The organism is Enterovibrio sp. QJM3NY_24 (assembly GCF_057786035.1).
This window is the reverse complement of sequence record NZ_CM173519.1, coordinates 3,400,417-3,514,461: the sequence shown is the minus strand read 5'-3', so window position 1 is coordinate 3,514,461 and position 114,045 is coordinate 3,400,417. Positions and strand designations below refer to the sequence as shown.

General features: G+C 48.6%; 113 protein-coding genes and 3 pseudogenes (1 of these 116 only partly in view). 58 read left to right on the top strand and 58 right to left on the bottom strand.

What is annotated here, in order from left to right; translation table 11 throughout:
• Positions 1-185 precede the first annotated feature (185 nt).
• Entirely contained in the window at positions 186-398 is a 213-nt protein-coding gene (gene cspE / locus AC3CIC_RS15840; protein WP_016960596.1) for a transcription antiterminator/RNA stability regulator CspE, read from the top strand.
• A 307-nt stretch (positions 399-705) separates the two neighbouring features.
• On the opposite strand, the gene AC3CIC_RS15835 is transcribed toward cspE, so the two are convergent.
• The 3 genes from AC3CIC_RS15835 to AC3CIC_RS15825 all read right to left on the bottom strand — a co-directional run bounded on the left by AC3CIC_RS15835 (position 706) and on the right by AC3CIC_RS15825 (position 4,413).
• On the bottom strand, positions 706-2,148 hold the full coding sequence (locus AC3CIC_RS15835) for a coniferyl aldehyde dehydrogenase (protein ID WP_488515028.1): 1,443 nt from the start codon (positions 2,146-2,148) through the stop codon (positions 706-708).
• 75 nt (positions 2,149-2,223) lie between these two features.
• Positions 2,224-2,847, bottom strand: a complete 624-nt coding sequence (locus AC3CIC_RS15830; protein WP_394212380.1) for a tRNA-uridine aminocarboxypropyltransferase — start codon at positions 2,845-2,847, stop codon at positions 2,224-2,226.
• Positions 2,848-2,868: 21 nt separating this feature from the next.
• Complete coding sequence (locus AC3CIC_RS15825) at positions 2,869-4,413, bottom strand: COG3650 family protein (RefSeq protein ID WP_488515027.1); 1,545 nt, start codon at positions 4,411-4,413, stop codon at positions 2,869-2,871.
• A gap of 74 nt (positions 4,414-4,487) precedes the next feature.
• Between AC3CIC_RS15825 and AC3CIC_RS15820 the strand changes: the two genes are divergently transcribed.
• The gene (locus AC3CIC_RS15820) at positions 4,488-4,952 is read left to right on the top strand and encodes an EVE domain-containing protein (RefSeq protein WP_016960600.1); all 465 of its coding nucleotides are present in this window, start codon (positions 4,488-4,490) and stop codon (positions 4,950-4,952) included.
• 144 nt (positions 4,953-5,096) lie between these two features.
• Here AC3CIC_RS15820 and AC3CIC_RS15815 read toward each other — a convergent pair whose 3' ends face one another.
• The 3 genes from AC3CIC_RS15815 to AC3CIC_RS15805 form a co-directional block, all read right to left on the bottom strand.
• Positions 5,097-5,894, bottom strand: a complete 798-nt coding sequence (locus tag AC3CIC_RS15815; RefSeq protein WP_016960601.1) for a Cof-type HAD-IIB family hydrolase — start codon at positions 5,892-5,894, stop codon at positions 5,097-5,099.
• A gap of 150 nt (positions 5,895-6,044) precedes the next feature.
• Complete coding sequence (locus AC3CIC_RS15810) at positions 6,045-7,052, bottom strand: alpha/beta fold hydrolase (protein WP_488515026.1); 1,008 nt, start codon at positions 7,050-7,052, stop codon at positions 6,045-6,047.
• Between the two features lie 221 nt (positions 7,053-7,273).
• Entirely contained in the window at positions 7,274-8,875 is a 1,602-nt protein-coding gene (locus tag AC3CIC_RS15805) for an AbgT family transporter (RefSeq protein WP_016960603.1), read from the bottom strand.
• 237 nt (positions 8,876-9,112) lie between these two features.
• Between AC3CIC_RS15805 and AC3CIC_RS15800 the strand changes: the two genes are divergently transcribed.
• On the top strand, positions 9,113-10,114 hold the full coding sequence (locus tag AC3CIC_RS15800; protein ID WP_488515025.1) for an acyltransferase: 1,002 nt from the start codon (positions 9,113-9,115) through the stop codon (positions 10,112-10,114).
• On the opposite strand, the gene AC3CIC_RS15795 is transcribed toward AC3CIC_RS15800, so the two are convergent.
• A complete protein-coding gene (locus AC3CIC_RS15795) occupies positions 10,115-10,453 on the bottom strand; it encodes a DUF2500 domain-containing protein (protein WP_016960605.1) in 339 nt (112 codons plus the stop codon).
• A 227-nt stretch (positions 10,454-10,680) separates the two neighbouring features.
• Here AC3CIC_RS15795 and AC3CIC_RS15790 point away from each other — a divergent pair, with 227 nt between their 5' ends.
• The 4 genes and pseudogenes from AC3CIC_RS15790 to AC3CIC_RS15775 all read left to right on the top strand — a co-directional run bounded on the left by AC3CIC_RS15790 (position 10,681) and on the right by AC3CIC_RS15775 (position 12,633).
• Positions 10,681-11,043: a DUF4145 domain-containing protein gene (locus AC3CIC_RS15790; protein WP_488515024.1), complete on the top strand. Its 363-nt coding sequence runs from the start codon at positions 10,681-10,683 to the stop codon at positions 11,041-11,043.
• A gap of 314 nt (positions 11,044-11,357) precedes the next feature.
• A pseudogene (locus AC3CIC_RS15785) lies at positions 11,358-11,983 on the top strand (lysoplasmalogenase).
• Between the two features lie 16 nt (positions 11,984-11,999).
• Positions 12,000-12,311 carry a putative signal transducing protein gene (locus tag AC3CIC_RS15780; protein ID WP_016960608.1) on the top strand — a complete coding sequence of 104 codons (312 nt, stop codon included), beginning with the start codon at positions 12,000-12,002 and terminating at the stop codon, positions 12,309-12,311.
• An 85-nt stretch (positions 12,312-12,396) separates the two neighbouring features.
• Positions 12,397-12,633, top strand: a complete 237-nt coding sequence (locus tag AC3CIC_RS15775; protein ID WP_016960609.1) for a YecH family metal-binding protein — start codon at positions 12,397-12,399, stop codon at positions 12,631-12,633.
• Between the two features lie 106 nt (positions 12,634-12,739).
• Here AC3CIC_RS15775 and AC3CIC_RS15770 read toward each other — a convergent pair whose 3' ends face one another.
• Together AC3CIC_RS15770 and rsmD are read right to left on the bottom strand one after the other, a co-directional pair.
• Entirely contained in the window at positions 12,740-13,009 is a 270-nt protein-coding gene (locus tag AC3CIC_RS15770) for a DUF1145 domain-containing protein (protein WP_016960610.1), read from the bottom strand.
• The gene (rsmD, locus tag AC3CIC_RS15765; RefSeq protein ID WP_488515023.1) at positions 13,006-13,641 is read right to left on the bottom strand and encodes a 16S rRNA (guanine(966)-N(2))-methyltransferase RsmD; all 636 of its coding nucleotides are present in this window, start codon (positions 13,639-13,641) and stop codon (positions 13,006-13,008) included. Before rsmD ends, AC3CIC_RS15770 begins: the two co-directional genes overlap by 4 nt.
• A 1,045-nt stretch (positions 13,642-14,686) precedes the next feature.
• Between rsmD and ftsY the strand changes: the two genes are divergently transcribed.
• The 8 genes from ftsY (at position 14,687) to glpD (ending at position 22,579) form a co-directional block, all read left to right on the top strand.
• Positions 14,687-15,913, top strand: coding sequence for a signal recognition particle-docking protein FtsY (gene ftsY / locus AC3CIC_RS15760; RefSeq protein ID WP_488515927.1), 1,227 nt, complete (start codon positions 14,687-14,689; stop codon positions 15,911-15,913).
• Positions 15,914-15,918: 5 nt separating this feature from the next.
• Positions 15,919-16,584, top strand: a complete 666-nt coding sequence (ftsE, locus tag AC3CIC_RS15755) for a cell division ATP-binding protein FtsE (RefSeq protein ID WP_016961847.1) — start codon at positions 15,919-15,921, stop codon at positions 16,582-16,584.
• Positions 16,577-17,482 carry a permease-like cell division protein FtsX gene (gene ftsX / locus AC3CIC_RS15750; protein ID WP_016961848.1) on the top strand — a complete coding sequence of 302 codons (906 nt, stop codon included), beginning with the start codon at positions 16,577-16,579 and terminating at the stop codon, positions 17,480-17,482. Before ftsE ends, ftsX begins: the two co-directional genes overlap by 8 nt.
• A 122-nt stretch (positions 17,483-17,604) precedes the next feature.
• Positions 17,605-18,468: an RNA polymerase sigma factor RpoH gene (rpoH, locus tag AC3CIC_RS15745; RefSeq protein WP_016961849.1), complete on the top strand. Its 864-nt coding sequence runs from the start codon at positions 17,605-17,607 to the stop codon at positions 18,466-18,468.
• Between the two features lie 324 nt (positions 18,469-18,792).
• Complete coding sequence (gene glpE / locus AC3CIC_RS15740; protein ID WP_016961850.1) at positions 18,793-19,125, top strand: thiosulfate sulfurtransferase GlpE; 333 nt, start codon at positions 18,793-18,795, stop codon at positions 19,123-19,125.
• Between the two features lie 21 nt (positions 19,126-19,146).
• A complete protein-coding gene (gene glpG / locus AC3CIC_RS15735) occupies positions 19,147-19,995 on the top strand; it encodes a rhomboid family intramembrane serine protease GlpG (RefSeq protein WP_017007028.1) in 849 nt (282 codons plus the stop codon).
• Between the two features lie 108 nt (positions 19,996-20,103).
• Positions 20,104-20,865 carry a DeoR/GlpR family transcriptional regulator gene (locus AC3CIC_RS15730; protein WP_016961852.1) on the top strand — a complete coding sequence of 254 codons (762 nt, stop codon included), beginning with the start codon at positions 20,104-20,106 and terminating at the stop codon, positions 20,863-20,865.
• 211 nt (positions 20,866-21,076) lie between these two features.
• Complete coding sequence (glpD, locus tag AC3CIC_RS15725; RefSeq protein WP_488515022.1) at positions 21,077-22,579, top strand: glycerol-3-phosphate dehydrogenase; 1,503 nt, start codon at positions 21,077-21,079, stop codon at positions 22,577-22,579.
• Positions 22,580-22,693: 114 nt separating this feature from the next.
• On the opposite strand, the gene AC3CIC_RS15720 is transcribed toward glpD, so the two are convergent.
• Positions 22,694-23,104, bottom strand: coding sequence for a flagellar basal body-associated protein FliL (locus AC3CIC_RS15720; RefSeq protein WP_016961854.1), 411 nt, complete (start codon positions 23,102-23,104; stop codon positions 22,694-22,696).
• Positions 23,105-23,261: 157 nt separating this feature from the next.
• On the opposite strand from AC3CIC_RS15720, the gene AC3CIC_RS15715 reads away from it, so the two are divergent.
• Positions 23,262-23,798 (top strand): chorismate--pyruvate lyase family protein, encoded by a 537-nt coding sequence (locus tag AC3CIC_RS15715; protein WP_016961855.1) that lies wholly within the window; start codon positions 23,262-23,264, stop codon positions 23,796-23,798.
• A complete protein-coding gene (ubiA, locus tag AC3CIC_RS15710; RefSeq protein WP_488515021.1) occupies positions 23,799-24,659 on the top strand; it encodes a 4-hydroxybenzoate octaprenyltransferase in 861 nt (286 codons plus the stop codon).
• A 110-nt stretch (positions 24,660-24,769) separates the two neighbouring features.
• Here the strand turns inward: ubiA and plsB are convergent, their stop codons facing one another.
• A complete protein-coding gene (plsB, locus tag AC3CIC_RS15705; protein ID WP_488515020.1) occupies positions 24,770-27,202 on the bottom strand; it encodes a glycerol-3-phosphate 1-O-acyltransferase PlsB in 2,433 nt (810 codons plus the stop codon).
• Between the two features lie 244 nt (positions 27,203-27,446).
• Here plsB and lexA point away from each other — a divergent pair, with 244 nt between their 5' ends.
• The 5 genes from lexA to AC3CIC_RS15680 all read left to right on the top strand — a co-directional run bounded on the left by lexA (position 27,447) and on the right by AC3CIC_RS15680 (position 32,730).
• The gene (lexA, locus tag AC3CIC_RS15700; RefSeq protein WP_026023767.1) at positions 27,447-28,067 is read left to right on the top strand and encodes a transcriptional repressor LexA; all 621 of its coding nucleotides are present in this window, start codon (positions 27,447-27,449) and stop codon (positions 28,065-28,067) included.
• A 433-nt stretch (positions 28,068-28,500) separates the two neighbouring features.
• Positions 28,501-29,649: a cytochrome c oxidase subunit II gene (coxB, locus tag AC3CIC_RS15695; protein ID WP_017002643.1), complete on the top strand. Its 1,149-nt coding sequence runs from the start codon at positions 28,501-28,503 to the stop codon at positions 29,647-29,649.
• Between the two features lie 12 nt (positions 29,650-29,661).
• Complete coding sequence (gene ctaD, locus AC3CIC_RS15690) at positions 29,662-31,251, top strand: cytochrome c oxidase subunit I (protein WP_016961859.1); 1,590 nt, start codon at positions 29,662-29,664, stop codon at positions 31,249-31,251.
• 11 nt (positions 31,252-31,262) lie between these two features.
• Positions 31,263-31,817: a cytochrome c oxidase assembly protein gene (locus tag AC3CIC_RS15685; RefSeq protein WP_016961860.1), complete on the top strand. Its 555-nt coding sequence runs from the start codon at positions 31,263-31,265 to the stop codon at positions 31,815-31,817.
• Positions 31,818-31,833: 16 nt separating this feature from the next.
• Entirely contained in the window at positions 31,834-32,730 is an 897-nt protein-coding gene (locus AC3CIC_RS15680; RefSeq protein ID WP_488515019.1) for a cytochrome c oxidase subunit 3, read from the top strand.
• A 57-nt stretch (positions 32,731-32,787) separates the two neighbouring features.
• Here AC3CIC_RS15680 and AC3CIC_RS15675 read toward each other — a convergent pair whose 3' ends face one another.
• Entirely contained in the window at positions 32,788-32,994 is a 207-nt protein-coding gene (locus AC3CIC_RS15675; protein WP_016961862.1) for a DUF2909 domain-containing protein, read from the bottom strand.
• Between the two features lie 43 nt (positions 32,995-33,037).
• Here AC3CIC_RS15675 and AC3CIC_RS15670 point away from each other — a divergent pair, with 43 nt between their 5' ends.
• Genes AC3CIC_RS15670 through dinF form a run of 6 tightly spaced genes read left to right on the top strand, consistent with a single transcriptional unit; the run spans position 33,038 to position 38,265 of the window.
• The gene (locus AC3CIC_RS15670; protein WP_488515018.1) at positions 33,038-33,760 is read left to right on the top strand and encodes an SURF1 family protein; all 723 of its coding nucleotides are present in this window, start codon (positions 33,038-33,040) and stop codon (positions 33,758-33,760) included.
• Positions 33,757-34,284 carry a hypothetical protein gene (locus tag AC3CIC_RS15665; RefSeq protein ID WP_488515017.1) on the top strand — a complete coding sequence of 176 codons (528 nt, stop codon included), beginning with the start codon at positions 33,757-33,759 and terminating at the stop codon, positions 34,282-34,284. Before AC3CIC_RS15670 ends, AC3CIC_RS15665 begins: the two co-directional genes overlap by 4 nt.
• A gap of 2 nt (positions 34,285-34,286) precedes the next feature.
• A complete protein-coding gene (locus tag AC3CIC_RS15660; protein ID WP_394212410.1) occupies positions 34,287-35,411 on the top strand; it encodes a COX15/CtaA family protein in 1,125 nt (374 codons plus the stop codon).
• A complete protein-coding gene (cyoE, locus tag AC3CIC_RS15655; protein ID WP_016961866.1) occupies positions 35,404-36,318 on the top strand; it encodes a heme o synthase in 915 nt (304 codons plus the stop codon). The genes AC3CIC_RS15660 and cyoE overlap by 8 nt, the downstream gene beginning before the upstream one ends.
• 30 nt (positions 36,319-36,348) lie before the next feature.
• The gene (locus AC3CIC_RS15650; protein ID WP_488515016.1) at positions 36,349-36,885 is read left to right on the top strand and encodes a GNAT family N-acetyltransferase; all 537 of its coding nucleotides are present in this window, start codon (positions 36,349-36,351) and stop codon (positions 36,883-36,885) included.
• 36 nt (positions 36,886-36,921) lie between these two features.
• On the top strand, positions 36,922-38,265 hold the full coding sequence (gene dinF / locus AC3CIC_RS15645; RefSeq protein WP_017007021.1) for an MATE family efflux transporter DinF: 1,344 nt from the start codon (positions 36,922-36,924) through the stop codon (positions 38,263-38,265).
• A 108-nt stretch (positions 38,266-38,373) separates the two neighbouring features.
• On the opposite strand, the gene nfuA is transcribed toward dinF, so the two are convergent.
• Positions 38,374-38,958 carry a Fe-S biogenesis protein NfuA gene (gene nfuA / locus AC3CIC_RS15640; RefSeq protein ID WP_017007008.1) on the bottom strand — a complete coding sequence of 195 codons (585 nt, stop codon included), beginning with the start codon at positions 38,956-38,958 and terminating at the stop codon, positions 38,374-38,376.
• 91 nt (positions 38,959-39,049) lie between these two features.
• The gene (locus tag AC3CIC_RS15635; RefSeq protein ID WP_241819067.1) at positions 39,050-39,724 is read right to left on the bottom strand and encodes a ComFC family protein; all 675 of its coding nucleotides are present in this window, start codon (positions 39,722-39,724) and stop codon (positions 39,050-39,052) included.
• Positions 39,725-39,763: 39 nt separating this feature from the next.
• Here AC3CIC_RS15635 and bioH point away from each other — a divergent pair, with 39 nt between their 5' ends.
• The 3 genes from bioH to AC3CIC_RS15620 all read left to right on the top strand — a co-directional run bounded on the left by bioH (position 39,764) and on the right by AC3CIC_RS15620 (position 41,552).
• Positions 39,764-40,564: a pimeloyl-ACP methyl ester esterase BioH gene (bioH, locus tag AC3CIC_RS15630; protein WP_488515015.1), complete on the top strand. Its 801-nt coding sequence runs from the start codon at positions 39,764-39,766 to the stop codon at positions 40,562-40,564.
• Between the two features lie 80 nt (positions 40,565-40,644).
• On the top strand, positions 40,645-40,980 hold the full coding sequence (locus tag AC3CIC_RS15625; protein ID WP_016961873.1) for a hypothetical protein: 336 nt from the start codon (positions 40,645-40,647) through the stop codon (positions 40,978-40,980).
• A gap of 77 nt (positions 40,981-41,057) precedes the next feature.
• Positions 41,058-41,552 carry a hypothetical protein gene (locus AC3CIC_RS15620; protein WP_016961874.1) on the top strand — a complete coding sequence of 165 codons (495 nt, stop codon included), beginning with the start codon at positions 41,058-41,060 and terminating at the stop codon, positions 41,550-41,552.
• Positions 41,553-41,667: 115 nt separating this feature from the next.
• Here the strand turns inward: AC3CIC_RS15620 and AC3CIC_RS15615 are convergent, their stop codons facing one another.
• Positions 41,668-44,031 carry a Tex family protein gene (locus AC3CIC_RS15615; protein ID WP_488515014.1) on the bottom strand — a complete coding sequence of 788 codons (2,364 nt, stop codon included), beginning with the start codon at positions 44,029-44,031 and terminating at the stop codon, positions 41,668-41,670.
• A 37-nt stretch (positions 44,032-44,068) separates the two neighbouring features.
• A complete protein-coding gene (gene greB / locus AC3CIC_RS15610) occupies positions 44,069-44,554 on the bottom strand; it encodes a transcription elongation factor GreB (RefSeq protein ID WP_017006742.1) in 486 nt (161 codons plus the stop codon).
• A 245-nt stretch (positions 44,555-44,799) separates the two neighbouring features.
• Here greB and ompR point away from each other — a divergent pair, with 245 nt between their 5' ends.
• From ompR to AC3CIC_RS15595, 3 genes are all read left to right on the top strand, one after another.
• Positions 44,800-45,516, top strand: a complete 717-nt coding sequence (gene ompR / locus AC3CIC_RS15605) for an osmolarity response regulator transcription factor OmpR (protein WP_394212424.1) — start codon at positions 44,800-44,802, stop codon at positions 45,514-45,516.
• A 3-nt stretch (positions 45,517-45,519) separates the two neighbouring features.
• A complete protein-coding gene (gene envZ / locus AC3CIC_RS15600; RefSeq protein ID WP_016961878.1) occupies positions 45,520-46,872 on the top strand; it encodes a two-component system sensor histidine kinase EnvZ in 1,353 nt (450 codons plus the stop codon).
• Positions 46,873-47,041: 169 nt separating this feature from the next.
• A complete protein-coding gene (locus AC3CIC_RS15595; RefSeq protein ID WP_016961879.1) occupies positions 47,042-47,416 on the top strand; it encodes a GntR family transcriptional regulator in 375 nt (124 codons plus the stop codon).
• A gap of 78 nt (positions 47,417-47,494) precedes the next feature.
• Here the strand turns inward: AC3CIC_RS15595 and recG are convergent.
• From recG to AC3CIC_RS15565, 6 genes and pseudogenes are all read right to left on the bottom strand, one after another.
• A pseudogene (gene recG, locus AC3CIC_RS15590) lies at positions 47,495-49,588 on the bottom strand (ATP-dependent DNA helicase RecG); the annotation flags it as partial.
• 37 nt (positions 49,589-49,625) lie between these two features.
• Positions 49,626-50,318 (bottom strand): tRNA (guanosine(18)-2'-O)-methyltransferase TrmH, encoded by a 693-nt coding sequence (gene trmH, locus AC3CIC_RS15585; RefSeq protein WP_488515013.1) that lies wholly within the window; start codon positions 50,316-50,318, stop codon positions 49,626-49,628.
• A 122-nt stretch (positions 50,319-50,440) separates the two neighbouring features.
• On the bottom strand, positions 50,441-52,546 hold the full coding sequence (gene spoT / locus AC3CIC_RS15580; protein ID WP_488515012.1) for a bifunctional GTP diphosphokinase/guanosine-3',5'-bis pyrophosphate 3'-pyrophosphohydrolase: 2,106 nt from the start codon (positions 52,544-52,546) through the stop codon (positions 50,441-50,443).
• A 24-nt stretch (positions 52,547-52,570) separates the two neighbouring features.
• Positions 52,571-52,846 carry a DNA-directed RNA polymerase subunit omega gene (gene rpoZ / locus AC3CIC_RS15575; protein WP_016961883.1) on the bottom strand — a complete coding sequence of 92 codons (276 nt, stop codon included), beginning with the start codon at positions 52,844-52,846 and terminating at the stop codon, positions 52,571-52,573.
• 57 nt (positions 52,847-52,903) lie between these two features.
• Complete coding sequence (gene gmk, locus AC3CIC_RS15570; RefSeq protein WP_016961884.1) at positions 52,904-53,527, bottom strand: guanylate kinase; 624 nt, start codon at positions 53,525-53,527, stop codon at positions 52,904-52,906.
• 135 nt (positions 53,528-53,662) lie between these two features.
• Positions 53,663-54,526 (bottom strand): YicC/YloC family endoribonuclease, encoded by an 864-nt coding sequence (locus tag AC3CIC_RS15565; RefSeq protein ID WP_026024367.1) that lies wholly within the window; start codon positions 54,524-54,526, stop codon positions 53,663-53,665.
• Positions 54,527-54,714: 188 nt separating this feature from the next.
• Here AC3CIC_RS15565 and rph point away from each other — a divergent pair, with 188 nt between their 5' ends.
• Both rph and pyrE read left to right on the top strand, forming a co-directional pair.
• Complete coding sequence (gene rph, locus AC3CIC_RS15560) at positions 54,715-55,431, top strand: ribonuclease PH (RefSeq protein ID WP_488515011.1); 717 nt, start codon at positions 54,715-54,717, stop codon at positions 55,429-55,431.
• 130 nt (positions 55,432-55,561) lie between these two features.
• A complete protein-coding gene (pyrE, locus tag AC3CIC_RS15555; protein ID WP_016961887.1) occupies positions 55,562-56,203 on the top strand; it encodes an orotate phosphoribosyltransferase in 642 nt (213 codons plus the stop codon).
• A gap of 274 nt (positions 56,204-56,477) precedes the next feature.
• Here pyrE and slmA read toward each other — a convergent pair whose 3' ends face one another.
• The 3 genes from slmA to coaBC form a co-directional block, all read right to left on the bottom strand.
• On the bottom strand, positions 56,478-57,068 hold the full coding sequence (gene slmA, locus AC3CIC_RS15550) for a nucleoid occlusion factor SlmA (RefSeq protein ID WP_016961888.1): 591 nt from the start codon (positions 57,066-57,068) through the stop codon (positions 56,478-56,480).
• A gap of 207 nt (positions 57,069-57,275) precedes the next feature.
• Positions 57,276-57,731, bottom strand: a complete 456-nt coding sequence (gene dut, locus AC3CIC_RS15545) for a dUTP diphosphatase (RefSeq protein WP_016961889.1) — start codon at positions 57,729-57,731, stop codon at positions 57,276-57,278.
• Positions 57,732-57,748: 17 nt separating this feature from the next.
• Complete coding sequence (gene coaBC, locus AC3CIC_RS15540; RefSeq protein WP_488515010.1) at positions 57,749-58,975, bottom strand: bifunctional phosphopantothenoylcysteine decarboxylase/phosphopantothenate--cysteine ligase CoaBC; 1,227 nt, start codon at positions 58,973-58,975, stop codon at positions 57,749-57,751.
• Between the two features lie 225 nt (positions 58,976-59,200).
• Between coaBC and radC the strand changes: the two genes are divergently transcribed.
• From radC to mutM, 5 genes are all read left to right on the top strand, one after another.
• The gene (gene radC, locus AC3CIC_RS15535; protein ID WP_016961891.1) at positions 59,201-59,875 is read left to right on the top strand and encodes a RadC family protein; all 675 of its coding nucleotides are present in this window, start codon (positions 59,201-59,203) and stop codon (positions 59,873-59,875) included.
• 190 nt (positions 59,876-60,065) lie between these two features.
• Positions 60,066-60,302, top strand: a complete 237-nt coding sequence (gene rpmB, locus AC3CIC_RS15530; RefSeq protein WP_016961892.1) for a 50S ribosomal protein L28 — start codon at positions 60,066-60,068, stop codon at positions 60,300-60,302.
• 13 nt (positions 60,303-60,315) lie between these two features.
• Positions 60,316-60,483 (top strand): 50S ribosomal protein L33, encoded by a 168-nt coding sequence (rpmG, locus tag AC3CIC_RS15525; RefSeq protein ID WP_002535344.1) that lies wholly within the window; start codon positions 60,316-60,318, stop codon positions 60,481-60,483.
• A gap of 141 nt (positions 60,484-60,624) precedes the next feature.
• Positions 60,625-61,131 (top strand): hypothetical protein, encoded by a 507-nt coding sequence (locus tag AC3CIC_RS15520; RefSeq protein ID WP_016961893.1) that lies wholly within the window; start codon positions 60,625-60,627, stop codon positions 61,129-61,131.
• A gap of 4 nt (positions 61,132-61,135) precedes the next feature.
• Positions 61,136-61,945, top strand: coding sequence for a bifunctional DNA-formamidopyrimidine glycosylase/DNA-(apurinic or apyrimidinic site) lyase (gene mutM, locus AC3CIC_RS15515; RefSeq protein WP_016961894.1), 810 nt, complete (start codon positions 61,136-61,138; stop codon positions 61,943-61,945).
• A gap of 58 nt (positions 61,946-62,003) precedes the next feature.
• Here mutM and coaD read toward each other — a convergent pair whose 3' ends face one another.
• Positions 62,004-62,504 carry a pantetheine-phosphate adenylyltransferase gene (gene coaD, locus AC3CIC_RS15510; RefSeq protein WP_488515009.1) on the bottom strand — a complete coding sequence of 167 codons (501 nt, stop codon included), beginning with the start codon at positions 62,502-62,504 and terminating at the stop codon, positions 62,004-62,006.
• Between the two features lie 189 nt (positions 62,505-62,693).
• Between coaD and AC3CIC_RS15505 the strand changes: the two genes are divergently transcribed.
• Positions 62,694-63,737 carry a glycosyltransferase family 9 protein gene (locus AC3CIC_RS15505; protein ID WP_488515008.1) on the top strand — a complete coding sequence of 348 codons (1,044 nt, stop codon included), beginning with the start codon at positions 62,694-62,696 and terminating at the stop codon, positions 63,735-63,737.
• A 1-nt stretch (position 63,738) separates the two neighbouring features.
• Here AC3CIC_RS15505 and AC3CIC_RS15500 read toward each other — a convergent pair whose 3' ends face one another.
• Together AC3CIC_RS15500 and AC3CIC_RS15495 are read right to left on the bottom strand one after the other, a co-directional pair.
• Positions 63,739-64,521, bottom strand: a complete 783-nt coding sequence (locus AC3CIC_RS15500; protein WP_488515007.1) for a glycosyltransferase family 2 protein — start codon at positions 64,519-64,521, stop codon at positions 63,739-63,741.
• On the bottom strand, positions 64,518-65,576 hold the full coding sequence (locus tag AC3CIC_RS15495) for a glycosyltransferase family 9 protein (protein ID WP_488515006.1): 1,059 nt from the start codon (positions 65,574-65,576) through the stop codon (positions 64,518-64,520). Before AC3CIC_RS15495 ends, AC3CIC_RS15500 begins: the two co-directional genes overlap by 4 nt.
• 130 nt (positions 65,577-65,706) lie before the next feature.
• Here AC3CIC_RS15495 and AC3CIC_RS15490 point away from each other — a divergent pair, with 130 nt between their 5' ends.
• Entirely contained in the window at positions 65,707-66,408 is a 702-nt protein-coding gene (locus AC3CIC_RS15490) for a 3-deoxy-D-manno-octulosonic acid kinase (protein WP_488515005.1), read from the top strand.
• A gap of 88 nt (positions 66,409-66,496) precedes the next feature.
• On the opposite strand, the gene waaA is transcribed toward AC3CIC_RS15490, so the two are convergent.
• The 9 genes from waaA to pseB form a co-directional block, all read right to left on the bottom strand.
• The gene (gene waaA, locus AC3CIC_RS15485; protein WP_488515004.1) at positions 66,497-67,774 is read right to left on the bottom strand and encodes a lipid IV(A) 3-deoxy-D-manno-octulosonic acid transferase; all 1,278 of its coding nucleotides are present in this window, start codon (positions 67,772-67,774) and stop codon (positions 66,497-66,499) included.
• Positions 67,775-67,853: 79 nt separating this feature from the next.
• The gene (locus tag AC3CIC_RS15480; RefSeq protein WP_488515003.1) at positions 67,854-69,149 is read right to left on the bottom strand and encodes a 3-deoxy-D-manno-octulosonic acid transferase; all 1,296 of its coding nucleotides are present in this window, start codon (positions 69,147-69,149) and stop codon (positions 67,854-67,856) included.
• Between the two features lie 17 nt (positions 69,150-69,166).
• On the bottom strand, positions 69,167-69,568 hold the full coding sequence (locus AC3CIC_RS15475) for a GtrA family protein (protein ID WP_488515002.1): 402 nt from the start codon (positions 69,566-69,568) through the stop codon (positions 69,167-69,169).
• Positions 69,568-70,530: a glycosyltransferase family 2 protein gene (locus tag AC3CIC_RS15470; RefSeq protein ID WP_488515001.1), complete on the bottom strand. Its 963-nt coding sequence runs from the start codon at positions 70,528-70,530 to the stop codon at positions 69,568-69,570. Before AC3CIC_RS15470 ends, AC3CIC_RS15475 begins: the two co-directional genes overlap by 1 nt.
• Before the next feature lie 4 nt (positions 70,531-70,534).
• A complete protein-coding gene (gene pseI, locus AC3CIC_RS15465; RefSeq protein ID WP_488515000.1) occupies positions 70,535-71,602 on the bottom strand; it encodes a pseudaminic acid synthase in 1,068 nt (355 codons plus the stop codon).
• 7 nt (positions 71,603-71,609) lie between these two features.
• The gene (gene pseG, locus AC3CIC_RS15460) at positions 71,610-73,139 is read right to left on the bottom strand and encodes a UDP-2,4-diacetamido-2,4,6-trideoxy-beta-L-altropyranose hydrolase (protein ID WP_488514999.1); all 1,530 of its coding nucleotides are present in this window, start codon (positions 73,137-73,139) and stop codon (positions 71,610-71,612) included.
• The gene (gene pseF / locus AC3CIC_RS15455; protein ID WP_488514998.1) at positions 73,111-73,806 is read right to left on the bottom strand and encodes a pseudaminic acid cytidylyltransferase; all 696 of its coding nucleotides are present in this window, start codon (positions 73,804-73,806) and stop codon (positions 73,111-73,113) included. Before pseF ends, pseG begins: the two co-directional genes overlap by 29 nt.
• Positions 73,807-73,872: 66 nt before the next feature.
• The gene (pseC, locus tag AC3CIC_RS15450) at positions 73,873-75,051 is read right to left on the bottom strand and encodes a UDP-4-amino-4,6-dideoxy-N-acetyl-beta-L-altrosamine transaminase (RefSeq protein WP_488514997.1); all 1,179 of its coding nucleotides are present in this window, start codon (positions 75,049-75,051) and stop codon (positions 73,873-73,875) included.
• Positions 75,048-76,061 carry a UDP-N-acetylglucosamine 4,6-dehydratase (inverting) gene (pseB, locus tag AC3CIC_RS15445; RefSeq protein ID WP_488514996.1) on the bottom strand — a complete coding sequence of 338 codons (1,014 nt, stop codon included), beginning with the start codon at positions 76,059-76,061 and terminating at the stop codon, positions 75,048-75,050. The genes pseC and pseB overlap by 4 nt, the downstream gene beginning before the upstream one ends.
• Before the next feature lie 151 nt (positions 76,062-76,212).
• Here pseB and AC3CIC_RS15440 point away from each other — a divergent pair, with 151 nt between their 5' ends.
• Positions 76,213-77,223, top strand: a complete 1,011-nt coding sequence (locus AC3CIC_RS15440) for a glycosyltransferase 52 family protein (RefSeq protein WP_488514995.1) — start codon at positions 76,213-76,215, stop codon at positions 77,221-77,223.
• A gap of 149 nt (positions 77,224-77,372) precedes the next feature.
• Here the strand turns inward: AC3CIC_RS15440 and waaF are convergent, their stop codons facing one another.
• The 5 genes from waaF to rfaD all read right to left on the bottom strand — a co-directional run bounded on the left by waaF (position 77,373) and on the right by rfaD (position 83,398).
• Complete coding sequence (gene waaF / locus AC3CIC_RS15435) at positions 77,373-78,437, bottom strand: lipopolysaccharide heptosyltransferase II (protein WP_488514994.1); 1,065 nt, start codon at positions 78,435-78,437, stop codon at positions 77,373-77,375.
• 4 nt (positions 78,438-78,441) lie between these two features.
• Entirely contained in the window at positions 78,442-79,365 is a 924-nt protein-coding gene (locus AC3CIC_RS15430) for an O-antigen ligase family protein (protein WP_488514993.1), read from the bottom strand.
• A 295-nt stretch (positions 79,366-79,660) separates the two neighbouring features.
• Entirely contained in the window at positions 79,661-81,433 is a 1,773-nt protein-coding gene (locus AC3CIC_RS15425; protein ID WP_488514992.1) for a bifunctional glycosyltransferase family 4 protein/polysaccharide deacetylase, read from the bottom strand.
• 12 nt (positions 81,434-81,445) lie between these two features.
• The gene (lpxM, locus tag AC3CIC_RS15420) at positions 81,446-82,387 is read right to left on the bottom strand and encodes a lauroyl-Kdo(2)-lipid IV(A) myristoyltransferase (RefSeq protein WP_026023772.1); all 942 of its coding nucleotides are present in this window, start codon (positions 82,385-82,387) and stop codon (positions 81,446-81,448) included.
• A gap of 66 nt (positions 82,388-82,453) precedes the next feature.
• Entirely contained in the window at positions 82,454-83,398 is a 945-nt protein-coding gene (gene rfaD, locus AC3CIC_RS15415; RefSeq protein WP_016961909.1) for an ADP-glyceromanno-heptose 6-epimerase, read from the bottom strand.
• Between the two features lie 104 nt (positions 83,399-83,502).
• On the opposite strand from rfaD, the gene AC3CIC_RS15410 reads away from it, so the two are divergent.
• The 3 genes from AC3CIC_RS15410 (at position 83,503) to tdh (ending at position 86,609) form a co-directional block, all read left to right on the top strand.
• The gene (locus AC3CIC_RS15410; protein ID WP_016961910.1) at positions 83,503-84,150 is read left to right on the top strand and encodes a TetR/AcrR family transcriptional regulator; all 648 of its coding nucleotides are present in this window, start codon (positions 83,503-83,505) and stop codon (positions 84,148-84,150) included.
• A gap of 215 nt (positions 84,151-84,365) precedes the next feature.
• Positions 84,366-85,562 (top strand): glycine C-acetyltransferase, encoded by a 1,197-nt coding sequence (locus AC3CIC_RS15405; protein WP_488514991.1) that lies wholly within the window; start codon positions 84,366-84,368, stop codon positions 85,560-85,562.
• Positions 85,563-85,568: 6 nt separating this feature from the next.
• On the top strand, positions 85,569-86,609 hold the full coding sequence (gene tdh, locus AC3CIC_RS15400) for an L-threonine 3-dehydrogenase (RefSeq protein ID WP_016961912.1): 1,041 nt from the start codon (positions 85,569-85,571) through the stop codon (positions 86,607-86,609).
• Between the two features lie 88 nt (positions 86,610-86,697).
• On the opposite strand, the gene AC3CIC_RS15395 is transcribed toward tdh, so the two are convergent.
• The 3 genes from AC3CIC_RS15395 to gpmM all read right to left on the bottom strand — a co-directional run bounded on the left by AC3CIC_RS15395 (position 86,698) and on the right by gpmM (position 90,387).
• On the bottom strand, positions 86,698-87,438 hold the full coding sequence (locus AC3CIC_RS15395) for a divergent polysaccharide deacetylase family protein (protein WP_488514990.1): 741 nt from the start codon (positions 87,436-87,438) through the stop codon (positions 86,698-86,700).
• A gap of 16 nt (positions 87,439-87,454) precedes the next feature.
• Entirely contained in the window at positions 87,455-88,618 is a 1,164-nt protein-coding gene (locus tag AC3CIC_RS15390; protein ID WP_488514989.1) for a peptidoglycan DD-metalloendopeptidase family protein, read from the bottom strand.
• Positions 88,619-88,848: 230 nt separating this feature from the next.
• Positions 88,849-90,387: a 2,3-bisphosphoglycerate-independent phosphoglycerate mutase gene (gpmM, locus tag AC3CIC_RS15385; RefSeq protein ID WP_394212461.1), complete on the bottom strand. Its 1,539-nt coding sequence runs from the start codon at positions 90,385-90,387 to the stop codon at positions 88,849-88,851.
• A gap of 432 nt (positions 90,388-90,819) precedes the next feature.
• Between gpmM and AC3CIC_RS15380 the strand changes: the two genes are divergently transcribed.
• From AC3CIC_RS15380 to cysE, 4 genes are all read left to right on the top strand, one after another.
• Positions 90,820-91,260 carry a rhodanese-like domain-containing protein gene (locus AC3CIC_RS15380; RefSeq protein WP_017006099.1) on the top strand — a complete coding sequence of 147 codons (441 nt, stop codon included), beginning with the start codon at positions 90,820-90,822 and terminating at the stop codon, positions 91,258-91,260.
• Positions 91,261-91,359: 99 nt separating this feature from the next.
• Positions 91,360-91,830, top strand: coding sequence for a protein-export chaperone SecB (gene secB / locus AC3CIC_RS15375; RefSeq protein WP_016961917.1), 471 nt, complete (start codon positions 91,360-91,362; stop codon positions 91,828-91,830).
• Between the two features lie 24 nt (positions 91,831-91,854).
• Entirely contained in the window at positions 91,855-92,886 is a 1,032-nt protein-coding gene (gene gpsA, locus AC3CIC_RS15370; RefSeq protein WP_016961918.1) for an NAD(P)H-dependent glycerol-3-phosphate dehydrogenase, read from the top strand.
• A 279-nt stretch (positions 92,887-93,165) separates the two neighbouring features.
• A complete protein-coding gene (cysE, locus tag AC3CIC_RS15365; RefSeq protein WP_016961919.1) occupies positions 93,166-94,008 on the top strand; it encodes a serine O-acetyltransferase in 843 nt (280 codons plus the stop codon).
• Between the two features lie 87 nt (positions 94,009-94,095).
• Here the strand turns inward: cysE and pfkA are convergent.
• From pfkA to AC3CIC_RS15350, 3 genes and pseudogenes are all read right to left on the bottom strand, one after another.
• Positions 94,096-95,059 (bottom strand): annotated as a pseudogene (gene pfkA / locus AC3CIC_RS15360) (6-phosphofructokinase).
• Positions 95,060-95,321: 262 nt separating this feature from the next.
• Positions 95,322-96,218 (bottom strand): CDF family cation-efflux transporter FieF, encoded by an 897-nt coding sequence (fieF, locus tag AC3CIC_RS15355; RefSeq protein ID WP_017006096.1) that lies wholly within the window; start codon positions 96,216-96,218, stop codon positions 95,322-95,324.
• Between the two features lie 155 nt (positions 96,219-96,373).
• Positions 96,374-96,859, bottom strand: coding sequence for a CpxP family protein (locus AC3CIC_RS15350; RefSeq protein ID WP_488514988.1), 486 nt, complete (start codon positions 96,857-96,859; stop codon positions 96,374-96,376).
• 241 nt (positions 96,860-97,100) lie between these two features.
• On the opposite strand from AC3CIC_RS15350, the gene AC3CIC_RS15345 reads away from it, so the two are divergent.
• The 3 genes from AC3CIC_RS15345 (at position 97,101) to AC3CIC_RS15335 (ending at position 100,997) form a co-directional block, all read left to right on the top strand.
• On the top strand, positions 97,101-97,796 hold the full coding sequence (locus AC3CIC_RS15345; RefSeq protein ID WP_017002680.1) for a response regulator: 696 nt from the start codon (positions 97,101-97,103) through the stop codon (positions 97,794-97,796).
• Positions 97,796-99,175: an envelope stress sensor histidine kinase CpxA gene (cpxA, locus tag AC3CIC_RS15340; protein ID WP_488514987.1), complete on the top strand. Its 1,380-nt coding sequence runs from the start codon at positions 97,796-97,798 to the stop codon at positions 99,173-99,175. Before AC3CIC_RS15345 ends, cpxA begins: the two co-directional genes overlap by 1 nt.
• Before the next feature lie 151 nt (positions 99,176-99,326).
• Positions 99,327-100,997, top strand: a complete 1,671-nt coding sequence (locus AC3CIC_RS15335) for a methyl-accepting chemotaxis protein (RefSeq protein ID WP_488514986.1) — start codon at positions 99,327-99,329, stop codon at positions 100,995-100,997.
• 70 nt (positions 100,998-101,067) lie between these two features.
• On the opposite strand, the gene AC3CIC_RS15330 is transcribed toward AC3CIC_RS15335, so the two are convergent.
• Both AC3CIC_RS15330 and tpiA read right to left on the bottom strand, forming a co-directional pair.
• A complete protein-coding gene (locus tag AC3CIC_RS15330; RefSeq protein ID WP_488514985.1) occupies positions 101,068-101,547 on the bottom strand; it encodes a tRNA (cytidine(34)-2'-O)-methyltransferase in 480 nt (159 codons plus the stop codon).
• A gap of 142 nt (positions 101,548-101,689) precedes the next feature.
• Positions 101,690-102,460, bottom strand: coding sequence for a triose-phosphate isomerase (gene tpiA / locus AC3CIC_RS15325; protein WP_394212471.1), 771 nt, complete (start codon positions 102,458-102,460; stop codon positions 101,690-101,692).
• Positions 102,461-102,739: 279 nt separating this feature from the next.
• On the opposite strand from tpiA, the gene AC3CIC_RS15320 reads away from it, so the two are divergent.
• Positions 102,740-103,087 carry a 5-carboxymethyl-2-hydroxymuconate Delta-isomerase gene (locus AC3CIC_RS15320; protein WP_016961928.1) on the top strand — a complete coding sequence of 116 codons (348 nt, stop codon included), beginning with the start codon at positions 102,740-102,742 and terminating at the stop codon, positions 103,085-103,087.
• A gap of 60 nt (positions 103,088-103,147) precedes the next feature.
• On the opposite strand, the gene AC3CIC_RS15315 is transcribed toward AC3CIC_RS15320, so the two are convergent.
• The 3 genes from AC3CIC_RS15315 to AC3CIC_RS15305 all read right to left on the bottom strand — a co-directional run bounded on the left by AC3CIC_RS15315 (position 103,148) and on the right by AC3CIC_RS15305 (position 105,154).
• Positions 103,148-103,486 (bottom strand): DUF3135 domain-containing protein, encoded by a 339-nt coding sequence (locus AC3CIC_RS15315; RefSeq protein WP_016961929.1) that lies wholly within the window; start codon positions 103,484-103,486, stop codon positions 103,148-103,150.
• Positions 103,487-103,750: 264 nt separating this feature from the next.
• Complete coding sequence (locus tag AC3CIC_RS15310; protein WP_016961930.1) at positions 103,751-104,494, bottom strand: ferredoxin--NADP reductase; 744 nt, start codon at positions 104,492-104,494, stop codon at positions 103,751-103,753.
• Positions 104,495-104,515: 21 nt separating this feature from the next.
• On the bottom strand, positions 104,516-105,154 hold the full coding sequence (locus tag AC3CIC_RS15305) for a helix-turn-helix transcriptional regulator (protein WP_488514984.1): 639 nt from the start codon (positions 105,152-105,154) through the stop codon (positions 104,516-104,518).
• A gap of 296 nt (positions 105,155-105,450) precedes the next feature.
• On the opposite strand from AC3CIC_RS15305, the gene AC3CIC_RS15300 reads away from it, so the two are divergent.
• Positions 105,451-106,506: an HlyD family secretion protein gene (locus tag AC3CIC_RS15300; RefSeq protein ID WP_488514983.1), complete on the top strand. Its 1,056-nt coding sequence runs from the start codon at positions 105,451-105,453 to the stop codon at positions 106,504-106,506.
• A complete protein-coding gene (locus AC3CIC_RS15295) occupies positions 106,503-108,056 on the top strand; it encodes a DHA2 family efflux MFS transporter permease subunit (protein ID WP_016961933.1) in 1,554 nt (517 codons plus the stop codon). The genes AC3CIC_RS15300 and AC3CIC_RS15295 overlap by 4 nt, the downstream gene beginning before the upstream one ends.
• 120 nt (positions 108,057-108,176) lie before the next feature.
• Here the strand turns inward: AC3CIC_RS15295 and glpX are convergent, their stop codons facing one another.
• Positions 108,177-109,184, bottom strand: a complete 1,008-nt coding sequence (glpX, locus tag AC3CIC_RS15290) for a class II fructose-bisphosphatase (protein ID WP_016961934.1) — start codon at positions 109,182-109,184, stop codon at positions 108,177-108,179.
• Positions 109,185-109,363: 179 nt separating this feature from the next.
• On the bottom strand, positions 109,364-110,869 hold the full coding sequence (glpK, locus tag AC3CIC_RS15285; RefSeq protein ID WP_017005752.1) for a glycerol kinase GlpK: 1,506 nt from the start codon (positions 110,867-110,869) through the stop codon (positions 109,364-109,366).
• A gap of 658 nt (positions 110,870-111,527) precedes the next feature.
• On the opposite strand from glpK, the gene zapB reads away from it, so the two are divergent.
• Positions 111,528-111,770 carry a cell division protein ZapB gene (zapB, locus tag AC3CIC_RS15280; protein ID WP_016961936.1) on the top strand — a complete coding sequence of 81 codons (243 nt, stop codon included), beginning with the start codon at positions 111,528-111,530 and terminating at the stop codon, positions 111,768-111,770.
• A gap of 140 nt (positions 111,771-111,910) precedes the next feature.
• Here zapB and rraA read toward each other — a convergent pair whose 3' ends face one another.
• From rraA to hslU, 3 genes are all read right to left on the bottom strand, one after another.
• Positions 111,911-112,408 carry a ribonuclease E activity regulator RraA gene (gene rraA, locus AC3CIC_RS15275; RefSeq protein WP_016961937.1) on the bottom strand — a complete coding sequence of 166 codons (498 nt, stop codon included), beginning with the start codon at positions 112,406-112,408 and terminating at the stop codon, positions 111,911-111,913.
• Positions 112,409-112,563: 155 nt separating this feature from the next.
• On the bottom strand, positions 112,564-113,469 hold the full coding sequence (locus AC3CIC_RS15270; RefSeq protein ID WP_394212477.1) for a 1,4-dihydroxy-2-naphthoate polyprenyltransferase: 906 nt from the start codon (positions 113,467-113,469) through the stop codon (positions 112,564-112,566).
• 177 nt (positions 113,470-113,646) lie between these two features.
• Positions 113,647-114,045, bottom strand: the 3' end of a protein-coding gene (gene hslU, locus AC3CIC_RS15265) for an ATP-dependent protease ATPase subunit HslU (RefSeq protein ID WP_016961939.1). Its footprint extends 936 nt past the window's final position; only the last 399 of its 1,335 coding nucleotides appear in the window; the start codon falls outside the window, past its right edge; the stop codon is at positions 113,647-113,649.

Sequence of the window (114,045 nt, the reverse complement as noted above, 5' to 3'; positions counted from 1 at the left end):
CACCTCGCTCTGTTGAACAGGGTTATTAATGAAAGACGTAAAAGTAAAAGTAAAAATTCAGTTTGCCTTCCAATTGTTGTGCCCTCTGTGTTTCCCTTAGCTTCATCGTAACATTCAATAATTCAAGCTTTCAGTGCATCGCATTTTTGCGAAATTTTTTATGAATTAATATTAAGGGACACATTATGTCTAACAAAACAACTGGTCTAGTAAAATGGTTTAACGAAGAGAAAGGTTTTGGTTTTATTACTCAAGACAACGGCGGTGCTGACGTATTCGTTCACTTCCGTGCTATCGCTTCTGAAGGCTTCAAAACTCTGGCTGAAGGCCAAAAAGTATCTTTCGAAGTTGAGCAAGGCCAAAAAGGCCCACAAGCTGCTAACGTAGTAGCTCTGTAATTTCGAAAGAAGAGCGCAGGTGGTTTTCCATCTGCGTTTTTTTTCGCCTGCAATAAATCGTTTGCGCTCCAAGCCTTCTATTTACACCTCTTTTCTAGATTAAAATCACTCTCCAAAAATATCAGCACTGCAATTTATTATCACATCCCGTGCATAATGATGCCTGCACGACGTTACATTGACGTTTTATTTCACATTCTTGAATATATTTTAAAAAATAGCGCACACATGTTTCATATGGTGTGATTTTTTATTTTTAAATTTTGTAGATTTTGAAAAAGGCGCCACGTAATAGCAGCGCCTTCTTTTATCGCAAAAACAACGTGAACATGATCTTTTGCCACCATTTTCCATACGGCGGTGTCATCAGCTTGCCGGGGTTGAACTTGCCTCGGCTGAGCACGGTTTTGGCATGGCTGAAAGTGCGGAAGCCTTCGATGCCGTGGTAGTGACCTAAACCAGATGGACCTACGCCGCCAAAAGGTGCGTCATCGACGGCAACCTGGGTAATGGTGTCATTAACGGCGATAGAGCCTGAGTGCGTGTGTCGGATGACATGACGCTTGAAATCTTCATCAAAGGACATCAAATACAGGGCTAATGGTCGTGGCATGTTTCGAATGATCGTGAGCACATCCTGCACATCGTGATATGTGATGATGGGCAGCAAGGGGCCGAAGATTTCTTGCTGCATGATGACGCTGTCTGCGGGCGGGTTGATCACCAGGTGAAGCGCCATTTTTCGTGTTGCAGGCAGTATGGCTTCTTCACTCAGCGGGATAACTGTGACGCCATGCTTTTGTGCATCATCAATCAAAGACTCCAGTCTGGCGAATTGGCGGTCATTGATAATGGCCGTGCGATCATCGCTTTGAATACCCTCGGGGTAGGCGGCCTTCCATTGAGCGCGAAGCGCTTCGACGACATCATCCAGTTTATCTTCATGAACATAAAGATGGTCGGGGGCGACGCAGATTTGCCCAGCATTGAGGTTTTTGCCAAACAACAGACGCTCCGCCGCGATCTCGGGGGCAATGTCGGGGGCAATAATCACGGGGGATTTCCCGCCTAACTCTAGCGTGACAGGTGTGAGGTTTGCGGAAGCGGCTTCCATCACTTTTTTGCCCACTTCGGTCGAGCCAGTAAACAGCAGGTGATCGAAAGGCAGCTTGGTGAATGCGGTTGCCACCGCGACATCGCCTTCAATGACACTCACTTTGTCTTCAGAAAACGCCTCTCTGAGCATGGTTTTGACAACCTGATTGGTGAGTGGCGTGAATTCACTCATCTTGAGCATCACGCGGTTGCCCGCCGCGATAGCTGTCATCAAAGGGATCAGGCTTAAGGTGATCGGGAAGTTCCATGGCACGATGATGCCGACAACGCCAAGTGGCTGATAATGAATTTCAACCTTGGCGGGGGCGAGCAAAAGACCGGTGGATCGGCGCGAAGGTTTCATCCAGCGCTTGAGCTTGCGCTTGGTATAACGAAGCATCTGAAAGCACGGCATGATGTCTGCCATCAGGGTGTCGGTACGACTGCGATGACCATAATCTTGCGATAATGCGTCAACTAACGCGTCAGTATGGATTTTCAGTACGCGCTGCAGGCGAGTTAAGTCTTCAATGCGCTCGGCATAGCCAATGTCAGGGATTTGTTTACCCAATTCGGTCAGCTTAGAAAACTGTGTTTCTAAGGCATTTATCTGCTGTTCAAGCGGCGTATTGGCCGCCATTGATACCACGGTCATGTTTGTGCGTCCTGTGAGCGATATCTGTTTCATAACAGTAAAGTCAGACTTGCCGGCTTGCAAGTCTTAGGTGCGCTATTGTGATAACGCGATATGTTGCCGATCTGCTTCGAACATGAGCATAAATTGATGAAAGTATGCAGATATGGCGCGAGCGTTCTCCTGTTCACCTAGCGCGGCTAAGATTTCAATGCCGACTTCACAGGTGCAGAGTGACCCCGAGGGTTGATTGCGGCGCAGTGAATAGGCGGTTGTCAGCCCCTCGGGCAAGGTCACCGTTGGTATATCTTCCAGCCAAGGGCTCTGGCGCAGCATCTTGTGCGCCTGCTGCCACGTTGCATCCACGATGATGAAATGCAGAGGCTTTTCGTATGGCTGTCTGTTTGATGATGACGGGTGACATTCTGTCAATCTCTCTAGCGGGGTCGCCGTTTCGTTTGGAAATACCAAAAATGGCTGAGCCGCAGGGTCTGCCAGTAAGGTCAGCAATTCTGCTGGTGGTGTTTTTCGGTGCCAGATGTGACGTCGACAAAGCGGCAGTGAAGCTTCCAAAAGCCGACCGGTATTGGTGGCGCGGTTGGCTTCTGTTTCGTGCATTAATAGTTCAATACGCACATTGCTGTTTAACGACGGAGTTTGGTCGCACAAGCAGTTGTAATGAAAGCCGCAATGTTCACACGGCGCAGGTTTGGTTGGCAATGTGTATTCCTCGCCGTTCAATTAGTTAAGCGTAACGCCTTCCTGTTGCGGATAAATGCCATCTGAGAACAGGTAGGTATCGGCAGCGTCGGGCAGATTAACCTCGGGGGCAACCGAAGGGTTCGAGGGATAACGGTTACCGTCAAAGTGAAGCACGCGGGTGGAGGCTTTGGCGCCACCGCCACCGACAGGCATGATCAAATCACGCCAGCCATTGTGCGTCGTATTACTCATTTGGAACGGGAGATGAACCAAGCTTATACGGCTGTTGAAGCGCCAATCGCCGTTTTGGTTAGCAAACACTAACAAGGTGCAGCCACCGCTGCCGCACCAGTCGGTCAATACCAGTAATTCGTTGTTGCCATCGTTGTTGAGATCTTCGCTCAACCAACGATAACGTGTGCCTGCTACTTCGGTAGCAGCCTCACCCAAATAAGCTTTCAACGCCGCATCAACCTTTGGGTTGAACTCCGCTGAACCTTCCACACCGTGTGACATTTTGGTCGCGTCTGTTTTGCTGCCAACCATCAAAGACAAGGTTAACCCTTGCGCGCCAAGACTGTATTCGCGGCCATTGACGATTTCTTTGTCAGCAGTCAGGGTCAGTCCATTTCGCTCAAACAGACGTTCACTCACCAGGTACTGGCCTTGATGGCGAGTCATCATGACTTGCACGGCATTGGCGTTCACTTGCTGCCAAATGCCTGTTTCGATGAGTTCTGGCTCATTGGCTTGCTGATAATGCGTGGTGGCAGAATGATCTGAGTTCAGGGTGACTGTGGTCGTCAATCGGGTATCACCAAGTGTGGTGACTCCTTGATAATTACCGACCCACTCTTGGGTGGGGTCATCTGCCGATAACGTTGCGCAGCCGTGCCATGATTGCTTGCCCTTGGTGAAATTGGATGTCCAGCCATAGATGCTGTCACTCATGCCATCGCTACAAAGCTCAGGGCGGAGCGTCAGTGTTGTGCCATCGGCCTGATAAATTCGTGCTTCTGGACTGATGTCTCGAGCAGTGAGCGTGACGTTTTCGCTGTTATGCCCTAAGCGACTAAATTGCAGTGTATTGCTTTCAACAGACACTCCCCAGAAAGGCTCCGTGCCCGAAGCGACTGTGCGGTCACGGGGTTGTTGGCAGCCGTCAATTTCTGCTGACATCAGGTTGAGTTGCGTGACTTTGAACGTGGCAGGGTAGTCGGCTCCAAACCCGTCTGATGATGGCGCAACCAACTCGCCAACGACTTCTCCATAGATGGAGCGATAAGGGCTTGCGCTTAAGCCTAAGCCTTGCTGTGTAAGTGATGGGTCGAGTTGCAGCCAGTATTGGCTGTTACTGCCGCACGGCGTGATAGCTCGCACTTCATGGCTCAAGGTGACTTCACCACGTAGCATAAAACGTTGCGGGACTGACGTTGGTGCCGATTGAAGCGATGATTGTGTTTGTAAATCATCAGAGTTTCCCAGTTCAACGGGCCCAGATGGTGATTGGCTGCAGGCAGAAAGCAGGCTAATAATAACAGCGAGGCTCAGCAGTTTTGGAAGGCGGTGATTTGGAATTGGCAACGGAGATTCCTCTTCTCTTTCATGGGCTAAAAGGGTAAAACCATGATGATGGCATTCACACCAATGGGGAGATTATGGCGTATTGGCTATTAAAAACCGAGCCTGATACTTTTTCTATAGACACCTTAAAACAGCAAAAGGTCTCGTGCTGGGAAGGTGTGCGCAATTATCAGGCGCGAAATATGATGCGTGATGGAATGAAAGTTGGCGATCTTGCGTTCATCTACCACTCCTCGTGCAAAGATGTGGGTGTGGTAGGCATCGCTGAAGTGGTGAAGGCCGCGTATCCCGATCATTTTCAGTTTGACCCTGAAAGCCCTTATTTTGATCCCAAAAGCTCACCGGAAAATCCACGTTGGATAATGGTCGATGTGGCCTATCGTCAGCATCTGCCGTACTTGTCGCTGGCGCGGATCAAAGCGAACCCTGCGTTGGAAGAGATGCCGCTGGTCAAGAAAGGCAGTCGTCTCAGCATTATGCCCGTCACTGAGATGCAGTGGAGCGAAATCCTTGCGATGTCGGAAGCACGCAAAAGGTAGTCGTGGGTAGCGTCAGTTAAATTGGCGAATTAGGTCAAGTGACTGAAAAAGAAAACGGCAGCGGGGGGAATCGCTGCCGTACTGCATCTTATGTATCTGTTATAGCACACGCTTTACATTATTGCTTTTCAAGCCAACACAGCGTTACAGCAGGTGTGTTTCAAGATAGCGAGCCACTGCTTCGTCTGCATGACTGCCGATCACTTCGTTGTTAGGCAGTGTGGCTTTTACGCGTGGATGCGCGGTTTCCATCACCAAGCCTTTCTTCGCGGCACTCAACATTTCCACGTCATTCATGCCATCGCCAAACGCGATACATTCATCAAGGCTAAAGCCTTTGATTTCCGCAACCGCTTTTAATGCTTCGCCTTTCGATACACCAGCGGCCATAACTTCAAGACAAAATGGCGTAGAAAAAGCCACGCTGACTTTATCGCCGAAGGTGTCGATGAATTTCTTCTCATAGGCCGTCAGGTAATCATGATCATGACGAATGAAGAAGATTTTCGCTACGTCTTCAAGTGGCGGATTTTCTGGGTCAAACAGCGTAAAGCTGAAACCTGAATCTTTGTGGTATTTCGCTAAATCTTCGTCAACGCGGTTCAGTAACCAATCGTTCTCACGATAGATATGAATCGTGACGGTTTCATCGTCCTTCATCATGTTGACCAGTTCTGTGATTACTTCTGGTTCGACATTGCGGCTGAAAACCAAGTTGTCATCCGCGTCGTGAACGCGCGCACCGTTTGAGGTGATCATGAATGCTGGAATGCCCACGCTCTGGCGAATGTGTGCCACATCGATGTGGTGACGACCGGTTGCGAAAACAAAATGCTCGCCCTTTTGATGCAGGCGTTGTAAGACGTCACGAGTATAAGGAGCGATGCTATGGTCTGGTGTCAGCAGGGTGCCGTCGAGATCGGACGCAACGATTCTGTACATATGTACCTCAAGTCGAAGAGAAGAGTGTTCAATACCCCTTCAGTGTATCCAAGCGCGAAAGAAAGAAAAGGGATCAAATCGTCGGTTATTTTTTCCCGTTTAGGCGAAATAACCGACAAATTTGCTGGTTGACTCGTTTCTCACTGGCAATTACGCGGTTTGCTCAAGTGGTACGGCCGATTGCGCATCGAAGAAGGAGAGAGACAGGTTAAGAGCCGTGTCGCGTGTCACGTCTTTTTCGAACAATAATTCATGACGAGAGTTTGGCACGATATCAAATTTGATAGGCAGATTGAGCGCCTGACGTTCACGGTGAAAATGGAACATGGTGTGGTTACACACGACTTCATCGCGTGCCGCCTGCATCACAAGCATCGGCATATCGATCATTCGTGCCGCCTCAATCGTGCGTTCACAGGCAGACATACTTTGCCAAATCCATTGACTGCTCGGGCCACCAACTTTGAGTGTCTCATTATCCTCATACAGCTTGCGAAACCACTGGTAGCGAGTTTCTGAGTGAGTCAGCAAGTTGTGCTTAAACGGTTTGAGCCAATACGGAACCTGGCCTGGCGCATAACCAGCGGGATGTTGGATGGTTGACAATGCACGGCACAGCGGCTTAGCCACTTTTCTCAGTGTTGGTGAAAGATTGATGCCAAACATCGGGGCACTGAGTGCTAATGCGTCAATGGCGGCCGGCTTTCTTGCGGCATAGAGGGTGGTGATCGCGCCGCCCATCGAATGCGCCAGTATCATGCGTTGCTGGTGGGGCTTTTGCGTGACGATTTCATCGACAAAGGTTTCAAGGTCGTCAACGTAATGCTCAAAGTCCACCACATGGCCGATGTCACTGCCTGTGACGAGACGTTGACTCTGACCTTGTCCACGATGGTCATAACTGTAAACGTCATAGCCTTGACGGAACAAATCGAAAAACACTTCCTTATATTTTTCAGTCGCTTCAATTCGGCCATTGACCACCACGATAGCGCGGGTGTGCTCAGGCTTGGTGAAGGCGCACCAATGCAGACGCAGGCCTTCTTGGCCAATGATCTGCCCTTGCTGACGTGTTGCCCAAAATGGCGCAACTTGTTCAGCCATGGTGGTGGCTAACTCGTCTTCACGAGAAAATAAAAAAGGGCGTTCAATTGACATGTACATTCCGGTTCGGGGTTTCTATTTAGCATATCACGACACACGAGAAGTGCTCGGGTATGTGTTAGGAATATCGCCAGTTGTCAGCGAAAACAGGGCGCCTATGTTAAGGGATCTATGTTAAGGCATCTATGTTCATGGTTAGGCATTGTCGAAGGAAAAATAGTCACAAACAAAAACAGCCAGCATTTGCTGGCTGTTTCATCATTACACGGCAGTCATTACTGGCTGAAGTTAAAGTACGTGGCGGAGCCTGGACCCACTGGCATACCCACGACGAATACCCACAAGTAGAAAAAGATGCTCCAACCTAACAAGAATACCAGCGTGTATGGCAGCATGGTGGCGATCAATGTCCCTATGCCTAAATCTCGCTTATAGCGTGAGGCTACCGCCAAAATAAGACCGAAGTAGCTCATCATCGGGGTAATAAGGTTTGTCACCGAATCACCGATACGGTATGCCGCCTGAATGGTTTCCGGCGCATAGCCAACCAGCATCAGCATTGGCACGAATATCGGTGCGGTCACTGCCCACTGCGCAGACGCTGAACCGAGTGTCAGGTTGATAATGCCGCACATGATGATGAAGGCGAAGAACAACATTGGGCCAGTTAGACCGATGTTTTGCAGGAAGTCTGCACCACCAACGGCAATAACCTGACCGAAGTTGGTCCATTTAAACAGTGCCACGAACTGCGCGGCAAAGAAGACCAGCACGATGTAAAGACCCATGGCGCTGATGGATTTTGCCATCGCATCAATCACGTCACGATCAGTCTTCATGGTGCCGACGGTTTTACCGTAAACGTAACCTGGAATAGCAAAGAACACCAAAATGAAGGCAACAATACCTTTTAAGAACGGAGAGCCTGCCACTAAGCCCGTTTCAGGGTTACGCAGAATGCCCCATTCCGGCACGATGGTCATCGCCAGTAAGGCTGATACGATAAGCGCCGCGATGCCTGCATTGCGCATACCGCGCTTCTCAATGTCAGTGACTTTGCCTGCTTCTTTGGCTTCGAAATCTTCTGCCGCCATGGACTGATCGTATTTGCCGAGCTTTGGCTCAACAATTTTCTCAGTAACCAAGGCACCCAAAATGGTGATCAGGAAGGTCGATGCAAACATAAAGTACCAGTTCGCTTCTGGGCCAACCGTGTACACAGGGTCAATCATTTGTGCGGCGGTTTCAGTGATACCAGACAACAGTGGGTCAACCGTACCTAGCAGCAGGTTGGCAGAATAACCGCCCGAGACACCGGCGAAAGCTGCCGCAAGACCTGCCAATGGGTGACGACCCAGAGAGTGGAATATCATGGCTGCGAGTGGGATAAGTACCACGTAACCCAGCTCCGATGCTGTGTTTGAGATGATACCCGCGAAAACGACGGTTAAGGTCACCATACGTTGAGACGCCCCCATCACTAAAGAGCGCATGGTGGCGGAAAGTAGACCTGAATGCTCGGCAACGGCGACACCCATCATGGCGACCAATACGGTGCCTAGAGGGGCGAATCCGGTGAAGTTCTTCACGAGATTCATCACGATAAGCTGCACGCCTTCCGCGTTCATCAGACTTTTAACGTAAATCATGCCATCAGCAGCACGACCCGCCGTGCCTTCTGGGCGTGGGTCGGTGACCGACATGCCAAAGTAACCCGCAATGCCCGATGCAAAGAAAATGACCACACACAAAATGGCAAACAGGGTGACCGGGTGAGGGAGAAGGTTACCGAGAAATTCTACAGTATCGAGAAAACGGGAAAAAAAGGATTTCTTTGGCTTCCCGCCGTTTTGATGTTGCGAAGCTGATGTCTGCATCAGTTCCTCCATGTTGGGTAACTATCCATCTTTAATCTGAAAAGCATGCTAGGGCATTTAAACGGTCAATTGCAATATGTAGTGCTATCAAATAGCACCAATGCAGCTATATAATTTAAAATAAAATTAACATTTGGTATTATATGTTGTTTGTTTTCTGTTCGGTTTGGTGGAATTATCGACGGGTTTACAATCACGGCATCGCCATTGAATTTTCGCCCACTTTCTGGAACCGAAATGCAAAAAAAAGTCTTTTATATCGAGTTGTTGCGTGTTGTTGCTGCGATTGCAGTGATCGCCATTCATGTTTTGGGGCCTTATCGCTACATCGCAGGCGAGATCCCACAAAGTGACTGGCTTTCTGCCATTGGAATTAACGGCGCAAGTCGCTGGGCTGTCCCCGTATTCATTATGATTACAGGTGCATTGATGCTGTCAGACACCCGGCCATTTTCACCCTCGTATTTTGTTAAACGGCGAGTGATGAAAGTGTTTGTGCCTTTTGTGGTCTGGTCTGTTTTTTATGCAATTCTCGCGGCAATATCGTTACAAAATGTAAATTGGTCGGAAACCGTACAACGATTGACACAATTTCCTGTGAAAGAAACTTACTATCACTTGGGGTTTTTCTATTATTTCCTGCCGCTATATCTACTGATTCCAGTACTCCGTCCTTTAGTGAAACGAGAAGCGCCGGATATGTTCAATACCGTATTGGCGCTTTGGCTGGGACTGTGTGTGGCAAGATTAATGGGGGTGGATATGGGTTTTGTCGAAGAGTTGGTGCTTTTCGGTGGCTATCTGTTACTGGGCTATGCGCTGCATCGGCGTGAAGTGCCTTTTGGCTTATTACTCTTTTTGGGCGTGTTAGCGTTGGTGGCGACCGAGTACACAGCGATCTCACAAAGTGTCGCAAAGGGTGCATACACAAGTGCGGGCTGGTTCTCTTATAAGACGATTAATACTGTGCTCATCGCCACCATGGTGTTTGTGCTTTGTAAGCGATGGGCAGACAACGTGTCTGATAAATGGCAAAGGCGGGTGACGGTTGTTAGTCGCCACTCATTAGGCATTTACCTGATCCATCCCATTTTTCTTTGGCCGCTGAGGGAAAGTGATGTGATTCTTGGGATGGCATGGTTAGCCATCCCGTTGGTGACATTGGTCGTTTTTGTTTTGTCTTACTGGACCAGTGCCGGATTATCGAAGTGGCGCGCGACGGCGTGGTTAGTGCCCTAATTAGTTAATTCTTTGCAATTTAGCAAAGTGAACAAAGTCAGCGCCGCGGTATGTTAGCGTGCCACAATCACCGGGCTGTAGGGCGTGATAATAATGAATACCCACTTGGAATTCGCGTTTCGGACCGCCTGATATTGGCTCAACATAGATCCAATATTCTTCTGGGTCTTGGTGTTGATCTGGGCTTGGCAGAGAAACGGCTTGTTTATCAAGAATGCGGATGTCGATCGCACGATCTTCTGCGCCGTGTCCCAATGAATGCTTTTGGAAGGTAAATACAAAGTAGACACCAGCAACCACCGCAAGGGCGAGCATGAGCAAAATCAGAGAAATGGGCACGGTTGTCTCCTTAATCCGGCCGTAAAATGTCGAGCGAGAGTCTACTTCAGAAGAAGGAGTAGACATACTGCCACCAGAAACAATTCGTGATCGATCGCACTTATCTGTATTTGCATCGGTGCGAATGTAAACGAAGTTAAAGAGTTTTCTCATTTTTGGTGATATGACGTAAGCTAATGAAAAGCATCGATCGCGGGTACTAAGACACCGCCCTATAGGAGGCCTACATGGATGACATTGCTGTTGTTGTGAGACAAAGTCGGCGTCTGGAGCGTTTGCTGAAAGAGCATTATCACGCTCAAGGGCGAGGACTTCACGAATTGGTGACGAGTTGCCAAGAGCGGTTGCCACATGATGTGATCGCCAAATTGCGCTTTGTGGCAACCATCAGAAATAAAGCCGTGCATGAAGACGGCTATGAAGTCGACGACATGCGTGGTTTTGTATCGGCCTGTAAGCAATGCGAAAAAGAGCTACAGCCTCGTAGCAATCGCATGATCTGGCGCGTTGCCCTCTTCCTGATTTTTGCTGTCACTGTCGGTGCGGTTTGGTTTTATATCGAAAACTGGCGTCACATCATCGGTAACTAAGATGGACACTAAACAACAATAGAGCATCCAATTTGGGTGCTCTTTTTGATTGTATCGACAGTCAACAGAGATACATCGTTGATCTCTTAATCGAGACGCCCCCTGATATTCTAAGGCTTACCCTTTTTAAGGGGATAGACCGGAGTAACGTTAGGGCTTTAGATCGAGAAAGCCGAACAGGCTCTGGCGTTATTCGGATATAAATCGTCATGGTGCCTGCTTTTGATGCGAGCTTCGCTTTCTGAGACATGTGCGGTGGACTTTCCATCTTGCATCCCTAGACTTGGTTGGCTCGCAATTTAAGGGAAGAGATCATGTTGAGTTGGCTTGCTGTTTGTTGTTCAGGATTGCTGCACATCAATGCTGCTTACAAAGGTCCGCGTTGGCAGTTTTATCTGTTTAAACCGTTGACTATTTTATTGATGATGCTGATCGCCTTGGTGGGCGGAGAGGCGAATGTTTACACTTATTTGATCTTAGTTGGCGTTTGTTATTTTCGTTGTTTGGTGATGTGTTCTTGATGCTACCCAAAGACCGATTCATACCAGGGCTATTGAGCTTTCTGATTGCGCATATTTTATATAGTGTTGCGTTCTGGCAGCAGTTTGATGGCCCCATGATATGGTGGCTTCCCTCGTTGATTGGTGCGGCAAGTGTCATTGTTTTCTTACTTTTATTGCCTAATCTTGGGCCTTTGCTGATCCCTGTTGGAATTTATATTGCCGTGATCGCCCAGATGGCATGGGGTGCAGGCGAATTTTGGATGAATGCACACTCGCAAACGGCGGCATATGCGTTTGGTGGGGCACTGTTGTTCATGGTATCTGATACCGTTCTTGCCTTTGAGCGATTTAAAGGGCCTTTTCGCGCCTCAGTATTGCTGGTGATGAGCACGTATTTTTGCGCGCAGGGATTGATAACTTTGTCTGTGATGCCGTAGTAGCGAGGAGTCATTAATGTCGTGGATTCAAGTGTATAGTGCAAGCAATTCACTCGAGGCACATAGTCTGAAAGGAATGCTTGAATCCATGGGAATGGATGTCCTGCTTAAAGGCGACTCACTCGCCAGTGCCACCGGCGAGCTTCCCGCCGATGTGGTTGCAGTGACTTTGTGGGTGGATACCTTACGTGAAGAAAAAGCGCGATCTGCATTGCATCAGTATGAAGCACAGGCAGAAAGTGTGTGGTTCTGCCCATCCTGCCAAGAAGAAAATGGCGGTAGCTTTGAGATGTGCTGGCAATGCAGCACACCGCGTGATGAATTCTGATTAATCTTGCGACATATCAAAACAGCCTAGCAAAGACTGTGTTTCCATAACGACCGATTAATCGTTGTGCGTTTGTGGAGTTGCTATGCCTGTGTCAATTCATGTTCATGAAGTCTTAAACCACCTCAAATCCCAAACTTTGTCTGAACAAGCATTGGTTGACTGGGTAAGCGGGCAATGGGGTGCATCTGCACGTTTTCATACTTGCAGTCAAAATGGGCTGTCATTTAGTGAAGTTCTCGTGTTCTTGCGCCGTAGGAAGAAGATTCTTGAACAAGCGGGCTCGTTAGTGGTGAATGACGCGCGGATTTGTCAGCACTAAACGAGTGCTACTGAGCAGAAAGACACCGTGAAACGAAAAAGGCCTCAGAAGAGGCCTTTTTGCTGTTTATCTTTTGTATCAATGTCACTTCTAAGTGCTGGGTATATCAACCAACCATGTACTTGCGGCGGATATCAAGCAGAGCGAAGATCCCAAATATCAGGATGGACCATTTTTCCCAGCGAGTCATGGAGACTTTATCGCCGAATGCACCGATAAAGATCAGCATCTGCAAGCCATGCATGCAGAACAGGAAGGCGGTCATAATATACAGTGCCATCGCGGCTACACCCGGAAACGGCGAGATGATATTCGTGATCAATACCAACCAGACAAAGCCAATGGCCGCTTTTGCTAAAAAGATGAGTGCTTTCATTTTTCCTCTCTTAGATACAGCCGGAAGCTCACTTGTCCGGCATGCTTTTCCTTAATCATGTCCCAATGCGCGGGAACGTCGGGCACACCAAGCTCTTTTTCTGCCTCAATGTAAATCAACGCGTTCTTATTAAGCCAGCCATTGTGCTCGAGTTTGTTCAACACGTCACTCAACAAGTCTTTACGAAACGGTGGATCGATAAAGACCACATCAAATGGCTGTCCGGTTTGCGATAAGTACTGCAAGGCATCGATGTTATGGACGGTCGCGTTGTCTGCATTCAAGGTGGATAGATTGAGATTGATTTGCGCCGCCGCACCTTTATCAAGCTCTAGTAACGTGACGTGATCAGCCTGACGAGACAAAGCTTCAAGCCCTAAACCGCCACTACCTGCGAACACATCAAGGCATTTAGCTTGATATAAATCTGCCGCTAGCCAGTTGAATACCGTTTCTTTCACGCGATCTGTTGTAGGGCGAAGGCCTTCGACGTTCTTAACTGGCAATTTGCGACCTCGCCATTTTCCAGAAATAATGCGGACAAAACCAGAACCGCCTCCTGCATTCGATGAAGGATGATTACCCCTGCCGTTAGGTTGTTTCGCAGGGTTTTTAGGGTTACGTCTTACCATAGATTTTTTGACCGCCAAGAAGGTGTTAGTATATGTCGGTTCGGTAACGGCTCAGCATTTTCAAGGTCAACTTGCCCTTTTTAAAATGATCAGCGACGTAAGGGTTTTGGCCTCTTTCGCCGAATTTTCTGCGCCGCAATGTATGTAATACATCGCCGTTACCTCACTGCATTTATAAGGCGCAGTGCTCACAGTTTAAGATTAGCGCGATGTCATCGTGCTGATTGTACCAATCATGCTTTAGGATTTGCCAATGGCAGAAAAAAAGAAACGCGGATTTATGTCCTGGCTGGGTTTCGGCCGAAAGAACGACGAACAAGAACAACAGGCTGAGCAAGCCCGTTTACAAGCTGAAGAAGAAGCTCGCCTGCAAGCGGAAGCCGATGCGAAAGCACAGGCTGAAGAGCAAGCGCGCCTGCAAGCAGAAGCGGATGCGAAAGCACAGGCTGAAGAGCAAGCGCGCCTGCAAGCAGAAGCGGATGCGAAAGCACAGGCTGAAGAGCAAGCGCGCCTGCAAGCAGAAGCGGATGCGAAAGCACAGGCTGAAGAGCAAGCGCGCCTGCAAGCGCAAGCCGATGCGAAAGCACAGGCTGAAGAACAAGTTCGCCTGCAAGCGGAAACGGATGCAAAAGCACAGGCTGAAGAACAAGCCCGCTTGAAATCGGAAGCCGATGCGAAAGCACAGGCCGAAGAGCAAGCGTGCCTGCAAGCAGAAGCGGATGCGAAAGCACAGGCTGAAGAACAAGTTCGCCTGCAAGCGGAAGCGGATGCAAAAGCACAGGCTGAAGAACAAGTTCGCCTGCAAGCGGAAGCGGATGCGAAAGCGAAAGCACAGGCTGAAGAACAAGTTCGCCTGCAAGCGGAAGCGGATGCGAAAGCACAGGCTGAAGAGCAAGCGCGCCTGCAAGCGGAAGCGGATGCGAAAGCACAGGCTGAAGAGCAAGCGCGCCTGCAAGCGGAAGCGGATGCGAAAGCACAGGCTGAAGAGCAAGCCCGCCTGCAAGCGGATGCGGATGCGAAAGCGCAAGCTGAAGAACAAGCCCGCCTGAAATCGGAAGCGGATGCGAAAGCACAGGCTGAAGAGCAAGCGCGCCTGCAAGCAGAAGCGGATGCGAAAGCACAGGCTGAAGAACAAGCCCGCTTGAAATCGGAAGCGGATGCGAAAGCGCAGGCTGAAGAGCAAGCGCGCCTGCAAGCAGAAGCGGATGCGAAAGCACAGGCTGAAGAACAAGCCCGCTTGAAATCGGAAGCGGATGCGAAAGCGCAAGCTGAAGCCGATGCAATTGCTGCAGAACAATTAGCCGCTGAAGATCTGGCTAAGACACAAGCCGAGCAGGAAAAGCCAAAGCGTGAAGGTTTATTTGCTCGCTTAAAACGTGGTCTTCAGAAGACCAAAGCGAACATCGGTGCAGGCTTTTTGGGTCTGTTCAGTGGCAAGAAAATTGATGATGAGCTGTTTGAAGAACTGGAAGAGCAGCTTCTTATTGCTGATGTTGGTATGGATACCACGACCAAGATCATCAATAACCTGACCGACAATGCTTCTCGTAAAGAGCTGAAAGACGGTGAGGCCTTGTATGGTCTGCTCAAGCAGGAAATGGCTGGGATCTTGAGTAAGGTTGAAAAACCGCTCGATGTGGAAAACCAAAACGGGCCATTCGTGATTTTGATGGTCGGCGTTAACGGTGTGGGTAAAACCACCACTATTGGTAAGCTCGCCAAGCAATTCCAGCAAGAAGGTAAATCCGTCATGCTGGCGGCAGGTGACACTTTCCGCGCGGCGGCAGTCGAACAGCTACAGGTTTGGGGCGATCGTAATAACGTTCCTGTGATTGCACAGCACACCGGTGCAGATAGCGCATCAGTGATCTATGACGCGATTGAAGCTGCAAAAGCACGTAATGTTGATGTGGTTATCGCAGATACCGCTGGTCGTTTGCAAAACAAAGCTAACCTGATGGAAGAGCTGAAAAAAATCGTCCGTGTCATGAAAAAGCTCGACGAGAATGCACCGCATGAAATCATGCTCACCATTGATGCGGGTACAGGTCAAAATGCCATCAGCCAAGCGCGTTTGTTCAATGAGATCGCGCCGCTGTCGGGTATCACCCTGACCAAGCTTGATGGTACCGCCAAAGGTGGCGTTATCTTTGCGGTGGCCGATCAATTTAATATTCCTATCCGCTACATCGGTGTCGGTGAAGGGATTGATGATTTGAGACCATTTGTCGCAGAAGATTTTATTGAAGCACTGTTTAGTCAGGAGGACTGATAGGCGTGATCCAGTTTCAGCAGGTTAGTAAAGCCTACCGCGGTGGGCAGCGAGCATTACAGAAAGTAAGCTTTCACTTGCCCAAAGGCGACATGGCATTTCTGACCGGTCACTCTGGTGCAGGTAAAAGTACCTTGCTGAAACTTTTGTGCGCGATTGAACGGCCGAGTGACGGTAAAATATTGTTCAATAATCACGATATTTCGCGTATTGACCGCAAAGAAATCCCTTTTTTGCGTCGCCATATCGGGGTGATTTTTCAAGATCATAAACTCTTGATGGACAGAACCGTGTTCGATAATGTCGCCCTGCCGCTCCGTATTGAACAGGCCAACGAGTCAGACGTAAAAAAGCGAGTGTCTGCAGCGTTAGACAAAGTGGGTTTGTTAGACAAATCCGCTTGTTTACCCATTCAGTTATCAGGCGGTGAGCAGCAACGTGTGGGTATTGCCCGTGCGGTGGTTAATCGCCCGCAAGTGTTGATTGCCGATGAGCCGACCGGAAATTTGGATGCGGCCTTATCGCAGCAAATCATGGAATTATTTCGTCAGTTCAACCAAGTGGGCGTCACCGTATTGATGGCGACTCACGATACGTCTTTGTTGAGCCGCTACGACATGCGTCGATTTGACCTGAACCAAGGTCATCTTTCGGAGGTGGCGCGTGGCTAATTTTTTGTCGTTACACAAACAGCAGTGCGGACAAGCGCTTCGAGATTTGTTGGCGCGACCAACGGGGAATTTGTTAACCGTATTGGCTTTGGCCTTCTCGCTAGCATTGCCCGTTACGTTATATATGTTGGCAAAGAACGTGGTGGCGGTCAGTGCACAATGGCAAGCGCCCAATCAGTTGACGGTTTATCTCAATGAGATACCGGAAAGCCGCGCCACATCACTGAGTGATGAGATTGGTCAGTGGTCTGAGATTGGCTCGGTTGCGTATATCTCTCCTGAGCAAGGCTTGTTGCAGCTGAGACAAATCCAAGGATTTGAAGAAGCAGTGAGTTTGCTCGATGATAACCCGCTACCTGGCGTTATCGTGGTGACACCAACGAGTGATGATGCGGCCGCGGTTACCGCATTGGCGTCAAAGCTGCGCGCAGAATCGGACATTCAAGAAGTCCGTCTTGATAGCGACTGGCTGCAACGCCTAGCAGCTATAGAGTCTTTGGTGCTGACATTAACTTGGGGTTTCTCCGGTCTGATGTTAATGGCAGTGTTTCTCATCGTCGGCAATACCCTGCGATTACAGGTACTGAACCAGAAACAAGAAATTCAGGTCATGAAGTTGGTCGGCGCTACCGACAGTTATATCCTTCGCCCCTATTTGTACACGGGCGTTTGGTTGGCTTTATCGGGTGCAGTGGTTGCTTGGCTCGTGGCAACAATAAATGGCTTTTTACTCGATGCAGCCGTGGCAGAATTGGCTACATTATATAGCAGTGGTTTTCGTCTCAGTGGCTTAGGTGTCGATGAAACCTTGATCCTGTTTATGGTCGCTGGGTTGATTGGCTTGCTAGCAGCACGGCTCGCGGCAGGTAAACATTTACGAGATATTGAACCTGTTTGATGGGTTGTAGTCTCATTCATGGTGATCATTCACTCAGACTTGCAGTTTTTTTGAACTTGAGTAGAGTATGCCATTGGTCTTTTTAGGCCATTATTGTTCGATAAATTCGAAAAGAGGTGAAAATGACAGCAGCGATGTATGCACTAGCCCCAATCTCAAGAGATAGCTTGGACAGCTATCTACGTCAGGTAAACAGCCATCCAATGCTGTCTGCTGACGAAGAGCGTGAGCTTGCAGAACGTCTGCACTACGACGAAGACTTGGACGCAGCGAAAAGCCTGATCCTGTCTCATCTAAGATTTGTTGTTCATATTGCCCGTGGTTATTCCGGTTACGGACTTCCCGTGTCTGATCTGGTACAGGAAGGTAACATTGGTCTGATGAAAGCGGTGAAACGCTTTAACCCTGAAGTGGGTGTGAGACTGGTTTCTTTTGCCGTGCATTGGATTAAAGCTGAAATTCACGAATACGTCCTGCGTAACTGGCGTATTGTGAAAGTGGCGACCACCAAGGCGCAACGTAAATTGTTCTTCAACTTGCGTAAGTCGAAAAAGCGTCTGGGATGGTTTAACGCCGAAGAAGTTAACTTGGTTGCAGAGCAACTTGGCGTTGATGCTTCAGAAGTGCGTGAGATGGAATCTCGTCTTGCCGCACAAGATGCAGGTTTTGATGGCGGTGCAGATGATGATGAGCGCGAAGGCCCTGTGGCCCCGGTTTTCTTCTTAGAAGACAAAAGCTCAGACGTTGCCACCAATATTGAGGCTCAGAATTGGGAAGACCACGCCAACCGTCGACTCGCAACAGCGATGTCAGGGCTGGATGAGCGAAGCCAGCACATTATTCGTTCGCGTTGGTTGGACGATGACAACAAAACGACATTGCAGGAATTGGCCGATCACTATCAGGTTTCTGCTGAGCGCATTCGACAGCTTGAAAAGAATGCGATGCGTAAGTTGAAAGAGGCCGTGGGCGAAGACGCATTGTGATCGTCAACCCTCGAAGATCGTAAAAAGCCGGCTGATTGCCGGTTTTTTTGTGCCTCAAAAACCCATATCCCGTTTGGTCTCAGATAACTTGTCCACAGCTTTATTACGATCAACACTACATGTAGTGGATCCTTTCTCTAGATCCTACTTTATCAACGCAATCCACAGTCTTTTCCACAGGTGGCTAAAAAGCGTACAAAGTCCTTTATTTCTCCGTGGCAAGGATTGGCTAAAACTCGGGTACAATGGTGTTTTACTTGTTGTTTCTGACTATTTCATTGAAACGACAACACCTTAAATGAAGTCACGGGAGTGGAATAACCCATGGAACAATTTGCGCATATCTCGGTATTAGATGCTTGGCAGTTGCTGCAGGACAACGATCAGAAAGCGGTGATCGTCGATATTCGGGATCCTCAGTCATTTTCGTTATCTCATCCACAGGGCGCATTTCACCTAACCAATGACACCATGGTGCAATTCACTCAGACCGTCGATGATGAACAGCCTGTATTGGTAATGTGCTATCACGGCGTGAGCAGTCAAGGCGCAGCACAATATTTGATTAACCAAGGCTTTGAGCAGGTGTACAGTGTAGATGGTGGTTTTGAAGCTTGGCATCGACAGTCGTTGCCAGTGGCAGGTAATAACGATTAGAAGAACGATTAAGAGGTATTAATGATAAGGCTGATTGCAATTTCTAACCCTCGTGCTGGACAGGCATTTATCGATTACATGGCGTCGAGACACATCGATGTACAGATGATGCCGGAAGGGGAAGGGCAATTTGCCTTGTGGTTAGCCGATAGCCAACATCAGGCCGAAGCAGAAGCTGAGTTACAGGCGTTTCTGCACGACCCGACAGGTCGTAAGTATCAATCCGCCTCATGGGATATGGCCGAAAGCCGCACTGCACATTTTACTTATCCGCGTCAGAAGATACTCACCGCGATCAAACAAAACGCTGGGCCGTTTACCCTCTTTATCATGGTGGTGTGCATTATCGCCTATGCAGGGTTAACGCTTGGCTTTGGTAATGAAGTTTTCTCCTTGCTGCATTTTCCCGCCACGGACGATCAGCAATGGCAACTTTGGCGTTTGTTTACCCACGCGCTATTGCACTTCTCTGCCACACACATTGTGTTTAACTTACTGTGGTGGTGGGTGCTGGGTGGGAAGATAGAAAAGATAAGCGGCAGTGCCAAATTGGTTCAGCTTTTCCTGCTCACCGCGCTGTTTTCTGGTTTGGGGCAATACGTGTTTGATGGCCCTGCGTTTGGTGGCATGTCGGGCGTGGTGTATGCCTTGCTGGGATATTTGTGGCTTATGGGCACATTGGCGCCTTCTCGTGGGCTGTCGATAGAGCCAAGCTATGTCGGCTTTATGCTGTTGTGGTTGGTGGTGGGCTTCTTTGAACCCTTTGGTATGGCTATCGCCAATATGGCTCACCTGTTTGGCTTGGTGTCAGGCTGTGCGATTGCCGTGTTTGATGCCAAATTCTCCCGAGCAGCGAGAAACCCTTCTTAAGTGAGATGCTTAGTGTGATGCGCGCTCACCCTTAAGCTTGCCCACATTGGCAATAAGGGTGTAGCCACGTAAACTGAGCCCAGACTTCGTGTTTACGCAGAGGACACCGTGAAACAGACGCTACGACATCAGGAAATTCTCGATTTAGTTCGAAGCAAAGGCTACGTCAGCACCGATGATTTGGTCGCATTTTTCGACGTCAGCCCTCAGACGATTCGTCGTGATCTCAATGAACTGGCTGCGGAAAACAAAATCCGACGCCAACACGGTGGCGCGACGATTCCATCTAGCTCTGTCAATACGGCTTATGATGCGCGTAAAGTGATGCAGCAAGACACCAAGAATAAGTTGGCACAAGCGCTTGTGGCGCATATTCCAGATGGCGCAACGTTGTTTCTTGATATTGGAACGACCCCCGAAGCTGTCGCGCGAGCGTTGCTCAATCATCAAGATTTACGCATTGTGACCAATAATCTCAATGCCGCCAGTATCCTGATGGTGAAGGAAGATTTTCAAATCATCATGGCTGGTGGGGAAGTACGCAACCGTGATGGTGGCATCATGGGTGAAGCGACATTGGATTTTGTTTCTCAGTTCCGACTCGATTTTGGCATATTGGGGATCAGTGGAATTGATCTCGATGGTGGCCTGCTGGATTTCGATTATCACGAAGTACGGGTCAAACAAGCCATTATGCAAAACAGTCGCTCTGTGATGTTGGCAGTCGACCACACTAAGTTCGGGCGTAATGCCATGGTTAACGTGGGCGATATTACCCAAATCGACATGCTGTTCACTAACGCACCTTTGCCTGAAAATGTTTCTTCGCGCCTACAAGGCACTGAAACATTGATAGAAATTATTCTTTAATCCCCTTTTGTCATGTCCGCGCCGCCATCTGGCGGCGTTTTTGTATCCATCTTTTGTTGAATTTTTCGCCTCATTGTCACTGGACAAGGCGATTATTTGCACTAAAATGCTCGTAAACGAAAGTTAAATGCTCGAATGAGCGCTTTGGGCCCCAGGGTGATCAGCGCGCGTGGGCAAAAGGGACAATGCAGAGGACAAAATGAGCACAGAAATGTTGGATATACTTGTCGTCGGTGGCGGGATTAATGGTGCAGGGATCGCGGCGGATGCTGCAGGTCGAGGGTTAAAAGTCGGGCTGTTTGAAGCCGATGACTTTGCATCAGCAACATCGTCAGCCAGTTCGAAATTGATCCACGGTGGTCTTCGATATCTTGAGCATTATGAATTTCGTTTGGTGAGTGAAGCACTCGCCGAGCGTGAAGTGCTGCTACGAAAGGTCCCGTTCCTTGCTTGGCCAATGCGTTTTCGTTTACCTCATCGTCCCCATCTTCGCCCTGCATGGATGATCCGTGCTGGCCTCTTTCTCTATGATCACCTCGGTAAACGCACCAGCCTTCCAGCCAGCACTGGCATAAAGTTTGGCGTGGATTCGGTGCTCAAACCTGAAATTACCCAAGGTTTTGAATACTCAGATTGCTGGGTCGATGACGCGCGTTTGGTGGTGTTAAACATCATGGATGCGGCGGAACATGGCGCGGAAGTACGTAATCGCTGCAAAGTAACTAAAGCGACACGATTAGCGGATCATTGGGAAGTTGAGATTGTTGACCAGCTAACCCAAGTGCGATTTGTTCGCCATTGTAAAGTGCTGGTGAATGCGGCAGGCCCTTGGGTAAAACAGTTTTATGATGACAGCACTACGCTGACGTCCCCGCGCGGTATTCGGCTTATTAAAGGCAGTCATATCGTCGTGCCGAAAGTGCACAATGAGTCGGCTGCGTATATCTTGCAAAATGAAGATGGCCGCATTGTGTTTGTGTTGCCCTACCTTGATCGCTTCTCTTTGATTGGTACGACTGACGTTGAGCATCACGACGACCCACGTAAAGCGTCAATTGATGACAATGAAATCGCGTATTTGTTGAAGGTTTTCAATCAGCATTTCTTGAAGAGTTTAACCCCCGAAGACGTAGTGTGGACATACAGTGGTGTGCGTCCGCTTTGTGATGATGAATCTGACTCCCCGCAAGCGGTTACTCGAGATTACACGTTAGAGCTTGATGGAAACGGCGGCAATGCGCCGATTTTGTCTGTGTTTGGCGGGAAACTCACGACCTATCGCAAACTGGCGCAAGCTGCGGTGAACAAGCTTGAGCCTTTCTTTACCGAGATGGGAAAACCTTGGACAGCAGACAGCGTGCTGCCGGGCGGTGAAGACATTGGTTCTTTCAGTGATGTAGAAGCAGAGCTAACACGTCGCTTTAGTTGGATGGATGCGATGACAGCGAACCGTTTGGCGACGACCTACGGTTCTCGCGTGTGGGTTTGGTTTGACGGTGTCGAGCAGGCGTCCGATTTGGGGCAAAGCTTCGGCTGTGGTCTAACGCAAAAAGAAGTCGATTACTTGATGGCTGCAGAATATGTGCAGACGGTGGACGATCTACTTTGGCGTCGCACCAAGCTGGGCTTGTATCTAACAGAGCAAGAACAAAGTCAGGTGGGTGACTACGTGGCTCAATGTGGCGTGATAGTTAATGATGCAGCCAGTGCATAATGACGCCTAGATTAGAACCAAGCGAGATCGATGCTAAGACCCCGTGTATTGATTAAACGCCAATATTTCAAACAACAAAGGCGCACCTCGGTGCGCCTTTGTTGTTCATTGGGCTTACTGATAAAGATACTTGGTGAACAATAGATCAGACAGCACTTTTTGATTGGTTTCTGCCAACAGCATTTCGTTGACCTTTTCCAAGCATGCTTTACGGATAGATTCCCGACCAGAAAGGGACTTGATGCGCACTTCATTTTCCTGACTGAGTACTTCAATAATCGCATCACGTATTAGCGGCTGGTGGTATTCCAACATTTGGATCAGCGATGGGTCATCAACCATCAGATCGATACGCACATTGATAAAACCGAGCTTACGACCGTCAGTAATGAAGTTGGTTGTGATTTCAGGCTCCAGCGTAAAATAGCTAAATTTCGCGGCTTCCTCTTCCGCATTTGCAATGGATGGAACAGAGAGCAACAGTGTCAATAATAAGGTAAAAATGGCGGTAATATTATTTTTCATGGTTTATGCCAAACCCCAGATTTAATGAATCTCTTATGGTAGTTTAGCTGCGCATGCGTGAGCACAGCTGTGTACAATAGCGCACTATTAATACTAAACATTAATGGCAGATTCGGCGAAAGTTTTGTTGCTTTTTTGCTCTTCGGCTCAGGATAAGATGTCAGATTTCAAACGATTACACGTGAAAGCCCTTGTGGAGGCGAATTGGGAGGCCCCAGACTGGCAACCGCTGGAAAAAACAAAGGAAGGTGAGTGGCTGCTTGAGCGTCATTCGATGACCGAACGCTTGAAAGCATGTTGCCGTACACTGACCGTCGAGGTGCTCGGCCTACACGACGTGGAAAAAGGCGTGTTATCGGATTCCGAGCGTGATTTGTTGGGTGATCAGGCGTGCTTGGTACGTGAAGTGGTTCTCTCCGGCGATGATGTGCCTTGGCTTTGCGCTCGCACACTCGTGCCTATGTCGACACTGACAGAACAAGAGCAAGATATCGCGGAGCTTGGTGCAGTGCCTCTTGGGCAGCGTGTCTTTAATCAAGCCAACGCGCGACGTGATGCGATTGAAGTCGCGCACCTCATGTTTGATGGGCAGGTGCTATTGGCGCGACGCTCACGATTGTGGGTGAACGATAAGCCGATGTTGGTCTCTGAACTGTTTTTACCTCATGCACCCATTTATCAGGAGGAAGGCTAAATGGATGTGGCCAAAGCGAGAGCCTTTTGGCAATTGACCCGTATGGACCGGCCAATCGGCAGTCTTTTGCTGTTGTGGCCAACCCTGTGGGCGCTGTTTCTTGCGGCTGACGGAATGCCAAACATACACGTACTGGTGGTGTTTGTACTGGGCGTCATCATGATGCGCGCTGCTGGGTGTGTGATTAATGATTTTGCTGACCGCAACTTTGACGGACACGTCAAACGTACGCAGCAACGCCCCCTGCCTTCTGGAAAAATCTCAGCGAAAGAAGCATTGGCTTTGTTTGGTTTGCTGGTACTTGGGGCGTTTATGCTAGTGCTGACGCTTGACCCGCTCACGATCAAGCTTTCAGTGGTGGCCTTAGCGCTGGCGTTTATCTATCCCTTTATGAAGCGTTTCACGCATATGCCGCAACTGGTGCTGGGAATGGCATTTAGTTGGGCAATCCCGATGGCGTATGCGGCTCAAGCTGGCGAACTGCCGCCTGTGGCTTGGATGCTGTTCCTTGCCAATGTGGCTTGGACCGTGGCTTATGACACGCTTTATGCCATGGTTGATCGAGATGACGACGTCAAAATTGGCATTAAGTCTTCTGCGATTTTGTTTGGTAAATACGACAAGGCTGCAGTGGGCGTGCTGCAATTGGTGACACTCTTGCTGCTGGTGCTTGTGGGGTATTTGTCTCAATTGGCGGCGGTTTATTATTGGTTCTTATTGGCGGCTTCTGCGTTGTTTGTGTATCAGCAGTGGCTGGCAAAAAGTCGTGAAAGGGACGCCTGCTTCAAAGCGTTTTTGAATAATAACTATGTCGGTATGCTGGTGTTTATGGGTGTCACCTTGGCTGTCATGGTCTGGTGATACACAAAGTGAGATGTTTTAGTCGTAAAGACCATGAAACATGAAGATAAAAGAATGAAAAAGAAAAGCCCTCGCCGAAAGCGAGGGCTTTTTGTTGGTGCTATGTATTTCTATTCATCGGTTGGCTGATTCAGGATGGCCTGAATAGTCAGTTGCACTTCCGGTGATATCAAGCCCAACACGCACTCTTGCAGCGTTTCAATGTGCTCTGCTTTCGCGTGGTCATCATCATTGAGGTAGCCCTCTTCACGAAGAGATGCTACCAATGTGCTGAACACACCTTTGTCGAAGAACTCTGGTGCGTTGATACCGTGAAGACGACTCAAGCGCTGTGCCATCATCTGGCTTTGTTGCTCCAGATCTGGCTTTGAAACATTTGGCTCATGACAGAACAACGTAATGGTGATGGCATAGCGCTGTAAGGTTTCCGCAATGGTGCGACCCAGCAGTTGTAACTGATTCAACTTGCCAGGGTTGCGATGCAGCATGTCGCCGTCGGTGCTAATCAGCGATTGACGCTCTAGCTCAACAATCACCGCATCCACATAACTTGCCAGCGCTTTTTCATCAAAGCTCATGAACAGCTCTGCTTTCAACAGCGGGTACAACTGACGAACCGTATCAATCAAGGTTTCGCGATTAACGCTGGTCTTAAAGACCAGCATCTGAGCAATCAATGATGGGATCGCAAACAAATGGATAATGTTGTTGCGATAGTAGGTCATGAAAATGGCCTGCTGGCGATCAAGCGAAATCACGTCACCCAGCGAGTCTTTTTCCACCACGAACTTGTTCAGCGTTAGCGCATGTTCAACCAGCTCCTGTGCAGAGTCTTCCGGCACTGTACTGGTTGATGAATACGGCACTTGTCGTAGCAACTCAAGATAGATGTTTAGCTGCTCTTCCAACGCTTCGCGGCTCAAGGCGCGTTGGCGTGAAGCCAGCAAAGCCGTAGCACAAAGCGTCAAAGCATTTGCTGCTGCTGCGTCGTTGATTTGCGTCATCATGCGCTCAGCAAGCTCATTCACCACGGGATTTAGCCATGTTGGACGCTGCGGCTCAATTGGGTCGATATCTTGATGCCAATTCGGCGCTTTCTCATTGAGGAAGTGATTGACCTGAATCGGCTCACCAAAGTTCACATAGCCTTTTCCGTAGTTGCGTAGCTTGCGCAGAATACCCAGCACTTGGCCAAAGTTTTCGCTTTCTTTGCGCTTGCCTTGCAACTCCTTGGCGTAGGTGCTGACTTCCATAACATGCTCATAGCCGATGTACACAGGCACTAAGGTGACCGGGCGTTTAAGGCCACGCAGCATGGCTTGAATCGTCATGGCGAGCATGCCGGTTTTGGCTGGAAGCAGACGACCGGTTCGTGAGCGACCCCCTTCAGAGAAGTACTCCACCGAATAGCCTTTGGCAAAAAGCTCGGCCAGATATTCACGGAAAACCGTGGAATACAGGCGATTACCTTTGAAGGTCCGACGTAAGAAAAACGCGCCGCCACGACGGAAAATAGGCCCTGCTGGGAAGAAGTTAAGGTTAACGCCCGCTGCAATGTGCGGTGGTACCAAGCCTTCTTTATATAAGGTGTAAGACAGCAGCACATAATCCATGTGCGAGCGATGGCAAGGCACGTAAACAATCTCGTGACCATCTTGTGCCAGTTGGCGAACTCGCTCAGCATTATTGATATTAATGCCTTGATACAGCTTATTCCAAAGCCACGTCAGCAGGCGATCCGCGTAACGGATTAGGCTTGGTGAGAAGTCAGCGGAAATTTCTTCCATCATGTCGATGGCTTCTTTGCGCACTTTCTCGATGGGCACGTCTCGGCTTTCGGCTTCGTCTTGGACGACCTTGTCGATTGCCTTTGAGGCGAGCAAGCGCTTAAACAACGCTTGGCGGTTAGGCAAGTTTGGCCCTGATGCGGCCATCTTCTGACGAGAGAAGTGGATTTTTGCTACGCGCGCAAGCTTATTCGCAATAGTGGTGTCGGTGCCGTGCTTGTCCGCCATAAAGCGTAACGAGACGGGGCTGCTTAACCGCACCATACTATCTCGACCTAGGGTCAAAATGGTGTAGAACTTTTGCAGGCTGTTCATCGCTTTTAGCGAAGCGGCCACAGGGCGGGATTCATTGCCCGGATTGCGGTCCCATACGACTGACGCTGGAATGAGCTGAATATCGAGCTCAGAATCGCGTTTATGCAGCTCGAGAAGCTCTGTAAACAAGGCGATGGACTCTTCCGGCACTGGATCGCCGTGACTGAACAAACGCTTACCTTCTGATACGAAGACATAGCGTTGCAGACTCTTTCCGCCAAGTTCTAGCGGTTCAAGCGGGTCGGGTAATCCCAGTTGCAGGCAGATACTGCGCAGCGTGAGCAGATCGGTATGAGATCGAAACGGCAGAACATAAACCATTGGGCGCGTGAGATCGAAGCCCAACTGGTTAATAGGGTCTGACGGAATACTGATCGTTTTGACCAGTACCGATAAAGGTAAATTCAATAGCTTGTGATAAAACGATTGGCAAGCAGACATCTGATCGCGGCCTCTAGTGTTTTGTGCGTGGCAAGTCTAGCAGAAAACATCTACGAACTTGCAGCGAAATGACAGTATTACGCGTGCTTATGTCAGCCATGAGTCAATGTGGGGAATTCAAAATTAAACAAGAAAGTGTGATCTCGAATGGGTGGGTTGGCTCTGTTGGTGCGAAATGCGCCTTTTCAACTGGTTAAACACTGGATATACTCACAGTTAACTGTATAAAAAGACAGGTCTGATTATGAAGCCGTTAACCGCAAGACAGCAGCAAGTCTTTGATCTTATCAGAGCAAAAATCGACGATACGGGCATGCCACCAACCCGTGCCGAGATCGCGAAGGATTTGGGTTTCCGCTCAGCCAATGCCGCGGAAGAACATTTGAAAGCGCTGGCGCGAAAAGGCGTGCTTGAAATCGTACCTGGCGCGTCGCGTGGTATCCGTATTTTGGTTGAAACGGAATCTGCCAATGATGATGGACTACCTTTGATTGGCCGAGTGGCTGCCGGTGAACCTATTCTGGCGCAAGAGCATGTGGAAATGCATTACAAAGTCGATCCTGGCCTATTTAAACCAAGCGCAGATTTCCTGCTTCGGGTTAATGGCATGAGCATGAAAGACATCGGTATTATGGATGGTGACTTATTGGCCGTTCATAAAACTCAGGATGTTCGCAATGGTCAAGTTGTGGTGGCTCGCGTTGAAGACGATGTCACGGTCAAGCGTCTTGAGCGCAAAGGCACACAAGTTTGGCTTCATGCTGAAAACGAAGAATTTTCGCCAATCGTGGTGGATTTAACACAGCAGAACTTAACCATCGAAGGCATTGCCGTTGGTGTGATCCGCAATAGCGACTGGATGTAATTTCCCGCGAAACATGCAGATAAATGATAAAAATAGGCAGTTAGAGACGAAAGTGCTCTAACTGCCTTTCTTTTTTGTTTTTTTGCGTGCCACAAGCCGATGAAACAAGCCCTCATCAACCTATCTAATTCAGAATACGGGCACTGTATTGCTCTTTGTGTTCACCGATAAAGCCCTTACTAAATAAGGGATTCCTTACCCTCTATTCCACCTCTCTCTCAGATAATAAGCACACAAAGATTACCGATGAAACACGTGTCTTTATCTCGTAATTTCGTGGCTGGCATCAAGTTTCAGCGCATAAAACTGCACTTTTTTTGTCCTTTTCTTATTCATTGCCTAGGTTTAATTGTAAATAAAGTGTTAATCGATGTTTCTATTTGCTGCGCTCATTGACTCACTGTAATGCGTAGTGATTTCTAGGAGGGATCCGGTGACGACTCGCCAATTTCTATCCACGCTCGCGCTTTTCCCGTCATTTGCTGCCTTGGCATCAGATGAATCGTCCTCGTTTAACCTGACTAAAGGGGTAACGAATATTAGTGGGCAGGTCTATGACTTGCACATGACGATTCTCTATATCTGTGTCGCCATTGGCGTTGTGGTGTTCGGTGCCATGTTTTGGTCTATCGTGCACCATCGCAAATCGAAAGGCGCCGTGCCGGCAAATTTCCATGAGAGCACCAAGGTTGAAATTCTATGGACCTTAGTGCCTTTTCTTATCTTGATTGGCATGGCGGTTCCTGCCACGCGAGTGCTACTGGCAATGGAAGATCCGTCTGATTCAGACATCACCATTCAGGTCACAGGCTCGCAGTGGAAATGGCACTATCGCTATTTCGATCATGACGTGTCGTTCTTTTCTCTTCTTGCTTCATCACCTGCGCAAATTAATGGTGAGCTGGCGAAGCGAGAGAATTACCTGCTGGAAGTTGATCGCCCCTTGGTGGTACCTATCGGCAAGAAGGTACGTTTTCTTATCACCTCTGAAGATGTTATCCACTCTTGGTGGGTGCCGGCTTTTGCGGTGAAGAAAGACGCCAACCCCGGCTTTATCAACGAAGCTTGGACTAAAATTGATAAGCCTGGCATTTATCGTGGCCAATGTGCCGAGTTGTGTGGCAAGGACCATGGCTTTATGCCCATCGTGGTCATTGCGAAACCCGTCGATGAATTCAACGTTTGGGTTCAGGAAACCGCTGCTGCACAAGCGAAGGTTCGCGAGGAAGAACAAAAACTGTTGTCGATGAACATGGACATGGAAGAACTAATGACGGTCGGCGAGGATATATACAACTCTCGCTGCGCGGCTTGTCACATGGCCAATGGCCTTGGTATTCCTGGTGTGTTCCCTGCATTGGCACAGTCTGAGGTTGCCACGAAGTCGGAAAGGCTTGTTGATCACTTGAATGTTGTTATCCACGGTAAGTCGGGGACAGCAATGCAAGCATTTGGTGCGCAATTGGGGTTGAAAGAATTGGCTGCGGTGATTACCTACGAGCGAAATGCATGGGGTAATGACACGGGGGATGCGATTCAAGCCTCCCAGATTAATGCAGTGCTTAACGGCGATGATCTTTAAGGAGAAACGGTAATGACGGATATGACGCCCGATCACGTCGGTCATGACGACGACCATGATCATAAACCTCGCGGGATGATGCGTTGGTTGCTGACGACCAATCACAAAGATATCGGCTCCATGTATCTGATATTCAGCTTTACCATGTTCCTGCTGGGCGGTGCGATGGCGTTGGTGATCCGAGCTGAGCTATTCCAGCCTGGATTGCAGTTGGTAGAGCCGAACTTTTTTAACCAGATGACCACAATGCATGGTTTGATCATGGTGTTTGGCGCTGTCATGCCAGCCTTTACAGGGCTTGCTAACTGGATGGTACCACTGATGATTGGCGCGCCAGATATGGCGTTACCGCGCATGAATAACTGGAGTTTCTGGATCCTGCCCTTTGCGTTTCTGATGCTGATCATGTCTTTGTTCATGGAAGGTGGCGGGCCTAACTTTGGTTGGACCTTCTACGCACCACTTTCTACCACTTACGCGCCTGACAGTACGGCACTGTTCGTGTTTGCCATTCATATCATGGGTATCAGCTCCATCATGGGGGCGATTAACGTTATCGTTACCATTATGAACCTGCGTGCACCGGGCATGACATACATGAAAATGCCCTTGTTCGTTTGGACGTGGTTCATTACTGCGTTCTTGTTGATTGCTGTCATGCCCGTGTTGGCGGGGGCGGTCACCATGGTGCTCACTGACAAATACTTTGCAACGTCCTTCTTTGATGCTGCCGGTGGCGGTGATCCTGTGATGTTCCAGCATATTTTCTGGTTCTTCGGTCACCCAGAGGTATACATCATGATTTTGCCGAGCTTCGGTATTATTTCGGCCATTGTCCCTGCATTTTCGCGCAAGAAGCTCTTTGGTTATGCTTCGATGGTATACGCCACCGCTTCGATTGCGGGTCTCAGCTTTGTTGTATGGGCGCACCATATGTTTACCACAGGTATGCCGGTGTTTGCGGAGCTATTCTTCATGTACTGCACCATGCTGATCTCGGTGCCGACTGGGGTGAAAGTCTTTAACTGGGTTGCCACCATGTGGCGAGGCTCGTTGACCTTTGAAACGCCGATGCTGTTTGCGCTCGCCTTTATTGTGCTGTTTACGATTGGGGGCTTCTCAGGACTAATGCTGGCGATTACGCCTGCGGACTTCCAATACCACGATACCTACTTTGTGGTGGCGCACTTCCATTATGTACTGGTGACAGGGGCCATCTTCTCCATCATGGCGGCAGCGTATTACTGGCTGCCAAAATGGACGGGGCACATGTACAACAACACACTGGCGTCGTGGCATTTCTGGTGCTCGCTGATTTCAGTCAACATCCTGTTCTTCCCAATGCACTTCTTGGGTCTCGCGGGTATGCCTCGTCGTATTCCTGATTACGCGCTGCAGTTTGCTGATATCAATGCGATTGTGAGTGTGGGTGCGTTCTTATTTGGTTTCTCTCAGCTGATTTTCTTGGTGTTGGTCGTGAAATGTATTCGTGGCGGCGAGCCTGCGCCTGCGAAACCTTGGGAAGGTGCGGAAGGGCTAGAGTGGGAAATTCCATCTCCAGCGCCTTATCACACCTTCACCACGCCACCGAAAATTGATTAAAGGATCGAATCATGGGTGAACAAGAACACGACGGTGCACAACGTAAGTCAGATCGTTCAGCGTTAAAGCTGGCGGGGATGGCTGTGCTGATGTTCGGGTTTGCGTTTGCCCTTGTTCCTTTGTACGACGTGTTTTGTGACATCACGGGCATCAATGGCAAAACCTCTGATGTGGCGGCGCAAGAAAGCCAAGAGGTGGACTTGTCTCGTACCGTGACCGTCGAGTTTGTTGCTTATATTAATCCCGGTCTTGGCTGGGATTTTACGCCTGAGATGAAAGAGATAACAGTTCACCCGGGTGAGACACACACGATCGCTTATCGTGCAACAAACAACACGACAATGGATTCGGTTGGGCAAGCTGTTCCGTCGGTATCGCCGGGTTTAGCTGCTCAGTATTTGAATAAAATTGAATGTTTTTGCTTTAACCGTCAGCCATTGGAAGCGGGGAAAGATGCAGAGTTGCCATTGGTTTTCTACGTAGACCCAGCAATTCCGGACGACATCAACACCCTGACGTTGGCTTACACCTTGTTTAGCGCAAAAACTGAGCCTGTGACTCAATAACCTCAGTGAGGTCATCATGACAACAACGCACACAAAGTCCGACGCACAGCAGGACTACCAAAATTACTACGTACCTGCACAGAGCAAATGGCCAATTATTGGTGCTGTTGCGTTGTTTCTGATCGCGACAGGTTCGGGTTCAATGGTCGCAGGATTGTTTGGCGGCAATGGCCCTTGGATGTTGCTTGCGGGCGTCGGTGTGCTGTTTTTTATGCTGACAGGCTGGTTTCGCGATGTGATCCATGAGTCGATGGGGGGGGTGTATTCCCCTCAGATGGATCGGTCGTTTCGTCAGGGCATGAGCTGGTTTATTTTCTCAGAAGTCATGTTTTTCGCCGCCTTCTTTGGTGCGCTGTTCTACGTTCGCTTTATTGCTGTGCCTTGGCTTGGCGGCGCAAGTAACAACGCGATGACTGCCGAAGTGCTTTGGCCGGATTTCATTCCGGGTTGGCCGCTTGAAAAAACACCGGGTGGGACAGAAACCACCGCCATGGGCGCGTGGGGCTTACCACTGATCAACACCGTTATTCTGCTTACGTCTTCTGTGATGATCCATATCGCGCATGTTGCGATGGAAGAAGGCAACCGCAAGCGTGTGATTCAATTTCTTGGGCTCACGGTGCTATTGGGTTGGATTTTCTTGTTTCTTCAAGCCGAGGAATACATTCATGCTTATGAAGAGCTGAATCTGCGTCTGGATTCCGGTGTGTACGGCAATACCTTCTTTTTGTTGACCGGATTCCATGGCATGCATGTGTTCCTTGGTTCGGTCATCCTGTTTATTGTTTGGCTGCGTGTATTGAAAGGGCATATGTCGCCCGACCATCACTTCGCGTTTCAAGCGGGGGCTTGGTACTGGCACTTTGTTGACGTGGTTTGGCTGTGTCTGTTTGTGTTTGTTTATATCTTATAGATATCTAGGGGTTGGCGTGCCAACCCCTTTCTCGTCATTGCTAACTTAAATAGGGCATTAGTAAGGACGAGGGTTGGGTTCAATGAGACCGGTTGCGAGTGCAATCAGCAAGAGGACAAACACAATCACAGAGAAGAACACACGTTTTCCGAGATAGCGTGACATGCGGACATCAGTACGTCCCTTGATCATGATGGGGAGTGCTCGGAACAGGTTGAATATAATAAAGATTAACAGGCAGACGAGGATCGCTTTGAGCAACATATTGCCTCCATCTGGCCAAAAAGGTGACCAACAAGGTGAGTGGGTGTCTACATCTAACGTACGTCGCATGCGACGCTGGGGTTTCCTTGCTTTTACTTTGACCATGGTTGTGCTGCTGGTCAAGCTGGGGATGTGGCAAATGTCCCGTGCGGCCGAAAAAGAGACGTTATTGAGTCAACTGTCAGAGCGTCAACAGCAACTGGTTACTCAAGTGTCATCCATTCCCTCAGACGCCAAAGGATTTGCCGTCGCACTCAATGGTACATTCGATGTGAATCGCAGTGTATTGCTTGATAACCAAACCCATCAAGGGCAAGTGGGATATCGCTGGATGATGCCGTTTTATACCGACAACAATTGGCTGTTGGTTGAGCTTGGGTGGATTCCCGCTCCGCCAATGCGTGAAGATCTTCCTGAATTACCAGAGGTAACAGGGCAGCATCAGATCAAAGGCATTGTTGATTTACCGTCAAAACGCATGGTGCTAGGCAATGAAACAGCCGCCGTGAGTTGGCCATTGCGGGTTCAATCCGTAGACATGGCGATGATAGCCGAGGCGAGTGGATATACCGTATTGCCTTGGGTGATAAGAAGCGAGTCAATCATGGACGAAGCCGGTGAGACGATGAATTGGAACGCTCTGCCTGTATGGGAGCCTGTTGTTATGCAGCCTGAGAAACACTATGGCTATGCGATGCAATGGTTTGGTTTGGCATTCGTGGTGTCGATTGGTTTTGTGGTTTGGTGGAGGAAGGGACGCTTATGAATGGAAAGAAAGCGCTGATCATGGTGGTGTTTATATTCGCATTGCCAGTATTGACTGCCAAGCTGGTGTTGGAAATGGGGTGGTTCAACAAGGGCGTCACCAATAACGGCGAGTTGCTAACACAGGAAGTACGTGCCGACTGGCTTGGGCACGACGGGCAATGGCGCCTTGTTTATTCCTTGCCGCAAACGTGCTCGGAACAATGTGAGAGTGCGTTGTTTCAGTTAAAGCAAATTCCGGTGGCGGTGGGACCTGAACGTAAACGCGTAGCAAGTATTTTATTGGTCTCTGACGCGACAGCCGCGCAAGCGACTGAGAATGTCACCGAGCAGACCATTGACACTCAACAATATCAAACCATGGCATCACTGCCCTTTGCGGGTGAGGCGATTTACCTTGTCGATCCGCTGAACAATTTGATCATGGCTTACCCCATTCCCCAAGGAAAATCGGCTCAAATTACCCAAAGTAAAGGACTGCTGTCCGATCTGCGCAAACTGATGCGACTGTCGAAGGTGGGGTGAGGATGGAAACAGAAAAACGCTATCTGGGACTGATTTATGGCGCACTGCTCTTGGCTGTGGTGGTGGTGGGGTTGGGCGCGTTTACACGCTTAACCGAAGCGGGATTAGGCTGTCCTGATTGGCCAGGATGTTATGGTTTTCTCACTGTCCCCGTATCCCCTGAAAAAGTAGAACAGGCCACACAAGCATTCCCAAATGCGCCTGTTGAGGTGCACAAAGCGTGGAATGAAATGATCCACCGCTACGTGGCGGGAACGTTGGGATTGGTGATCGCGGCAATCGCTTTATTCGCATGGCGCGGAAAAAGGAATGGACGAGGTCGTGTGTTACCGACTGCGCTGCTCGGGGTAGTGATATTTCAGGCCGCGCTGGGTATGTGGACCGTGACCATGAACCTGATGCCCATTGTGGTGATGGCGCATTTGCTGGGTGGTTTCACCACCGTGACATTGCTGTTCTTGCTGGCTGTGCTGGAAAGGCGGCGCGTGAATAACTTGACGAGGGAGCCGGGGGCGATCTCGCCAGAGTCATCGAATAACGCCAACATAGCAACGATGGATAGCGTTGACCTTGAACCAGGCAAGCCAAGCCTGTCGGGCAAATTAAAGATGTTGACCGTGACGGCTTTGGTGGCCGTTATTATGCAGATTGCACTCGGTGGCTGGACGTCTGCCAATTATGCCGCTGTAGTGTGCACGCAACTCCCTATCTGTGAGGTGGATTGGGTGAGCGGCTATGACAGCGCAGCTTTTGATCCCATTAGTCCGACTAGCGAAACCTATCAATATGGCGTGCTCGGTTTTGAGCAGCGCGTAACCATTCATGCTACTCACCGAATTGGCGCCATAGTAGTCACACTGCTGGTGTTATTACTTGCGATGGGTATACGCCGTCCATTGGGTAATACCTCCGCACTCTTGCTGGTCGGGGTTTTATTGCTACAAATTTCACTCGGCATCACCAATGTTGTCGCCTTGCTGCCATTGTCTGTGGCGGTGGCGCACAATCTGTGTGGTTTGCTCTTATTGTTGGTAATGGTGCGAACGACCGTGTTGGTCTTTTTTGCACAGCCCTTAGCGGTGTCACAGACTTCGTTGGGGAAATCGGGGAGGTTGAGTCATGGCTAAAGTCTCGGTGCAATCGCTGGGCAACAGCGCGTCAATGGAATCTGCGCTGTGGCGCGATTATCTTGAATTAACCAAGCCTAAGGTGGTGGCCATGCTGCTGCTTACGGCCATGGTGGGCATGTGTTTAGCCGTTCCAGGATTGCCACCTGCGAAGGCGGTAATTTTAGGATTGTTGGGTATCGGTATGCAATCCGCTGCTGCAGCGGTGTTTAATCATGTGATTGACCAGCGTATAGACCGACAAATGCAGCGCACCATTCATCGACCTGTCGCTAAAGGGCGTGTGGGTACGATGCAGGCGTTGGCATTTGGTGGTGCACTCATGGTCGCCGGTTTTGCCTCATTGTGGGTGCTGAATTCTCTGGTGGCCTGGTTGACCTTCGCCAGTTTAATTGGCTATGCCTTGGTTTATACCGTGTGGCTTAAACATGCCACGCCGCAAAATATTGTGATAGGTGGTTTGGCGGGCGCCATGCCGCCGCTGCTCGGTTGGGTTGCCGTCACCGGAACCTTAGATCCACATGCACTGTTGCTGGTGATGTTGGTGTTTACATGGACGCCACCGCACTTCTGGGCATTGGCAATCCATCGTCAGAAAGACTACGCCAAAGCGGGCGTGCCTATGCTGCCCGTAACCCATGGTGTTGAATATACCAAGACCATGATTTTGCTCTATACCTTGCTGCTGGTGGTTGTGGGCTTCTTGCCTTGGTTGTCAGGGATGAGTGGAGATATCTACTTAGTAGGTAGTCTGGCGCTTAACCTTGGATTTGTGTGGTACGCATGGCGACTCAAGTTTGCTGATCAGAAAGGGTTAGCATGGCAAACCTTCAAGTTCTCAATCTGGCACATCTTTGGTTTGTTCGTCGCGCTGTTAGCTGACCATGCTTGGTATGCGCTAGCATAGCGCTCTTGGTTTCGACATGAGCACGCACGGATGTCCCTCTCTCAGGTTTACTTCTCTACGCCGCGACTTACTGTCGCGGCGCTCACGCCTCAATCTGCTGCGATTGAGACGCTAGTTGGCGAACTCACGCTTATTTTAACCCCTTCAGTCAAGCAACATCTTCCGCCAGATATTCAATCTGTTAATGATGAAAAAAGTGTCCGAAAGTGGCTGTTGAATGTCATGGGCGAAAGTACGTTTGTGACGATTTTAGCGTCTGACTCGGGGGCGCTGATTGGCTTTTTTCTGCTGTACGAAGAAAAAGAGGCCAATGGTAAAAGCGCGATTCGGCTGGGGTATGCTGTTGGTGAGCACGCGCAAGACCTAGGCTACGCCAGTGAAATGATCGCGGGGCTGGTGGCATGGTGTCGCGACAGTGGATTGATCTCTTCGCTATCCGGCGGTGCAGAAGCGAATAACTTGGCGTCCATTCGTGTACTAGAGAAAAATGGTTTTGTGCAGGAAAGCAGTGCAGAGCACAACGAGGGTGAACAACGCACCGTCTTTTTGTTGCGGACTTTCTGCTAGTATTCGTTCATTCATTTTTAGCTGATTAGCAGGCCTATGTTCTCGGCGCTTAAACAAAAATCGCTGCACGTTCGTGTACTTTCGCTGGCATTTCCCATGGTGTTATCCAACATCACTGTACCTTTACTGGGGTTGGTGGATGCGGCGGTGATTGGCCATCTTGATCACGCTTGGTATCTCGGCGGTGTGGCGATTGGCAGCACCATGATTGCCGTGACGTTCTGGCTGTTGGGCTTTTTGCGTATGGCGACCACGGGGCTAACAGCGCAGGCTTGGGGCGCTGACGACAAAACCGGGCTGGCTAACGTGTTTTTGCAAGGCATCACATTGGCGTGGGTGCTGGCTTTGATTATTCTGGCTCTGCATCCTTTCATCTCCAATGCTGTATTTTCTTTTAGTGATGCCAGCGCCGAGGTAAAGCGTTATGCCGATGAGTACTTTTCGGTGCGCATTTGGAGTGCACCCGCAGCGCTAACCAATTTGGTGATCATGGGTTGGCTACTTGGCGCACAAAACGCGAAAAAGCCAATGATGCTGATTATTTTGGTCAATCTGGTCAACATCGTGCTCGATTTGCTGTTCGTGGTGGGTTTTGGCTGGAAAGTCGAAGGCGCAGCGGCGGCGAGTGTTATCGCCGACTATTCTGGCATGTTTTTGGGGCTGTATTTTGTTGCTCAAGTGTGGGCGAAATCGTCACTGCCGTCTCCGATAACGCAATGGAAAAAAGCCTCCGCTGGCATGAGCCGACTGGCGAAACTTAATCGCGATATCTTCCTGCGCAGTCTTTGCCTGCAAATGGCATTTACCTTCATGACATTTCAGGGCGCGACACTGGGCGATGATGTGGTCGCTGCGAACGCGGTGTTGATGAATTTTCTGATGTTGGTGTCATTCGCCATGGATGGGTTTGCTTATGCCATGGAGGCGATGGTGGGCAAAGCGATTGGGGCAAGAAACCGGCAAGAGTTATTGGGGACCCTCACCGCAACCACCTTCTGGAGTTTGATTATTTCTTTGATGATCACCTTGGCATTTTTGCTTGGTGGACAATCTATTGTGGGCGTGATTTCGGACATTCCTGCTGTGCGTGAACAAGCGTATCTTTATTTGCCGTGGCTGATTGCTATGCCGTTGGTGTCCATGTGGTGCTTTTTGCTGGATGGCGTATTTATCGGTGCGACACGTGGGCGTGAAATGCGTAATACCATGTTCTTTGCCATGGCAGGCTTCTTTGCAATTTGGTGGTTACTGAGTGCGAACGGTAATCATGCCCTGTGGGCCGCGATGTTGGGATTCATGGCGTTGCGAGGAGTCACCTTGGGGATATTGTTTGCGTATCAATGGCGACGCGGGCAGTTTCTTTTATCAGCGCACTCATGAATTTTCAGTGAGTTCATGAGCGATTGGAGCGCAGGTGTTTTCTTCTGCGGATAAAACAAAAAAGGCTCCGAGGAGCCTTTTCAAATGCATGGTGCAGTCAGGTGACGCTTAGTAGTAAGAGTGCTCACCTGCGGCGTGTTCTGTCACATCGCGTACCGCTGTCAACTCGCCACTAAATTCTTCTAACAGCTGCTTTTCAATGCCATCTTTTAACGTGACATCGACCATTGAGCAACCGTTACAGCCACCGCCAAATTGAATCACGGCAACACCATCGTCTGTCAGTTCAATCAGGTTGATGTGACCACCGTGACCTGCAAGCTGAGGGTTGACCTGCGTTTGGATAACGTATTCCACGCGCTCTAGAAGCGTTGCGTCGTCAGACACTTTACGCATTTTTGCGTTTGGCGCTTTCAGGGTTAGCTGAGAGCCCATCTTGTCCGTGACGAAGTCAATTTCTGCATCTTCAAGAAATGGAAGGCTCAACTCATCCACATAGGCCATAAAGCCATTGAATTCGTATTTGGTGTCTGAGGCTTCAACGGCATCTTGTGGACAGTATGACACGCCACATTCCGCGCTTTGTGTGCCTGGATTGACCACGAATACGCGAATGCTAGTGCCTTCTGGTTGCTGCTCTAACAGTTTACCGAAATGGGTTTGTGCATTTTCTGAAATATTAATTTGCGACACGGCTTCTTACCTGACTATTCCGATATATTAATAACAGTTTACTCTTGTTTTTGTTCGCTATCACCCCCGAAGCTATATGGTTACTTTTTTATCACTTCGGTGGGGTGCGGCAAAGACAATAGATGTCGATGTGTTTGACTCCTCGCGTGCGCAACAGTCGACAGATTTCTGCGATGGTGGTGCCTGTTGTTACCACATCATCGACCAATGCGACACGCTCGGGGAGCGATCCCGTCATCGTAAAAGCTTCACGAAGATTGGAGAGACGAAATTGTCTGCTTAAACCTTGCTGCTGGCGAGTGGCACGGTTACGTTTTAAGACCTTGGACTCACATTGAACGCCAAGTTGCTTTGCCAATTCATTGGCGAGCACGGTGCTGTGATTAAACCCGCGTGCAATTCGACGTCGCCAATGCATAGGAACGGGCAAGATCACGGCGGCTGGGTCATCAATTTCTTGTGCCAGCAATGTCGCTAACGCTGGGGCAAGCCAATACTGGCCTTGATATTTAAAACGGTGCAGCAATTTGTCGTAGGGAAAGGTATAGCCTCCGACGCAAATTAGTCGATCCCATGCCGGAGGGTTGTTCAGGCAGCGTCCGCAGCTTTCGGTGACATAGGGCGCAGGGAGGCCGCAATGCAGGCAACGTGGTACACGAGGGAAGCTCTCGTGACAGGATTCGCACCATGGATAGCGTCTGTTTTCGAGTGTGTGATGGCAAAGCTGACAGCGAAGTGGCAGGGCGCGTAAGATAGTGCGAAACATAAATGTGTTGATGGCTCGAAACGAATTTAGGCAGTGTAAATGACGACATCTCTTTACTGGCACACGGAAGGCCAGGGTTCCGATCTGATTCTCATTCACGGATGGGGAATGAACAGTGCGGTATGGCAAAACATTCTCCCCGCTCTCACTCCGCACTATCGCGTGCATTGTGTCGACCTTCCCGGTTATGGCTTCAGCCAGCCATCGGATGCTTTCTCTCTTGAAGAGATGGCACACTGCTTGCTTAATAATTCACCGCAGGAATCGATTTGGGCAGGTTGGTCTTTAGGGGGAATGGTTGCCACGCAAGCGGCGTTGATTGCCCCAGAACGAGTGAAAGGCTTAGTGACTATTGCCAGCTCACCGAGATTCTCTGCTGAACATGGATGGCGAGGGATTAAACCCGAGGTATTGCAAGCGTTTACCAAGCAATTGGCGGGAGATTTTAAGGCAACCGTCGAGCGCTTTTTAGCGTTACAGGCAATGGGCAGTCCAACAGCAAGGCAAGATATTAAGTGGTTGAAGCAATCGGTGTTATCGCACCCTTGGCCACAGCCTGCGGCACTTGAAGCCGGACTTGGTATTCTTGCAAATGCTGATTTGAGACTGCACTTGCATGATATTTCAATGCCTTGGTTAAGGATGTACGGTCGGCTGGATGGCCTTGTGCCCGTTAAAGTGGCGCAAGAGCTTGATGTACTGGCTCCGCAGTCGCAGCGGCAAATTTTTGCCAATGCGTCGCATGCACCGTTTATCTCCGATCCTGCGCATTTTACGCAAGAGCTTCTGGCGTTTTGCGGACAATGTTTGCCGTCCTGTCAGAACAAAGTGACCAAATAAAGTGAAATACGACTAAATTTTAAACGTTAGTTGCCGATACTTTATACGTGTCACTTGCTATGGCATCAGGAGAGACCATAATGAATATAGGTAACGTTGGGCATTCTCAGTACACTTACGCTAAACCCTCACCGGTAAATCAAGAGGCGAAGGCAGCGCAAGTCGATGAAAAAGGGGATGCAAAACAGTCTTATGCGCAAGTCGCCAAAGGTGTAACGGACGTTAAGACTGTCAACCAGGCAACGGAAACCGAAGGCAAAGCACCCGCTTCGTCGGATGTTGAAGCTTTCACTTACGGGGCATTGGGTATGGACCACCCTGACGAAGTGAAAGTTAACGATGATGGGGCGTATACCGCCGGACAGGTTTTATCTGCCATCGGCACAATAGGTGGCATATTAGCCATCTTGGTATAGTTTCGCTGTAGAGATATAGCTTGCGCATTTCGCGGGGAAATTCCCGCGGTTTGCCCTAAGGCGGTTGCCTTCGGTCGATGTTGGGAGACAACATTGACATGAACATTTCGCCCGCTAACGTCAGCATCCCCGCTGTCGTACCGTCAGTCAACCCGCCAACTGAGCAAGTTGCGCGGGACAATCGCGTGCGCGAAAAAATTGTCCCTCCTCGTCAACCCACGGCCAATGCTGAAGAACGAACGGTAAGCCAAGAAGAGAAGCAACTTCGCAAGCCTTCATGGGATCCTTCAGAGCACCCCACCTATACAGATTTGGCTCAAAACACCCGCCAATTTGATGGTGCGCAATTTGCGGCACACGAAACCCTGAGCCAGCTTTCTTCGATGTTGTCGAGCGGCAGTTATGTGCCACAGGGTGAAAACGGTTATGCAATGCGACTCAAGTTGCCAAAAGAAGTCATGGATAAAATTGACGCGCTGAAAGACTCTCAGCGCACAGGCGCTGTGGTCGCCATGCGCTATCAGCAATCATCCGTCGCTAACCTTCCTTCGGAAGTGCTGATTGTGATTTAACGACACTTCGCATTGGTACCGATGCTTAAAACCAAGAGACAAAAAAACAGCGCCGAGGCGCTGTTTTTAGTTTGATGAGATAAAAAGAGAATCGCGAAAAAATACCGCAATAAGCTTAGTTGCGTTTCGCTTTGGCAAAGGCATCAGCAAATGCGCCACCGACCGCCCCTTGGTTGCCACCGCGATTATCGCGTTTGCTACCTTGATTGCTGTCTTGGTTGCCGCTGAAACTGCGTTTTTGATTGTCGGCAGGGCGTGAGTCACGGTTGCCTTTATCACGACCCGCAGGTTTGTTGTCTGCCCCCGGCTCATCGTTTAAGCGCATAGAAAGCGCAATACGTTTACGCTGCAAATCGACGTCCATGACTTTCACTTTCACCACATCACCCGCTTTTACGACTTCACGTGGATCAGAGATGAACTTGTCGGATAGCGCGGAGATATGCACCAAGCCGTCTTGGTGAACACCAATATCGACAAACGCGCCAAAGGCGGTCACGTTAGTGATGGAGCCTTCCAATATCATGCCTGGCTCGAGATCTTTCACTTCGTTTATTCCAGCAGCAAAGGTCGCAGTTTTAAACTCAGGGCGCGGGTCTCGGCCCGGCTTTGCCAGTTCCGACAGAATGTCAGTGACCGTTGGCAAGCCAAAGGTGTTATCGGCATAATTTGCTGCGTTGAGCGAGCGCAAGAAGTCGTGGTTACCAATCATGGCGTCGATTGCTTTGCCTGTGTTATCCGCAATGCGTTTCACCACAGGATAGGCTTCAGGGTGAACGGAAGAGCTATCGAGCGGGTTTTTGCCGTTCATGACGCGTAAAAAGCCTGCGCACTGCTCATAGGCTTTTGGACCTAGACGTGGGACTTTCAATAAGGTTTTACGGTCGGCAAAGCGGCCGTTGTCATCACGAAATGCCACGATGTTGGCGGCCATGGTGGTCGAAAGCCCAGCCACGCGTGTCAGCAGTGCGGCAGAGGCACTGTTAACGTCAACACCCACGGCGTTGACGCAGTCTTCAACCACGGCGTCCAAGCGCTTCGCCAGTTGGCTTTGACTGACATCGTGTTGGTATTGGCCCACACCGATAGATTTCGGGTCGATTTTCACCAACTCTGCCAATGGGTCTTGCAGGCGACGAGCGATAGAAACCGCACCACGCAGCGACACATCCAGCCCCGGGAATTCAGCAGCAGCAAGCTCTGACGCTGAATACACAGATGCGCCTGCCTCACTGACCATCACGGTTTGGATTTTCTCGCCCGCATCTTTAAGCATGCCAGCCACAAACGCATCGGTCTCACGAGAAGCCGTGCCGTTGCCAATCGCAATCAAATCGACATTGTGTTTTTTCACCAGCGCCATCACCACGCGCGCCGACTCGGCAGTTTTGTTGTGCGGTGCGGTTGGGTAAATGGTGGCGGTATCTAATAGCTTACCTGTGTTATCCACCACGGCAACTTTGCAGCCTGTGCGCAGGCCAGGGTCGATACCCAAGGTGCTACGTGGGCCCGCAGGTGCTGCCATTAACAGATCTTTGAGGTTGTCGGCAAATACCTTGATGGCGTCGGTTTCAGCCATTTCACGCAGGTTGCCCATCAATTCTGTTTCCATGTGCATCAGAATTTTGATGCGCCATGCAAAGCTGACTACTTGCTTACGCCAGCGGTCGGCAGGCGCAGAATCAATGGTCACCTTGAAATGGTCACAGATGATGTTCTCGCAATATGAGCCCGTGGACTTATCATCCTGTCCAGGGTCTGCATTCAGTGACAGTTGAAGGATGCCTTCATTTCGGCCTCGGAACATCGCCAGTGCGCGGTGTGATGGCACTTTGGTTAGACGTTCATCGTGCTCGAAATAGTCTTTGAACTTGGCACCTTCGTTTTCTTTTCCTGCGATAACACGTGATTGAAGCTCAGCATGTTGGGTCAATTGGCGACGGATTTTCTCAAGCAACGCGGCGTCTTCAGCAAATTGCTCCATCAAGATAGCGCGCGCACCATCCAGTACGGCTTTGGTATCAGCAAACCCTTTGTCGGCATCAATGTAGCTTGCGGCTTCCGTTTCTGGGTCGGAGTGAGGGTGTTGCCAAAGTTGTTGCGCCAAAGGCTCAATGCCCGCTTCAATCGCAATTTGTCCCTTGGTACGACGCTTTTGTTTGTAAGGAAGATAAAGGTCTTCAAGGCGGTTTTTGGTGTCAGCACCGAGGATGTCTCTTTTCAGTCCATCACTGAGTTTGCCTTGCTCTTCAATCGATTTAAGAATGACCTGACGGCGGTCTTCCAACTCGCGCAGATAGCCAAGGCGTGATTCGAGATTACGCAGTTGGGTGTCATCTAGGCCGTTGGTCACTTCTTTACGGTAACGGGAAATAAACGGGACGGTGTTGCCATCATCGAGCAGCGTAACCGCAGCAATAACTTGAGCGTCACGTACATTTAGCTCACTGGCAATCTGTTGATAAATTGAAGTGGTCATGGTGTTCCTTTGAAAATCACCGCCGCGAAAGGCGGTATTAGAGATCGTTTTGCTGATAGGTGATGGTGTTGACGTACCAGACCTTCGGGCCTTCAGGGGTCGTCACAACGGCTTCGTCATCGACTTCTTTTTTTATCAATGCGCGTGCCATCGGGCTATCAATCGAGATGTAGTCTTTGCGGCCGTAGATTTCATCCGGACCGACAATGCGGAATTTGAGGGTATCGCCATCGTCATTTTCAATGTCGACCCATGCGCCAAAGAACACTTTACCGTCCTGTTGTGGGTTATAATCCACCACGCGAAGAATGTCTAAGCGCTTGCGCAGGTAACGCACACGGCGGTCGATTTCACGCAATATACGCTTGTTGTAAGTGTAGTCAGCGTTCTCCGATCTATCGCCGAGGCTCGCGGCCCACGATACGATCTTGGTGATTTCCGGGCGACGTTCTTTCCACAGGAAATCGAGTTCTTCTTTGAGTTTCTTGTAGCCTTCTCGGGTGACCAAATCGGTTTTTTTCATTGCTATATCCGAGCATGTGATTCGTTTTTCGAGAAGAGTTATAACCGCTTTGACGTCATGATAAAAGCCAACAAGCCTTGCAACGTTAAGCTATCCCTCGAAATGGTTTGTTTAGTGCGTACAAAGTCGGTTACAACTGGTAACAGTTTTTCTCCCCGCTAGACACGGCCTTGATGTTTCATAGCGGAGTCAGGCGATACAATCGAAGACACAAACACCTTCAAGAATAGAAAGAAAGGTAGGTCATGCAAGATAATCATAAGATCCTGGTTGTAGATGATGATATGCGTTTGCGCTCGCTACTGGAGCGTTATTTGTCTGAGCAAGGTTTTCAGGTTCGCAGCGTGGCGAACGCCGAGCAAATGGACCGCTTACTTTCTCGTGAGAACTTTCACCTGATGGTGTTGGATCTGATGTTGCCGGGTGAAGATGGTCTGTCCATCTGCCGCCGTCTTCGTCAGGCGAACAACAAACTGCCAATCCTGATGCTGACTGCGAAAGGCGATGAAATCGATCGCATCGTGGGCTTGGAAGTTGGCGCAGATGACTATCTGCCAAAACCATTTAACCCTCGCGAACTGCTGGCCCGTATTCGTGCGGTGCTGCGCCGTCAGACCATTGAAGCGCCTGGTGCGCCGTCTAGCGAAGAAAAAATCGTTGAGTTTGGCCAGTTCCGATTGAACTTGGGAACACGCGAAATGTTCCGCAATGATCAACCGTTGACACTAACCTCTGGCGAGTTTGCAGTATTGAAAGCGCTGGTTACCAACGCTCGAGAGCCAATGTCACGCGATAAGCTGATGAACATGGCGCGTGGCCGCGAGTACTCCGCGATGGAGCGCTCGATCGATGTGCAAATCTCACGTCTTCGCCGCATGGTCGAAGAAGATCCAAGCAAACCACGTTACATTCAGACCGTTTGGGGTCTGGGTTATGTGTTTGTGCCTGACGGGGAAGCGTAATTCATGCGCTTTTCTCCACGTAGCAACTTTGCCCGTACGCTCGTGGTGCTGGCTGGCCTGTTAATCGCCAGCCAGATTTTCTCCTACCTCACCATCCTCAATTACGCTTTACTCCCCAGCATCAAGCAGTTTAATAAGATTCTGGCACACGAAATCTCAGTGATGCTGGAAGACAATGTGACCTTGGCGGATGGCGAGGTGTATCACATGGATGAGCTGTTGCGCCGTCAATTGCTGGCCAAGCTTGGCGTGACCATGCACGACGAATCTGAGCCAGATGTGATGCGTGATTTTGATGAGGCTGCGCCAATTGACCTTATCAGTAAAGATATGTCGGAGAAGCTCAACGCACCTACTGAAGCGCGCATCAGCATGGCGTCCAAGAGCTACGTTTTGTGGCTAGAAAGTCGCGCGTTTCCCGGTTACATCATGCGTATTCCGCTGTCGGAATTGCATCAAGATGATTTCCTGCCGCTGTTTATGTATTCCATGTTTATTGCACTCATGGTGATAGGTGGAGGGTGGATGTTTATCAAGGTGCAAAACCGGCCGCTGGTAGCATTGGAAAAGGCTGCACTGGATGTTGGGCACGGAAAATTTCCTGCGCCGCTCCCTGAGCAAGGAGCCTCAGACATTCGTGCCGTCACCAAAGCGTTTAACCAGATGAGCGAAGGTATTCGCAAGCTGGAAGAAGATCGCGCACTACTGATGGCGGGTGTGAGCCACGATTTACGCACCCCGTTAACCCGTATTCGTTTGGCAACAGAAATGATGTCACCGGAAGACGATTATCTGGCTGACAGCATGATCAAAGACACTGAAGAGTGTAATGAGATCATCAATCAGTTTATGGATTATCTGCGTTCAGTACAGGTGCAAGACATGACAGCCATCGACTTGAATGTCTTGGTTGATGATGTTTCGGTGGCTGATGGTGCGACGGGGCATGAACTTGAGCTGAGTAAAGGCGAACTGGTAGGTAAGCTGGAAGCTAACGAAGTGGCCATTCGCCGTGCGGTCACTAACTTAGTCGTCAACGCAGTGCGCTACGGTGGCGGTTGGGTGAAAATTGCCACAGGCAGTAGCGCTGATCGGCGTCACCAGTGGATCACGGTCGAAGACAATGGGCCTGGCATCGCGCCTGATCAGGTTGAAACCGTGCTGCAACCTTTTACTCGCGGTGATACTGCGCGAGGTAGCGAAGGTACCGGACTTGGGCTGGCTATCGTGAAACGTATTGTGGAGCAACACAACGGCACGCTGCAATTGATGCAGCGCTCGCAAGGTGGTTTGCGAGCACAGATTGTGTTGCCAGTAGCGCAAAAGAATAAGGGTTCACGTAAAGAAATGCGTTAATCCATCGTATTACTTTCTACGCCTTAAAAGACGCAGGCTCTACGGAGTTATGCGTCTTTTTTTTGTCATTATTTTCGTGTTTAGATAACAAATTCTCTGCATGTTTTTGTCTCATATGTGAGTCATCTGCTAATACTGTAATAAAGCGACAATACAGCAGGGAAGAAAAATGCACATAGTTATCGACCCGCAGGACCCATCACCAAAATTTCGCCAATTGATGACGCAAATCCAGCGTCAAATCGTTGCGGGTACGCTAAAGCCAGGTGACAAATTGACGTCGGTGAGAAAGCTCGCTGCCGTGCTTAACATCAACCCGATGACCATTTCTCGTTGTTATCAGAATATGGAAGAACTTGGCTGGCTTGAACGTCGGCGAGGCGTGGGAATGATTGTTGCCCGAGAAGGGTTACACGCGCGCATGGAAGACCGTTTCGGTTTTATCCGACCTGCATTGAGGGCGCTCTTAGTTGATGCCCGAGAAGTGGGATACAGCAAATCTGAAGTGATGGCATTAGTGATGCAGTATTGGGATGAAGAGTAATCAGATTGCGAGAGTAGGAGTAGTGAGAATCGAGTATGACCTACTCGACACTCGCCTCCGGAAATTTGCGACTTTCACTTAAGCATTACTGTACTTATCTTTGTTCCCTAGCCAGCGAGTAATGATCGCTTTGGCGTTATCAGGGTAGTGTTGATGCAGATACAGCGCCAGCTTCTGTACTTCAGGGATGAGCTTTTGATCTCGCACTAAGTCGGCAATTTTGAACTCAGCAACACCCGTTTGCTTGGTGCCGAGTAATTCGCCCGGCCCACGAATTTCTAAATCTCGTTGCGCAATCACAAAGCCATCACTGCTTTCACGTAACACCCCCAAACGTTGGGTGGCGGTTTTCGACAGTGGCGCGTGATAGAGCAACACACAGTGACTGGCGACCGAACCTCGACCAACCCGTCCGCGAAGCTGATGAAGTTGTGCCAAGCCTAAACGCTCTGGGTTTTCGATTATCATCAAGCTGGCATTAGGTACATCGACCCCGACTTCAATCACAGTGGTGGCGACCAAAAGGTGCAATTCACCGTCTTTGAACGCTTTCATCACCGCTTGTTTTTCTGCCGCTTTCATTCGCCCGTGTACCAAGCCGATTTTCAGGTCGGGTAGTGCGCGTGAAAGGTCATCTGCGGTATCTGATGCGGCTTGCGCTTCCAGCACTTCGGATTCATCAATTAAGGTACATACCCAATATGCCTGACGACCTTCGTCGATACAGGCGGCATGCACGCGATTGACGATATCAATGCGGCGCGTGTCCGGCACAGCAACAGTTTGGATCGGGGTTCGACCTGGTGGCAGCTCATCAATCACTGAGGTATCTAAATCTGCGTAGGCGGTCATTGCTAACGTTCGAGGGATAGGTGTCGCCGTCATGATTAGCTGATGCGGGTGAATGCCTTGCTTCATGCCTTTCTCGCGCAGCTCAAGGCGCTGATGCACACCGAAACGGTGTTGTTCATCAATAATCACCAATGCGAGATGGGCAAATTCAACGTGCTTTTGAAACAGTGCGTGTGTCCCGACCACCATTTTGGCGTCGCCGTTAGCAATCTTTTCAAGTTCTGCTTCTCTGGCTTTGCCGGTGAGTTTACCTGCCAGCCAGCCTACAGAAATGCCGAGCGGTTCAAGCCAACTGGCAAAATTAGCCGCATGCTGCTCTGCCAGTAATTCTGTAGGTGCCATAAGCGCGACTTGATACCCTTGCTCAATCGCTTGCAGCGCGGCTAGCGCGGCCACCAAGGTTTTGCCGGAGCCCACGTCACCTTGCACCAATCGCATCATGGGTTTGGTCAGCCCCATGTCGCGTTCGATATCGGCCACAACGCGGGTTTGTGCGCCCGTCGGACTAAATGGCAACGAGGTGAGAAACTTGGGTTTTAGCTCGCTGGATGGTGGCATCGAGAATGTCGGGTCTTGCTGCAATTTACTGCGCACGGCAAGCATTGACAGGTTCTGCGCGAGCAATTCTTCGAGGATCAGGCGCTTTTGCGCGGGGTGTTCACCGTTTTCTAATGCCGTGACGGCAATGTCAGGCGTTGGTCGGTGAAGGGTTTTGAGCGCGTCTTTGAGCGTGACCTGACGGTCATACAGACCATCAGGCAGTAGTTCTTGCACCGCAGCGCCATCGAGTAAGCCCAAGGCTTGGTCGGTAAGGTTTCGCAGCGTCAGTTGGCGCAGGCCTTCTGTAGTGTGATAGACAGGTGTTAGGGTTTCTTCCAATGCCAGTTCTGTTGGCTCAGAGAACACCTTGTATTCAGGGTGAATGATTTCAAGGCCATTTTGACCGCGCTTGATCTCGCCATAGGCTTTCACACGCTTGCCAGATTCAAGGCTGTTTTTCATCGCGGCGTTAAAGTTAAAAAAGCGCAGCGTGAGCGAACCGTGACCGTCAGTGATTTTGACCGTTAGCATCCGGCGTCGACCAAAGGTGGTGTTGTTGCTGACGACTTCGCCTTCGACCGCGGCATGTTGTCCCGGCATGAGACTCATCATTGGCCAGATACGCGTACGGTCTTCATAGCGGTAAGGGAGATGGAACAGCAGATCCTGCACGGTAAAAAGTCCGATTTTTTCGAGCTTTTCCGCCATTTTTCCGCCTACGCCTGTCAGCGAGGTTACGGGAACAGCATCTAACATTGAAGCGCGCATGGCAGTTTCATCTCTCCTGGTGGTTGTTTGCCGATCATAAGGTTATGTATTACTTTGCGGCCTGCATTTGTGCCCACCAAGTATCATCGGCAATAATTTGGCCTTGATTATCTAGCGCAGGATACGGCAGACGTTTGCGCTTAGCGACTCTTGCCAGTACAGGGTATCCACGCTCGAAAACAATGCGGTCAACCTCGTCTTGTGGGATCAAGGTATGTGTACGCTGGTACATGCCCGCATTTTGGCGTTGGCGCTGTGCTTCGTACAAGATCAGAGCGCTTGCGACCGAGACATTGAGCGACTGTACCATACCTATCATGGGAATGATGATGTCTTGATCTGCCAATTCAAGGGCTTGCTTGCTGATCCCTGTTTTCTCCTGACCCATCACAATCGCCGTGGGTTTGGTGTAATCAATCTCACGAAAATCGACGGCGTTGTCAGACAGATTTGTCACCAAGATCTGCATGCCTTTTTCTTTCATGGCGGCAAAGGCATCGGGCGTGTTGTCGTGGGTAACCACATCCACCCAATTACGCGCACCTGCAGAGGTGCCGCCTAGTGTGCGCATCTTGCTATTTTGGAGCCAAACAGCGTGAACCTGATGCACGCCGACAGCATCAGCCGTGCGAATGATGGCGGAGATGTTGTTCGGCTTGTGGACTTCTTCCATGCACATGGTCAGATCGGGCTGTCGGGTTGCCAACACGTCCTGAATACGTGCAAAACGTTCTGGTGTCATCTTGTTCTCGTCTATATAAAAACGCCCGCGAGTGGGCGGGCGTTGTTTGTTGCCTGATTCTTATTGCGCGAGTCAGTCGCTAGAGATTGATCGCTATCGGCTTTGCTGCCAACAGCGAGACATCAATTTTTCTGACGGCTGACTTTGATCACGTTTGGCATCACGCGAAGTCGACGCATGATATTGGCTAAGTGAACACGGTTCTTAGTGGTTAGCTTGACGTAGATGGTATACAAACGGCCATCGCGCTCTTCGGTCGTCAAACCTTGGATGTTTGAGCCTGTCGCGGCAATAGTGTTAGTCAGATCTGCCAATGCACCTTGGTGATTAAACATATCAACACGCAGCGCTGTCGCGAAATCTTGGTCGATGTCATCGCCCCACTCGACGGACATATACTTATCCGGCTCTTGGCTGTAACCGCGAATGTTTGCACATTCTTCACGGTGGATAACCAGACCTTTACCCGGACTGACATGCCCCACAATATGATCGCCGGGAATAGGACGACAGCAGTTAGCGTAAGTCAGTAAGATGCCATCAGCACCGCGGATTGGTAGGCAACCGCCTTGCTCCTCTAAGCTATCAGTATCGCCGAGCAGACGCTTCGCAATCACGACACTCATCACTTCGCCTGAACCAGTGTCGGCTAACAAATCATCCAGTACTTCAAGTTTTAGATCTTTCAGCACTTTCTCAAGATTTGCGGGGTCGATGTCCTGAACGTTAACGTCACCCAACGCATGGTTGAGCAAACGGCGACCAAGGATCACGGATTCTTCACGGCGTTTGGTTTTGAGAACCTGACGAATTTTGGTTCGTGCACGTGAGGTCACCACATAATTGAGCCATGCTGCGTTAGGGCGAGCACCTGGCGCCGTGATGATCTCAATCGTCTGACCGTTTTTCAGCGGTTGGCTGAGCGGGTAAGACTGGCGGTTAACCCGCGTACCCACACAGGAGTTACCTACGTCCGTATGCACGGCGTAGGCAAAATCGACCGCGGTGGCGCCAACAGGCAGTTCGACAATGCGACCTTTTGGCGTAAAGACAAACAACTCGTCTGGGAATAGGTCAGATTTTACGCTTTCGATGAATTCAAAAGAGCTACCTGCGCTTTGTTGAAGCTCAAGCAAGCTTTGCATCCAGCGTTGTGCGCGCACTTGTGCGGTTGTCCCGCCCTGAATGCGATCGGCACCTTCTTTGTATGCCCAGTGCGCTGCCACACCTTTGTCAGCCATCTGATCCATGTCTTCAGTACGAATTTGTACTTCAATGGGTACACCGTGTGGACCAATCATGGATGTATGCAGAGACTGATAGCCATTGGCTTTTGGCACCGCGATGTAATCTTTCATGCGACCCGGGCGAGGCTTATACAAATTATGCATCTGGCCGAGTGCGCGATAACAAGTATCCAAATCATCGACAATCACGCGGAAGGCGTATAAGTCCATGATGGTGTGAAAACGCTGCTCTTTATTCTTCATCTTGTTATAGATGGAGTAGAGGTTCTTTTCGCGTCCCAACACTTTTGCATTGATGCCGGCATCGCCAAGGCGGCCTTCAATCTCTGCATGGATTTTTTGAATCATTTCTTTGCGGTTGCCACGGGCCTGAACCACCACTTCCTTCAACACGCGATAGCGGTTGGGGTAAAGGGCTTCAAAACCGAGTTCTTCGAGTTCCACTTTGATGTTGTGGATACCGAGACGGTGGGCAAGCGGTGAGAATATTTCGAGGGTTTCGCGGGCAATACGGCGACGTTTATCAGGGCGAAGTGCGCCCAGCGTGCGCATGTTGTGCGTACGGTCAGCCAGTTTGATCAGAATGACGCGAATATCATGGGCCATCGCCATGATCATTTTGCGGAAGTTTTCCGCCTGCGCTTCTTTGCGATCGCGAAATTTAAGCTTGTCGAGCTTTGAAACGCCATCAACCAGATCGGCGACGGTATCGCCAAAGCGTTGCTGTAAGTCTTCTTTGGTGACGTCGGTGTCTTCAATCACATCGTGCAGCAGCGCTGCCATGAGTGTTTCGTGATCGAGGCGCATTTCCGCCAGAATACGGGCAACGGCAATCGGGTGGATGATGTAAGGTTCGCCGCTCGAACGGCTTTGCCCTTCGTGGGCGTCACGCGCGACCAAGTACGCTTGCCGGAGTGCCTCTAAGTGCGGCTCCGGCAAGTATTGTGCGGCGACTTCTTTCAGGCTATCGAAGAGATACAATCTGCCTGTTTCCCTGAAGTTAGATTAGCGGAGTGAGCCTGTGATGGTGCTTACAGCGGCCATTTCGGCTGCTTCTTGCTCTTGCTGCTCTTGGCGCTCACGAGTGTCTAGCACTTCTTTCGTGATTAGGCCTTCTTCGATTTCGCGAAGAGAGATAACAGTGTATTTATCGTTCTCTTCTGGAACCAGAGCATCTTTACCACCAGTTTGCATTTGGCGTGCGCGACGAGCTGCTACCAATACTAGATCGAAACGGTTGCCAATTTTTTCAACAGCGTCTTGAACGGTTACGCGTGCCATGAGGAACTCCAGTAAGTAATAAAATCAAAATGACCGAAAATTATACAAAAGCCGTGACTATAGTGCCAGCAATCTGTCAAGCATGTCGTGATATTTGCTGGTTTGCTTGTCTTGCTTCATTCGCTCTGCGCGAAGTATGGCTTTAAGATCCATTAGAGCCAGATCAAAATCATCATTCACAATAACGTAATCGTACTCGTTATAGTGAGATATTTCGGAACAGGCTTCTTCCATGCGTTTCGCGATGACCTCATCAGAATCCTGACCACGTGCATTCAGACGACGTTCCAACTCTTCTCGACTTGGTGGAAGAATGAAAATGCTTTGGGCGAGCGGCATTTTTTTTCGAATTTGCTGCGCACCTTGCCAGTCAATATCGAGAAAAATGTCGATGCCTTTTGCCAGCATTTCTTCAATCCAAATGCGTGAAGTGCCGTAATAGTTACCGAAAACTTCGGCATGCTCCAAAAACGCATCTTGTTCGATCAGTGCTTTAAATTCATCAACGGCTACGAAATGGTAGTGAACGCCGTCTTCTTCGCCCGGACGTGTTGCACGGGTCGTGTGAGAAACGGACACTTTGATGTCGTAACGAGGATTGTCTTTCAACAGCGCCGAAATCAGACTTGATTTACCGGCACCGCTGGGCGCTGAAACGATGTAAAGCGTACCTTGGCTCATGGTTGTGATCACTGTGAGGTTAAAGGGCGCGCAGATTACCACGGACTGCACAAAAATTGAATTCTCTGTTTAGGATAACCTATCAGGAGAAAAAAAAGCCCAGCAAGTTAGCTGGGCTCTCTAAAAGAAGAACGATTACTCGATATTCTGAATTTGCTCGCGCATTTGTTCGATCAGAACTTTTAGCTCAACGCCAGACGCGGTGGTCTCGGTGCTGATGGATTTTGATGCCAGCGTATTCGACTCACGGTTGAATTCTTGCATCATGAAATCCAAGCGACGACCACATGCGCCACCTTTTTTGAGGATTTTCTTGGTTTCTGATACGTGTGAATCAAGACGATCTAGCTCTTCTGCGACGTCAGATTTTTGTGCAAGCAGAATGATTTCTTGCTCAACGCGGTTAGCGTCCAGCTCGATTTTCGCTTCTTCTAGCTTGGTGATAAGACGCTCGCGTTGCCAATTGATAATTTCTGGCATTTTTGTACGAACGGTGATCACTTCTGCGGCAATGCCATCGAGACGCTGCTCGATCAGTGCTTTCATGTTTGCACCTTCGCTTGCACGTGCGGCGATGAAATCATCGACTGCTTCGTCAAAGCCGCTCATGAGGGCTTTGTTGATCACGTCCATATCTTGCTCTGGTGTTTCCATCACGCCGGGCCATTGCAGCACTTGGAAAGGACCAATATTGCCCTCGCCCGAGACTTCTTGGACCCACTTGGCGGCATGAATAACCTGCTTCGCTAACGCTTCGTTGATTTTCAACTCAGTATTGGCTGACGCATTGGCTTCAAAACGCAGATTACATTCTACTTTGCCGCGAGCTAGGCGCTGACGGAAACGTTCGCGAATGATCGGTTCAAGGCCACGAAACTGCTCTGGCATGCGGATATAGGTTTCAAGGTAACGCTGATTAACCGAACGGATTTCCCAAACGGCAGTGCCCCATATGCCTTTTACTTCCCGGCGGGCGTAGGCAGTCATACTGTGGATCATTGATGTTCACTCTTCTATCAAAGTTGTTCTGATTATACGCAGTTGTACCCATTCGTGTCAGTAATAGGGTGTGAGCGTGAAGAAAAAAGCGGCAAAGACGGGTTAGTGTTAGCGCGGCTGAGGGTAAATCGCTATAATCGCCGGTTAACGAAATTCAGTCGCACACATACAACTACAGGTGGAATTCTATGCGCCCAAGCGGAAGAGAAGTTGGTCAGATTCGTCCGGTTACCATTACCCGTCATTTTACTGCGCATGCAGAAGGTTCAGTATTGGTGGAGTTTGGTGATACTAAAGTCATCTGTACCGCCACCGTTGAAGATGGTGTGCCTCGCTTCCTAAAAGGAAAGGGCCAAGGTTGGATCACTGCTGAATACGGTATGCTGCCTCGTGCAACGCATACGCGTAACCGTCGTGAAGCGGCGAACGGTAAGCAAGGCGGTCGTACCATGGAAATCCAACGTCTGATCGCGCGTAGCCTTCGTGCTGCGGTAAATCTTGATCAGCTAGGCGATTTCACTATTACCGTTGACTGTGATGTTATTCAAGCCGATGGCGGCACACGTACTGCGTCTATTTCAGGTGCGAGTGTGGCAATGGCAGATGCACTGAATAAATTGGTTGCCGAAGGCAAACTGAAAGCGAACCCAATGAAGGGTCATGTCGCTGCAATTTCTGTGGGTATTTTTGAAGGTACACCAATCTGTGATCTTGAGTATCTAGAAGACTCAGCAGCAGACACCGACATGAACGTGGTCATGCTCGAAGATGGCCGCATGATTGAAGTGCAAGGTACCGCAGAAGTTGAGCCGTTCACGGCAGATGAATTGAACGCTATGTTGTCTCTGGCCTCTAAGGGTATAGAAGACATCATTGTTATTCAGAAAGCGTCGTTAGTTGATTGATGAAAGGGCGGCTTCTATTGGAGCCGCTTTTTTTTAACCAAAATACCTATTTGGTTAATGTAAACCCCGATCTAGTTAATCGAAATACACACGTCACGGCCAGAAGCCGAAGAGTGAGTCAGGAGAGAAAATGAAAGCCTATCAGCGTCAGTTCATCGAGTTTGCATTGGAAAAACAAGTTTTGAAGTTCGGTGAATTCACCCTGAAGTCTGGCCGTAAGAGCCCGTACTTCTTTAATGCTGGTTTGTTTAACACCGGCCGTGATTTGGCGCGTCTGGGTCGCTTTTATGCAGAAGCGCTTGTTGATGCGAACATTGATTACGATCTGCTGTTTGGCCCTGCGTACAAAGGTATCCCTATTGCGACGACCACGGCTGTAGCATTGGCTGAGCACCACGATGTGGATACGCCATATTGCTTTAACCGTAAAGAAGCGAAAAACCACGGTGAAGGTGGCAATTTGGTCGGCAGTGCGTTGGAAGGCCGTGTGATGCTGGTGGATGATGTGATCACTGCTGGTACTGCTATTCGTGAGTCGATGGAAATTATCCAAGCCAACGGTGCGGATCTTGCGGGTGTGTTGGTGGCAATTGACCGCCAAGAGCGCGGCAACGGCGAGCTTTCAGCGATTCAGGAAGTTGAGCGTGACTTTGGCTGTAAAGTGGTATCCATCGTCAGTCTTGGTGATCTGGTGACGTATCTGGAAGAGCAGGGCACTAATCCTGAGCAACTTGATTCAGTAAAAGCGTATCGCGCTGAATACGGCATCTAATATCAATCGGATTACGTAAGCGGTCATCAATTTGCGCAGGGAAAATCGTCAAGAGCAAGGAAGAGATTGCAGTAACACGTTATTCTAATTATAGAATCTCTGACGCAGCTATTGCTGATTTAACCAGCAAGAATGACTGAAAACGTATTTCGATGGGTATAATGGTGATTGGTCGCTCAATGGCATAGTTCATGCGACGAATAAGCGATTGAAAAGCAAAAAGGCTGCAAAGTGCAGCCTTTTTTTGATCTTTTCGCTAACAATGTCTACACGTTTAGTTCAATTGTGCGCTCAATAGCTGCCAGTATTGATCAAATTCTGCGGTTGGTGGGTACTTGAAGTTGGATCGAACAAATCGATTAAGACTGCCTTCAACTTGGCCGAGTAATTGCGCGGCAAGAATGGACTCATCAACAGGAAATCCTCTTCCTTCCCGCAAGCGGCGTTCTCGTAATACCTGACGCAATTGACTTTCGATTTTCTCGAACAGCTGATTGATACGGCCTTGCAGCCTGTCTTGCTCGAACATCAGAGCATGGCCTGTCATGATGCGTGTCAGACCCGGATTACGTTCACCAAAGACCAGCAGAAGTTGCAAGATAAGGCGAAGGCGCGTCAAAGTGTCTTTTTCTTCGCTTTGAATGCGGTTGATTCGAGTGATGAGCGATTCTTCAATGAATTCAATCAATCCCTCAAACATACGTGCTTTGCTGGGGAAGTGGCGATAAAGCGCCGCTTCAGACACGCCAACTTGAGCCGCAAGTTTGGCGGTGGTAATACGTTGACTGCCCTGAGTGGACTCCAGCATATGAGCCAGAGCCTGAAGAATTTCTTCGCGGCGGTTTTGCTTTTTTTGGCCAGCCATGAATAGATGGTTCCTTTGTTGTTTTCAGGGTCTAAGACCCAAAATCTCGGCTGAAGGGCCGATATTTTAACTGTGCGCTATCTGTATTAAAAGAATAATGCACCTTCGGAACAGGTGAAGCACATAGGAATTATTGAAAGCGTGAATACGGCATAAAAAACGCCGCTAATGGGCGACGTTTTTGTCATTCATGCTCTGGTATTACTGTTATTTTGTACCAGAGTGCCCAAATCCACCGGCACCGCGCTCTGTGGCGTCAAAGTCTTCAACAATGTTGAATTCTGCTTGAACAACAGGCACAAAAACCAGTTGCGCAATACGCTCGCCTGGTTCGATGGTGAACGTGGTGTTACCACGGTTCCAACAAGAGACCATCAACTGACCTTGATAATCAGAGTCAATCAGACCCACCAAATTACCCAGTACGATGCCATGTTTATGACCTAACCCTGAACGCGGCAAAATCGTTGCTGCCAGAGAGGGGTCAGCGATATGAATCGCTAGGCCTGTCGGTAGCAGTTCCGTTTGGCCCGGTTCCAATGTCACTGGCGCATCGAGAATCGCGCGCAAATCTAGTCCTGCAGAGCCTTCAGTGGCGTAAGCGGGAAGCGGGAATTCAGTCCCTACACGTGGGTCGAGAATTTTTAGGTCAATTTTTTTCATCTTGTTTTCCACTGGTTTTATTTGCTGGCATTAAACAGGGTAGCGATCTCGCTGACAAGTTGGTTGCCGATATCGGCCTTACTTGCGAGCGGTAAAGGTTTGTCTCCCGCAGGCCAATATAGATGCAGCGCATTTTGGTCGCTGTTAAAACCTTGACCGTCGCAGGACACATCGTTGGCGCAAATGAGATCAAGATTCTTCTTCGCCAATTTACCGCGTGCGTATTGTTCCACATCTTGGGTTTCTGCCGCAAAGCCTACAGTGAAAGGACGATTCGCTGTCATGGCTGCGACTGATGCGACGATATCTGGGTTCTTGACCAGACTGATGGTCATTTCATCGTGACCGTCTATTTTCTTCATTTTCTGATCGGCAATGTGGGCCGGTCTGAAATCAGCAACGGCGGCACAGGCAATAAAAATCTGGTGCTGCGCGGCATGAGCTTGAACTGCCTGATGCATATCTTCTGCGCTTTCTACGTCAATGCGTGCCACATTGGCGGGTGTACTCAGGTTTACCGGACCACTAATCAGCGTTACTTTTGCGCCGCGCTTGGCGGCGGCTTGGGCAATTGCGTAACCCATTTTCCCCGAGCTTTGATTAGTCAGATAACGAACAGGGTCGATCGCTTCGCGGGTTGGCCCTGCGGTAATCAACATGGACGTACCGGCTAAATCACCTTCTGAAAAATGTTCTTCCACTAAGGCGACTAATTGCATCGGCTCTAGCATTCGGCCTGGGCCAACGTCGCCACACGCTTGTTCACCACTCGCTGGGCCCCAGATTGGGTAGCCGCGGCGTTTGAGCGTTACAAGGTTTTCTTGGGTAGCGACTGCACGGTACATCTGCTGGTTCATTGCGGGTGCAATGGCGACGGTGGCGTCAGTTGCCAAGCAAAGGGTAGTGAGTAGATCGTTGCCCATGCCTGCGGTAACACGTGCCATCAAATCGGCAGTGGCTGGCGCAAGCACAACCAAATCTGCCCACTTGGCAATTTCAATGTGGCCCATCGAGGCCTCTGCCGCTGGGTCGAGTAGGCTATCGGCAACGGGGTGACCCGATACGGCCTGCATGGTCAGCGGGGTAATGAATTCTTTTGCTGCGTGGGTCATCACGACACGAACATCTGCGCCACGTTCGATCAATCGACGTGTTAGATCTGCGCATTTATAGGCGGCGATACCACCGCCAATGCCCAACACAATGCGTTTGCCTGTGAGGGATTGGGTAATTTTCTGAACCATAACCAAATAAGCCAATGGGGTAATTAAGGGAAAGATAACATAAAAGACCGGGTGATCACCTGTTGCGCTCAGAGGATTGTGAAAGCTGCGGTACCACAAATTGAAATGTAATAAAGAAGCTACTCAAAAAACGTGTTCCACACATTAATCGCACACTGAGCTAAGAGTCGTTGCGCGAAAAGACATCTGCAATGACGCTGCCTTTTTATATTGCGAGGCGTGTTTATGTCACTGAAAGATCTGCCGCTAGATTGTCGCCCGAGAGAGAAGCTGCTGGCGAAAGGGCCAGAGTCATTGACGAATGCGGAGTTGCTGGCGATTTTTCTTCGCACGGGTGTATCAGGCATGAATGCGATTGAACTGGCGGGTTATTTGCTGGAGGATTTTGGTTCATTGCGAGGCTTGATGCAGTCCAACTTAGCGCAATTTAGCCAGCGAAAAGGGCTGGGGTCTGCAAAATATGCGCAATTACAGGCGGTATTGGAGCTGAGTAAGCGCCATTTAAAAGAAATTATGTCCCATGAAGATGCCTTAACGAGTCCTTCGCATACGGCGAGATATCTCTCGGCACAATTGCGTGACAGGCCGCGAGAAGCCTTTCTGGTCCTGTATTTGGATAATCAAAACCGACCCATCATGGATGAAGTTCTTTTTGAGGGAACCATCAATGCTGCAGGGGTCTATCCACGCGAAGTTGTACGTCGTGCGTTGGAAGTGCATGCAAATGCGGTGATTTTGGCTCATAATCACCCATCTGGCATTGCTGAGCCCAGTTCTGCAGATCGCCATATCACGTCACGCATCGCTGATGCGCTGTCGTTGGTCGATATCCGGTTGCTTGATCACATGGTTATTGGTGATGGAGACGTTGTCTCTTTTGCTGAACGTGGCTGGATATAGGCTTTTCAAGCCAAAGCCGTTAAAAAACGATCAAAAAATGATAAAAGGATCTGCTCGGGACTTGAGCAATGGGAAGACAGTTAGTATAATGCGCCACCTTTGATAGCCTTGACCTAGTGCCTGACCTTGTTTTTTTGCAGGAATGGCGGACAAGGTTGATATCGAGCTGAAACGATTTGGAGAGACATTCATGTCACGAGTATGCCAAGTAACTGGCAAGCGTCCTGTAACGGGTAACAACCGTTCGCACGCACGTAACGCCACCAAGCGTCGTTTTCTGCCGAACCTGCAAACTCATCGTTTCTGGGTAGAAAGCGAAAACCGCTTCGTTAAACTGCGTCTTACCCCTAAAGGTATGCGCATCATCGACAAGAAAGGCATTGATGCTGTTCTTACAGACATCCGCGCCCGTGGTGAGAACGTTTAAGAGGATTTAAAGAATGGCTAAAGGCATTCGTGAGAAGATCCGTCTAGTATCATCTGCTGGTACAGGCCACTTCTACACTACTGACAAAAACAAGCGTAATATGCCGGGCAAATTTGAGATCAAGAAATTTGATCCAGTTGTTCGTCAACACGTTATGTACAAAGAAGCTAAAATCAAGTAATTGGTTTTCTGCTTTACAAAAAAACTCAGCCTTGGCTGGGTTTTTTTATGTCTGCAATTTGAGGTGCACACTCGCATATAACTGTAAATCAGTCACTTCCGGATATACACTTTAGTCATGTCCAATGGCTGAGACCGAAAAATGGCAAGACCTTCTCGTCGTACCTTCAATAACTTTCTGATCATCGGCATCCTTTTGTTTGTTGCTGCCATGAACTTGCCCGATTACATCCGCGCTAAATTGGCGGAAAATGAAAAACCTCAACATGTCGAACAGGTACTCCCTGATGGTGTCATTGCCTTAATGCCTGATGATGTTTCGCCATTAGCGCTAAAATTTCCTGATTTCACCCTAACCAATGGGTCGCCTTGGCAAACAGACAAGGCCCTTGATGTGTCAGCAACTGAGTTGGCAAACCGTTGGTTGAATCTTTCTGGCACTGAAATAGATAGTGACACCTACAATAAGCTCAAGCCCAATTTACGATCGCCAGCGACCTTGGTGGTGGATAGAGGCCAACACGTTGAGCCTTTGCGTCTGACCTATTATCAATTGCCTCAGTTTTGGCTCATTCAAAACTGGGAAAACCGTTGGCTTGCGGTCTCTGTTGCTCCAAACTACCTATTCCCATTCGACAACCAGAATTAATACGATGCCAGAATTACCGGAAGTTGAAGTCAGCCGCATGGGGATAAAACCACATGCGGAAGGGCAAGTGGTGACGAAATTGGACGTCAGGCAGCCGCAGTTGCGCTGGTTAATCCCCGATAGCCTCTATGATATTGAGGGACAGACGATTCACGCAGTCTCGCGCCGCGCCAAATATCTGATCCTTGAAACTGACATTGGCTATGCGCTGATTCATCTCGGCATGTCGGGCAGTTTACGTGTCTTACCTGAAATGGTACCGCCCGCTAAGCACGACCATGTCGATCTGCATCTGAGTTCTGGCGCTGTTATTCGTTATAACGATCCACGCCGTTTTGGCGCATGGCTATGGCAGCCGAACCACAGTGACCATCCTGCACTTGAAAAGTTAGGGCCAGAACCACTCACCGATGCGTTTACTGGTGAGTATTTGTTCGAGAGAAGTCGTAACAAGCGAACGGCCATCAAGCAATTTATTATGGATAATCCTGTGGTCGTCGGGGTGGGGAACATCTACGCCAATGAATCGTTGTTTACGTCTCGCATTCATCCTCAGCGCCAGGCGGGGTTACTGACCCTTGATGACGCGAATCTGCTGGTCGGAAACATCAAAACCATACTCGAAACCGCGATTCAGCAAGGTGGCACGACGTTAAAAGATTTCACGCAGGCGGATGGCAAGCCGGGTTATTTTGCACAAGAATTGCTGGTTTATGGCAAAACTGGCAAACCGTGCCCGGTATGCGAGACTTTGCTAGAGAGCGTCAAAATTGGACAACGGAATACATTTTTCTGTCCGTCGTGCCAGGTTTAGCCGCAGAACTTCCTGAGCAAAGACAAAAAAAACCGCCAATGGCGGTTTTTTTAAGGCGTTATTTTTTGAGGTGAGATTTCAGTGCTTCTAGTACATTAGGGTGCACAAACCCACTGGTATCGCCGCCATGAAGCGCGACTTCTTTGACCAATGTGGATGAAATAAAGGAGTTTTCTTCTGAGGGTGTGAGGAAAACACTTTCCAGCTCAGGCATCAGACGGCGATTCATGTTAGCCAACTGAAACTCATATTCGAAATCGGACACTGCACGTAACCCACGCACTAAAATGTTGGCGTTATATTGCTTGGCAAAGTCCACCAGAAGGCCAGAAAAGCCGACGACGGAGACATTATCAAGGTGTGCTGTGACCTCTTTAGCCAGTGAGACACGCTCTTCCAATCCAAACAATGGCTTTTTACTCGGGCTGGCGGCAATGCCGACAATCACTTCATCAAACATTGATGCGGCGCGCTCCACCAAATCGATATGACCGTTGGTGACGGGATCAAAGGTGCCGGGATAAATTACCCGGGTTAGGGCTTTTTTGCTCACAGTCATTTCCTGCAATTCCTTAAACTGGCGACATGCTACCAAAATCTCGCGGTATTTTATCGTGCTTGGTGCGGGTAGATGTTGAAAAAGCCTACGTGACCAGCATTTCTTTCACACTATCTTCTCTTGAAGTTATTAGCGAAATTGCCATCATCCGGTATGATCGGCAACGAGAACCGTAAACTGGGACACACAATGAAAAAAATCCTTGTCATCCGTAACGATAAAATTGGCGACTTTATGTTGGCATGGCCCGCATTTGCGATGTTGAAAGAATCACTGCCAGAGACTGAGATTACCGCTTTGGTGCCGTCTTATACTAAAGCGCTGGCAGCGTTATGCCCATCGATTGACAAGGTATTGGCAGATTGTGGAAAAGATGCAGATAAGTTGAGAAAAAAAGAGCTGGTGACAACGATCAAAGCGAACGATTTTGATGCGTCTATCTGCCTTTTTTCAGACAGCTATAATGCGACCCTAGTATGGAAAGCTGGCATCCCATTTCGCTTAGCGCCAGCGACGAAAATCTCCCAGCTTTTGTATAACCATCGCATCACTCAGCGTCGTTCTCAATCGGCAAAACCTGAGTATGAGTATAACCTCGATTTGGTGCGTGCATTCTTGGCGAAAATCGGTGTGGAGGCGAAGGAGCCATCAGCGCCTTATTTGGCATTTCCTACCAGTGAACAGGCGGCACAGAAAACCAAATTGGCACACGCATTGGCGATTGATGAAAAGACGCCTTGGCTTTATGTTCACGCTGGTAGTGGCGGCTCAGCCAATAACGTTTCTTTGATGCAATATGCGGATATTGTGGCAGGTATCTGTGAAAAGACGAAGGTTGAAGTGGTGCTCACCGCAGGACCAGGGGAGGCGGAGAAAGCAGCTGAACTGCAAGCCTTGCTGTCGACCAAAGGCATTGATTCTGTGGTTTATGATAAGAACGATGGCTTGCAGGATTTCACGTGTTCGATTGCTTGTGCCGATGCATTTATTGCTGGGTCTACAGGGCCGCTTCATATTGCGGCAACATTAGATGTGCCGACGGTAGGATTCTTCCCGGCTAAACGAAGTGCGACGCCACTTCGATGGCGACCAATTAACAGCGATGGTCATCACCTTGCGTTTTCGCCACCGACCGACAAAGACAAAAATGTTGCGGCAGATATGTCGAAGATTGATGTCAACGCCATTCTGCCAGACGTGAATGCATTTTTAGCGCGAGTGATGGAAAGCTGATTTAGTTCGCGCGGCTGTCATTGTCGCGAATCCAAAGGTCTGCGTATTTAACGAAAGTGGAATGCGCAGACAGTACGGCAATCAAAAAGCCTTGTTTGCCGTCTAAGAATCCACGCTTTAACAGATACATTTTCAAAAAGCAGCCGATAGCATGGGTAATGCCCTGACCAATACTGCTTTTCTTGCCTCTAGCCTGACGTCCATCCGCCCAAGCTTTGGCATATTGTGCTGACTTTACTAGGTAGTGAGTCAGATCTCGATAAGAGTAGTGCAATAAATCACCATCTAAGACAATAGTCTTTGCACCAGCGGGGCGCATTATCTTCTCATGTACTAATGCATCGTCGTACTGGGTGAATTTACGTGGATAAACGCGCACATGGCTGTAATACCAACCAGAATGGCGAAGGAAACGTCCGAATACCCAAGTCAATTCATTTACTTCAACTAGGGTGTTTTCAGGCGGGCGCTTTAGCATCTCCAACAAACTCGCCTTCAATTCCTGTGAAACAACTTCATCTGCATCAATAGCCAATATCCAGTCTTTGGTGGCGTAGGTTTGTGCCAGTTGCTTTTGTTTGCCAAATCCTGGCCACTCGGCGTTGATATATACTTTCGCGCCTGCCGCTTCCGCAATGGAAACTGTGTTATCTGTACTGCCAGAATCCACCACGATGATTTCATCGACCCAATCTAGGGACGCCAAACACTCTGGCAAAATCTGCTCTTCATTTTTGGTGATGATAATAGCGCTAATGGATGCGCGTTGTTGAGCTTGGCTCATGAGCAGAGTCCTTCTTTCTCGACCACTTCGTCAAAGCGAGCGATCACGTGATCAATAGTAATGCGTTGCATGGCGTCAGGATCTTTGACGCGGGTTCGCCATGAGACTTTACTGGCTAACTGCCCGGTTTCGGCCTTGATGGCTTCATCATAAGCGCTCACTACATATTGACGCCAGCTGTAAGGGCCCGTGCGTGCTGGATTGTGGTGGGCATACAGACCAATCACAGGGGTGTTGACCGCGTTGGCAAGATGCGCAGGGCCGCTGTCTGGTGCCAGTACCAGCGCCGCTTCTTTTTCTAAGGAGAGCAATTGAAGCAAGGTGGTTTTACCAATCAGATTTTTTACTGGGTGAGTCAGCTTCTGCTCAATAGCTTGTCCAAGTTCAATTTCTATCTTACCTGGGCCACCTGCCAAGATAACGTCAAAGCCTGTTTCGATAGCATGCTCAATGACGCCAGCGTAGCCTTCGGCGGTCCAGTTTTTAAATGCCTTGCTTGCTGCGGGTGCGACGATGAGAGTTGGCTTGTCACTCATCTGCGATTGTGCCCACGCGGCATCGTTATCCGATATGGGTAATGACCACGTAGGTGTTTGAGGTGCGAGCCCTAACGTTTCGGTAAAAGCCATAAATCCGTCAAGCACATGAAGTGATTGCGGAGAAGGGACTTTGATGTTGGTAAACCATGACTGCAAATCGCTGGCACGCACTTTGTCAAAGCCGAGCGTATAGCGCGCCTTAATACCCACCGAAAGTAAGCTGGCACGGATGGCGCTTTGCATATGAAGCAAGGCATCGAAGCATTGGCCTTTTAACGCTTTCCAGACTGCTTGCATCCCTTTAAAGCCTTGCTTCTTATCAAAAGCAATCACGGTGACATCGGGCAACAACGGTGTAAGAAGGGCAGCTTCGGCTTTCCCTGCTATCCATGTCAGTTGTGTTTCTGGCCATTGCTGGCGAATGGCTTGAACAGCGGCGATGGCATTGCAAACATCGCCAATCGCAGAAAGGCGTAAAATGCAGAGAGACTGTGGTGGGGCAGAAAATAAGGCCATGAGAATGCTTATAGGGTTTTGATGGTTGAAATTATGCAGTTGCCGATCAGCAATGTAAAATGCAACTGCATCGTATCTGTCAGTAATGCTTGAGATACTGACAAGATAAGACATATTTGAAGGAGCTTGTGTGGATCAGTTAGTCGACAACAACACCCGTATTTGGTTTGACGCGTCATTGTTACGTGAAGATCCCGCGCAATGCTTTGATGTTGAATTCTGGCAGCAGAAAGAGGCAATCATTGGCTCTGCAACAGGGCGTGGCACGACGTGGTTTGTGCAAACAGAGGTGTTGCCTGCTGCGCTTCGTCACTATCGCCGTGGTGGCTTGTTCGGCAAATTGGTCAAGGACAGTTACTTCTTTATAGGGTGGGAGCGCACCCGTGCCGCCGAAGAATTTCGCTTGCTCAATTATTTGCGCGAAAACGATATTTCGGTTCCGCGTCCGCTCGCCGCACGTGCTATTCGAGACGGACTGACCTACAAGGCAGATTTACTGGTCGAGAAGGTGGATGCGGCGACGGATTTAGTGGATGTGTTGATCACGTCTTTGCTGTATGTGAGTCAATATCAGCAAATTGGTCATCTGGTAAGAAAGCTCCATGATGCGGGCGTGTGCCATACGGATTTGAACATCCACAATATATTGCTCGATAGCGCAGGCGTATTTTGGCTGATTGATTTCGATAAGTGTGGTCGACGTAATGGTGATAGCTGGAAAGCAGCAAACCTGAGCCGTTTGCTGCGTTCATTTCGCAAAGAGTTGGTTAAGCGGCAGATCAAGTGGCAAGAGTCTGACTGGCAATCGCTGATGGAAGGCTATCACCGCTAGCGATTTGCTTAACCAAGTCATTGTATTTGTGAAGCTGCTATTCCAACTAAAGTTTTATGCGAACCAAAGCGCTATTTTATCCAGACGACTATTCTAGCCAATGCTTTATACTTTCTAGCGTTTTTGCTACTGCGCCTCGATTTTTCTCCACCACGGCAAGGGCGGCACTCCCTTCTTGGTGGCGACGCGATGAGTCATTAAATAGCGCGATAACCTCATCGGAAATATCATTTTCCGTTGCGCATACCGTGCACGCGCCAGCTTTAATTAACTGATCGGCTATGACCTGAAAATTAAAATAGCTTGGGCCTGTTAGTAAGGGCTTGCCTAGGGAGGCAGGCTCTAACAGGTTATGCCCACCCACTTTTTCGCCAATCAGGCTGCCTGCCATAAAGGCCACATCAGACACGGCAAGTAATGTCATCATTTCCCCCATGGTATCGCCTAGATAAACCTGAGTTTCCTCAGTAATGGCTTGATCTGCACTTCGGCGAGCGAGTGAAAAATCTTTTTGTTGGATAAGGCCTCCAACATCACCGAAGCGTTCGGGGTGACGCGGTACAAGTATCATTAAGGCATTCGGTGATTGCTGAATGATTCTCGTATGGGCCTCAAGCAATATATCGTCTTCGCCAGGGTGCGTGCTGGCAGCAATCCAAGCGGGTCTTCGTGCGATTTGCTGACGGAGCGCTTGGACGGCTTCATTGGCGTCATCAAAGTTTGGCAGGTCAAATTTCACTGAGCCGGATACTGACACCTTGCTTCTATCTACGCCAAGTTGCACGAAACGGTCAGCATCAGACTCGAACTGGCAAAGAATGTGGTCAATATGTCGCGAAAGCAGGTTAAACAGTGATTGCACTTTCTTATAGCCACGCATTGAACGCTCAGACAAACGTGCGTTCATGACAATAACAGGGATATCGGCGCTGTTGACCGTTGCGAGCGTATTTGGCCAAAGCTCTGTTTCCATGATCAGCATGATTTTGGGATTCATGCGTTTCAAAAAGCCGCAGACAGCAAAGCCAAAGTCGATCGGCATGTACCTGTGTTCTATTCCTGCACCCAACTTTGATGCAATGTCTGCGCCTGTTGCCGTCGTGGTGGTCACCAAAATAGGCGTATCGGGATAACGGCGGCGAAGCGCCGCAATAATCGGTTTCGCAGCAATGACCTCACCAACTGATACTGCATGAACCCAAATTGGTTTTTTGTCGTTTACTGGCGTGCTTAATAAGGGCGGTGTAAATCCAAAATGTTCGACCCAGCGTTTGCCCACTTTGGGTTTACCATCTTTTGCTCGGTATAAGCTAAACAGCAAAAAAGGCGCGGCGATGGTGAGAAGTATTGTGTAGAGAAAGCGCACAAAAAAGCCTCAATCATTGAGTGTGAGGCTAGTTTACAACAAAGGGCTCGATATCGAGCCCTTTATAAGGAATAAGTGGCTACTTAGACAGTCCTTCATCAATCAGATATTGCTGTACTTGTTCGGCATAATCGACTTTGTAGGAGTATTTGTCGCTGTCATGCGCCGCAACAAGATTGACCACAAGAAAGAATACCGACAAGGCAATCAGCCCGCGACTGAAGCGTTCTGGCATTGTTGTGCGCCATGTTTCTGCGGCGACCAGCACCGGGATCAGAGCCAGCGGGAAGGTCAGGATTAAATGCCAGTAGGAAAAAGTAATGGGCGAGAGCATGGCGTTGATAATGATGGCCAGTACCGTCGCGCCTGCAAACAAGAGTAGCCAATGTGTGTCATCTGCAATGGGCTTGTCGCGTTTTATCATCGGCTTAACGATCTTCCAAGCACGCCAGTTTACTTTGGCAGAGATCACCACGGTTGCCGCACCTACCAAATAAAGTAACGCCTGCCAGCAATACTGAATAGTCATCTGTAGCCAGCTGATGGTGGTGATCCAGTCAAAACTGACATCCGTGATCAGCCGATTTGAAAACAGCGTAGAGCCGTAGCGAATCCAATAAAGTACCGCTTTGAGTACCGGGTAAACGTGAACTGCGCCATAACCGATATAGCGTTCGCTTTCTCGGCTGATACTCTCGTTAACCATGTATTCCTGAAAATAGGGAATAAGAGATGCGAGAACAACCATGCCACCAACAATAACACCCGCCCAATTAGGATGCGCCATTTTACGGTAAAGAAGATAGCAAGAGATGACCGCCAATACTGGCCACGAGTAATGGAATTGCATGGCGCCGCCAATCGCCAGCACATGCAAAAAGCTAAAGATAAAAGACGACTTCTCGCGAAGCTTAAATGCCGACCAAAAGTGCAGCGCAGTGAAAAAGCAAAGATAGGCAGGGTTGTAGATTAGGCTGTCATATAGCAACCATGGGTTCAGCCAATAGGCCACCATAAACACAAGGCGAACAGGCGGGCTAAACACCGCTTTTATGACGGCATCAAAAAGAAAGAACGACACCACCCGCAGGGCGATAATCATCAGCATGGGTGCCCAAGGGTTATCCCACAAGAGCAGTGGGCCACCGACTATCCACGCAGACAGCGAGCCGGGTACATTGCCAACCGCACTGGCCGCATTGCCAAACGAAAGCCAAATATCCTGATAGGCACCAAGGTAGCCTTTGTAGAGCATTTGGGTTTGATCGCCGGTGAGGATCTGGTTGCTGGCATACAAAATCGCGAGCATCAGGCCGAGATAGAACCCCGCGCGTTGAAGCGAGAGTGCAAAGCGGGTGAAGAAATCTGGAGTCATGGGTTTATCCGTAAAAACTAATCCGTTGAGGAGGGAGTTTCTTTATAAGTCCAAAATTGGTGGATGATATATGTCACCAAGGGGATCATTAACACAACTAGCAAGACGCGCAGATAGTTGTTTGTGTCACTGAGCGATTCGCTAATCAGTTGTGAGATCAAAAGTGCAGAAAACTGTACGATGAAAAACCGCGTTGCATTCTTAAGTGATAGTGATTTTTTGAATACAAATAATGACTGCATCAAATACGACAAGCTAAATGCGCAGGCAAACCCAATCAGGTTTGCCGCAAATACGCTGGATGCTGAAAAGTGCAACATAGCGAAGGCGACGCTGATGTGGGTCAAGCTGGCTAATCCACCTGTCAGACCAAAGCGCACAACTCGGTGCGCAAGTAATTTTTCAGACAGTGAAGACATCAGTGTTTATCGCAGGAAGGCGCATCGGAGTCACTTTCGACGATATATATTGGTCGCCTTTTGGATTCCATATACAAACGACCTAAGTATTCGCCTAAGACTCCAAGGCCGATAAGTTGAACACCGCCAAAAAACAGTATCGCAGTGAGCATAGAGGCATAGCCGGGCAAATCGACACCAAAAATCAATGTCTTAAGTATTATTGAGCTGCCGTAAAGAAAGGCGACGGTAGAGAAAAATACGCCCAGATAGAGCCAAATGCGAAGTGGTGCTGTGCTAAAGCTGGTGATACCTTCAAGCGCGAAGTTCCACAGGCGCCAGCCGTTAAAACTAGTCTCTCCGGCTGCGCGGGGTTGGCGAACATATTCAACGACAGACGTTTTAAATCCAACCCAAGAGAAAATACCCTTCATAAAGCGTTGGTTCTCGGGTAATAGCTGTATGGCCTGGACTACTCGACGAGTGATTAACCGAAAGTCGCCGACATTATCGGGGATTTCGACGTCTGCAATACTGTTGTGGAACTTATAAAACAGACTCGCGGTGATTTTTTTTGCAAGCGTATCGCTGCTTCTGTCGATACGTTTAGCTACAACGACGTCATAGCCTTTTTGCCATTCTCGCAAAAAATCATGAATGAGTTCTGGCGGGTCTTGCAAATCGGCATCAATAGGAATGATGACTTCGCCTTTAGCATGGTCAAGGCCTGCTGTCATAGCTGCTTCTTTGCCAAAATTGCGCGATAAGTTGATCACACGAATATGAGTGTTTTTATCCGCCAATTCATTGAGAACATCTAGAGTGTTATCTTTACTGCCATCGTTGATGAATAGCAACTCGTAGCTGTAATCAATTCCAGAAAGGAGCTTGATAATTGTGTCTGTAAACGTGACCAAAACTTCCTGCTCATTGTAACAAGGGCAGACGATGGAAATGGTTGGAGGAGCGTTTGTGTGATCCATTGGCTTAAGCTTCACCCTTTTTTTGCTCTAAATGATGAAAGCGTAGAGCTGTACCTTTTGAAATGTCAATTTGGGCCTTTTGACCGAGAACGAAGTCATAATGCTTTGGTGGCAAACCAAACCCTGGTCGGATACTACGGACGTTGTCTTTCGTTATGACATCCCCAGCTTTGATATCTTGTACAACATAAAGAGAGCGACGGAATTTGACATTGCCCTTTTCAGCCTCAGTGCGCTCATAGTTTATGTTACCTAGTGCTTGCCATGCAGTTTTAGCATCTTTGCAAAGCGCTGTTAGTTCCTGAGGCTCAAGCGAGAAACTATCATCAGCTCCTCCCCCATTCCTGTCTAAAGTGACATGTTTTTCTATAACACAAGCACCTAAAACGACAGAGGCAACTGCAGTTGCGTTATCGATAGTATGGTCTGACAGGCCTGAAAGCACATCGAAACGCTTTGCGATATCAGCAATGGTCCGCAAATTGTATTGATCTGCGGGCGCGGGATAGCCACTAACACAATGCAAAACCACCAGCTCTCTACACCCATTTTCTTTTGCTGTGTTAATGGCTTCTTCTATCTCAACCTCATTCGCCATACCGGTAGAAATTATTATTGGTTTACCTGTTTGAGCTACGCGGCGGATCAGTGGTAAATCAACCATTTCAAAAGACGCGATTTTATATGCTGGAGCATCTAACTCTTCTAGTAAATCTACCGCAGTATAATCAAAGGGCGAGCTGAAGATAGTAATTCCTAAGCTTTTTGCTTTTTTAAATAGAGGCTTATGCCACTCCCAGGGCATATGTGCACCCTTATAGAGCTGATACAATGTCTGTCCATCCCATAAACCTCCATGTATCTGGAACTCCTCCGAGTCACAATCTATTGTGATGGTTTCATGGGTGTAAGTTTGCAGCTTAATTGCATCTGCCCCTGCTTTTTTTGCTTCTTCCATAATTTGGAAAGCGCGACTAATGTCGCCATTATGGTTGGCAGATAGCTCTGCAATGATATAAGGGGCATGGTCAGGGCCGATTTTGCGACCATCAATCGTTATATAGGGTTTCATTATTTTCTCAATCTATCTTATCGCGGATAAACTGTTCCGCTGAGAGTCGTTGAAAGCCAGCCTTTTCGAACAATCGCTGAGAGGCTATGTTCTCTTTTAATACTGTGGCATGCAGTTTTACATCGGGATGAATGCCGTTAGCCAATCTTAAAGCTTCCGTCGCGACGCCTTTTCCATAACTGTCAGGTGCGACAAATATAGACACTAAATAATTTTCTTTTTCGAGTCGGTCAAGCCTCAACACACCTATGGGATTATTGGACGTCTTTTCCTTGACTAGGTAAAAGTAATCTTTGTAATTTGAAATTTTTGTCGTCATCCAATGCAGATGCTCTTCCCACGATGGGGGATGAGGATAAAGCGCAAATTGTCTGGTTTTTGGATGGCATTGCCATCCAAAAACTAAATCGATGTCAGCTTGTGTAGCTAGGGTTAAGAAATATTGAGATTGCTTAGATTTCTCTAGCAACTGAGAAATCTCGACAATGACTCTGTTGGTACCCCTTCCATCGCAAACCCGTAAGTTAGCATTTCGAAAGTCTGAATAGTTACTCTGGATTTTCATAAATGCAGATAAAAGCTGCTGACTCATATCGGCAAACTCGACGGCAACGGCTGCTTGGTATTGGACGAGTCGTTCAGAGATTGTTTTCTGGTTGTCGGCTAACGGAATGATAACGCTTGGAACGCCTAAGCATGCTCTTTCCCAACTAGTTGTGCCGGGAGCACCTATCGCGATATCGTGGTCCATTATCACTTGTGCCATGTTTTCCATGAAATCATGATGAGTCACATTGGGGTATTGTGCACACCAAGATTTCACACGATCATAATGTGGCGCTCGAGGGCTAAGCAGGACAGTGAATATCGCTTTTATATTTGGAACAAGTGATTCAAGCGCAGACAATGTAGCATTTGGAGAGTCGACCCCACCCATGGAGATGAGCACTTTTGGAATCGGATTTGGGTCTTTTTCTTCAAGTGCAAGTTCTCTGTAGAGGGAAAAATTGGGCGCTAGCATAGCGTATTGACTACCTGACAATACCCGTTTAGACATTCCGTACTCTTCAGGAGTGCGCCCTAAGGTCTGATCTACTATCAATTCGGCGTCGTGTTCCCGCACTAAATCATCAATTGCGACTAATTTACATTGTCGTGCGGCGCTGACTTGTCGCTGCCAAGTTATACCCAGAGCATAGTGGTCAGTTATTACAACATCAGCGTGACTGACGTGATTAAGGAAATCGCTGGCATCTTCCTCCTCAGAGCGCTGCAACCAGCTTATGTAGTCATTAGCCGGCATGCACTGTGTTTGAGAGCCTGTCAATGGAATAGTGGAGAAACCACGTTTTTCTATAAAGGAGATCAAATTACCTGGAAGTGGTTGGCAACAGAATAGTACTGAATGCCCTTTTTTAGTCAGTGCATCGGCTAAAACAAGGCAACGCATTATATGGCCACTTCCTATAAGATGAGAGGCATCTGAGCGAATGATAACCCTCACCTTATTACTTTCCACTTTGTTGAAGTACTGCATAGAGAGCCTCAGCAAACTTCCAGTCTTCAATAGTGTCTATATCCTGGGCTCGATCTCTAGGCATCAAGACAACTCTTGAATGGGTTGCGAAAATCGGCTTTTGCTCTAAAAAAGCACTTTTCCTCCCCCAATAAAATTGACCCGCATCGTGATAGGTTTCTTCTAAGTCTTGGGATCTAACCAGTTCGTTTTCAGGGAAAAGCATAGCTACCTGACCAGTGTCCGATAGTTTTATTGCACGCTGAACTGGAAAGGCGAAAGTCGCAGCACTGAAAGCGAACTCTGCATTTTCCTCATTCAAGAGCCTGTAACCCTTGGCTAGATACTCGCCTGTAACAAAGGGGGCTGTGGCATAAAGGCAGCAAACAGCTTCAACGTCCCAGCCTTGGTTTTCGCACCAGCTAACAGCATGGTGTATTACGTCCATGGTAGTCGCATGATCATCTGCAATATTGGCGGGTCGAAGAAAAGGTACTTCAGCACCGAATTCCTTTGCTACTTCTGCTATTTCTGAATCGTCAGTAGACACTATGATTCTGTCGAAACATCCTGATTCACGAGCTGCATCAATGGAATGTGCAATCATAGGCTTTCCATGAAAGAGCTTGATGTTCTTCCTAGGTATTCGCTTACTGCCGCCGCGGGCAGGAATTATCGCAATATTCATTCAAGTGCCTTGACGTCATTTATGGAACCTCAGTCTCTTGGTGCTAATTCTGAAGTTTGAAGATTACTATTGTTCGGGTGTTAATATCGAAGTTAGAGTTTTCACTACTTGATCTTGCTGCTGAACCGTCATCTGATGGAACATTGGCAAAGATATCGCTTCTTGATAGTACTTTTCTGACTCTGGGAATTCGCCTACTTTAAAGCCAAAACGTTTGTAGTAGGGTTGAGTATAAATAGGAATATAATGTAAATTGACACCAATACCTTCATCCCTTAACGCATCGAAGACGGCTTTGTGGCTAAGAGAAATTTTGTCTAATTTTAGTCGAATGACATAGAGGTGCAGGCCTGAATATGTATTATCTAGCTGATAAGGTAGTACCAATGGAAGGTCTTTAAGTAATGTATTGTAGCGACGAGCTAAGTCATGACGTAGTTTGACAAAGTGATCTAAACGCGTGATTTGAGTTATGCCAAGTGCTGCTTGTAACTCAGTCATCCTGTAATTAAAACCTAAATCTATTTGCTCATAGTACCAACCGCCATGTGGTTCCGTTTCCATTTGGTCTAGATCTCGGGTAATTCCATGGCTGCGTAGCAGAGACATTTTGTCTGCGAGATCAGGTTGGTTAGTTACTGCAGCACCCCCTTCGGCTGTGGTAATGATTTTGACCGGATGGAAGCTGAATACTGTGATATCGGAATACTGACAATTACCAATTGGCTTGTCATCATATTTTCCGCCGATAGCATGAGAAGCATCTTCGATCACTTTGAAGCCATATTCTTTGGCTAACTTACCAATCGCTTGCATGTCGCAAGATTGACCGCACAAATGAACGGGCACTACGATTTTTGGCAATGTTCCATTTGCTCGTGCGGTAATCAGTTTTTGCTCGAGTTTCTTCGGGCATAGATTGTATGTTGAGGGGTCGATATCAACGAAATCCACTTTAGCACCGCAATATAGACCACAGTTTGCAGAGGCAACGAAGGTAATTGGTGATGTCCACAGCCAGTCACCTTCTCCGAGCCCTAATGCTAGACATGCGATATGCAGAGCTGAAGTCGCACTGTTGACCGCCAGCACATGTTTTGCTCCTGTATGCTCAATCAGCGCATTCTCAAATGCAGGAACTTTCGGACCTTGGGTAAGGAAGTCCGAGTTTAGGACTTCCACTACACCATCTATGTCTTGTTGGGTGATTTCTTGTCTACCGTAAGGGATCACTGCATTGCTCACACTGTAAAGTTTGGATCAACGTGTTCTATGATTAGCTCACGCAAGCTTTCGATTGATTCCCATTCGGTATTAGTGCCTGAGTTATACTTAAAGCCAAATGGGACTTTTATCGCAGCATGGTGCTTCAGGTACTCTTTCTCAGAGTAGGTAAAAGAGACTGATGGTAAAATTGCATAGTAACTGCCTAAATCTATTGTGTTTAGGGAGTCAGTGTCGGTAATCATCTCTTCGTGGAGTTTTTCGCCTGGTCGAATACCGACGATGTTTAATTTACTGTTTGGAGCGACAGCTTTAGCGACATCCAAAATTTTGTAAGAAGGAATTTTTGGTACAAAAATTTCGCCGCCAAGGTGGTGATCTAGTGCATACATCACCATATCAACGCCATCTTGCAGCGAGATATTAAAACGGGTCATTTCTTCATGTGTAATTGGCAGCGTTCCGTCTTCTTTCTTTGAAAGAAAGAATGGAATGACCGAGCCTCGAGAGCCCATCACATTTCCGTAGCGGACAACACTAAAACGAATATCCTTAGAGCCTTTAATGTTGTTAGCAGCAGTGAATAACTTGTCAGAAGCAAGCTTAGTTGCACCATAAAGATTAATCGGAGCACAGGCTTTATCAGTTGACAATGCGACCACATTATTCACACCACATTGAAGCGCTGCTTGGATTACGTTTTCGGCGCCATCAATGTTCGTACGGATGCATTCTGTCGGATTGTATTCAGCCGTATCAACTTGCTTTATTGCAGCGGCATGAATGATGACGTCTACACCTTCACATGCTTGGATCATGCGATTGCGATCGCGCACATCGCCGATAAAAAATCGTAGCTGCGGGAAAATGTTGTGGGGATACTGCTGTTTCAATTCAAATTGTTTGAGTTCATCACGCGAAAAAATGATTATTTTTCTGACGTTTGGATATCGGACTAGGATCGTTTTGATGAATTGTTTACCGAATGAACCTGTACCGCCAGTAATCAGTACGGATTTGCCATTTAGCATAGTTTAGGCCCTGCTGAATCAATCAATAGTTATACACTTTTCCACATGATACTATCAAAGGTCTGACTGTGCGATAACTGCGTTGAGGTTTGAGCGTATGATGGTTTTATAGGTGAGTGCGTTTTATCAAAAATGAGTTAAGAGTCCATATATGAATCAAAATGTGAATGTGTTTTTAGTTACGTCACCATTCCAATATATCTGTGCAAAAGAAGCTAAGTCATACTTTGAAACTGAAAATAATGTTCTTATTTTAATGGAGCAATCAGGTGAGCTTGGCATTAAGCAGCAGGGAAATATTTTAAGAGAAGAGGATTGGGATGAAATCATTCACTTGGAACGAAGAAGTAGAAGTACAACAATACCCCATTGTATAAATATATTTAAAAAGGCTTTCCCTGGCGCCATTGTGGGGCGTTTTTTCCATGGAGAATATAACTCTTGGCATGCAAAATTATTTCTTAAAAACTTGGCTGTCGAAAGTGAGGTTTTGTTTGATGATGGGACGCTCACGATTAATGACTATGAAGAGGTTATTAGAAATAAGACGCCATACCGTCGTTCTCGTTTTTTTTCAGATCTGACAGTTTTACTTAATTTTTGTAAGCCAGTTAGATTTTTGGAACAGTCTGAAAGTTTAGAGTTATTTACAATCTTCGATATTGATAGTCCTGCACATAAAATTCATAAGAATACTCTAATGGAGTTAAAAAAGGATTATATGTGTGAATCTTTGTATTCTCCTTCGGCTCCTGTTGGTTTTATAGGACAAGGTGCGATAGGATCTAAGCATCAAAAGTCTATTTATCGCTATGTGATAGAAGTTAAAGCCTTTGTGGAGTCTTCTGATAAAGAGGTTCTGTATTTTCCTCACCGTACAGAAAGTAAATTGGTGAGCGAGGAAATATGGAAAATCAATGGTTTGATTTTCCATAAAAGTGAACTGCCTTTGGAAATAGAATTAATTGATAAGAAAATAAAACTTTCTGCATTGGTAGGGGGGAATTCGACTGCTCAATTTACAGCTATGCTAATGTACCCTGGGATTAAAATATATAATCTGAAGGTTAATCTTGATGATTATAGTGTAAAAAACAAAGCAAGAATTAAAAATATCAGTCAGAAATTGCTACGTGGTGGTGCTGAGGAGATTGAGCTGTGAATTTTCTCGAAGTACAAATGCAGCTTTTTCTGGTTTAGAGTGAAATCACTAAGCGCGTTACTTCAAAGCCATGCTATGATCATGGCTTTTTCCTGATAATCAATGTGTGATGACTAGACACAAGTGAATATATTTTTAATTATCAATATTTATGACTTATTAACTCTGTGGCAGTTAACAAGATCTCTATATGCCGACATTACCATCTCTGGTGCTAATTTATTAAGGCAGTTTAAGTGCTCCAATGGACATGTCCGTTTAAAACAAGGACGACAACGTATATCAGTATTGACGATTTTTACGCTATTTGAAAGCGGAGGAGTATACATGGGGGAGCTTGAGCCATAGATCGCCACAATATTGGCGTTAACTGCGGCAGCGACATGCATAAGCCCTGAATCGTTTGAAAATACAGTATGACAAGCAGCCAGCAGATCCACAGCATCTATCAATGAAGTTTCACCAGCTAAGTTAAAACACATTGATTTTTGATGTTCAGAAAGTGCGTTAATGATGCCTTCAGTGACTGATTTGTCTTTTGGACCACCGAAAAGGCACACTTGATTTCCTTCAGTGATTAACTGTTTAGCGATGTAGGCATAGTGCTGCTCAGGCCAGCGCTTTGCTGGGCCAAATTCTGCGCCTGGACACAAACCCACAATGGGTAATTCTGGTGAGATATTATGTCGTAACAAGCAAGATCGCTGGTTGTCTTTATCCACTTTGAGTGAGGGATTCGGAATGTCATCTAACGTAACTTCTGACAGCATTGTGCTCTTTCTATGCGCCAAGGCGACATAGCGTTCCACCATAAACTGAAAGACTTTGCGATCAGGACGCAGGTCGTTCAGCAAGCCGTAGCGCATCTCTCCTTTCCAGCCTGTGCGGACTTTGATACCTGCGAAAAGAGGAATTAGTGCTGATTTTGCTGAATTTGGCAAGATGACCGCATTTGTGTAATCTCTACACGAAAGCGCACGCCCCAGTTTCCAGCGTGAAAGAAGTTCGAAGCTGCCATGTCCAATAGGCATGTCGATGGCTTCATTTACTTCTGGCATTCGTTCAAGTATGGGTTTACACCACGCTGGTGCCATTACACTTATAAAGGCATTAGGATATAGTGAGCGCAGACGTTTATATAGGCTCTGCGACATAACCATATCACCTACCCAAGATGGTCCAATAACAAGAAATTTAGGGGCGGATTTCAACATAGTATTATCTCTGTGCTTCAATGTCTGTCTTGAATGCAGATATTAGGACAACAAGCATGAAAGAGTAGTAAGCACTGATTAAGTTAGCTTGGAGAGGGGCTTCGGTGAAGCAAAAAATCACAAAGGCACTGACAAACAAAAAACCTAAATAGGAAAACCTATTGGGTTTACTATGCCGGTGACTAAAAAAGTAGAGTGTAGGTAGTAGTAAAATTAAGAGTATGGATGTAGCACCAAGAATACCATTGCTTGCCAGCATTTCAAAGTATTGACTATGAGCGTGCCCCCGAGCGATACCTAGAACCCAATCCGTAACTTCTCCTTGCTCGTATAATTTCCGAATTTCAGCTTCGCGCTCTGAGTAGGTCAGTCCGATGAGTGGGCTCGTTTTGAATGCATGCGTTGCAGACTGCCATAGTTGAAGGCGTCCTCCAGATGAAACGGCCTGGCCCACTTCTCCAGATGCTATACTCACAAATTCCGTCTTTGTGTAGTCTATTCTGTCTTTGAAATTATCAGATATGTTATATAGCGCAATAACACATACACAAAGCGAAATAGCCCCAATAATTATTAGACGCAAACGCATGGTGTGATAGTGAAATATTACCGCAGCTAAAAAAAGCAGTGGAATTGCAAATATCGAGCCTCTGGTTTCTGTGGTTAATGTGGCAAAAACTGACAGTGAAATTGATAAATATAACCAATTTTTCACTCTAGAGTGTGGTAACAATCCGATGGCTAAAAACAATAGGGAGCAGGAGAGAAAGCCAAAATTGATGCTAAATAAAAATCCATCTACTCTGTCCATTCCAAGAATATAAGATTGATAGAAAGCGATACTAGCACTGCCCATTGAACCAATGATTACTCCGATTTCTAACTTATTGAAAATTATTTGTGGATTTGGAGTTAGATGTCTGAGCATGATGAAGATCGGTATGCAGGCTATAAATCGACTTGGCCTGCCAAATAGCGGAAGTTGCCATTGTCTAAAATGACATTTGAGAGATTAGCTAGTGCATATGATGATAGACAGAGTATGACGACCCAATCAAATTTAAGTATATTAATCGATTGTCTATTGGAGAATACGTAGTAAAGTGAATAAAGAAACACGGCTCCGATGACAGCGACACTAAAATTAGGCGTCCAAAGCAAAAGTGCTGGAACGAGAAGTATTGCTGAGTAGATGAAGCTATTAGATGTGATTGATAAGCGCATTATTTATTTCTTTCCTTCCTAAACAAATACCCACCCGTAATCTTACGCGCAAGTGACCACACATCAGTTCCTGGGAAAATCCCGATACGACGAATCAAAAATGGATCTTGGTGTATTGCTAATGGGCCGCTATTAGTGGCGACGGCGAAATCAAAGCCAAGGTCTTTTGATAAGGCTTTACTATCATCATTCCATTCGCCGTAGGGGTATGCGAATGAGGGCAATTCCTTGCCCAACAACGCTTCTAACTGCTTCTTGTTTTCAGCAATCTCATGGTATTGCTCATCATACGTTAGCGTATCTAAGTGCGGATGGGTCAGCGTGTGCCCGCCAAATTCGATATGCCCAGAATCGGCCATGGCTTTGATTTCTTGGGCGCTCATAAGATCGAATCGCTTTTCTGGCGTGCTTGTATGTTCAACATCCCATTTGTTGAAATCAACGCCTGTGACAGCATACACCACTGCTTTGAAATTGTATTTCTTCAATAGCGGCAACATCAGGGTGTAGTTATCTTTGAAGCCATCATCCACGGTGATCATGCAATACCGTTTACCAGCGTCTAGGCGTGAAATTAGTCCCTTCTCTTTTAAATCAGAAAAAGTAAGTGTTTCGAAACCAAAGCGTTTTAACAGCTTCAAGTGCTTTTCGAACATCTTGATATCAAGGTAAGGACCGATGCTGCCTTTACCTGTGTCTGAATCGATAAAACGGTGATACATGAGTACCGGGATATCTTTACGCTTGGTATAGACATACACTGACTGATAAATATCTTCGATGTGAGAGACGATATTTTGCAGTTCGTAGCTTTGTTTGATGGTTTCCGTTACGGACGGATCGCAATGTGGTGTCGCCAGTGCTAACTCCACTTGTTTGCTGATGGCGCTAAAGTCGATGTCTAATTCTTTTTTGCCGATATCGCCAAAGTTTGTTGCCATGGCATGAGCGATATTGTCGGTGGTGACGGGGCCGATATTGATGGCTTCGCCGATGGCCAGCGTTGGACGGCCACAAAGCAGTGATTCCATCGCAACACGACCTGCGCCAATCACCAAATCGGCTTTGGCTAGCATAGCGGGCACATCTTCGACATAACCAACAAAATCGGTGTTGCCCCGGAATTTGTCAAAGCGCGCATCAGCTATTGTGCCGGTGACGACTTTGACCTCGTACTTAGCAAGATCTAAACATTCATCAAGAAGACGGTAACCGAGTTCGCCTTTAGGACCGCTTAATCGACCAATGATAGCGATGACTTTACGTGCGTTGTTCGGCGCCTCAACCCACTGATAACGGTTGGTATCGATACCATTCCGGCTGACTTCCAGCATGTGTACTGGAACATTTAGATCGTCAATTAGCTGATGGTAAATCGCTTCGCAAACAGGCATTGCTTTGTTGCCCATGGCATGGAATTTTTTCCGCGAGGCATGCACAGGCTGCCGGCCATGCACTGTGGTGACCATCGGCGTGCCCATGATCTTACAGGCGACGTGACAACTCCAGCTTGAGGCGCGAGAGTGTGCATGCACCATCTGAATGTTGTGTTTTTTGATCAGGAAAACCAGATAGCCGACATGCCAAAAACGGCGCAGAATACTGCGCTTGTTAAAACGAAGTTTAAAAAATTGGCTTTCGTGCGGCTTGGTCAATGTGTCCGACACATAGAACACATGGTGGCCACGATGAGTCAGTTCGTTGCCTACTGTGGTGGCGTAGACTTCCGCTCCGGTCACTTCCAGTTGGGAAAGTGCCATAAGAATATTCATTGGTGATGACCCTCAATAAAGCTGACTACCATCTGGCCTAGATCTCAGCAAATTCATAATCCACATATATTGCCCTGGATCGTCTTCCAAAAACTGCTCGATGCGCTCGTTCATCATGCGTGCGTCTGTTTCTTCGCTGCCTGATGGGAACGGGGCCAGCGGGGGCTGGATGATGACCTCAAAGTTACCGGTTTCTCGGTTATAAACAGGCATAAGCGGCACAATTTTCGCGCGGCTAAGTTTTGCCAATTTACCTAATCCTGAAAGCGTCGCTTTCTGGGTGGCGAAGAGGGGCACGAATACACTGTGTTCTGGGCCATGATCTTCGTCAGGCAAGTAATATCCCAAATAGCCTTCACGCACGGATTTAATGAAGGGCTTTACGCCGTCAGAACGTTCGTGGGTGCGACCACCGTACTTGAGGCGTTGCACATTCATTAGCCAATCGACCACCCGGTTTTTTTGCTTTTTCACCATAGCAGCAACAGGTAAGCCACGTGAGGCGAGTTGCACTGCGGGGTAATCAATTGCCCAACTGTGTGGCACCAGCAAAATCACTTTCTCGCCGTTTTCAACTAAGTCAGTGAGGATTTCCTCATTACGAAATAACGTGCGTTTTTCCAAGTAGTGCTTGCTGCGCATCATGATGGTGGCAAAGCCAAGCATCACGCATCCTGCGTTAATATAGCTTTGTTCTAAGATCGCAAAACGCTCTTCTTCGGTTTTCTCGGGAAAACATTCTAGAAGATTGACCACGGCACGTTTTTTAGCGCGGTTGTTCATTTTCACCAGTTTTTTGGCGAGAAATTCTGCGAACTTGTCACGTAAACGAAAAGGCACAAAAGCGAGGATCGCGACAAAGAACATGCCTAGCCATGTTCCCCAATAGCGAGGATGAAGGAATGCCCATTCGAATTTGGGTAAATAGGAGTTGGTGCTAGATTCTTGGCTCATAGAGTCGAAACTACAGATAAATCAGAGGGAAGAAAAAAAACGGACCGAGGCCCGTTTTTCAGCCAGTTACTTATTCAGTATTGCCATGTATTCAGCAACGCCTTCAGCGACAGTTTTAAACTCATCGTTGTAACCCGCCGCGCGAACCTTGGTCAGGTCGGCTTGGGTATAGGCTTGGTAGCGGCCTTTCAAGTGATCTGGGAACGGGATTTCTTCCACTTCGCCTTGGTTGTGGTGAGCAATAACCGCGTTAGCCACAGCGCGGAAAGGTTCAGCTCGGCCGGTGCCGCAGTTGAAGATGCCAGAAACGCCGTTTTCCAGGAACCAAAGGTTCATTTTGCAAACATCACCGACGTAGACGAAATCACGTTTGAAGGTATTGCTGCCTTCGAACAGTTTCGGGTTCTGACCGTCTTTGATTTGGTTGTTCAAGTGGAATGCCACTGACGCCATGCTGCCTTTATGGCCTTCACGTGGACCATAAACGTTGAAGTAGCGGAAACCCGTAATTTGAGAAAGCTTCTCGCCGTGCGCTTCTGCATCCGCCCAAATGCGACGAACATAGTTGTCGAATTGTTGCTTCGAGTAACCGTAAACGTTCAGTGCGCCTTCGTATGGCTTCTCTTCGATGAAGTCATGGTCACGGCCGCCATAGGTGGCAGCAGAGGAGGCGTACAGGAACGGAATTTCACGCTCAAGACAGAAGTGCAGCAACTCTTTTGAATACTCATAATTGTTGAGCATCATGTATTTGCCGTCCCACTCGGTGGTGGCAGAGCATGCGCCTTCGTGGAAGATGGCTTCAATCGGGCCGAAATCATCGCCAGCCATGATTTGAGTGATGAAGTCTTCTTTGTCCATGTAGTCGGCGATGTCTAGATCGACCAGGTTCACGAACTTGGTACCGTCTTTCAGGTTATCAACCACCAGAATGTCGTTGATACCTTGTTCGTTCAGGGCTTTAACAATGTTGCTGCCAATCATGCCAGCGCCGCCAGTCACTATAATCATACTTTTACCTAATATCTGACAATGAGAAGACCACGCCATCACTCTCGCGGAGGCTATGGTAATATTTACATTTCCCTATTGGGCATGAGGATAGCAGTTTAACCATGAAAACCCGTGATCGCATTATTCATTCTGCATTGGCACTGTTTAACGAGCAGGGTGAACCGAATGTCACTACCAATCACATTGCTGCTGATCTCGGGATTAGCCCAGGAAATTTGTATTATCACTTCCGTAATAAGGAAGAGATTATACACAGTATTTTCGATCAATACGCGCTCGATCTCACGGTAGGTTTTCAGCCAGAAGCCCCTGCTGAATCGGATCAACAGCGTCTGCTTGCTTATCTCGATGCGACGTTTCAGTTGATGTGGCGTTACCGCTTCTTCTACGCAAATTTGCCCGATATCTTGCGCCGCGATGCGGTGTTACAAAACAAGTATCTGACGGCGCAACAAAGCCTTAAAACTAACTTGTTTGCGATGCTGGGGCAGTTTCGTGAAACGGGCTGGCTGGATATGGAAGATGAAGCATTGGCGTCTTTATGCAGCACGCTTAAATTGGTCGCATCGAGCTGGATCTTCTATCAAAGTGCGCAAGCGCCCCAAGCTAAAATCACCCCTGCCGTTATCTATCAAGGCGTCCTTCAGATCCTCAATATGGTGTCGCCAATGACAACCGACAAAGGCCGTGCGGTCGTGGGTGAAATTATTGAGCATTATCGTCAGCAAATGGCGTCTGCGTCTGCGTGATTTATCTGCGTGATCCATGGCAATAAGATGTGCTAATTCGATAGACGAAGCCTTCCTCATAATTCTATTATCGACCTCCATTCTGATATGTCATACTGCATTAAAAGCATCCCTTGGGCATATCAGCTGCATGTGGTGCAATAAGCACTGTGTTATCAGTGATCTACTGGTTGCACGTTTTAAATCTGTTCCTGTTTTCCTTGATGGAGTGAGCGATGACTGCCGCTTTTTACCAGCAAATCCGCCAGCAGCTTGAAGAAACCAAAGCTGAAGGTCTGTACAAAGATGAACGCGTGATCACTTCTGCCCAACAGGCGAGTATCTCGGTGACGTCCGGCGCTGAAGTGTTGAATTTCTGTGCGAACAATTATCTTGGCTTAGCGAACCACCCAACGCTGATTGACGCGGCGCAAAAGGGCATGGATCAGCATGGCTTTGGTATGGCATCAGTTCGTTTCATCTGCGGAACGCAAGACGCGCACAAAGAGCTTGAGGAAAAGCTTTCTACCTTCCTAGGTATGGAAGACACCATTCTTTATACCTCTTGCTTTGATGCCAACACGGGTTTGTTTGAAACCATTTTGGGTGCGGAAGATGCGATCATTTCTGACGCACTCAACCATGCCTCAATCATTGATGGTGTGCGTCTTTGTAAAGCGATGCGTTTTCGCTATGCCAACAACAACATGGAAGAGCTTGAGCAGCAACTGATCGCTGCCAAAGAAGCCGGCGCACGTAACACGCTTATCGTGACAGACGGTGTGTTCTCAATGGACGGCGTCGTGGCGAACCTGCCAGCGATTTGTGATTTGGCAGACAAATACGGCGCATTGGTGATGGTTGATGACTCTCACGCAGTGGGCTTTATGGGCGCGAATGGTCGTGGTACGCACGAGCACCACGACGTGATTGAACGCATCGATATCATTACCGGCACGCTGGGCAAAGCCATGGGTGGTGCATCAGGCGGTTACACGTCGGGTAAGAAAGAAGTGATTGATTGGCTGCGCCAGCGCTCACGTCCGTACCTGTTCTCGAATTCTCTCGCACCGGCCATTGTGTCTGCGTCTATTCGTGTGATTGACCTGCTGGAAGAAAGCGGCAATTTGCGCACCCAACTATGGGAGAACGCGAGCCATTTTCGTGCGCGAATGAGCGAGGCAGGTTTTGCGCTTTCTGGCGCCGATCATGCGATCATTCCTGTCATGCTTGGCGACGCAAAAGTGGGTGCTGAGTTTGCAGAACGTATGATGGAAGAAGGTATCTACGTGGTAGGTTTCTCGTTCCCTGTGGTACCAAAAGGCCAAGCACGTATTCGTACACAAATGTCGGCTGCACATAGCCGCGAGCAATTAGACAAAGCTATCGATGCCTTTATCAAAGTGGGTAAAGACATGGGGCTGATTGAGTAAGTGACAATGACAAACAAAATGAAAGCACTGGCAAAACTGAAACCAGAGCCAGGGATTTGGATGACAGAAGTCGACCTACCAGAAGTGGGTCACAACGATCTTCTGATCAAAATCCGTAAAACGGCAATTTGTGGCACCGATGTACATATCTACAACTGGGACGAATGGTCACAAAAGACCATTCCTGTGCCGATGGTTGTCGGTCACGAATACGTGGGTGAAGTGGTTGCCATGGGTCAGGAAGTTCGCGGTTTCACTGTGGGCGACCGTGTTTCAGGTGAAGGTCATATCACGTGTGGTCACTGCCGTAACTGCCGTGCCGGTCGCACACATCTTTGCCGCAATACCACCGGTGTTGGTGTTAACCGTGAAGGTGCATTTGCAGAGTACTTGGTGATCCCTGCGTTCAATGCTTTCAAAATCCCTGCGGATATCTCTGATGATCTCGCATCAATCTTCGACCCATTTGGCAACGCGGTTCATACGGCATTGTCGTTTGATTTGGTGGGTGAAGATGTATTGATCACGGGCGCAGGCCCAATCGGTATCATGGCTGCCGCGGTGGCTAAACATGTGGGCGCGCGTCATGTGGTGATCACGGATGTGAACGAATACCGTTTGGATTTGGCACGCAAAATGGGTGTAACCCGTGCAGTAAATGTCGCTGAAGAAAAGCTGGAAGACGTGATGGCCGAACTTGGCATGCGTGAAGGCTTCGATGTGGGCATGGAAATGTCAGGTAACCCGTCAGCGTTCAATGCCATGCTGAAAACCATGAACCATGGTGGTCGTATTGCCCTTCTGGGTATTCCGCCTTCAGACATGGGTATCGACTGGAACCAAGTGATCTTTAAAGGCCTGGTGATTAAAGGTATCTATGGTCGCGAGATGTTCGAAACGTGGTACAAGATGGCGAGCTTGATTCAATCAGGTTTGGATCTCAGCCCAATCATCACGCATCACTATAGTGTGGATGATTTCCAACAAGGCTTTGACATGATGCGTTCAGGCATGTCAGGCAAAGTGATTTTGGATTGGCAGAAGTAATCTTCACCAATCGTGGGTGACTAAAAAATAATAATCAAACCCGCTACGGCGGGTTTTTTAATGCTAGGGCAAAGGTGAAAATCGCGGTTTAGGGCAAGAAGGCCTGAGAGATAGGCACTAAATCAACCCGTTGCTGAAGCTCAGGAAGTGCTTTTTGCAGCGTATCGAGTGTGATTGGGTAAGGGTGGGCTATCACGACCGCGATACCTCGTTTTTCTGCCAGTGTGACGGCCAGTTCGAGTTGATCAGAGATAAATGCTTCATTGAGATAATGGTCGAGAAAGACATGGCGGCGATTGTTGGGGAGACCATGTTGCTTCGCGATTTTTTGTGCCACCGTATTGACGGTGGTACGGCTGTCGATAAATCCCAATTGCCTGTCGTGGAGCAACTCCATAATCCAATGCATCGGTTCGCTGTGCTGAGTCAGTAAACTGCCCATATGGTTGTTCACCGCAATCGCATGAGGAACGCGATACAGCGCCTCTTGCACGGCCTCTTGCATCTCTAGTTTGGACATGTCGAGCGTTAGCACATATGACTCTTGTGGCGCGCCGGGTGGGCTTTGCATGGGCAAGTGAAGCAAGATTTCACGGTGTTGGCTAAGCGCAGTCAGTGCGACAGCGGTATCAAACTCCGTAAATGGGATCACAGAGATACTGATTGCAGCGGGGAGTTTGGCGATATCTCTTGGCATCAGGTCATAGCCGAGGTCGTCAATGATCACCGCGAGCTTGGGTTTCGTTAAGGGGTTCGCCATGGCTGGCATGGCGAACAGCAGTGCTAATGAGAGTATGATGTAGGTGGTGACAGTGACAATCCTTTGCATCTGCTACCGACTCCGCTTACCGCCCGAGCCAAGGGCTAGGGTTAGTGGCATTGCCTTTACGCCGTATTTCGAAGTAAAGGCCGGAGGAGGCTTGCCCGCCGCTGTTACCAACAAGTGCCACGGGGTCTCCCGCTTTTACTGTGTCTCCCACATTGCGCAACAGTGCTTGGTTATAGCCATAAAAACTCATGTCGCCTTTACCGTGATCAACCACCACCATCAATCCGTATCCGCGTAGCCAGTTAGACAACACCACCGTGCCATCATGAGCCGCTTTGACTTCGGCTCCTTCTTTGGCGGAAATGACCATGCCGTTCCAGCGCAATTGACCACTTTGCGGACTGCCATAACTATGCAGTACTTTGCCTTTTACTGGCCACTGCAGTTTGCCTTTGTACTTGCCGAGCCCATCCATTTTGACTTTGGCTTGTTCGGCGGCAACTCGCGCTAATTCTGCGGATTTCTCTAGTTCGACTTTGAGGCTTTTCTCGTTATCACGCAGCTCAGAAAGATAAGATTTGTCGCTTCTGATTTGGCGTTGAATGGCGCTGGCGGTTTTTTTCTGTGCCTGTTGTTCTTTTTCTAGCTTGGTTTTATCGGCTTGAAGTGATGCCAGCACAGTTTTCTGTTTTTCTGTTTGCTGAACCAGCATGCGACGTTTGAGCTGCAACTCGGTATCGGTTGCTGCCAATTCATTGATGGCATCGGTACGAGCTTTGGAAAGACGTTCGGCATAGACCGTCATGCGATCCAGTTCGTTGGTGTCTTGCCCGCTAAGCAGTGCGTTCAGCTGATTGTGTTCGCCTTGGCGATATTGGCTGTTCAGTAACTCTTTCAGTAGTTCCATCTGTCCGAGTTTGCGTTGCTCCAAGCGCTGACTTTCACGGTTGAGGGCTGCAATGTCGTCTGCCAACGACGAAAGGATCGCATTGGCGTCACGGATTTTTTTGGCGAAACCACTGATAGATTGCTCTTGCTTTTTCAGTGCCGATTGCAGGCTGTTGAGTTGTTTGCTGCTCGTATTGAGTTGTTGTTCTTGTCGGGAAATTTCATTTTTCACGCCGGATAATTGTTCATCGCTGGCGTTTGATAATGAGCTGACAAGTAGGCATAGCAAAGCGCCAGTGCATAAAGCACTGGCGCGCAATTTTTTCGATAAGCGCAAATTTATTCCCAACATGTTTGGCAGTATATCAATCTGATCATAGGTCTGCACTACTGATAGTGTCTCAGCGTCGCAAGAACAGAAAGATATTAGTGCTTCTAATTCAACAAGATTTTCAGATCAAAAATGGCGGCGTAAAGAGAACGGTAGACAATAAAAAACGCGCCGACGAAAAGGGAGTTTTTCCTTTCTCATCGACGCGTTTTAATCGCTAAATAACCGAAGTGGTATTTAGCATTGAAACATTATTTTTGCACGTAAAGCGGCTTACCAGTCATGTCTGATGGGATAGACACATCCGTCAATGAAAGCATAGTCGGCGCTAGATCGGACAATTTACCGCCGTCAAGCAGCTCGATATTCTTGCTACCAACGTAGATCAATGGAACCGGCAGGTTGGTGTGTGCAGTGTGAATGCCACCCGTTGTTGGGTCGACCATCATTTCTGCGTTACCGTGGTCAGCGGTGATCAGCAGTTGGCCGTCAACTTCTTTGATGGCTTCAACCACACGAGCGATGCAGCTATCTACTGCTTCACACGCTTTCACCGCTGCATCGTAAACACCCGTGTGGCCAACCATGTCGCCGTTCGGGTAGTTACAGATGATTTGGTCAAACTTGCCGCTCTTAATTGCAGCAACCAGTTTGTCAGTTAGTTCTTCTGAACTCATTTCAGGCTGTAGATCGTAGGTGGCCACTTTTGGTGACGCAACCAATGCACGCTCTTCGCCTTCAAACTCGTTTTCAGCGCCGCCGTTAAAGAAGAAGGTCACGTGTGCGTATTTTTCTGTTTCAGAGATACGCAGCTGAGTTTTCCCTTCTTTCGATAACCACTCACCCAGTGTATTCACTAGGTTGTCTGATGGGTATGCACAAGATGCGTCGATGTCTGATGCGTATTCAGTCAACATCACGAAATCTGACAATGCCGCCACTTTTGAACGGGTGAAACCGTCAAACGATGGCAGGAAAGTGCGAGCGATTTGGCGCGCACGGTCAGCACGGAAGTTCATGAAAATCAGGCTGTCGCCGTCATTGATAGACGCAACAGGTTGGCCTTCAGCACGGATTTCAGAGGCTTTAACAAATTCGTCGTTTTCTTCACGCGCGTATGCCGCTTCTAGTGCTTCAACGGCTGATGCGTAAGTGAAATCGCTTTTTGCTTCAGTCAGCAGGTCATACGCTTGTTCGACACGATCCCAGTTGTTATCGCGGTCCATGGCGTAGTAACGACCAATGATAGACGCTGTGCGGCCTTTACCCAGTTTTGCGAACAGCTCATCGATACGTGCCAGTGAGTTTTTCGCACTGCGAGGTGGTGTGTCACGACCGTCAAGGAAGCAGTGTAGATACACGTTTTCAGCGCCGCGCTGAACCGCCATTTCTATTGCTGCTGCAATGTGGTCTTCGTGGCTGTGAACGCCACCTGGTGACATCAGGCCCATGATGTGAACCGCTTTGCCAGCTTTCACTGCTTTATCAACTGCGCCAGTCAGAACCGCGTTGTCGAAAAACTCGCCATCAGCAATTGCTTTAGTGATGCGGGTCAGGTCTTGGTAAACAATACGACCTGCGCCAATGTTAGTGTGGCCAACTTCAGAGTTGCCCATTTGACCATCTGGCAAACCAACGTCCATGCCTGATGCTGAGATCAGGGTGCTGGTGCCCGCCATCAAGCCATCAAGGACCGGTGTTTTAGCGTTAGCAATGGCGTTGTCGCTGTTATCTTCGCGATAACCCCATCCGTCCAGAATAACGAGAGCCAAAGGCTTCTTAGCAGACATACAGTGTCCTCTTTAATGTCAATTTCGATAAAAACAATTAGCGTAACTTTACTACATTTTATTGGTTAAGCAGTAGGCAAACTTTTCCGCTAAATAATCAACAAAATTTGTAATGCCAAGCGCTTAGCTTAGATGTCTCGCGGCTTGTACCGCGTCTTATCAATATGATGGGCTCTCATATCTGACGAATACCAAGTAAATAGTTGTAGTAAGGCAACAGCCATTAAGTGAAAGCATGCCTGCTAAGCGGTTTGATAAAGTAAAGTTTTTGGCCTTACATCTGAAATGGGGATGAGTGTGACCGGTTTCAAGCTTTTGCTGTTTAGTGGCAGTGAGCGAGAGCATGGAAATCCAAGCCCATGCTGTACTTGCGAGCGCGGGAGGTTATACTCGGGGTCGATTTTTTTGCCGACATGAATGTAGAAGCGAGCTATGCAGCAGTTAATTGAATTTGTCCAAAGTAACTTGATTTTGTCACTGGTGTGGGTAGGTCTGGTTGTTGCGCTGATTTTGTCAGTCATCAAGCAGAAAACCGCTTCATACAAAATTGTCTCGCCAAATGATGCCACCGTGATGGTTAACCGTGAGAATGGTGTGTTTGTTGATATCCGTAGCCGCGACGAATACCGCGGAGGGCATATTGCAGGTGCACTTCACGTTTTGGCGAAAGACATTAAAGCCAATACCTTTGGTGATATTGAAAAACATAAATCAGACCCAATCATTCTGGTGTGCAAGACAGGCCAGACCGCAATTGAAAGCGCGAATTTGCTGACAAAAGCAGGGTTTGAGAATGTTAGCGTGCTGAAAGATGGCTTGATTTCGTGGAGCGAAGCGAACCTGCCACTTATCCGTCACAAAAAGAAAAAGTAACGCTAACAGTGAGCTATTCGACAGGCAGCTCTATTGGGGCTGCCTGACTCATTTTAGAATGCGAGAAAGCATTTGGTTAATTAACAAGGATTTATCATTATGGCTGAAGCAGCGAACAACCAACAAGATCAACAAAACTTTGCAATCCAACGTATCTTCCTGAAAGACGTGTCTTTTGAAGCGCCTAACTCTCCAGACGTTTTTCAACAAGAGTGGAACCCAGATGTGAACTTGGATCTGGACACCCAAAGCCGTGAGCTAGGCGAAGGTGTTTACGAAGTGGTTCTGCGTCTGACTGTTACCGTGAAAAACGGCGAAGAGACGGGTTTCCTTTGTGAAGTTCAGCAAGGCGGTATCTTCAGCGTTGGCGGTATGGAAGCACCACAATTGGCACATTGCCTAGGCGCATTCTGCCCGAATATCCTGTTCCCATACGCACGTGAAACCATTTCAAGCTTGGTTGTGAAAGGTACGTTCCCACAACTGAACCTTGCGCCAGTTAACTTTGACGCATTGTTCATGAACTACCTGCAAAACCAAACGCAAAACACTGAAAACGCTGACGCGTAAGCGTAGCGAAAAGGGTCGACACCAATGACAGAAAATACCCAAGCCAATGTTGCTATGGCGAATGTTGCCATGACCGTATTGGGCGCAGGTTCATACGGTACATCTCTCGCAATCTCTTTGGCTCGTAATGGTGCCAACGTCGTGTTGTGGGGGCATGAAGCGGCGCATATGGCGCAGCTTGAAATTGATCGTTCAAACGAAGCGTTTCTGCCGGGTGTCGCCTTCCCAGACTCACTGATCTTAAGTGCCGATCTAGAAGAAGCAGTGCAAGTGAGCCGAGATATCTTGGTGGTCGTGCCTAGCCATGTGTTTGGTTTGGTCTTGTCGCAAGCGAAGCCTTTCCTTCGTGTTGATCAGCGTATTTGCTGGGCAACGAAAGGACTGGAGCCGGAAACCGGTCGTTTACTGCAAGATGTTGCCAGAGAACAGCTGGGTGATGAGGTATCGCTGGCGGTATTGTCAGGTCCAACGTTTGCCAAAGAATTGGCTGCAGGTCTGCCGACCGCTATTTCTGTTGCTTCACCGGATGCAGATTTTCTTGCTGACCTGCAAGAGAAGTTTCACTGTAGCCGCACGTTTCGTGTTTACGCCAATAGTGACTTTACCGGCATTCAACTCGGTGGTGCGGTGAAAAACGTGATTGCGATTGGCGCAGGGATGTCTGATGGCATCGGCTTTGGGGCGAACGCCCGCACTGCGCTCATCACTCGCGGTCTTGCTGAGTTAACCCGCTTAGGCGTGGCGCTTGGTGCGGAGCGTGAAACCTTTATGGGCATGGCGGGCTTGGGTGATCTAGTACTGACTTGTACTGATAACCAATCTCGTAACCGCCGTTTTGGTTTGGCGCTGGGTCAAGGTAAAGGCGTGGAAGAAGCGCAGACAGAAATTGGTCAGGTGGTTGAAGGCTACCGCAATACCAAAGAAGTCCGCGTACTTGCAAAGCGCATGGACGTTGAAATGCCTATCGTCGAGCAGATTTATCAAGTGCTTTACGAGGGCAAAGATGCCCGTTTAGCTGCGCAAGATTTGCTGGCGCGTCAAAGAACGTCCGAATAGTTAAACTGTCGGCAGCACCATATTGAGTCTGAAAAAACGCGAGAGTGATTCTCGCGTTTTTTATTTTTGCGACGGATGGCAAGCAACGTGAGAATGTCAGTGCCAAACTTACCTTCGGTCAACAGTTTCAATATTGGGTTGTTTGGGTATCTATGTCACACTGAGACGATGTGATCGCCGTTAACCAACGATGATAAGCGTGTCCTAATGGCGTCTGACAGACAGAAGACGGCAGCAGCACGAGTAGCAAGGTTAGAGCAAGTTAGAAAAGGTACGAAGATGCAAAGGATGTGTGGTGAAGGCCGCGATAAAAAATGCCAGCAAGATAAAGTCTGGAAGGCCATTAAGCGCGAAGCGAAAGAGCAGACTGAGCGCGAACCTATGTTGGCGAGCTTTTTCCATGCCACCATCATTAAGCACGATACGTTGGCGGCCGCATTAAGCTATATCCTTGCCAACAAGCTTGCTACACCGAGTATGCCTGCGATGGCGGTGCGCGAAGTGGTAGAAGAAGCCTATGCAGGAGACAGCAGCATCGTCGCGTCTGCTGCGTGTGATATTTGTGCGACCGTGGAACGCGATCCTGCGATTGAGCTGTATTCGACGCCTTTGCTTTACCTAAAAGGCTTTCATGCACTGCAAGGCTTTCGCGTGGCGAATTGGCTCTGGTATCAAGGTCGTCGTGAGTTAGCCGTGTATTTGCAAAACCAAATCTCTGTCGCGTGTCAGGTGGATGTTCACCCTGCGGCGTGTATTGGTCGAGGCATCATGTTTGATCATGCTACGGGTATTGTCATTGGCGAAACCGCGGTGGTTGAAGATGATGTTTCCATTCTTCAGGACGTGACGTTAGGCGGGACGGGCAAAGAAGGTGGCGATCGTCACCCGAAAATTCGTACCGGTGTCATGATTGGTGCAGGCGCAAAAGTGCTGGGCAATATTGAAGTGGGCGAGGGGGCGAAAATCGCTGCGTGTTCAGTGGTGTTGATCCCTGTTCCTCCGCACACCACTGCGGCAGGTGTACCTGCGAAGATTGTTGGCACGCCGAGCAGTGAAACACCATCATTCGATATGGATCAGAAAATCAGTGGTAATGAGTTCATTGAAGGTGACGGCATTTAGTCACACCGTTTTTGACGCAATACCAATGGAAAGCAGAATAAAAAAACGGAGCCCATAGGCTCCGTTCTTGTCTGCGCAATCTGATGATCAGAATAGCTTGTTTGCTACGTCATACAGATCTTGGCGGAATGGGCGACGCATGTTTTCAATCGCATCAATGATGTCGTGGTGAACCATTTTTTCATGCTGGATACCCACACAACGACCACCTTCGCCTTGGATCAAAAGGTCAACCGCAAATGCACCCATACGTGATGCAAGAATACGGTCGAACGCACGTGGCTGACCGCCACGTTGAATGTGACCCAAAATGGTTGCGCGCGTTTCACGGCCAGTTTCAGCTTCAATGTACTTCGCCAATTCATTGGTGTCAGTCATCAACTCAGTGATCGCGATAATTGCGTGTTTCTTGCCTTTGTAGATACCTTCTTTGATCTTCGCGATCAGGTTCTCTTTGTCTAGGCCGATTTCTGGCGTGACGAAGTATTCACAACCGCCAGCAATTGACGCCATCAGAGTCAGATCACCACAGTGGCGACCCATCACTTCAACGATAGAAATACGCTGGTGAGAAGATGAGGTATCACGTAGACGGTCGATAGCTTCAACAACCGTGTTCAGTGCCGTCAGGTAACCGATAGTGTAGTCAGTACCTGGGATGTCGTTGTCGATAGTGCCTGGCAGACCAATACATGGGAAGCCCATTTCGGTTAGCTTCTTCGCACCCATGTATGAACCATCACCGCCGATCACAACCAGCGCTTCGATGCCGTGCATCTTCATGTTCTGGATGGCTTGCTCACGAATTTTTTCATCTTTAAATTCAGGGAAGCGTGCTGAACCTAGGAAGGTGCCACCTCTGTTGATGATATCCGATACGCTAGTACGGTTTAGTTTTTCAATACGGTTTTGGTGAAGGCGTTTGGTAGCCGTCATAAATACCGCAGACTTCAATGCCTTCACTCAATGCTGCGCGCACAACGCCGCGGATGGCTGCATTCATACCCGGGGCGTCGCCGCCACTGGTCAAAACACCAATTTTACTAACCATGGTTACCCTCTGACTTTGGGAATTGAAATTTCAAATCCATTTTCGCATGTTAAGACCGCGAGTCTTACACCCAGCTTCCCGAAGAAAAGTCTTATCAGGTAACGCGGGTATGTCTCAGCATGCGTTGACGTGCCAGTTTAGCTCGCTGGTCACGTGTTTGAAACTGTAACTTTCCTACTTATGAAAGACTATTACAATTTCACGAAGTTTTTTCGTTGATTAATATCAGTAAGCGTCGCAAATTTTCGACGGAGATTATGTATTAATTTTGCTCACGTGGTGTTTTTCCAACAACCGACACCGGATCTTGGTGAATAAGGATATCTGCACCTGGGAAAGCGATTTCTAGCCTGTCCTCAACTTCATCGGCAATAACGTGAGCATCAACCAATCGGAGGTCGTCATCCAATTCAAGATGGAGTTGGATAAAGCGTGTGGCACCAGCCTGACGCGTTCGCAGATCATGAACCCCTTCAACCCCTGACACCGTCGATGCCAATAACATGATTTTTTCCTGATCTTCAACGGGAAGTTGATGATCAAGTAACGACTGTACCGCTTGACTTGCCATTTGGAATGCACTGACAAGAATAAAGATACCGATACCAATCGCAAAGATAGAGTCCGCCATTGGGAAACCGTACCACGCCAATCCCAGTGCCACGATGATCGCGATGTTCATGTACAAGTCGGATTGATAGTGCAAAGAGTCTGCCGCGATAGCTTGGCTGCCTGTTTGTCGTACCACCCATTTTTGAAATAGTACAAGGCCAGCGGTGATGACGGTCGCGATGCCACTCATCACAACACCCGCTTCAGGGTGGAACAGCTCTGTGGGTTTAAACAATCGCTCAATGCCGCTAAGGACGAGGAAACACGCTGAGCCGACGATAAAGGCCGCCTGTGCCAATGCAGCAAGAGATTCCGCTTTGCCGTGACCGAAGCGATGTTCTTCATCGGCGGGTTGCAGTGCATAACGCACCACGACAAGGTTGGTCACGGACGCAAGCAAATCAATCAGAGAGTCGACCAATGATGCCAATAGACTAACCGAGCCGGTATACCACCAAGTGCCCAGCTTCATCAGTAAAAGGAATGAGGCGGTAATGGTTGCCGCCCACGCGGCCATCTGAACTAATCGGGCGTATTTTTCTGTCATGAGTGCATACAACTAAGAATCAGTGAACAGAGTATACCGTTTTTTAACGCAGAATTAAGGACTTGCTTGGGCGTGTTTTACGCAACATGCCGACACGTGTCGGCATGAAGGGAGATTGTTACTTGCGCATAAAGGACAACCTTTAGTGGCGGGGATTAGCCGTGGTGTTTCATGCGGTTTTGATGACGTTCGGCCATTTTTTCCATGTTCGCTTTCACTTCTGTTTTTTGTTCTGGCGTCAAAATGTTCAACATTTCATGTTGGCGTTTCATCATGCTCACGCGGCGTTCCACTTGCTGGTCGGCCATTTTTTGTGCCAGTTCGCGGACTTGTGCTTCATCAAAATTGTCAGCAAGCAGAAGCGATTGCATTTCTTGGCGTTCTGCCATCATGCCAGCTTTCATTGCACCTTTGTTCGCTTTCATGGCATCGCGATTTTGCTCACGCAGTGTTTTTAGCTCTTCTTTTTGTGCGTCGGTTAAATCAATGCCGCGCAGCAGGTGTTTACCACCCATCATGCTCTTCTCGCCGTGCATGCCTTCGCCGTCGTTGTGTTTACCGCCAGCTGCCATGACAGACATAGAACCCATCATCAGGGGAAGCGCGATAATAGTAGCAACAATGCGTTTTGATAATTTCATGATGTTCTCTCCGGTATAAATAAGGTCGTGTTCTTGGTTTATGTCGTTCGGCTTCGTTATTCGAATTCGCCGTTTGTTTGCGTGTTTCCGTTTCGATGTGGCCACTTTACCGTTCTGGACGTAAACCGGTGTTCATCGTACGTAAAGCAATGTAAAGGGGCGTAAACCTGCTGTTTACTCATGGCATCGCTGTTATGAATCGCAGATACTATCTTCATCAGCATTTATACGAGCGTGTACCATGAGCAAAATCCTTCTGATTGACGATGACATTGAACTGACTGGCTTACTTCGTGATTTATTAGAACTAGAAGGCTATGAGGTAGAGATCGCCAATAATGGTCAGCAAGGGCTAGACCAAATTAATGACGAGATTGATTTGGTATTGCTGGACGTGATGATGCCGGTGCTCAATGGCATGGAAACCTTACGCCGTCTTCGAGATAGCTGGGACACCCCTGTATTAATGCTGACGGCGAAAGGGGAGGAAATTGACCGTGTGATGGGGTTAGAGCTAGGCGCGGATGATTATCTGCCCAAGCCTTTTAGTGATCGTGAGTTGTTAGCCCGTATGCGTGCGATTTTACGTCGAACGGCTAAAACGGGTGATGATAAACGAAGCGAAGAAGCGCAAGAGTCGATTGAGTATCAAGATATCGTCATCTTCCCCGGAAAAATGGAAGTGTATTGTCAGCACCAATTGATCGACCTGACAGGCACAGAAACCGCGCTGTTGACCTATTTGGTGAGACAGCCCGGCAGCATTGTTGCCAAAGCCGATATTAGTCTCAATGTGCTAGGAAAGCGATTGGCCCCGTTTGATCGCGCCATTGATATGCACATTTCCAATATTCGTAAAAAACTGCCTGAACGTGAAGACAGCAAACCACGAATTAAAACGCTGCGTGGACGTGGCTATTTGCTGGTGGAGGCATAATGAAACTGCCGACCATCAAAAGCCTGTATGGCCGAATATTTGCCATTTTCTGGCTCACGCTCTTGTTGGTGTTGATTGCTGTATTAATGGCACAACACAGTGACCCAAGACAACAGCATGCCTTGCCGTCTAGCGCGAAAGTGGAATATCTTCAAATGGCTGAAACGGTATCCGCACAGATAGCCAAACGCAGTGGCTCACTGAAAAATAGGTTGATGCACGTTCAGCGTAAGCAACCAGAGAGATCGTCTGTAAAGCTCTACTTTACGACAGTGGATGGCGATTTTTTGGGGAAAGGTCATCACGGTAGCAGTCGAGCGCTGAAAAACTTTATCACCTTAGCGGATGATCCTGACGCGCCCATGCAGCGCTTGTATGGTCGCTGGATGTTGGCCGGTCCTTTTATCGTTGAGGACAAAAACCAGAGCGCTTTAATGTACGTCGGAAAAATGTGGCGTCAAGCGCCGCCATTCTATGTTCAAATCCTCGATAGACCATTTCAACTGCTGCTCGTGACCATGGTAGTGAGTACGCCTTTATTACTTTGGCTCGCTTGGGCAGTAACAAGGCCGGCGCGTCGTCTTCAGGCGGCAGCAGAGCGAGTCGCGCAAGGGCGATTTGAAACTGACCCTGACTTAGAGAAAGGCCCTCGAGAGTTTCATCAAGCGGGCGCCAGTTTTAACCAAATGGTGACGGCGCTTAATCAAATGATCAGCGGACAACAGCGGCTCTTATCCGATATATCTCACGAGCTACGTTCGCCACTGACCCGACTTCGTATGGCGAATGCGCTCGCGATTCGCAAGCAAGGGCAAAGTGACAACCTCACACGCATTGATACCGAAGCAGAGCGCATGGAAAAAATGATTGCAGATTTGCTGTCCTTGTCTCGTATGCAAATCAACAGTCACTCCGAACGAGATCTGTATTCTTTGTCTGAGCTTTGGCAAACGCTACTAGAAGACGCTGAATTTGAAGCTGAGCAGTGTGGCAAGCACCTGACATACGGCGTGATACCAAACGCCAGTATTGAAGGAAATGGCCCATTGCTTTGTAGCGCTTTGGAAAATGTTGTCCGTAATGCCATCAAATATGCTAATCAACAAATTGATGTGACGATGTCGGTGACAGGCACGTCGTTAAACGTGATTGTGAGTGATGATGGTGATGGCGTTCCTGAAGAAATGCTCGTTGACATATTCCGGCCTTTCTATCGCGTATCGACCGCGCGGGATCGTGAGAGCGGGGGAACGGGCCTTGGATTGGCTATCACTGACAGCGCGATGCGACAGCACAATGGTCGCGCTGAGGCGTGCATTAATCGCCACGGGGGCTTAACGGTGACCTTGGTGTTTGATTTGATTAATACAGCAACTTAGCCTTTCCATTATCACTAAATTACTCAAACCTTCCGGGGAGTGTCTCACTTTCGAGAGTCACTGCTAACCTTAGAGAAGCGGCTGTGTCCTGTCGGCACAGCACTCTCGACATTAACGCGCACTCTGTGCGTTTTAAAGGAGCAGTTAGCATATGTCCTCTAATGTGACTATCAAACAGCGACTGACTATGTTTGTCGCTTTGGTATGCGGCATACAAATCTTAGTCGGTGCTTTTGTTTTCTATAAATTGGCTTACATCGAAAGCCATGTACAGGGTGTAGCGTATCGAGATATTCCTGTTCTTGCTTCAATCAGTAAAGCCACAGAGCATCAAGTCGAACAGAGAGTGCACTACAACAAAGCATTCCGGTATGCCTTGGAAATTGGGACAGAACCCAAGGCTCAAGCCAACTACGATAAAGAAAAAGCCTATTTCTACACGCTCGGCGACAAAGCCATTAACGATTTCAATACCATAGAACACATTTTTACTGAAGGAACGGTGAATGGTACGGCGGAAGAACAGGTCGCGTTTAATTCGGTCAATGCTAAATTGACGGATGTGGTGGCACTGCACGCAAAGTGGATGGTGCATGTTGAGGACGTATTCAAGGAGTTAGAAGGTGGGCACGTGCATGAAGCAGAAATGCTTGATGCCGTCGTTGGTGAAGAGGCCGAAGCGACCACGAAACAGGTTGATAGCCTGCTAGCGGATGTGGGGAAGTTCACTGAAGGCGCTGTCCTTGATATTGAAGAAAAAGCGGTGTTGTTAGAAATTGCCGTTGTTTCTTCAGTGATTGTGGCTTTGCTTGTTGCCATAATTATGTCGAGGATTATCCTCAATCGCATCTATGCAGGACTCACGAAAGTGTCTAATGCGTTGGCCATTCAAGCTGCTGGGGATTTCAGTCGGTCTGCGGTCATCGATGAACCGGGCATCATTGGCGAGCTCCAGAAAAACATGGAGGGGACACGAAAAAGTACCAACGCCATGATCGCTAAAGTAGCCGACGAGGTCGGCGAAGCGGTGAAGATGCTTAATACCGCCGCGCAAGCAGTAAAAAGAAACTCCGATGCGCAAAGCGGCGAAATCATTCAAGTCGCGACGGCAGTGAATGAAATGTCTGCGACTGCACAAGAGATTTCAAACAACGCGATCCAAACACAGACGGCGACCGAGAGCGCGTCGCAGCAATCCTCCGAGAGCATGCGAATTAATCAAGAGTCGATGAAGCAAACCAATTCGTTGATCGAGAGCTTGAACCTGAGCAGTGTTGCGCTTACCGAGCTTGAGAAAAACAGTGGTAACATTACCTCTGTGTTAGATGTGATTAAGGGCATCGCCGAGCAGACCAACCTACTGGCTCTTAATGCCGCGATTGAAGCAGCACGTGCTGGTGAACAGGGGCGCGGTTTTGCCGTAGTTGCTGATGAAGTTCGTAGCTTGGCACAACGCACCCATGATTCGACTTCAGAAATTGAAACCATGATTGCGCAGCTTAGCAGTGTCACCAAAGAAGCGGTGGATACCATGCAAAAGAGCTGTGAGATGGGTGATCAAACGCTCAAGCTCTCGCAAGAGTCTTCCTCATTACTGGCTCAGGCTGGCAATGCGACAGCAGAAGTCACCGACATGAACTTGTTGGTGGCCAGTGCGGCGGAGCAGCAAAGTGGTGTCGTGGAAGAGATTAACGTGAACGTGAATAAGATCAGCGAGATGGCAACGCAGAGTGCGTCGGAAGTTGAGATGCTGGTGGAGGCCACTTCGCGGCTCAATCAAATATCGAGCGATCTGCAGGCGTCCACCGGGAAAACAGCCTGATGCGTTGCTAACGACATTGGCAGTTTGGATAGGAATAAAAAAAGCAGGTGACCCTGCTTTTTTTGTGCCCCTAAATCCCGCCGACAAAGCCCAACTGACGCCATGCTTCATAGCTAATAATGGAGACTGAGTTCGCTAGGTTAAGGCTACGACTGTCTGGCATCATTGGCACGCGAATGCGGTGTTCTGGTTTGAATGCATCACGAATGCTATCGGGAAGACCACAGGTCTCAGAACCAAACAAGAAAATATCACCGGCTTGGTAACTCACGTCTGAATGGGGACGACTGCCTTTGGTGGTGCAGGCAAAAATACGGAGATCACCTTCGTTTGCGAGATGCATGGCATCGAGAAACGCTTGATAGTTCGGGTAGCGGGTGACGTTGGCTAGATCATGGTAATCAAGCCCAGCGCGGCGCAGTTTCTTCTCTTCAAAATCAAAACCAAGCGGCTCAATCAAATGAAGTTTGCAGCCGGTATTCGCCGCCAAACGGATAATGTTGCCAGTATTGGGAGCGATTTGAGGTTCGTGAAGGACAATATGGAACATGATGTTCTGTGACCGCGCGTAGAGGAAAAACGCAGTATAGCGGGCTGACTAACGGGGATAAAGCGACAAAAAAAAGGAGAAGCCATGGCTTCTCCTTTTCTCGCGTGAGTGGCTGGCCTAAATAAGGCAGTCACTCACGAAATTAGTTTTTTGCTTCAGCTGCTGCTTTCGCGATACCCGCGAAGCTTTCTGCGATCAGCGCAGCGCCACCAACGAGTGCACCGTCGATGTCTGGTTGAGCGAAGTATGCTGCTGCGTTTTCTGGCTTAACAGAACCGCCGTATTGGATAACAACGTTCTTCGCCACTTCTTCGCTCTTCGCAGCGATGTGAGCACGAATTGCTGCGTGGATGCGTTGTGCATCTTCAGCTGTTGCTGCTTTACCGGTACCGATAGCCCAAATTGGTTCGTATGCGATAACTGCACCGTTCAACGCTTCAACACCTTGGGTGTTGATCACAGCGTCAAGTTGACGTGCACATACTGCCAGCGTTTCGCCCGCTTCGTTCTGTGCGTCTGATTCACCGATGCAAAGAACCGGCACAAGGCCATTTTCTTTCAAGAATGCAAATTTCTTAGCAACGAACTCGTCAGATTCTTCGTGGTATTCACGACGCTCTGAGTGACCGATGATGATGTGAGTCGCACCGAAGTCTTTCAGCATGTCTGGAGAAATGTCACCTGTGAACGCACCGCTTTGGTTAACGTCAACGTTTTGTGCACCCAGAATGATTTTGCTTTGTGCTTTACCTAGCAGTTGCTCTGCCAGATCCAAATACATAACAGGTGGTGCGATAGCAACATCAACACCTTCAACACCGTTAAGTTCAGCTTCAAGGCCTTTGATCAGGTCAGCGACCATTGCTTTGTTACCGTTAAGTTTCCAGTTACCCATTACTAGTGGACGGCGCATAGGAATTTCTCCGTAATCCAATTATCAAAATCAATTGCTGGGAACGATAGCAGCAGACCCGCTAGCATTTCCTGCTCAAAATCATAAATGCCATCGTTTGTACGCGTTTTACGTCGAAATGTGAACCTTTGAGTAATAAATTTTCGTTATAAATTTTCGGATTAGCGCGGACAGACGACGGATAGCAAGGTGTGATCTGAGGTCAATATTCCTCTTCCTAGTAACAATCGCTCGAAATGCTGGGGTAAAGTGGCTCAAAATCGTAACAAGGAGCGAGTTATGCCTCATATTGTCATGGAGTACAGTGATCCGGTTTCAGAGCGGGTAAATGTCGGTCAGTTATTGGAGGACTTGCACCAAACGGCTATCGGTAGTGGCGAGTTTGGTGTGGCGGACGTGAAATCACGGGCGTACGCCAGTCACGAGTGGTTGATTGGCGATTCTGACAATCAGGAAAACTTCATTCACGTGACGTTGTGGTTACTTGATGGGCGCGATGAAAATCAAAAGAAAAATTTGAGCCACGCTTTCTTGGATGTATTGAAGCAACATGGTGCAGACGTGAAGAGTTTAACAGTGGATGTTCGGGATATGGACAGACGCTGGTATGCAAAAGAAATGCGATAGATGTAATCAACAAAAGAAAAAAAACGGCGGCGGTAAATACCCCGCCGCTGAAAAACTGAGTTAGCCTTCCACAGCAACAGTCTCGCTGTTGCGCTTCGGGTGCAATGTAGTGACGGTTGCGTTTCGCTCAGTTAAAGCTGCTGGGTCATTGATGGCAGTTGAGAAACGGTCAAATTGACGCATCAACTCTTTCATCAATAACGCGTTAACGTGGTTAGGGTTTTTCCCTGATGCAATGACACGATTAATGTGGCTCATCTGAGCGCGCAATTTAGGCTGCATGTTGTCACTTGCGCTGACGATGATCTCTTCGCTCATTTCTATTCTTAGCGCGTCTAGCGCCTGTGGGTCGGATTCCGCTAAAGCTTTTAATTCGTCAAATGAAGGCATGGTTTTCATGGCATTACTCCTTGTGGCTGCGCATGACTTGCCTTTGACTATACGGTTAAAAAATGAGCGATCAATCACACTGACGCCTCAAAAGTGAGACGATGATGCTTGGGTGGTTAGGTGTGTTTTTAGTTTGATACAGGTAATTGTTTGATAGCGACAGAAAACACGGTATACGGTATTTGGCAGTCTTAATTTTGAGATGGCGGTGTAAAAGTTACGCGAAATGATTGAAACCGATGAAATGGGGCATTGCGCCCCACATCTAGCATCTTACCAATACTGCTCGGTGGTGATGTGGCCAGGTTTGCGGCGTAAGTTTTTCTCTAATCCCTTTTGTTCAAGCAGTGCACGCACGTCTTTGACCATTTGAGGATTACCGCACAGCATGATTTGGCTTTTCTCTGGTGTGAGCGGTATACCCACTACGCGTTCTAGCATGCCGTCTTCTAAGGCGTGGGTGATCCGGCCGGACAGTGCGCCCGCCTTGGGCTCTCTGCTTACGAAGGGTTGAACTAAAATTTGGTCGCTGTGTTTTTTCTTCAGTTCATTGATTTCCGCCTGATAGCTTAGATCAGCGGAAAAGCGTACGGCATGTATCAAGACGACTTTTCGGAACCGTTGCCAGACTTCTTCTTCTTGTAAAATAGACAGGAAGGGCCCAAGTGCCGTACCCGTGGAAATCATCCACAAGTGCTCGCCTTGAGGGATTTCTTCTAGCGTGAAGAAGCCTGTGGCGTCTTTAGTGATCATCACGTTGTCGCCCGCTTCGAGTTCGTGCAGGCGTGGTGAGAGCAACCCATCTGCTACGCGTGTGGCGTAGATTTCGAGATACTTGCTGCTGGGTGGGTTGACGTAGGAATAGGCGCGTTGAATCAGTTTACCGTCAATTTCTAGCCCAAGCTTGGCAAACTGTCCCGCAACAAAAGGCGCAACGTCGGCGTCCAGCGTCAGGCTGAACAGGTCTTTGTTCCAGCGTCGATTTTCAATCACTTCCGCTTTGATCCAAGTCGCCATACACACTCCCTCAGCAAATAATTATCTGGATGACGCCTGCGTGCTTTTTGGTTGAATGTTATAGGTGCAGCGGCGTTGCCCTTCAATGATGTGTTCGTCTCGTGTGACGACATAGTCATCACCGAGCACCGTCTTAAATATGTGCTTTTCTGACTTACACAGGGCCGGACATTGTTTGGCGGCCTGACAAATAGGGCAATGGTTCTCAATCAGCAGGAAGCCCGTTTCGGTTTCCTGAAGCTCTGCCATGTAACCTTCGTTCTCTCTAAGATACGCCAAGGTTTCAAGTTTAGCCTTTAAATTATGGCAATCTTTGAGCGCGTCGCGGTATTGCTGCAACGTCTTTTCTTCACGTTGCTGGATGACTTGGGTGAGTCCAGCTTCGCCAAACAGACTTTCTACGGACTCAATCACTGAAATGGCCAGATCGCCGTGACTGTCGGCAAATCGACGATGCCCTTCGGCGGTGAGTGACCAATGGCGAGTCGGTCGGCCGACTTTTACTCGAACATCACTAAAATCCAACAGGCCATCGTCTTCCATGGTTTGCAGATGTTGGCGGATCCCCATGGTGGTCATGCTCATTTCATCAGCCAATACACGCGCGCTGATGGCGCCTTCGCGTTTTATCTTGTGCAGGATTTTATCGACTGTTTTCATCGTACTCTCGTTTCTATGCTTTACGTTCCATTATGAAGTGAGCTTGCTAAATAAAGCAATGTCTTTACTTAGTTATTGCGCTGAATGGCTTTTTGCACCGAGAGAATCCCAGATGTCGGGCCGAATGAATAAAAGATGTCATTAAAATGAGATGGCTTGTCACAACACTAAAACTGAACGAAAAAACCTAATGATATGTTTCATATGAGACCGCAAATCGGGAATCCAGTCACTAGACTCTCCCAGTCTGGCTCAAACAACACGGGCCAATTTAGCGCGTCTACTCGGGAGGTCTCATGGCTGAAAAACGCGGTTTTCCTTTTCGTAATGTCATGATTCTTATCGGTGTTGTGGTGGTGTTGGTGGTTGCAGCGTATTTTTATGTTCGCCATCAAGATCAATATCCGAGTACCGATGATGCGTATGTTCATGGCAACATTCTTTATATCGCCCCACAGATAAGCGGTCAGCTTACTGAAGTGAATGTTTACGATTTCCAGCATGTCGATCAAGGCGCAGTGATCGCGAGAATCGATCCTTCGGCGTATCAAGCGCGCGTGGAACAAGCGCAAGCTGCTTATGAAAATGCGACGGCAGCAAACAAGGCGACGAGTGATGCGATTGTGGGGGCGAGTGCGCAAATCCGCGCAGCGTCAGCCCAGTTGCTTGATGTGCAAGCCAAGTATCGCCGCAACATGGCGCTGGTGGACAAGGGGCTGCTACCCGCACAAGAAGGCAGTGACTTGAAGGCAGAGCTTGCTGCGGCAAAGAATAATCTCGATGTGGCGCGGGCAAGAATGTCGCAGCTCATCAGTGAGCAGGGCGCGTCAGGCACAGAAGCGCCTGCGGTTCGACAAGCGGCGGCGGCCTTGTCTGAGGCGTCGTTAAATCTTTCTTATACGTCCATTATTGCGCCGACATCTGGCACTTTAGGGGATGTGAACGTGAGACCGGGAAGTGTGGTTGCGCCAGGTCAAGCATTGATGCCCTTGATTGAAGACAATTCGTTTTGGGTCGAGGCGAATTACAAAGAAGATGACATTGGCAATATAGCTGCTGGGATGACAGCCAGTGTGGTTCTCGATATGTATTCAGATACCACCTTCAGTGGCGTTGTTCAGGCTATCTCGCCGGCTAGCGGTTCCTCGTTTTCTCTGTTGCCGCCAGAAAATGCCACAGGTAATTGGGTGAAAGTGCCCCAGCGTTTTCCCGTTCGCTTGACCATCACGACGGCGGGAGATTCGAAGCCATTGCGTGTTGGTGCCAGTGCAACGGTGACCATTGATACATTGAAAACGGATGCCTCAAAAACAGGCACCTTAAAAACTGATGTCACGGATCAGCAGCAATGACAGCCAGTAACCCGAGTATGGCAAGCAACGGGCCTATGCCTCCCGGAGCCAGTCGTACCATGATCACTTTGGCGGTGATGCTCTCTGCCATCATGGTGTTGCTCGACATGACGATTGCCAATGTGTCGTTGCCGCACATGATGGGTTCACTGGGTGTGACCTCGGAGCAAGTCACGTGGGTGTTAACCTCTTATTCGATGGCGGAAGCCATTTTCATTCCTCTGGCGAGCTATTTCAGCCTACGTTTTGGTTCTCGACGTTTGCTCTTGGTGTCTGTCGCGGGTTTCATGGTGATGTCTGCAGCGTGTGGACAGGCAGATTCGCTGACGGAAATGATTGTCTTCCGTATCTTGCAAGGGGCGTTCGGGGCATCAGTGATCCCGCTGTCGCAATCTATTATGGTGCAGATTTATCCGCAGGAAGAACGCGGTAAAGCAATGGCATTGTTTTCGGTCGGCATACTGCTTGGACCTATCTTGGGTCCAACCGTCGGCGGTCTTATTACGGAGCACATGGATTGGCGCTGGATTTTCTATGTCAATGTTCCCGTGGGCATGCTGTGTTTGACCTTGCTAGCGGTGTTTGTGCGCTTGGATGGGCGGGACAAAACCTCGGTGGATTGGCCACTGGTCTTTGGTATGGCGATCGGGATTGGTCTGCTCCAGTTAGTGCTTGAACGCGGTAATCAGGATGGTTGGTTTAGTTCTAATACGATTTTGTTCGCTTTCATCATCAGTATGATTGCTTGGGCATTTTTCCTTCAGCGATCCTTTCGCACCAAAGGCGACATTGCTCCGATGTGGCTATTGAAAGACAGAAACTTGCTGTTGTCCTGCATCGTCATGACAGGTTTTTCGATGGGGATGTTTGGCATTACCCAACTGCAGCCGATGATGCTAGAGCAACTGCTGAATTATCCGGTGGATACAACGGGGTTCGTGATGGCGCCCAGAGGCTTAGCCTCCGCCATCGTATTGCTGTCAATTTCCCGCATTATTGACCGACTCGATCCGCGAATGCTGATTGTGGTCGGCTTGGTACTCAATGGTATCGGCAGTTTTATGATGATGAGTTATTCGCTCGACATCGATGTGTACTGGGTCTTGCTGCCGAGCATTATTCAAGGGGCGGGGATGGGGCTGGTATTTGCACCACTTAGTCAGCTTGCGTATGCGACATTGTCGCCGAAGAATACCGTGGGCGGAGCGGTGATTTTCAACCTTTGCCGAACCTTAGGAAGCTCGTTTGGGATTTCCATCGTGAATACCTATTTCAGCCAAATTCAGCAAAAAGAGTGGCATGCATTAGGCGGTGGCGTGACGCCGGATAACCCTGTTGTGCAGCAACTTGCCGCGTCGCAAGGCACGACAGTGACGGACCCGAGTTTTATTGCGTCAGTGACACAATTGCTGCATCAGCAATCGACCTTGCTGGCGTTTGTTTACTCGTTTGGCTTTATCATGGTCTCTTATATTGTGTTGATCCCACTGTTAGCCTTGTTTAAAAAACCACCGGATAAGAAAGCCGCTAAGGCGGAAGCGTCTCCCTGATTCACGGTGTCTAGGTTTGCTGTACCAAGATAAATTGATGACCATTAAAAAAGCACGCCGAGGCGTGCTTTTTCTGTATTAAGCTATCGCTACATTGAGCAATAGCGGCAGTCATGGACGTTATAGAATGATGTCTTTCACTGCGTCGTCTTTGCGATCCATATAGTGGATAGACTTGATGCGACGGATAGTGCGGCACTTACCGCGGATAAGCAGGGTTTCTGTGGTGGCAATGTTCCCTTTGCGGGTAATGCCTTCCAACAGGTCGCCTTTGGTGATGCCGGTTGCAGAGAAGATAACATTGTCGCTGCTGGCCATGTCAGACATGCTCAGGCAAATGTTGGTTTCAATGCCCATTTCTTTGCAGCGAGCAATTTCAATTTCGCCCATGCGGCGGTTATCTTCATTGTCTTCTTTTACTTCATGACGCGGCAGCAGGCGACCATTCATGTCACCGCCCAATGCGCGGATCGCGGCAGCAGAAATTACCCCTTCAGGTGCGCCACCAATGCCATACATGAGATCAACTTCGCTGTCAGGCATACAGGTTAGGATCGAAGCGGCAACGTCGCCGTCAGGGATGGCGAAAACGCGCACACCCATTTCCTGCATTTCGCGGATGGTGTCGTCATGACGTGGTTTCGCGAGTGTGGTGACAACCAACTCATCCAGTGATTTACCCAGTGCATTAGCGACGTTAATCAGATTGTCGCGCAGCGGCAATTCAAGGTTGATAACCCCTTTGGCTTCTGGGCCAACACACAGTTTTTCCATGTACATGTCAGGCGCTTTCAAGAAGCTGCCTTTCTCAGCCGCGGCTAGCACTGCCAGTGCGTTTGACTGACCCATTGCGGTCATGCGCGTGCCTTCGATCGGGTCAACCGCGATGTCTACTGCATCGCCGCCCAAACCGACTTTTTCACCAATGAATAGCATGGGAGCATCGTCGATTTCACCTTCACCAATAACAATTTCACCTTCGATATCGGTTTTATTCAGAAGAATACGCATTACTTCGACTGCTGCACCGTCTGCTGCGTTCTTGTCACCGCGGCCAAGCCACTTGTAACCCGCCAGTGCCGCGCCCTCTGTGACGCGTGAAAAAGCCATTGCTAAATCGCGTTTCATCCGATCTCCAGTGTCATTATTTTGTGGAATCAAAAGCTACCAAAATCAGTGTCTGATAGCGAAAAAACTCGGCGCGGATTTTACCATAAGCAAATAGGAAACGTTTGCGTTTTTGAGACGAAAAAAAAGGGGATTACCCCTTTTTCAATAATGGTCAGTACATTAAGCAGGTTTGAAGGTCAGTCGACATGCCATCCCTTTGAACACTCAATAGCGCGTTGCCAACCCACGTGACGACGGTTACGTTTGCCATCATCAGCACTTGGGCTAAAGCATCGGTCGATTTCCGCTTTGTTCTTCAGCTCATCAATACTGCTCCAGAAACCGACGGCGAGTCCCGCCAAATAGGCCGAGCCTAACGCGGTCACCTCGGTCACCTTGGGGCGATGAACTTCGGTGTTGAGTACATCAGACTGGAATTGCATCAAAAAGTTATTGGCAACGGCACCACCATCGACTTTGAGAAAGTCGAGTTTGATGCCCGAGTCTGCTTGCATTGCAGTAATCACATCCAGCGATTGATAGGCGATACCTTCGAGCGTCGCGCGGATAATATGGTTGGCATTGACGCCGCGCGTGATGCCGACGATGGTGCCGCGCGCATAAGGGTCCCAATGGGGCGCGCCAAGGCCAGTGAAAGCGGGCACGACATACACGCCGTTGCTGGTATCCACCTTGGTAGCGAAGTACTCAGAGTCCTTGGCATCTTTGATCAGATGCATCTCATCGCGCAGCCATTGAATCGATGCACCGCCCATAAACACCGCGCCTTCGAGTGCGTATGCTACTTCGCCTTTAGGGCCGCACGCTAACGTGGTCAGCAAGCCGTTTTGGGATGACACTTTTTCTTTGCCTGTGTTCATCAACAAAAAGCAGCCTGTGCCATAGGTGTTTTTGGCTTGGCCGGCTTCGACGCACATTTGGCCAAACAGCGCAGCTTGCTGATCGCCTGCAATGCCTGCTATCGGGATCCGCGTACCGCCTTTACCCCCAATATTGGTTTCGCCGTATACCGTAGACGAGGATTTCACCTCTGGCATCATGCACGAAGGGATACCAAGCGCTTTGAGCATGGTGTCATCCCATTCAAGGGTATTGATGTTAAATAGCATGGTACGGCTAGCATTGGTGTAATCGGTAACGTGAACACGTCCTTGCGTCATCTTCCAGATGAGCCAAGTATCGATAGTGCCGAACAGCAGGTCGCCTTTTTCAGCAAGTTCATGTGCACCTTCAACATGATCGAGAATCCATTTTACTTTGGTGCCAGAGAAATACGGGTCAATCACCAAGCCAGTATTTTCTTTGACGTATTTTTCGTAGCCATCAGATTTCAATTGCTCGCAAATAGGCGCGGTGCGACGGCATTGCCAAACGATGGCGTTGTAAATGGGTTTGCCCGTATGACGATTCCAAACCACGGTCGTTTCACGTTGATTGGTGATGCCAATTGCTGCCACTTGATCTGAGCGAATGCCTGCTTTTCCCAATGCTTCTATCAAGGTCGAACTTTGGCTGGCATATATCTCGAGTGGGTCGTGCTCAACCCAGCCTGATTGAGGGTAAATCTGGGGGAATTCGCGCTGGGCGACCGTGACAATATTGGCATCGTGGTCAAGGATAACGGCTCGGGAGCTGGTGGTTCCCTGATCTAACGCGACAACGTATTTTTGCTCGGTGCTCATGGTGTGTCCTCTTTCGTTCCTTGTAAAAGCATAGTGCGACTTGGCCGACACTAAGTTTCATGCTGTGTCGTTTTTATTGTTGAATGGTGGTGCATAAGGGCAAACCTTCACATCACTGACACGTTGCCTACTTTAGTGACGAAACGACTTTCGTGAAGTGTTGACGTGGAAAAATGTGCGTTCGCTCATTATTTGTTCATTATCTGCTCGAAATCGAACATTGAGCGTCTCATTTTGCAGAGGATGTGAGTATTCGAATATATGGGGAGATAAATGAGGAGAAAAAGAAAAGGCTGACAACGAATGTGCCAGCCTAGCCGATATCGGCAAGTCTTGGATTGCTCCAAGAGAGATACGATCTTTATTAACCTACCATGTGGTCAGTGAATAAAAATTGAAATATGTCGCATTTTTAGTCATTTACTGATGGGGAAGTCAAAAGCGAAGGCTGAAGAAGGCCAAAGAAGGCAGTGAAAAGGGCACAATTGATGCTTTTTTGTTCGCTTGTGATCCAAAAGTGGATTAGACAGGTGCGACTGACGTCATGCCCCGTTAGAATAGGTTTTCTGGGACGTGCAAGGTAGAAAAGCCTTATAGGGCAAGCCTTGACGAAGATTGCGCATTTGCGCTTAGACGTTGGAAAACATAGGTGGCCTTGATGTCATTGGAAATTTTAGAGCAGCTTGAAGCCAAAGTTCAAATGGCAGTAGATACCATTTCTCTACTTCAGATGGAACTTGAAGAGCTAAAAGAACAAAACGAAACCCTTGGTCGTGAGTCAGATTCTGTGCGTGAAAACCGTGACGCACTGGAGCAGGAAAATGCCCGCCTTCGTGCCGATCAGGACGCATGGCAGACCCGCATTCGCAACCTGCTTGGTAAGATTGAAGAAGTAGAATAATAAAACAGAGCCGATGGGCTCTGTTTTTCTATGAGGCAGCTTTGCTGTAACGCTCTGTGGTAAACGCTATTGGAGAGATTGTTGCAAAGAGCTGTTGTGAAGATTTGTTGGCGCCGCAATGGTGACGCCAATGGATCTCACTATTCGATATCGATTGCTTCTTGAGACAGGATAACGCCCGTGTTGTCGGCGTACAGATGATCTTCAGGAATAAATGTTACACCACCAAAGTTAACAGGGACATCTGCTTCACCCACGCCCATTCCAGTTTCTGAGCTTTCTGCTCCAACGGGGAATGACGCTAAGGCTTGAATGCCGATATCAATTTCATCTAGCGAATCGACATCGCGAACACAACCATAGACCACTAAACCTTCCCAGCCATTTTCTGCTGCTGTTGTCGCAATCTCAGCGTCAATGAGTGCACGGCGCAGTGAACCACCCCCGTCGATTAGCATCACTTGACCGGTACCATTTTGTTCCGCCATTTCACGGATCAGGCTGTTGTTTTCAAAGCACTTGATGATTGTGATTTGACCACCGAATGAACTACGACCACCGTAAGAGCTCATCATAGGTTCCAGTACATCAACCTGCTCCAAGTATGTGTCGCATAACTCTGAGGTATTGTATTCCATAATCAGACTTCTTCTTTGGGCTTAACGGTGCCGAATTGGCAAATTTGTGGCGTTCCGAGGGATGTCAGAAGCCACCCTATGCGAAAAAGTATAACGACAAGATTGGGCATTGCAATGACTGACAACACAAATCATCTTGCCTTCATCCCCGTGTATTAGTGAAGTAGGATGCCAGCCGCAAACAGCACGTTGGTCAAGAGAGCGACTTTCACCATGTCACCCATCATGGGACGCAATGCCTCACCATCTTTCGACAGCCAGACTGCTCGCCCATGTTTGATGGCTAGCGGCAGAGAAAGCAAAAATAACCATCCTGTTATGCCACTTTTCTCGAGTAATGCAAATAGGGCAAAGCAAGTGAAAGCTGCGATTAACAGCACTTGGTGATAGGCGCGTCCCCATATTGGGCCCATGCGAACCACCAGTGTGTATTTGCCGCAGACGCTGTCGTTATCAATATCACGCAAGTTATTAATGTTGAGCACACCAACAGCGAGCAAACCACACGCAGTGGCCGGCAAGAGTATGACCGAATCGAGTGTACCGGCTTGCAGATAGTAGGTGCCTGCGACGCCAAGCCAGCCGAAGAAAATCAATACTGACAGATCGCCGAGACCTTGATAGCCATAAGGTTTGTTGCCCACGGTGTAGCAAATGGCAGCAAGGATGGCGAGTATGCCCAATCCCATGAAGCTGACGATGTCGGTGGCGTTATCGAACGCACTTAAGACCAAAGCAGCGCCTACACCAATGATCAGACACACATTGAGTGCCATGGCTTTTTTCATTGTGTGTGGCGTTACTAGCCCTTGCTGTATGGCACGCTTGGGGCCGAGGCGCGCCTCGTTATCGGTACCTTTTACGGCATCGCCGTAGTCGTTGGCGAGGTTAGACAGAATCTGCAATAGCAGGGCCGTGATCAAGGCGAGCAAGGTCAAAGAGATCGAAAAAGTTGCGGTTTGCGCTGCAACGGCGCTGCCACACAATATGCACGCAACAGCGAGTGGTAGCGTTTTGGGGCGCGCGGCATCTAGCCAAGTTTTAAGTGTGGATGAAGACATAACCAAAGAAAGCGTGTGGGAAAACTGGCTTCATTATTGGTTTTTTTATCTCATTGGGCAATGCAAGTACGGGATTAACTTGGTTTGGTATTAAATGCGTATGTAGAACGACGAGCAAAGACACAATAAAAAACGGGCAGCCTGAGGCTGCCCGTTTTGTAATACGCTTCTGCTGAGTTACAGAATGAAGCGGCTTAGATCTTCGTCATCAATCAGCTCTTCGAGGCAATTGCGAACGTATTCAGCGTTAATCACATAGGATTCGCCACCACGCTCGCTGGCATCATAAGAGATCTCATCCACCAGACGCTCCATCACAGTATGAAGGCGACGTGCACCGATATTTTCGGTTCTTTCGTTGACGCGCCATGCTGCGTTCGCAATTTCTTCAATGCCGTCTTCGGTGAAAGACAAGTTCACTTGCTCTGTGCCCATCAGTGCCGAATATTGCTCGGTCAGTGATGCGTTTGGCTCAGTCAGAATGCGCTTGAAATCAGACGCTGTCAGCGCTTCCAGTTCAACGCGAATTGGCAGGCGACCTTGCAGTTCTGGGATCAAATCTGACGGGCTAGCCAC

Coding starts and splice junctions, on each gene's coding strand:
- dinF (WP_017007021.1), top strand. CDS start 36,922: ATGTTCTCGGCGCTTAAACAAAAATCGCTGCACGTTCGTGTACTTTCG.
- AC3CIC_RS15495 (WP_488515006.1), bottom strand. CDS start 65,576: ATGGCCTTATTTTCTGCCCCACCACAGTCTCTCTGCATTTTACGCCTT.
- AC3CIC_RS15565 (WP_026024367.1), bottom strand. CDS start 54,526: ATGATCCACAGTATGACTGCCTACGCCCGCCGGGAAGTAAAAGGCATA.
- cspE (WP_016960596.1), top strand. CDS start 186: ATGTCTAACAAAACAACTGGTCTAGTAAAATGGTTTAACGAAGAGAAA.
- AC3CIC_RS15615 (WP_488515014.1), bottom strand. CDS start 44,031: ATGACCACTTCAATTTATCAACAGATTGCCAGTGAGCTAAATGTACGT.
- AC3CIC_RS15475 (WP_488515002.1), bottom strand. CDS start 69,568: ATGTCTTCACTGTCTGAAAAATTACTTGCGCACCGAGTTGTGCGCTTT.
- plsB (WP_488515020.1), bottom strand. CDS start 27,202: ATGTCTGCTTGCCAATCGTTTTATCACAAGCTATTGAATTTACCTTTA.
- gpmM (WP_394212461.1), bottom strand. CDS start 90,387: ATGTCTGCTAAGAAGCCTTTGGCTCTCGTTATTCTGGACGGATGGGGT.
- AC3CIC_RS15715 (WP_016961855.1), top strand. CDS start 23,262: ATGTCAGATTTCAAACGATTACACGTGAAAGCCCTTGTGGAGGCGAAT.
- AC3CIC_RS15820 (WP_016960600.1), top strand. CDS start 4,488: ATGGCGTATTGGCTATTAAAAACCGAGCCTGATACTTTTTCTATAGAC.
- AC3CIC_RS15305 (WP_488514984.1), bottom strand. CDS start 105,154: ATGAAAACAGTCGATAAAATCCTGCACAAGATAAAACGCGAAGGCGCC.
- tpiA (WP_394212471.1), bottom strand. CDS start 102,460: ATGCGCCGTCCACTAGTAATGGGTAACTGGAAACTTAACGGTAACAAA.
- pseF (WP_488514998.1), bottom strand. CDS start 73,806: ATGAATATTGCGATAATTCCTGCCCGCGGCGGCAGTAAGCGAATACCT.
- trmH (WP_488515013.1), bottom strand. CDS start 50,318: ATGACACCAGAACGTTTTGCACGTATTCAGGACGTGTTGGCAACCCGA.
- rfaD (WP_016961909.1), bottom strand. CDS start 83,398: ATGATTATAGTGACTGGCGGCGCTGGCATGATTGGCAGCAACATTGTT.
- rpmG (WP_002535344.1), top strand. CDS start 60,316: ATGGCTAAAGGCATTCGTGAGAAGATCCGTCTAGTATCATCTGCTGGT.
- AC3CIC_RS15800 (WP_488515025.1), top strand. CDS start 9,113: ATGCAAAAAAAAGTCTTTTATATCGAGTTGTTGCGTGTTGTTGCTGCG.
- cysE (WP_016961919.1), top strand. CDS start 93,166: ATGCAAAGGATGTGTGGTGAAGGCCGCGATAAAAAATGCCAGCAAGAT.
- AC3CIC_RS15350 (WP_488514988.1), bottom strand. CDS start 96,859: ATGAAATTATCAAAACGCATTGTTGCTACTATTATCGCGCTTCCCCTG.
- cpxA (WP_488514987.1), top strand. CDS start 97,796: ATGAAACTGCCGACCATCAAAAGCCTGTATGGCCGAATATTTGCCATT.
- AC3CIC_RS15595 (WP_016961879.1), top strand. CDS start 47,042: ATGCACATAGTTATCGACCCGCAGGACCCATCACCAAAATTTCGCCAA.
- AC3CIC_RS15620 (WP_016961874.1), top strand. CDS start 41,058: ATGTTGGGAGACAACATTGACATGAACATTTCGCCCGCTAACGTCAGC.
- AC3CIC_RS15810 (WP_488515026.1), bottom strand. CDS start 7,052: ATGTCAATTGAACGCCCTTTTTTATTTTCTCGTGAAGACGAGTTAGCC.
- slmA (WP_016961888.1), bottom strand. CDS start 57,068: ATGGCTGGCCAAAAAAAGCAAAACCGCCGCGAAGAAATTCTTCAGGCT.
- glpX (WP_016961934.1), bottom strand. CDS start 109,184: ATGAAACGCGATTTAGCAATGGCTTTTTCACGCGTCACAGAGGGCGCG.
- AC3CIC_RS15430 (WP_488514993.1), bottom strand. CDS start 79,365: ATGCTCAGACATCTAACTCCAAATCCACAAATAATTTTCAATAAGTTA.
- mutM (WP_016961894.1), top strand. CDS start 61,136: ATGCCAGAATTACCGGAAGTTGAAGTCAGCCGCATGGGGATAAAACCA.
- gmk (WP_016961884.1), bottom strand. CDS start 53,527: ATGAGCCAAGGTACGCTTTACATCGTTTCAGCGCCCAGCGGTGCCGGT.
- AC3CIC_RS15480 (WP_488515003.1), bottom strand. CDS start 69,149: ATGACTCCAGATTTCTTCACCCGCTTTGCACTCTCGCTTCAACGCGCG.
- ompR (WP_394212424.1), top strand. CDS start 44,800: ATGCAAGATAATCATAAGATCCTGGTTGTAGATGATGATATGCGTTTG.
- AC3CIC_RS15380 (WP_017006099.1), top strand. CDS start 90,820: ATGCAGCAGTTAATTGAATTTGTCCAAAGTAACTTGATTTTGTCACTG.
- AC3CIC_RS15310 (WP_016961930.1), bottom strand. CDS start 104,494: ATGGCGACTTGGATCAAAGCGGAAGTGATTGAAAATCGACGCTGGAAC.
- AC3CIC_RS15425 (WP_488514992.1), bottom strand. CDS start 81,433: ATGAATATTCTTATGGCACTTTCCCAACTGGAAGTGACCGGAGCGGAA.
- pyrE (WP_016961887.1), top strand. CDS start 55,562: ATGAAAGCCTATCAGCGTCAGTTCATCGAGTTTGCATTGGAAAAACAA.
- AC3CIC_RS15410 (WP_016961910.1), top strand. CDS start 83,503: ATGAAAACCCGTGATCGCATTATTCATTCTGCATTGGCACTGTTTAAC.
- lpxM (WP_026023772.1), bottom strand. CDS start 82,387: ATGAGCCAAGAATCTAGCACCAACTCCTATTTACCCAAATTCGAATGG.
- coaBC (WP_488515010.1), bottom strand. CDS start 58,975: ATGGTTCAGAAAATTACCCAATCCCTCACAGGCAAACGCATTGTGTTG.
- AC3CIC_RS15405 (WP_488514991.1), top strand. CDS start 84,366: ATGACTGCCGCTTTTTACCAGCAAATCCGCCAGCAGCTTGAAGAAACC.
- radC (WP_016961891.1), top strand. CDS start 59,201: ATGTCACTGAAAGATCTGCCGCTAGATTGTCGCCCGAGAGAGAAGCTG.
- rpmB (WP_016961892.1), top strand. CDS start 60,066: ATGTCACGAGTATGCCAAGTAACTGGCAAGCGTCCTGTAACGGGTAAC.
- cyoE (WP_016961866.1), top strand. CDS start 35,404: ATGGCTAAAGTCTCGGTGCAATCGCTGGGCAACAGCGCGTCAATGGAA.
- AC3CIC_RS15625 (WP_016961873.1), top strand. CDS start 40,645: ATGAATATAGGTAACGTTGGGCATTCTCAGTACACTTACGCTAAACCC.
- AC3CIC_RS15300 (WP_488514983.1), top strand. CDS start 105,451: ATGGCTGAAAAACGCGGTTTTCCTTTTCGTAATGTCATGATTCTTATC.
- AC3CIC_RS15685 (WP_016961860.1), top strand. CDS start 31,263: ATGGGTGAACAAGAACACGACGGTGCACAACGTAAGTCAGATCGTTCA.
- dut (WP_016961889.1), bottom strand. CDS start 57,731: ATGAAAAAAATTGACCTAAAAATTCTCGACCCACGTGTAGGGACTGAA.
- rraA (WP_016961937.1), bottom strand. CDS start 112,408: ATGGAATACAATACCTCAGAGTTATGCGACACATACTTGGAGCAGGTT.
- rph (WP_488515011.1), top strand. CDS start 54,715: ATGCGCCCAAGCGGAAGAGAAGTTGGTCAGATTCGTCCGGTTACCATT.
- zapB (WP_016961936.1), top strand. CDS start 111,528: ATGTCATTGGAAATTTTAGAGCAGCTTGAAGCCAAAGTTCAAATGGCA.
- pseB (WP_488514996.1), bottom strand. CDS start 76,061: ATGCTAAATGGCAAATCCGTACTGATTACTGGCGGTACAGGTTCATTC.
- coaD (WP_488515009.1), bottom strand. CDS start 62,504: ATGACTGTGAGCAAAAAAGCCCTAACCCGGGTAATTTATCCCGGCACC.
- AC3CIC_RS15665 (WP_488515017.1), top strand. CDS start 33,757: ATGAATGGAAAGAAAGCGCTGATCATGGTGGTGTTTATATTCGCATTG.
- AC3CIC_RS15805 (WP_016960603.1), bottom strand. CDS start 8,875: ATGCAGACATCAGCTTCGCAACATCAAAACGGCGGGAAGCCAAAGAAA.
- AC3CIC_RS15320 (WP_016961928.1), top strand. CDS start 102,740: ATGCCTCATATTGTCATGGAGTACAGTGATCCGGTTTCAGAGCGGGTA.
- AC3CIC_RS15660 (WP_394212410.1), top strand. CDS start 34,287: ATGGAAACAGAAAAACGCTATCTGGGACTGATTTATGGCGCACTGCTC.
- fieF (WP_017006096.1), bottom strand. CDS start 96,218: ATGACAGAAAAATACGCCCGATTAGTTCAGATGGCCGCGTGGGCGGCA.
- AC3CIC_RS15345 (WP_017002680.1), top strand. CDS start 97,101: ATGAGCAAAATCCTTCTGATTGACGATGACATTGAACTGACTGGCTTA.
- AC3CIC_RS15775 (WP_016960609.1), top strand. CDS start 12,397: ATGCCTGTGTCAATTCATGTTCATGAAGTCTTAAACCACCTCAAATCC.
- AC3CIC_RS15315 (WP_016961929.1), bottom strand. CDS start 103,486: ATGAAAACCATGCCTTCATTTGACGAATTAAAAGCTTTAGCGGAATCC.
- rpoH (WP_016961849.1), top strand. CDS start 17,605: ATGACAGCAGCGATGTATGCACTAGCCCCAATCTCAAGAGATAGCTTG.
- AC3CIC_RS15390 (WP_488514989.1), bottom strand. CDS start 88,618: ATGTTGGGAATAAATTTGCGCTTATCGAAAAAATTGCGCGCCAGTGCT.
- pseG (WP_488514999.1), bottom strand. CDS start 73,139: ATGCAGTACTTCAACAAAGTGGAAAGTAATAAGGTGAGGGTTATCATT.
- AC3CIC_RS15270 (WP_394212477.1), bottom strand. CDS start 113,469: ATGTCTTCATCCACACTTAAAACTTGGCTAGATGCCGCGCGCCCCAAA.
- pseI (WP_488515000.1), bottom strand. CDS start 71,602: ATGAAACCCTATATAACGATTGATGGTCGCAAAATCGGCCCTGACCAT.
- ctaD (WP_016961859.1), top strand. CDS start 29,662: ATGACGGATATGACGCCCGATCACGTCGGTCATGACGACGACCATGAT.
- waaF (WP_488514994.1), bottom strand. CDS start 78,437: ATGTTGAAATCCGCCCCTAAATTTCTTGTTATTGGACCATCTTGGGTA.
- AC3CIC_RS15680 (WP_488515019.1), top strand. CDS start 31,834: ATGACAACAACGCACACAAAGTCCGACGCACAGCAGGACTACCAAAAT.
- AC3CIC_RS15440 (WP_488514995.1), top strand. CDS start 76,213: ATGAATCAAAATGTGAATGTGTTTTTAGTTACGTCACCATTCCAATAT.
- rsmD (WP_488515023.1), bottom strand. CDS start 13,641: ATGGTAAGACGTAACCCTAAAAACCCTGCGAAACAACCTAACGGCAGG.
- AC3CIC_RS15470 (WP_488515001.1), bottom strand. CDS start 70,530: ATGGATCACACAAACGCTCCTCCAACCATTTCCATCGTCTGCCCTTGT.
- AC3CIC_RS15505 (WP_488515008.1), top strand. CDS start 62,694: ATGAAAAAAATCCTTGTCATCCGTAACGATAAAATTGGCGACTTTATG.
- bioH (WP_488515015.1), top strand. CDS start 39,764: ATGACGACATCTCTTTACTGGCACACGGAAGGCCAGGGTTCCGATCTG.
- AC3CIC_RS15835 (WP_488515028.1), bottom strand. CDS start 2,148: ATGACCGTGGTATCAATGGCGGCCAATACGCCGCTTGAACAGCAGATA.
- AC3CIC_RS15790 (WP_488515024.1), top strand. CDS start 10,681: ATGGATGACATTGCTGTTGTTGTGAGACAAAGTCGGCGTCTGGAGCGT.
- lexA (WP_026023767.1), top strand. CDS start 27,447: ATGAAGCCGTTAACCGCAAGACAGCAGCAAGTCTTTGATCTTATCAGA.
- ubiA (WP_488515021.1), top strand. CDS start 23,799: ATGGATGTGGCCAAAGCGAGAGCCTTTTGGCAATTGACCCGTATGGAC.
- rpoZ (WP_016961883.1), bottom strand. CDS start 52,846: ATGGCACGCGTAACCGTTCAAGACGCTGTTGAAAAAATTGGCAACCGT.
- AC3CIC_RS15635 (WP_241819067.1), bottom strand. CDS start 39,724: ATGTTTCGCACTATCTTACGCGCCCTGCCACTTCGCTGTCAGCTTTGC.
- AC3CIC_RS15335 (WP_488514986.1), top strand. CDS start 99,327: ATGTCCTCTAATGTGACTATCAAACAGCGACTGACTATGTTTGTCGCT.
- AC3CIC_RS15330 (WP_488514985.1), bottom strand. CDS start 101,547: ATGTTCCATATTGTCCTTCACGAACCTCAAATCGCTCCCAATACTGGC.
- gpsA (WP_016961918.1), top strand. CDS start 91,855: ATGACAGAAAATACCCAAGCCAATGTTGCTATGGCGAATGTTGCCATG.
- AC3CIC_RS15500 (WP_488515007.1), bottom strand. CDS start 64,521: ATGAGCCAAGCTCAACAACGCGCATCCATTAGCGCTATTATCATCACC.
- envZ (WP_016961878.1), top strand. CDS start 45,520: ATGCGCTTTTCTCCACGTAGCAACTTTGCCCGTACGCTCGTGGTGCTG.
- glpK (WP_017005752.1), bottom strand. CDS start 110,869: ATGAGCACCGAGCAAAAATACGTTGTCGCGTTAGATCAGGGAACCACC.
- AC3CIC_RS15780 (WP_016960608.1), top strand. CDS start 12,000: ATGTCGTGGATTCAAGTGTATAGTGCAAGCAATTCACTCGAGGCACAT.
- AC3CIC_RS15520 (WP_016961893.1), top strand. CDS start 60,625: ATGGCAAGACCTTCTCGTCGTACCTTCAATAACTTTCTGATCATCGGC.
- AC3CIC_RS15815 (WP_016960601.1), bottom strand. CDS start 5,894: ATGTACAGAATCGTTGCGTCCGATCTCGACGGCACCCTGCTGACACCA.
- glpG (WP_017007028.1), top strand. CDS start 19,147: ATGATAAGGCTGATTGCAATTTCTAACCCTCGTGCTGGACAGGCATTT.
- AC3CIC_RS15395 (WP_488514990.1), bottom strand. CDS start 87,438: ATGCAAAGGATTGTCACTGTCACCACCTACATCATACTCTCATTAGCA.
- secB (WP_016961917.1), top strand. CDS start 91,360: ATGGCTGAAGCAGCGAACAACCAACAAGATCAACAAAACTTTGCAATC.
- AC3CIC_RS15675 (WP_016961862.1), bottom strand. CDS start 32,994: ATGTTGCTCAAAGCGATCCTCGTCTGCCTGTTAATCTTTATTATATTC.
- AC3CIC_RS15650 (WP_488515016.1), top strand. CDS start 36,349: ATGTCCCTCTCTCAGGTTTACTTCTCTACGCCGCGACTTACTGTCGCG.
- glpD (WP_488515022.1), top strand. CDS start 21,077: ATGTTGGATATACTTGTCGTCGGTGGCGGGATTAATGGTGCAGGGATC.
- AC3CIC_RS15720 (WP_016961854.1), bottom strand. CDS start 23,104: ATGAAAAATAATATTACCGCCATTTTTACCTTATTATTGACACTGTTG.
- greB (WP_017006742.1), bottom strand. CDS start 44,554: ATGAAAAAAACCGATTTGGTCACCCGAGAAGGCTACAAGAAACTCAAA.
- glpE (WP_016961850.1), top strand. CDS start 18,793: ATGGAACAATTTGCGCATATCTCGGTATTAGATGCTTGGCAGTTGCTG.
- tdh (WP_016961912.1), top strand. CDS start 85,569: ATGACAAACAAAATGAAAGCACTGGCAAAACTGAAACCAGAGCCAGGG.
- AC3CIC_RS15295 (WP_016961933.1), top strand. CDS start 106,503: ATGACAGCCAGTAACCCGAGTATGGCAAGCAACGGGCCTATGCCTCCC.
- AC3CIC_RS15770 (WP_016960610.1), bottom strand. CDS start 13,009: ATGAAAGCACTCATCTTTTTAGCAAAAGCGGCCATTGGCTTTGTCTGG.